Below are 86,812 nucleotides of genomic sequence, written 5' to 3' on the forward strand. Positions count from 1 at the left end.
ACAAGAAGAAGAGCAACAAAATGATACCAGCTTAATTGTTCTCCTAAGAAGAAAGCCGAGGCAAGAACACCTACTATGGGAGAAGCATTTTGGAAAAGAGAGGCTGTGGAAGCTCCCACTTTTTGTATGGCTGTATTCCACCACAAAGCTCCTAATGCCGTACTCAAAAAGCTCGAAGACAGTAGCACAACAATTGGCCAAAAACCGAAACTACCGGGGTAGCTCCATTCAGGGTTGACAGATAGCCCTAATATCAATAATCCAATAGAAGCTAAGGTATGGCTATAAGCTGTTACTACTAAGGGAGAAACGGATACAGTAGCTTTTTTAACAAATAAAGAACCGATTACAAAGGTAATGGTTGCAATTAACACAACTCCATCACCAAAAAGTGTGGCACCGCCTTGTGATTTACCTGAGACGACCAGCAGCAACCCGCCAAATCCCAAAAGAATAGCAATTCCTTTTTCCCAGGTAAATTCTTCTTTTAGGAGATAGCCAGCAGAAGTAGTTGTAAACAATGGATTTAAGCCCAAAATAAGAACAGCATGCATTCCGCTGGTAGCAGTTAACCCTATGTTAAGTGCAATTTGGTGGAGAAAAATACAAAACGTGGAAACCCCAATAATAGGAAGCCATTCTTTGTGAGAAAGCTTTTTGTATCCATGTTTTTTAAAGACGAGAGGTAAGAGTAAGGCGCTCGCTAGACATAAACGAATAGGAGCCAACGCCAATGGCGGGAAAAAACTAGTGAGATATTTAATTGCGACTACATTGAGTCCCCATAGAATTACAACTAGAATCAGCAGGAAGAATACATGCCGATTATCATTTACCTTTGTCAAATTTCGTCACTCCGATACAAATTATAATTCCTTATCTTATCACAGCATGTTAGAAAGGAAAAGTATAATTTCTTGTATCGTTGTTTCATGGTAATAAAATGGCGAGGAAAATCTGTTTTAAAAATGAAAATCTTTAAAGCCTAGGACTAATTCCTCAATAAATTTATCAGTAGCTGCTGATAAAAATCTGTCTTTTCGATAGATAAGTCCCATTTCTTTTTTCATAGCAGGGTTTGCTATTGAAACAGTTTGAATGCGTTCATCTGCATAACTATTAATGTAGGATCGAGGGAGAATCGTGACTGCAATATTACGGCCTACGATCTCAAGCAAGTGTTCAAAGGGCATCATTTCGATTATTGGATTAAACAAAAAGCCAAGTTCTTCTGTAGCGTGGTCAATAAATTGTCGGATAATGTACTTGGGAGGGGGGAGCACAATGGAGATTGATTTAAGCATATCAAGGTTCACTGATTTTTGTTTGCTAAGTTCATTTTTTTTGCATACGGCAAGACATAATTCTTCCGCGTATAAATAAAGACTTGCTAGCTGCAGGTCGTCTAATGGTAAAAAAGCAATTCCAATATCTAACTCATTTTTAAGTAGCTTTTCTTTTATTTCTTCTGTTGATAGTTGGATAATGGAAAGATTAATACCTGGATAACGAGTATGAAATTTTACGATTGAAGAGATCAGCAGATGGCTTCCGGAACATCCTACAGCAAGGCTGCCCCTTTCAAGACCTTGCAATTCTCCGATGGCAGTATGAGCTTGTTTCAATTCACCAAAAATTTGCAGACAATGTTGATATAGAATTTCTCCCGCCTGGGTGACAAGAACCTTTTTGCCTACTCTGTCAAAAAGAAGGGCATCTACCTCACTTTCTAAAATTCTAATTTGTTGACTCAAAGTAGGCTGAGATATGCCAAGCTTTTCAGCAGCTTTTGTAAAGTGAAGTTCTTTATACATTGCCATAAAATACTCCAAATGCCTGAGCTCCATTGTGTTCACACCCAATCATAGTTTATAACTATGATTATACTAAAAATTATTAGATTGATCAATTATAGACTGTTGCATATAATAAGAGCAACCAATAGAATTTAGTTGCGGAGGATGATTGTTATGAAATATAAAGAATTTGTATTTCTTTTAATATGTAACTTATTATGGGCAGGAAATTTTATATTTGGCAAATTTGTTATTCAAGAGTTCTCTCCACTCTGGATTACTTTTCTGCGTTGGATGATTGCAGTCAGCATTCTATTTCCTGTTGCAGTAGTACATGACAATTTGAACTATGCAAAGATGAGAAGTATACTGAAAGAATCTTGGCCGGCGTTAACTTGCATGGGGATATCGGGAGGAATCTTATTCAATGTATTTACTTATTCAGCCTTGCAATATACTTCTCCAACGAATGGATCGTTAGTTTTTTCCTTAACACCTGCTATCACAATGATTTTTTCTTATCTTATTTGGAAGGAAAAAGTTTCGATAATGCAGATGGCAGGGTTAAGTATTTCCTTTTTGGGTGTGGTAGTTTTATTGACAAGTGGGAATATACTGCACGTGTTTCAAATGGATTTTAATAGAGGGGATTTACTAATGATAGGAGCGGATCTTTGTTGGATGATATATGCTTTTTCATGTAAGAAATCAGCTACTGTACCGCCGATTACTGCGATAGCGATTTCTTCATTAATTGCAATATTCATTATGATTCCCTTTATCATTCTGCAGCCTATTGATTTTCATCAAGTAACTCGTACCGGAATAAATGGGGTTCTTTATATCGGTGTTTTTGCCTCGGTGTTTGCGTTTATCTTATGGAATATGTCCCTTCGCATAGTCGGTGCTAGTAAAGCAAATCTTACAGTCAATTTAATCCCTGTTTATACGGCTGCTATTGCTATTATTATCGGAGAACAAGTTTCTGCAACCCAATTATGGGGTGGGGCAATGGTATTAACAGGCTTAGTTTTAACAAGTCAAAAACGCAAAGAATTGATTTGTATTCGTGTCAATAAACAAGAGGTCGATTTGGGTGATGCTACTATCAAGCGTCCTCATTATGTAAATTGAATTTTAAATTGGATCGTGAGAATAAAACGACCTAGCTGTAGATTAGAACCTTCATATCTACAGCTAGGCCTTTTTTTCTATGACAGTGTATAATGAGTAATTGCTAAACGCAGATAATAAAAATATATTGACATAATAATTTAAATTGCATACAATATAGTTGTAAACGATGTAAATTTGTAATAGAAATACAATAATTGTAACTCGTAATGCTAGGATGTGAAACTATGAGTAAGAAGATAAAACAGGTAGATTTATTAATTATTGGTGCAGGTGTAGCTGGATTAACAGCTGGTATTTATGCTGGTAGGCTCAAGCTTAATACTTTAATTATCGAAGATGAAATCATTGGCGGGCAAATCCGGGACGCTTATATTATTGAAAATTATCCTGGGTTTAGCAGTATTAGTGGCAGTGATTTAATTGATAAAATGCAAGAACAGGCAATTAATTCAGGGGCAACGATTGATGAGTTTGATAGTGTAGTATCAGTAAAATTAACGGACAATGAAAAAATCATTGAAAGTGAAAAAAATATATATAAGCCAAAAGCTGTGATTATTGCGGCTGGTGCCAAACGCAAGGAATTACCTATACCGGAAGAAAAAAAATTTCGTGGAAATGGTATCCATTATTGTGAAATATGTGATGGACATTTATATGAAGGAAAACATATTGCGGTTGTTGGCGGTGGAAGTTCAAGTGTTGGAGCGGCTATCTTTTTGTCTAAATATGCAGAAAGAATTACCCTAATTCATCGTTCCGAGTATTTAAGAGCAGATAAAAAAAGTCAAGAAGAGTTGTTCAATAACAAAAAGATAAACTTTTTGTGGAATACACAAGTGAAACAGGCTATGGGTAATGAGTTGTTAGAATCTGTACTTTTAGAAAATGTTAATACAAAAGAAAATACAGAGTTAAAGTTGGATGGAATCTTTGTAAATATTGGTTCGGTTCCTAGAACCGCTATGTATAAACAGTATATAAACATAGATAGCTATGGTAATATTGAAGCCAGTGAAACTTGTGAAACAAATGTAAAAGGTGTTTTTGCAGCGGGAGATGTGAGGGCTAAAGAGGTTAGGCAATTAACAACTGCTGCAAGTGATGGAACCATCGCTGCATTAATGGCTGAAAAGTATATATTACAACAGTAAATAGGGGAATTAGGGTGGTAAAATAATTCGGCGTAGACAATATTGTCTACGCCGTTTCTTATATAAAAGAATTAGTCACTGTACTCCAGTCGCGTATTATCTATAGAAGTCTTGTGTATTGTTGTAAACAAATTCAAGAAATGGCGGGCGGCAGTAGATAGATAGCGATTTCGCATCCAAATGACAGCAGCAGTTGTCTCGATGCTTGGGTTAATAATTGTTTTAAATACTAGATTCGTATTTGGGATAAGATCAATAGCAGCTCTTGGTACTACTGCGATACCAACATCTGCATCTGCCCAAGCTAAGATAGGCATAACATCGTCACTTTTACATAGAAAATAAGGCTCAAACCCAGCTTGCAGACAATGATCAGTAATCATCGCTTCAAATTTACGATGAATCATTAAGGGTTTGCCGGCAAGTTCTGAAAGCTGGATAGAATCTGAGTGTTCTCCTAAGGAATTAGGATTATTTTTATTAAGTGCGGCAACCAAAGGTTCATTAGATAACTTAATAGATTCATAGAGTGCATCATCAAAAGAAAATCGAACTAATCCTATTTCAATTAATCCACCATTCAAGAGTTCAATAATTTGGCTGGACTCTCCTTCCCTTAACTCAAACTTCAGACTAGGATATTGATTCCGAAAAATACGAGCCACTCGCGGTAAAATTGTTGCAACAGAAGAAGAGGCTGTGCCGATGGACAAGGTGCCGTGGGTACCAGCCTCTATTTCTCTTATTTCCTTAACGGTAGTATCCATTAGCTCGAGTAACTGCTCAGCCTTTTTTCGCAAGAGATGGCCTGCTTCTGTTAACTGAATCTTACGGTGTCCTCGTTCAAATAGCTTGGCCCCTAGATTATCCTCTAGTTGCTTCATTTGGCGACTAAGAGGTGGTTGAGCGATGTGCAAAATCTTCGCAGCTGTTGTAATATTGCCTTCTTCAGCAAGGGTAAGAAAATATTTCATTTCTCGAATACTCATCATAGTGGCCAGCTCCTTCGCGAATATATACTTAAAAGGTATGGAAATTACATGATATTAGTATTATTAGTATGGGACTAACTCTGTTATAATTGTAAATTAAAGAACTATTACTAGTCAAATTTTGAATTGATTCTGGATAGATGCTAGTTGGAATAAAACCTATTTTACTTATGGAAGGAGTATCTAGCATGGAAAGTATTTTGACTACTTGTCCTTATTGTGGTACTGGCTGTACTTTTTATCTCAATACGGAACATGGTGAAATTATTAGCGTTACCCCTAATCGTGAGAATGCCGTAAATAAAGGAAAACTTTGTTCTAAGGGCTATTTTGGCTTTGATTTCGTGCATCATCGTGACCGATTACAACAACCCTTGATTCGAAAAAATGGAGTATTGGTTGAAGCTACTTGGGAAGAGGCTATTTCACTTATTGCCACTAAGTTAAAACATACAATTCAGGAATTTGGTTCTGATAGTATAGCGGCTTTTAGTTCAGCTAGGTGTACGAATGAAGAAAACTATCTAATGCAAAAACTGATGCGCGCAGTGGTTGGTACCAATAATATCGATCATTGCGCTCGTCTTTGCCATTCTCCTACGGTGGCTGGACTAGCTACGGCATTTGGGAGTGGAGCCATGACAAATTCAATTAATGAGATTGAAACAATGGGGCCTAAAGATGCTATTTTTGCCATAGGAACCAATACAACAGAATGTCATCCAGTTATGGGAGTTTTCATGTTGCAGGCCAAAGCACGTGGTACCAAACTGGTAGTAGCTGATCCTCGCGAAATTGATTTAGCAAGACATGCGGACGTCTGGTTACAGCATAAGCCCGGAACGGATGTAGCACTACTGAGTGCAATTTCACATGTCATTCTTAAGGAAGGACTAGAAGATCGTGCTTTTATAAAAAATCGTACAAATAACTTTGCAGCTTTTAAAGAAACCGTAAAACGATATACACCTCAATATGCTGAATTAATTACAGGTGTTCCCGCAGAAAAGATTATTAAAGCTGCTAAGATTATTGGGCAGGCAGATCATACTGCAACCTATTATACAATGGGAATTACCCAGCATACTAGTGGCGTGGATAATGTACTGTCTGTTGCCAATCTTGCAATGATCACAGGCAATCTGGGTAAGGAAAAAACAGGGGTAAATCCTCTTCGTGGACAGAACAATGTGCAAGGATCTTGTGATATGGGAGCTTTACCTAACGTGTATCCAGGATATCAGTCTGTTAAGGATAGTATTATCAAGGCAAAATTTGAGGAAGCTTGGAAAACATCACTCAGTGATGAAATTGGTCTGACGATTCCTGAAGTACTACATGGAATTGAAGAAGATCGAGTGAAGGTACTTTATGTATTTGGCGAAAATCCCATGCGGAGTGATCCTGATGTTAATCATGTAAAACATTGTTTAGAACAGGTGGATTTTTTAGTTGTACAAGATATCTTCTTAACTGAGACAGCAGAATTAGCTGATGTTGTGCTACCTGGAACGACCTTTGCTGAGAAAGATGGTACTTTTACGAGTACGGAAAGACGGGTACAACGGATTCGCAAAGCGATTGAACCAAGAGGTAACAGTCGTCCCGACTGGAAGATTATTGGCGACATAATGAATGCATTAGGAGATTCTACAGAGTATTCTTCGCCACAAAAAATTTACGAAGAAATGCAGAGTGTGACGCCATCTTATGCTGGAATTACCTACTCACGAATTGAAAAGGGCGGGATACAGTGGCCTTGTAGTGATACAGAACATCCTGGAACACCTATTTTGCATGTCGGGGTATTTAATCGAGGGATTGGAGAGTTTACTGCAGTCGATTATCGAGATCCCGCAGAACTACCTGATCAAGAATTCCCGCTTATGTTGACAACTGGTAGGGTAGTAGCCCACTACCATACTGGTTCCATGACTCGTCGGAGTTGGGGACTACATGGAACCCACCCTGAGGGATATTTAGAAATTAATCCTCTAGACGCAAAAAGGTTAAATATAGAAAATGAGGAATTAATTCGGGTATCTTCGAGAAGGGGGACAATAACAACCAAAGCTCAGGTAACGAAAAGAGTTCCAGAGGGACTAACATTTATAACCTTTCATTTTACGGAAAGCCCTGGTAATATGCTTACCAATAGTGCCTCAGATCCTGTTTGTCAAATTCCAGAATTTAAAGTGTGTGCTGTTAAAGTTGAAAAACTATAAAGGTTTAGAAGTAGCAGCGACAATGAAGGAGAGTACTTTCAAATGAAAAAAGAACTTCTGCCGGTAACACCCATTATACTAGCTGGTGGAAAAAGTACTAGAATGAAGGAAAATAAGTCTTTTGTTCAGCTAATGTCAAAACCGATGATTGAAGTCGTATTGGAAAAGGTTACAAACATATTTTCATTACCTCCTATAGTAATAACAAATTCGTTTATAGAGTACTCCTACCTTGGCGTTAGACTAGAAAAGGATATTTTCCCACAGAAAGGACCTTTGGCTGGGATTCATGCTGGTCTAAGTTATTCATCGACCTATCAGACCTTTATTGTAGGATGTGATATTCCCTTATTAGATCCTGCATTTATTCAATACATGCTCTACCAAGACGATCGTTATGATATCGTCATTCCCTCAGAAGATGGTTACACCCATCCGCTGCATGCTAGATACAGTAAAAACTGTATCCATTTTATTGAAAAGAAGTTGAAGCAGAATGAGGGAAAGATAATTTCCTTTTTCCCAGAAGTCAATGTGCGTTATATTAATAAAGTAGAAATTACAGAATTCCCTTTTGCATGGCAGTCACTGATTAATGTAAATACCCCAGAAGATTTAAAAAGTGTTCAGTTGATATTGAAAAGTCTTTTTAAAATATAGGAAGGAGGCTGTTTCCTTGAGTATTCATTTGAATTCATTTGTGTTAGCAGATCCAAAAAAATGTATCGGCTGTAAGGTTTGTGAAGTAGCTTGTGCTGTAGCGCATAGAAGTGAAGAGATAAAAACAGTAGGCAATATGGACATTCCTGTTATGCCAAAACTATATTTGGTAAAAACCGCTGATGTTACAATGCCAATACAGTGCCGACATTGCGAGGATGCACCTTGTGCAAATATTTGCCCTGTTTTTGCTATTACGCAAATTGATAATAAAATCATTATTAATGAAGAAAGTTGTATCGGTTGTAAAACTTGTATGATTGCTTGTCCTTTTGGCGCAATCGAACTTGCTCCTGCTTTTAAAGATGGAAAACCAGTGTTTCAAAGCCTTTTGACTTTTGATAGTGAAGAAGAGCTTAGTAGTAAACAAGCAGCAGTCGCTAGCAAATGCGATTTATGTAATGACAGGTTAAATGGACCTGCCTGTATAGAAGCTTGCCCTCGTCAAGCACTTACCTATGTGAATGTTAAAAAAGAAAAACAACGTCGGTGTACAGAAACGGCAAGTAAAACGGGCGCAAATATCAAAAATCTTATCGTATAGGAGGATTAAGCATGGTAGACAAAGATACAGACATTATTAAAATTGATGCAGAACTTTGTACAGGGTGCAGACGGTGTGCTGAAGTGTGTCCGGTAGATGCTATTGAAGGAAAACAAGGAACTCCTCAGTTCATTAATGTTGAAAAATGTGTAATGTGTGGACAATGCATACAAATATGCAGCGCTTATGCTTCTATATTTGAGGAATATAGAACTTCTCGTGAAGACAAACTGCGTGAACGTAATATGCCAGTAACCTTAGAAGAACCAATATTTGCTGCATATAATATTGGTGACTTGCCAAAAGTAAAAGAGGCTTTAACCAATACAGAAGCCTTTACTATGGTTCAGTGTGCACCAGCAGTAAGAGTTGCGATTGCAGAGGAATTTGGTATGCCATTAGGAAGTCTTGCACCAGGAAAGCTAGCAGCCGCTCTACGGCAGTTAGGTTTTAACCGGATATATGATACTAATTTTGCTGCGGATTTGACAATCATGGAAGAAGGAAGTGAACTGGTTCAGCGTATTACAGAGGGTGGTCTTCTGCCTATGTTTACTTCCTGTTGCCCTGCTTGGGTAAAATTTGTGGAACAAGAATATCCAGAACTCATACCCCATTTATCAAGTTGCAAATCACCCCAACAGATGGCAGGAACTATGTTTAAAACCTATGGCGCACAAGCCGATGGAGTTGAACCAGACAACATATACAGTGTTGCCATTATGCCTTGTACTTGTAAAAAGTTTGAGTCTCAGCGCCCAGAAATGAATACAGATGGCTACCAAAATGTAGATGCAGTTCTTACAACAAGAGAGCTTGCTTATTTAATTAAGGAAGCGGGAATTGATTTTAGCAGCTTGCCAGAAGAGGATTTTGACAAGCCACTGGGTATGTATTCTGGTGCTGGTCACCTATTTTGTGCAACTGGTGGAGTTATGGAAGCTGCTATTCGTACTGCGTATGAATTAATAACAAATGAGCCGATCCCTAATGTAAATATCCAATATGTTAGGGGCAGCCAAGGGGTACGAAGAGGTGTTGTGCATGCTGGCGATGTAAAGGTTAAAACAGTTGTTGTCTCAGGGCTAAAAAACGTTGTACCAATACTTGAAGAAATCAAAAAAGGGAATGCTGATTTTCATTTCATGGAGGTTATGACGTGCCCTGTTGGCTGCGTTAGTGGTGGCGGACAACCTAAAGTGTTATTACCCAAAGATACTGAGATCGCATATAAGAATCGAATAAGCAGTACCTATCGTCACGATGAGGAGCAAACTTATCGAAAGTCCCATGAAAATCCTGAAATAAAAGCGATTTATAAGAATTTTCTTGGCGAGCCTCTAGGTCATAAATCTCATCATCTTTTGCATACCGAGTATAAACAAAGGGGGTATTGCAAATGAATACCTTCATTTTAGGGAATCCTGGAAAATGTATTGGCTGTAAGGCTTGTGAGATTGCCTGTTCTGTTGCTCATTTGGACACTAGTGTTGTAAAAGCAAATGAAATGAACCTTCCTTTTATTTCCCGTTTAAATCTAGTCAGAACCTCTTCTGTTACTATGCCGATTCAGTGCAGGCAGTGTGAAGATGCTCCTTGCGCAAATGTGTGTAGCGTTGGCGCTATTGTGCATAAAGATAATTGCAATGTAGTTCTTGAAGAAAAATGTATTGGCTGTAAGGAATGTATGCTTGCCTGTCCATTTGGTATGATCGATATGCAACCTAAATTTACAGAGGGAGAGGCTGAATTTCAGGTAGGACTAAAGGTAGAATCTTTGCAAGGTGAACAGAAAAAGGCCTATGTTGTAATGCAGAAATGTGATTTGTGTAAAGGACGTGCCAATGGGCCTGCATGCATAGAAGTTTGTCCAGCAGATGCATTTGTAATAGTAAATCCAGATTTTATTAGAAAGAATATCCATGATAAGCGAGTTTCAAGTGCTCAAGAAATTGCAAAACGTAAGTACACTGGAAATTCTTAAAAAGATATAAGAGGTGTATCCATGAGTCAAGATTCTTACCGAATTCAAAAATACCCGGCAGTAAAGCTAGAAGAGGGTAATTTGGTTGCCGTTGAGCAATTGGTTTCTGAGGAAGCTCCATTAACCATTTACCTTAATGGTAAAGAGCTAGTAACAATGCTCTGTTCGCCTAACGAAGAAAAATATATTACATTAGGCTTTTTAGTTACGGAAGGAATGATTCATGATATAGAAGCCATAACGGATTTAACGATAGATAGTGAACGAGGGTTTATTTGGGTAGAAGCAGATACAGTTTTCCCGAATGTAGCAAATACCTATCTTAAAAGGTGCTTAACAGCTTGCTGTGGTCGGGGGCGGACAGGATTCTATTTTGCAAACGATGCTCGTACGATTAAAAGCATTGAAAGTAATTTAAAAATAAGTGCCGCTGAAATACTTAGTTATTCTGTAATGTTAGAAGAATTATCAGCTACCTATCATATGACACATGGAGTACATTGTGGGGCACTAGCAACAAAGGGAGAGTTTTTGCTATACTCGGAAGATATTGGACGTCATAATGTTTTCGATAAACTCTATGGAAAATGTTTAGAGATGAAGATACCAACTACCGATAAGGTGATTGTATTTAGTGGTCGTATTTCATCGGAAATCCTTATTAAGGTGAGTAAAATGGCTATACCACTTATTATTGCACGTGCAGTGCCAACTAGCTTAGCTATTGGATTAGCAGAAGATCTTGGTATTACTCTTGTTGGAGCAGCCAAAGGAGAATCTTTTTTTGTATATACTCATAAAGACCGAGTAACGACTTAATCTACATGCCACTTAGTTCTATATGCCATTACTGCTATGTATAAAGTGGAGAAGGATAAATTTAGAAATTAATAAATTGAGATCTTGCTTTTATGAATCAGCTATGTGATGATAATAGTTAAATAGGTAAATAGGCACTCAGAGATGGACGAGTCTTCAACCGGTCTACTGGTATAGGGGAAGGGATCAATGGGGTGCCTGTTTTTTTCTTATGAAAGGAGGGCAGTGATTGTGGAGTTTTTTCAGTGTATGTCACTTAAAGAAGCACAACATGTAATTGTTGAAAGTCTTAAAAAACGTACTATATTTAGTGAAACAGTACATTTAATAAATGCTTTGGGTAGAATAGCTGCAGTGGATGTTGTGGCAAAAAATGATTTACCACCTTTTAGTCGCTCCACTGTAGACGGATTCGCAGTACAAAGTGCCGATACCTTTGGTGCTAGCGAGGCTGCTTCATCACTTTTTTCTATTATTGGCGAAGTTTCCATGGGAGAAGAAAGTAAAATGGAAATATTTCCCGGAAATGCGGTGGCTATTCCTACGGGAGGAATGTTACCAGTGGGAGCAGATGCGGTAGTTATGGTAGAGCATGTTGAACAACCTGATTCTAAAAATTTATTGGTATTAAGAATGGTTGCCCCCGGAGAAAATGTGATTGAAAAGGGGGAAGATGTTCAAGTAGGGGCTACTATAATAAAGCAAGGACAGAGTATTGGTCCGCAACATATTGGGATGCTCGCTGCGTGTGGGTATGCTAACATTTCAGTATATAAGAAACTGGAAGTAGGGATCATTTCGACTGGTGATGAATTAGTTGGTATTGAGGAGCCTATAAAATTTGGTCAAATTAGAGATGTCAATTCCTATGCATTAGGTGCTTTGTTATTGGAGATGGGCTGCGCAGTAACACAAATGGGGATCGTAAAGGATAGTTACGAAAAATTTCTTTCCGTTTTATCAAAAGCGGTAGATACTTATCAACTCGTACTTATTTCTGGAGGAAGCTCTGTTGGAGCAAGAGACTATACGGTTAAGGCAATTGATGCTCTTGGCACTCCAGGGGTATTAATACATGGTATCGCTGTTAAACCTGGCAAACCTACTATTTTTGGCATGACAAATGATGTGCCAGTATTTGGCTTACCAGGACATCCAGCTGCTGCCATGACGGTTTGCAAACAGTTGGTTAAGATAGCCGTGAGAAAGCTAATGGGGTTTGAACAAAATGTAGAGCCTTTTGGAATTCCAGCATGCCTAGCTCGAAATGTCGCTTCTGCGCCAGGGCGGGACGATTTTATTACTGTAAAGTTAACAAAAGAAAACGGAACGTATAAAGCAACCCCTATTTTAGGAAAATCAGGGTTAATTCGTATTATGGCACAAGCTGATGGTACAATACATATTCCCGCAGATAAAAGTGGAATTTATAGTGGAGAAATTGTAGAAGTTTTGCTCGACAAACAAGAAGATTAAAGGAGGAGGGAAAATTTGCATAAGAATAAAGCATATCTGAATTGTTTGCAGCGTGAGCAAGCGCAAGAATTGTGGTATCAAAAATTAACTGAATGTGGTTTTTTCAAAAATCTTCCTAGGGAAACTATATTGGTTGGAGACGCAAGAGGGAGAGTAACAGCTAGTTCTATTTACGCAAAACAATCTGTACCTCATTATAATGGTGCAGCTATGGATGGAATTGCTGTTTGGGCGTCAGATACTTTTGGTGCCCAGGAGAATGAACCGAAACGTCTTACGCTACTTACTGAAGAGCAAACTTTTTCATCTGACTGTTGCTATGTAGTTGATACTGGGGATCTAATGCCACTAGGTACAAATGCAGTGGTAATGGTGGAAGATGTATACTTTGTAGATGGTGGGGCGGAAATTATTGCAGCTGTAGCACCGTGGCAGCATGTACGCATTATTGGTGAGGATATAGTTGCGAATGAATTGGTACTACCTGAGCACCACGTAATTTCGCCTGTTGATATTGCAGCCCTATTAGCTGCAGGAGTAGAAGAAATCGAAGTTTTGAGTAAACCTAAAGTAGCTGTAATTCCAACTGGTGATGAAATTGTTGCTACGTGTAAAGAATTAAAACCTGGTGTCATTTTAGATGTTAATTCTCATATGCTTTCTGCGGCAGTAGCCGAATGGGGAGGCGAGCCAGTTCGAATGAATATTGTTAAAGATAATATTCATGGAATTAAGAGAGCAATTTTCGCTAGCTTACAAGTTAATGATATGGTTATTGTAAATGCTGGTACCTCTGCAGGCAGGGAAGACTATACTTCGACAGTTCTATCCGAGCTAGGAGAAGTGTTAGTGCATGGTGTGGCAATAAAGCCAGGAAAGCCAGTTATCCTAGCAATCTGTCAAGGAAAACCAGTGATTGGTTTACCGGGATATCCTGTGTCCGCCATGTTAACAGCTGAGTTATTTATTCGGAATGTTTTAGTTGCAAGGCAAAAACTGCCACCATACGAAGAGGATAAAATAGAGGCAGCATTAGTTAAGCAAATAGCTTCTACTCTTGGTGTGGAAGAATACGTAAGGGTATCGGTTGGAAATGTACAAGGCAAAATGGTGGCTGCACCCCTAAGCCGCGGTGCAGGCTTAATTTCTTCATTGACCAAAGCACAAGGCATAATTCGTGTTGGACGAGGTAATTTAGGACTAGCAGCAGGGACAGTGCTGCCGGTAAACCTATTGCACAAAGCGAAACCTGCCAATACAATTCTAGCAGTTGGCAGTCATGATTTGGCCTTAGAATTATTAGGTGTTTTTTTGAGAAGACGTAGGGAAAATGTATATTTATCATGCGCTAATGTTGGCAGCATGGGGGGAATTATGGCAATCGCTAATAATGAAGCCCATATTGCAGGGATTCATTTACTAGATGAAGAAACTGGGCAATACAATAAGGCTCAAATGGAAAAATACTTGCCCAACAAAAATTTGCATTTAGTTCATTTTGCCATGCGGCAGCAAGGGCTCATGGTTTTACCGAATAATCCTAAAGAGATAGAAGGATTAAAAGATTTGACAAGGCCTGAAATTACTTATATCAATCGGCAACGTGGTTCGGGTACAAGAATGTTACTTGACTATGAACTCAAAAAAAGTACAATTCATTCTAGTCAAATACGTGGATACGAAAAAGAGGTGGGAACCCATATGGCTGTAGCAGCTTCGGTGATAGCAGGAGCAGCAGATACTGGTCTTGGTGTTCAGGCAGCAGCGCATGCTTTAGGACTAGATTTTATACCTGTATCACAAGAACAATATGATTTGATTTTGAATTTTTCTACTGATGATGAACATATGAACATCATCATAGATATTTTACAGTCTCCAGAATTTCGCTATGAGGTGGAATCCTTAGGTGGCTATGATCTACGCGATGCAGGAAAGCTAATTCACTTTTCTAAAGAAAATTAAACTTAGTATAGCGAAATAGCTTCATCTGCTCGTTATGCACTTATTCAAGGGCTAAATAATGAATATACAAAGTAGGAGGAATATGATGCGTAAGTTTATCGGTGTTTGTTTACTTATTGTTACTACTATTTTTTTTATCGGGTGTGGAAATGCTCCATCAAAGACAGAGACGAATGCTGGGAAAACAATTGTAAATAAGGATGTAATATTGGCCACTACAACAAGTACACAAGATAGTGGGTTGCTGGATATTCTAATTCCTGCTTTTGAGAAGAAAACGGGGTACAAAATAAAAACAATTGCTGTTGGCACTGGACAAGCGTTAGCCATGGGGGAAAAAGGCGAGGCTGATGTATTATTGGTCCATGCGCCAGCTGCAGAAAAAAAGGTAGTAGATAGTGGCGCAGCTATTCATCGTATTTTGGTAATGCATAATGACTTTATCATCGTGGGGCCAACGAATGATATGGCGCAAACGAAAGGGAAATCGGCTAAGGATGCCTTGACCGGAATTGGTAATAAAGAAGCTGTATTTATATCTCGTGGTGATGATTCTGGAACAGATAAAATGGAAAAGAGCTTATGGAAATTAGTAGGGATCAAACCATCTGGAGCCTGGTATCAAGAAGCCGGTTCAGGAATGGGGCAAACTCTAAAAATTGCAGATGAAAAACAAGGCTATACCTTAAGTGATCGGGCTACTTATTTGGCACAAAAGAAAAATCTTTCTTTGCAAATTCTTGTAGAAGGCGATGCCACATTGCTTAATATTTATCACGTAATGGAAGTAAATCCTGAGAAATTTTCTAAAGTAAATAATGCAGGTGCTAAGGCATTTAGTGAATTTTTATTATCAAGTGAAGGTCAAGGGTTGATTGCAGGATTTGGGAAAGAGAAATTTGGACAACCATTATTTTTTGCCGATGGTGGTAAAACAGAAAAGGATTTTGGGCTATAGAGGAATTTTATGGATATGATTGTCAAAGGATTGATCCAAGGATTGCAACTTCTGCTCAGTGGTGATAGTGAAGTCCTAGAGGTTGCAATTCTTACGATTAGAGTATCAGGAATAGCAACAGCCATAAGTGTACTAATAGGAATTCCTATAGGTTTGTGGTTAGCTTTAAAAGATTTCTATGGCAAGCAGGCCGTCAATAGTATCGTTAATTTTGGGATGGGGTTCCCGCCTGTAGTAGTTGGTTTAGTTGTTAGCTTATTTTTATGGCGCTATGGACCTTTGGGAGAACTAAGTCTCATGTATACACCATTAGCGATGGTTATAGCCCAAGCCATTATTGCGACTCCTATTGTGATTGGTTTGAGCTTTGCTGCTATTGTTAGTCTTAATCCAAAACTTCGTTGGCAACTTATATCGCTAGGGGCTACTCGCTGGCAAGCAAGCTGGCTCTTGATTAAAGAGGCACGTCTAGGCTTAATGGCCGCTGTAATTGCTGGATTTGGTCGCGTGATTTCGGAAGTAGGGGCCTCTATGATGGTAGGGGGCAATATTAAGGGGCAAACAAGAGTGTTGACGACAGCGACTGTTATGGAAGTAGGTAAGGGTAACTATGATTTGGCTTTAGCAATTAGTATGATTCTATTATTGATTGCGTATAGTATTGTAGTTATGTTGACTTATTTGCAGCATAAAGGAAAGAGTGACTAAGGATGAATGAGTGTATATTGGACATGCAGCACGTAAATGTAGATCGAAAAACACGCAAGAACGTACTAAATATTAACAATTTCCGTATGAAGCATGGTGAATTAGTCGCTGTAGTTGGGCCAAATGGTGCTGGAAAGAGTACTCTTTTACAAGTTATTAATCTATTGCATTCTTATCAAGGGAAAATACTTTTATTTGGGGAAGATAGTAGTAAGGTGGATAAAACTACTTTACGTCGTCAATGTGCCATGGTATTTCAAGATGCATTGCTCTTAAATGATACTGTATTTAACAATGTAGCCTTACCGCTAAAATTTCGTGGAATGGCGACAAGTGAAATAAGGCAAAGGGTCTATCAGGCATTGGCCGATTTTCGTTGTGATCATTTGGCAGATCGGCCAGCTCGTTCTTTGTCTGGAGGGGAAGCCCAGCGAGTTTCTATTGCCCGTGCCTTAGTAACTCTTCCAAAACTTTTACTATTAGATGAACCCTTTGCTTCTTTAGATAAAGCCACACGTGAAGAGATGATAGGAGAGATAAGACGGCTAGCGCAGCGAAAAGGAATATCCGTACTATTGGTTAGTCATGATTTTACAGATGTTTTGCAGTTTGCTGAACGGGCAATTGTAATGTTTGCTGGTAGTATTGTACAAGATAACAAACCAGAGGTTATACTTCGTAGGCCGATTAATCAACAAGTAGCAAAATTGGTAGGTATGGACAATATTATTCCTTGTCACATAGAAATAAATGACCAAAACAGATTAATAAAATTGACTAATGGAACTAGTTTCACTCTTTATGGGGAAGTAAAGGATTCTGTCACAGTGTGCTGCCTGCCTGGGGATTCTCTTTATATTTGCGAAGGAAATTCGGGGCAGCAGGAGCAGTGGATTAAATTAGAAGGAATAGTGGAACGAATCGTACCAGGATTAGGAGTCTATCAGGTTATTGTCAAAATAGGCAAAGGTAATGTGATAGCCCGGCTGCCCCGAAGTCATATTACGAGCAATCTTCATACACACGATAAAATTAAATTAGTATTTGACCCAGCGGAAGTACATTTGATTTAGAAGAGAATACAAAAATACCCAAGTTATTTTAACTTGGGTATTTTTGTACTCTCTTTAAGCTGGATTATGTTGATGGTTTTCTACGAACCAGTCAATTAATTTTCTCGCTACGCTAAGTTTGTCGGGGATATCTGGGAGGTTATGTGCCGAAAACCAACCAGCATCAACGATTTCTTGATTATCAATGGTTATTTCTTCGGTTGAACATTGAGCGGTAAACGCAATCATAAGAGAGTCAGGGAAAGGCCATGGTTGGTTACCAAAATAGCTAATAGAATGTACTTCTACGCCAACTTCCTCTTTTAGTTCTCGTTGTACGCAGTCTTCTAGTGATTCTCCTGGCTCAACAAATCCGGCAATAACGCTGTAACGATTAGGTGGGAATCGATTGGAGCGTGCTAGGAGAATTTGATTATCCTTAATGACAGCAACGATAATGGCTGGAGAAATACGAGGATATACAATATGACCGCATTGTACACATTTCATAGCAAGTTCATCGGTTGATACCGTCATTGTGCTCCCACAACAACCACAAAATTTACTTGTTCTCATCCAATTAGTAATGTGAAAAGCCCGACAAGCAAACCAAAAACATTCTTCTTCCATATTTCCGTAAAGCTGTCTTATTTTTTTAAATGAAAACCCAACAGGTATGCTTTCGCTATCTAAAGTTGCAACATAGCATTCCATTTCGTGAAGCTTACCTATGCATTGGGCGTTAGTGGGCTGTAACTGTACTGTTGTAAGATCCGATGTGGTTAGAATAGTTGTTATTCCTTGTTCTTCTTTAATAAGAAGGTCATCATTATAAAATAAAAACCAGTAAGCGTTTTTCGTAGTCATTTTATCTACCACCTTAGCATTCAATTATAGTGTACAGGTATTATACTATCACAAATTCCAATAGAATGGAGTCAAAATTTTTAGCTAGTTTATTTTAGTATGATTCACTGGTATACTTAGGGATGGTATTAGATTTTACTAAGGAGGGAATTGTATGACAACCACGTTGTTAAAAAATGCTGTGATTGTGACAATGAATTCTAATCGTGAAATTGTACAGGGTGACATATTAATTGAAGATACTTATATTAAAGACATTGGACAACTTGATGTAAATGCAGATCGGATTATAGATGTTGGCGGCCAAATTATTATTCCTGGACTAATTCAAACTCATGTTCACTTGTGTCAAACTCTATTTCGAGGCCAGGCGGATGATTTAGAACTAATGGATTGGTTAAAACTGCGAATATGGCCCTTGGAAGGTGCACATGATTCCGAATCTGTTTATTGGTCTGCTTTACTTGGTATTGGTGAATTATTTCGCGGTGGGACGACAGCGATCATTGATATGGAGACAGTACACCATACGGAATCAGCTTTTCAGGCTATTTTAGATTCAGGAATAAGAGCAGTAAGTGGTAAGTGTATGATGGATAGTGGTAACTCTGTGCCTCAAAGCTTAATGGAGAAAAGTAATGATTCCTTGCAACAAAGTGTTGATTTACTAGAAAAATGGCATAGAAAAGGTGATGGACGATTGCAGTATGCGTTTGCACCTCGATTTGTAGTGTCTTGTACGGAAGAATTATTAGTAGAGGTTGCTAAGTTAGCGAAACAATATAAGGTTAAAATACATACCCATGCTTCAGAAAACAAAGGGGAAATTGCTCTTGTTCAAGCGGAACGCAATATGCGCAATATCGTGTATCTAAATCATTTAGGCCTGGCGAATGAGGATTTAATTTTGGCCCACTGTATTTGGTTAGATGATGAAGAATTTACTATCCTTGAAAGGCAGAAGGTAAAGGTAGTTCATTGCCCAACATGCAATCTTAAACTTGGATCAGGTATTGCACGCATTCCAGAAATGCTAAAGAGAGGAATACATGTATCATTAGGGGCAGATGGTGCTCCGTGTAATAATAATTTGGATCAATTTATCGAAATGCGCACAGCTGCTTTAATTCAAAAACCTATTTATGGTCCTACTGCTATGCCAGCATGGCAAACATTCGAAATGGCTACTGTGGCAGGCGCTAAAGCTATGGGACTAGAAAAAGAAGTTGGCTCTTTAGAAATAGGCAAAAAAGCTGATATAGCTATAATTGATCTATGTAAATTACATTGTTCCCCTTGGGAAGGTAGTAATATATATGCACAATTAGTTTATCAGGCCAAAGCAAACGATGTAACATTGACGATGGTAGACGGCAAAATTGTATATGAAAAAGGTTGTTTGATGACAATGGATGAGGCGCAAGTTATTCAAAAATCAAATATTGCTATAAAACGAGTTAGTGAGAGGGCTGGAATTTTCTAGTTTACATAAATTCATTTAGGAAGAAGTCATATCCTTTGGATATGGCTTTTCTTTATTAGAAAGGGAACAACATAATTATGAATAGAGATCATATGAAGGGAAAAAAGGTAATATGTGGAATAAGAGTTATAGCAGCTATTTATTTAGTGACATTCTCATAAGAGTTAGTATTTTTATCATTTGAGATTTTATACAAGTATTTTTATATTAGGTTAATAATCAACGTAGGAGGTTTTGTTATGAAAAGGCTTATAGTAATCAAGGGGGCTGGTGACATAGCGACAGGTATAGCTTGTCGCTTATTTCGTAGTGGGTTTCCTATAATTATGACTGAATTAGCGCAGCCTACGGTCATTCGAAGAACCGTTGCTTTTGCGCAAGTTATTTTCTCAGGTCAGGTTATTGTAGAAAATGTTGTGGCTGTAAACACCTCAATGGAAAATTCTTTAGAAGTAGTTAAACAAGGACAAATCCCTGTAGTGGTTGATCCACAAGGTCGCATTATGAATGTACTTAAACCGTGGGGAATTGTCGATGCTATATTGGCAAAAAAAAATCTTGGTACTCAAATAACTGATGCCCCTGCTGTAGTAGGAATAGGGCCTGGATTTACTGCTGGCCTTGATGTACATGCTGTCGTGGAAAGTATGCGAGGTCATGATTTAGGTAGAGTTATTATAGAAGGAAAGGCTTTGCCTGATACGGGAATACCTGGGGAAATCGGAGGTTATACCCGGGAACGAATTTTACGCGCTCCTTGCCAAGGGGTTTTTAAAGGTATTAGCAGAATTGGAGATAGTGTAGTAGCAGGAGAAATTGTGGCTCATGTGAATAAAGAACCAGTTATTGCAGAGATTTCTGGCATTTTAAGGGGACTTCTACAAGATGGTCTTACTGTTAAAGCAGGTATGAAAATTGGAGATATTGATGCGAGATGTGTACAACAACATTGTTTTTCTATTTCGGATAAAGCGCGAGCAATTGGCGGTGGCGTCCTAGAAGCTTTGATGCAACGACTAGAATTAGAAAAAAAGATGTAGTGATAAAAGGGGTAGAGAAATGAATAATGGGGGCAGGCTGTTGTGAAAAAAACAATTTTGCAAGAAATTCAGGATGTCGTCATTCAGTATGGAAAAGTTATCTCCCATGTTATAAAAATGGATGTGGAGATTGTTGATGCTAATTTATTTCGAATCTCTGGCACTGGAATTTATAATAACCAGATCAACATAGATATGTCTAAAGAAGGCTTTGTCTATAAGCAAGTTCTCGCTACAGGAAAAACCCAGTTGATTGAAAAACCTGGAGAGCATATTTTCTGTACCTTGTGTCCCAAGCAAGGACGTTGCGAGGAGAAGATGGAGCTATGTACTCCGATTAAGTTAAATGATGAAATTATCGGTGTTATTGGTTTGATTTGCTTTAATGAAGAACAAAAACAAAAGCTATTAGATGATATAGACTTTTATCAATTATTTATAATGCAGATTGCCGAATTTATAAGTGCTAAAGCATATGAACAGCGTGAAAGAGAACGGGATCAGGTCATTACGACATTATTAATGCATGTGATTAATAATGTCGACAAAGGTGTTCTTATCTTAAATCAAAATAACCAAATTATTCAAATCAATAACAGTGCAGTAAAGCAACTACAACTAACTTCAACTTGTATCAACGAGAAGGTAGCCATAGAGCCTACTGGAGACTCTATGTTAGGTGCAGAAGAATATAAGGTTACTATTGCCCAAAAGAAGTTTAAATTAATGGGGGATTTACTGACAGTTTCTCCTGGTTTTGCAGTGTATGATAAAATTTTTATTTTTAATGAAATGAAAAGTGTAAAATCAGATATATATGGCTTAACAAATGTGGCTAAGTCTGTTAGCTTAGAAAACATTATCGGCGAATCTGAGGCAATTAAACAATTGAAAAATAAAATTCGCAAAGTAGCTGATTCTAATTCTACAGTATTAGTTTCTGGTCAAAGCGGTACGGGAAAGGAGCTAGTAGCAAGGGCAATTCATGCTGAAAGTAATCGAAGTACTAAGCCATTTATTGCTGTAAACTGTGGAGCTATCCCAGATACTTTATTGGAAAGCGAGCTTTTTGGTTATATCAAAGGTGCATTTACAGGAGCAGATCCTCGTGGGAAAATTGGTAAGTTTGAACTCGCTAATAAAGGCGTTATCTTCCTGGATGAAGTTGGTGATATGCCAATATACTTACAGGTTAAGTTGCTACGGGTCTTACAAGAACGGAAATTAGTGCGTATTGGATCGAATCAGTTAATTTCCTTTGATGTTCGTGTTATTGCCGCTACAAACAAGGACTTGAAAGCGTTAATTAAAGAGAATAAATTCCGTGAGGATTTGTTCTATCGATTGAATGTCATACCTCTTGAAGTACCATCTCTTTCCCAGCGAATAGAAGACATCCATATGCTTGTGACAAATACTATGGCAAAATACTGTGGTTTATTTCATAAGAAAGTAAGAAAAATTGACCAGGCCACCATGGATATCTTAATACGGTATCCTTGGCCTGGTAATGTACGAGAATTAGAAAACACCATTGAATTTATGATTAATATGGCAGATGATTTAGGGGTCCTTACAAAGGAAACTTTGCCGCGTAATATTCGAGAATACAAAAGTACTAGGGAAAAAGGTAATGAGGGGGCTATTCGTCTTTTACGAGAAGTTGAGCAAGAACACATCATGAAGGCAATTGCTTTTTACGGTGATAATACGAAAGGAAAGCAAGTCGCTGCAAGACAGTTAGGGATTGGTATAGCTACTTTATATCGTAAGTTAAATGAAAGATTATAACTGGTATATTCTATCGGTAGAATTAATACTATGCTAAAGATGGTACTATTTTCCTAGTTAAGTTCCTAGTTTATCTAGATAATCTCAAAATGATAACACCTAATTACAATTGCCACAGCTAATTCTAAAGGGCTTTGTAATAGATAAAGGACTGAAACGTGTAAAATGATATTTTTTATCATTATGATAAAAAATATCATTTTGGTAATGGACTTTATGAAGTAAATTATGGACGCAACTTTTGTGGTGGCATGAGTTCATTATTATTCGAGTCTAACACTTTTTTATCCTAGCGTTTTAGCCTATTGAGTCAATGTTTAACTATATAAAGAGAGAAATCTCAAGTCTATAAATGCTGGCATACTTATTGCATTATATTTAACTAAAATAGAAAAATCTTCATTTCCGATGGTTAGATACTTTTTTGTTACGAAAAAGGAGTGATGACCCATGCAAAGTGTGGGAAAAGATTTTCCTAGAATTGATGGATTTGCTAAAGTATGCGGTAAAGCAAAATATGTAGATGATTTTTTTGAAAGGGATATGCTCCATGCGAAAATTTTTCGTAGCACAATTGCTAATGGATGGGTAAAAAGGATTGATGTAAGTAAAGCAAAAGCAATGTCTGGTGTGGAGGCGGTTATAACTTTTGCAGATGTTCCCAAACATACATTCCCGACAGCCGGTCATCCCTATAGTAAAGATCCAAAACATCAGGATGTGGCTGATCGTCATCTTTTAACCCAGCGGATACGTCTATACGGAGATGAAATTGCAGCCGTAATTGCCGTAGATGAGTTGACAGCTGAAAAAGCCTTACGTCTTATCGAAATTGAATATGAGGAATACACACCTATTTTAACTGCCGCAGATGCGTTAGAAGAAGGTGCTGTTGAAATTCATGAAGGAACTAAAAATATCATAAAAAAAACTGACTTTTGCCTAGGAGAGCTGGAAGAAGCTTTTTTAGAATCTGATTATGTTTTTGAAGATGAATTTGTAACAAGTATGGTACAACATTGCGCTATGGAAAATCATAGTGCCTATTCTTATATCGATGAGAACGGCAAAATTGTCGTAGTTTCCTCGACACAAATCCCTCATATTTGTCGAAGGATTATCGGCCAAGCGCTAGGAATCCCCTGGGGAAGAGCGCGTGTTATTAAACCTTACATTGGTGGAGGATTTGGTAGCAAACAGGATGTAGTTGTTGAGCCTCTGGTCGCCTTTTTAACAACAGTTGTGCATGGAAGACCCGTAAAACTTGAGTTTTCTCGCGAGGAAACCTTTATAGCTTCTAGGGTGCGCCATCCTATTACATTTAAATTTAGAACAGGCGTAACGAAAGACGGTACCATCCTCGCTCGAGAACTAAAGGCGATTTCGAATAATGGCTCTTATGCTTCTCACGGACACTCGATTGTTTCTAATTGTCTTACTAAATTTAGGCACCTCTATAGTCAAAAAGCAATTAGAGGAGAAGCAACTACTGTATATACCAATCTCCCTGCTGCGGGTGCTATGAGGGGATATGGAATTCCTCAGGTTACCTTTGGGTTGGAATCCCACATGGAGGATATTGCTAGAGAACTTAAGATAGATCCTATAGAGTTTCGTTTAAAAAATAGTAACAAGGAAGGATACGTAGACCCTCTAACTGGTATTTCTGCCCGTAGTAATGGACTTGATGAATGTATTGCTTTGGGTAAAAAACTAATTGGCTGGGATGAAAAAAAGACGAATGCGCTGAAACAAACAGGATCAAAACGGCGTGGTTTAGGGATGGCATGTTTTTGTTACAAAACTGGGACCTATCCTTTTGGGTTAGAAATTGCAGGTGCCAGAATTATTCTAAATCAAGATGGTTCTATTCAGTTACAGATAGGTGCCACTGAAATTGGTCAGGGTAGTGATACAATTTTTGCTCAAATGGCAGCCCAAACTATCGGAATACCAATGGATATGGTTAGTGTGGTTTCTACTCAAGACACAGATATTACACCATTCGATACAGGCTCCTATGCGTCAAGGCAGACCTATGTTTCTGGTATGGCTGTTAAGAAAGCGTCGGAAGAAATAAAAATGAAAGTATTGAATTATGCTTGGGGAATGACGGATATACCAGCAAGTGCGCTCACTCTTGTAGATGGCTGGGTTGTTTATATACATAACGGAGAAAAAGTTATGTCGATTGCCGACGTGGCATTAGATAGTTATTATGACGCTGTATTTGCCGCACCCATTACTGCGGATGTCACGAATAATGCTCGAACGAACGCTTTAGCCTTTGGTTGTACCTTTGTTGAAGTAGAAGTTGATATTCCGATAGCAAAGGTAGAGGTTCTTGCAATCTATAATGTCCATGATGCAGGAAAACTCATTAACCCTAAATTAGCCCATGCTCAAGTTCATGGGGGAGTGAGTATGGCGCTAGGGTACGCGTTGTATGAACAAATGTTATTTGACTCTAAAACAGGAAAACCATTAAATAGTAATCTTCTTGACTATAAACTGATGACGACCTTAGATACACCTGAAATTGGTACGGCTTTTATAGAAACTTATGAACCTACAGGGCCATATGGTAATAAGGCTCTTGGGGAACCGCCTGCTATATCACCAGCTCCTGCCATTCGTAATGCTATCTATGATGCCACAGGTGTGAAATTATATGAAGTTCCGATGAATCCACAGCGCTTGTTTGAAAAATTTAAGTCTACAGGCTTACTGTAGGAGGTAATTAGAGAATGTATGACATAATAGCATACGAAGAAGCTTCTTGTATTGAGGAGGCTATAAAATTGCTAGTAGCTAACCCGAATGCAACGCTAATCTCGGGTGGCAGTGATGTGTTAATTAAGCTACATGAAGGTCGAATGCAGGATGCTCATTTAATTAGTATTCATGGCATAAAAGAACTAAGTGGTGTCTCTATGTTAGAAGATGAAACTATTGTTATTGGTTCAGGTACTAGTTTTAGCAAAATCTCAAAACATCCTATAGTTCAGCAATTTATCCCTGTTTTAGGTGAGGCTGTAGATATGATTGGCGGCCCACAGATTCGTAACATTGGGACCATTGGCGGTAATATTTGTAATGGGGTTACTTCTGCTGATAGTGCTTCTACCTTATTTGCTTTTAATGCAAGATTAGAGATTCAAGGGCCGGATGGTGTACGTACTGTTTTGATTAAGGAGTTCTATAAAGGACCAGGTAAAGTTGATTTACAGCATGAAGAAATACTAACAACTATTTTTATTACACCTGACAATTATCGAGGATATGGTGGACATTATATAAAATATGCAATGCGTAATGCGATGGATATTGCAACATTAGGTTGTGTTGCTCTTTGTAAAGTAAAGGGCATAAATCAAATTGAAGACTTTAGGTTGGCTTTAGGTGTAGCAGCTCCTATTCCTATGCGCTGTACTGAGACGGAACAGCTAATAAAAGGTGAAAATTTTACGGAAGAATTAATAGAAAAAGTAGGGAAAACTGCTCTAAAAGAAGTTAATCCAAGAACTTCTTGGCGTGCCTCTAAGGATTTTAGATTACAGTTAGTAGAAGAGTTGAGCAAAAGAGCCTTCAGGCAGGCTTTTAAAAACGCCGGAGGTGAACAATAATGCAATTAAAAAAAATTACATTTAAAATTAATAGTAAAGAAATCACTATTGAAGTAGATGTAAGAGAATCCTTGTTAGATGTTTTGAGAAACAAACTTCATATGACGGGTGTAAAAAAGGGATGTTCTGTTGGTGAGTGCGGTGCTTGTACTGTACTTATTGATAATGTGGCCTTTGATACTTGCATCTATCTTGCAGTTTGGGCGGATGGCAAGGAAATTAGAACCATAGAGGGAGAAGCGAAAGAAGGAAAATTGTCTAAGGTACAGCAGAGTTTCCTTGATGAAGCAGCTGTACAATGTGGGTTTTGTACACCGGGATTTGTCATGTCTACTACAGAAATGCTTGAAAGCGGAAAAGTGTTTTCAAAGGAGCAAATAAAAAAAGAGTTGTCAGGCCATATGTGCCGATGCACAGGCTATCATAATATTATGCTTGCAGCAGAAAAGGCTTTACAACCCGCAAAGGAGCACGGTTCGGAGTGTACTGGAAAATGTCATAAGTAAACTAGATACCATCTATATGCAGGCGAAAAACATTTTATATAGAGGGTACCTAAAAGGGAGGGAGAAAGAAAAGACATTGAAAGACTACTTTCTTAGAAGCTCGTATTAGTTGGTTCGAAAAGTATACTTGGGGAGGTTTTATGATGATACCCACCAGTATGGTAACCAAACAGAGTTTTCTAGATCAGTTTTTTAAACTTAGTCAGAAAAAGACGGACATTAAAACAGAGATACTAGCTGGTATAACTACTTTTGTCGCATTAGCTTATATTATTTTTGTAAATCCCAATATTCTGGCTGATGCTGGAATTCCTAAAGAAGCAGCGATTGCTTCTACGATTTATGCAACGGCTATGGCTACTTTACTCATGGGCTTATGGGCTAATTATCCTATTGCAGTAGCACCTGGTATGGGGCTTAATGCTTTTTTTGCTTATTATGTAGTTGGTGTGTTACATCTTCCTTGGCAAGTCGCTTTAGGAGCAGTATTCTTTTCCGGTCTATTATTTTTAATATTGACGATGGGTGGAATCCGCCAAGCTATTATTAAGGCGGTACCAATGAATTTAAAATGTGCTATCGGTGTTGGTATCGGTTTATTTATTGCTTTTATCGGCTTAAAAAACTCCGGTATCATTATTGCCGATAAAGCAACTTTTGTTACAGTTGGGAAATTAACAACAATAGAGCCTTTATTATCCTGCATAGGTTTAATTTTGACAGCAGTCTTGATGGCTCGGAGTGTAAAAGGTTCCATGCTAATTGGTATTCTTACGACTACTATTCTGGGAATGTTTTTTGGTGTAGTTCCTACCCCAAAGGCTATAGGAGATATTATGAGTTTCCAATTCCCTAGTATGGGCGCAACTTTTATGCACATGGATATTGCGGGTGCCTGGGAATATGGTATTTTTTCAATTATATTTACTTTTACTATCGTGGAATTGTTTGATAATATGGGAACTTTAATTGGCTTAACTCGCAAAGCAAAACTAATGAATAATAAGGGAGAAATTGAGAATTTAGATAAGGCATTGACTACTGATGCTGTCGGCACAATTGGTAGTGCTATTTTTGGTACTTCCACTGTTACTTCTTATGTAGAAAGTGCTGCCGGTATTGCTGAAGGGGGCAAAACAGGACTGACAGCCATAACTGTAGCCATATTATTTGTTGTATCACTATTATTTGCACCCTTAATCGGCTTAGTACCAGGCTTTGCAACAGCTCCAGCCCTAATACTAGTAGGAGCTTTAATGATGGCAGAAATTAACCAGGTTAGTTTTGAAGACTTTACCGATGGCTTCCCAGCTTTCATGACAATTATTATGATGCCGTTGACTTTTAGTATTGCTAACGGTTTTGCGTTTGGCTTTATCAGTTATACTTTTGTCAAAGCATTGACGGGGCGGGTAAAAGATGTTAGTTGGATTATGTGGGCAGTTAGTATTGCATTTTTAGTTAACTTTTATATGCGTCTTCATTAAGGGGAATAAGGTGATAACGATGAAACCAATAGAACAATTAATCTCTGTAGCTCAAGGCCATGTTCCTGCTGATGTAGTGTTAAAGAATGCACAAGTCTTCAATGTGTTTACTGGAAAATTTGATAGGGGTGATGTAGCCGTCGTAGGCGGCTACATTGCTGGTATTGGTCAATATGAGGGTCAAATAGAGATAGACATGACTGGAAAGTTCATAACACCTGGCTTTATTGATGGACATGTTCATATGGAAAGCTCGATGGTTAGTCCTAGAGAATTTGCTAAGGTAGTCGTTGCGATGGGGACGACTACCCTTATTGTCGATCCTCATGAAATTGCAAATGTTGTTGGGGAGAAAGGTATTGAGTATGTTTTGGATGTTGCCGAGGAACTTCCTGTACATATTTTTATAATGCTTCCCTCTTGTGTACCTGCGACTAACCTAGAAACCTCAGGTGCAAATTTAACTGTACAAGAGTTGACTCGGTTTATAAATCACTCCAGAGTATTAGGACTTGGAGAATTAATGGATTTCCCCGGAGTTCTAAGTCGAGATAAAGACATACTTGCTAAGATAAGGCTGGCTGAAGGCAAATTAATTGATGGTCATGGACCAGGGCTTTTAGGGAAAAGACTGACTGCTTATATTGCTGCTGGCATTGGGTCAGATCATGAGTGTGTAACTCCTGAAGAAGCAATAGAAAGAGTAAGACAGGGAATGCATATTATGCTGCGTGAAGGTTCAGCTGCTAAAAATCTTCTGAATCTATTACCGATGGTTAATGGTTATACTGCTAGGCGCTGTATGTTTGCGACAGATGATCGGCACCCTGCTGATCTCATTAACCAGGGTCATATCAACCATATGGTAAGAATGTCCATCGATGCAGGAATTGAGTTGGCAACCGTATTACAAATGGCCACTATTAATCCAGCAACCTATTTTAACCTGAAGGATATAGGAGCCATTGCGCCTGGTTATTATGCTGATCTACTAGTGTTTGACGATTTAATATCCTGGGTTCCTACTCAGGTTTATAAACAAGGACAAATAGTAGCCACTAAGGGTAAAAGTGTTTTTAATGTTTTAAAAACCAATGATAAGAAAATACGCAATACAATGCACTTAGGAAATATTAGTTCTGGGCAATTAAAGATAAAGGCTAGTTCAAGAGTAGCTAGAGTAATTGGTTTAGTTCCACATCAACTCATTACTGCTTCTCTTGAAATAGAGGTGCCGGTGATTAATGGGGAATTTGTTTCTGATAGGGATAATGATATTTTAAAATTGGCTGTATTTGAGCGCCATCATGGTACAGGAAATGTTGGTGTGGGCCTAGTTAAGGGGTTAGGGATGTCAGTAGGAGCGATTGCCTCTACTGTGGCCCACGATTCACATAATGTAGTAGTTATTGGCAGTGATGATGATGACATGATTAGGGCGGTGCAAGAAGTTGAAAAAATGCAGGGTGGTATCGCTATTGTAAATGAGGGAAAGGTGTTAGGAACATTAGCCTTACCTTTAGCTGGATTAATGTCAGAAGAAGATATTTATGCTGTTCATACAAAGTTAACTGATTTACACAATATTGTCCGTGGTCTTGGCGTAAATCCTAATTATGATCCTTTTATGACGTTAGCCTTCATGAGTTTACCTGTGATACCATCGTTAAAATTAACGGATAAAGGATTAGTGGATGTAAATAAGTTTGCAGTTGTCCCAGTGTCAGTTTAAAAATGTAATAAAAATAAGAGCGGATTACCCGCCCTTATTTTTTACTCAAAATGAGATTCATTAATCCAGAGAAAGTGTTATTAAAATGATAAAATGCTCTAGGGTTTATTTATACTATTAAGAATTTCATGTTTTATCAATTTGATAAACAATATCATTTTGATAAAAAGAGCATTGGGATTATAAAAATTAAGGTCTTATTTATTCTGTTTTTGCCTTTGATTCACTTGAAAATCTAGGAATAATACAGGCAATCAAGTATTAATTCTCTTGTAAAAAATAGTTGGTAATTGGCACGCTAATTGCAATATATAAGTATAAGAGAATAGTGGAGTAGAGGTGCAAACATGGAGCAGAGCATTAAATGGACTATCAATCAAATGGTAAATCAAAAAGCGAAAGTTTCAATTGATTTTTTAAATCAAGAAGAAATCCAAAAGGCTAGATGTTTTCATGCCAGTTTTCCTGAATACAGTCCTACGCCACTGTGTAGTTTAGAAAAGTTGGCAAATCATTTAGGAGTGGCAGGGATATATGTAAAAGACGAATCCTTTCGCTTTGGGTTAAATGCATTTAAAGTACTTGGTGGATCGTTTGCCATGGCAAACTATTTAGCTGAGCAGTTGGGGCAAGACATTAGCCAATTAAATTATGAAACATTGGTATCTAATGAAATACGGTATCAGTTGGGAGATATTACTTTTGCTACAACGACGGATGGAAATCATGGTCGAGGTGTAGCTTGGACAGCGAATCGATTAAAACAAAAGTCAGTAGTATATATGCCGAAAGGATCATCCATCACACGTCTCAACAATATTAAGTCTGAGGGTGCAGAGGCCTACATAACTGAATTAAATTACGATGACGCTGTACGAATGACATCAGAAAATGCCAAAAAATTTGGCTGGGTAGTTGTTCAAGATACTGCCTGGGAGGGGTATGAGAAAATACCTGCTTGGATAATGCAAGGATATGGCACTATGGCAGTCGAGGCTTTAGAACAGTTGCAGGCAATGAAAGTCTATAAACCGACACATATTTTTATTCAAGCTGGCGTTGGTTCACTAGCTGGTGCTGTACAAGGATACTTTGCTTCTGTATTTGGTGAAGAACGTCCTAAAACTATCATTGTTGAGTCAAACCAAGCGGATTGTTTATACCAGTCAGTTTTGGCAAATGATGGTCAGCCGCATATTGTTACAGGAGATCTTTTTACGATTATGGCTGGTTTGGCCTGTGGCGAACCTAACACCATTAGCTGGAATGTTTTAAGAGATTATAGTGACATGTTTGTTTCTTGTCCTGATTGGGTGGCGGCAAAAGGAATGCGTATGTTAGCAAATCCGCTGAAAGAAGATAGTCGTCTTATCTCAGGAGAATCAGGCGCCGTTACCGCAGGATTGTTAGCAACTATAATGACAAGTGATAAGCTAAAAGAAATGAAAAATAAGCTAGGTCTTGATGAGAACGCAAGAATACTCCTTTTTAGTACAGAAGGAGACACTGATCCCGAGAAATATCGTAGCGTTGTTTGGGATGGCGAATGTCCTGTAATTGAGTGGAAAAGCTAGTGAGGTGATAATATGCTGTTGATTGGCAATGGGCGAGTAATAACTCGCGATAGACATCAGCCTTATCTAGGAGATGGCTGCGTTGTAATTAAGGATACTATAATTATCGAAATTGGCCCGACGCAAAAAATGCGTGAACAATATCCTGGTGCCGAGTTTATTGATGTTCAAGGTAAAGTTATCATGCCTGGTATGATTAATACTCATATGCATTTATATAGCACTTTTGCGCGGGGGATGTCCTCAAAAGAGGCGCCACCACAAAATTTTGTGCAAATTTTAGAGAGATTATGGTGGAGATTAGATAAAGCATTAACCCTAGAAGATATCTATTATAGTGCTATGGTTGTACTAATTGATTGTATTAAAAATGGTACGACGACTATTTTTGACCACCATGCTAGCCCGGGTGCCGTGCGGGGGAGTTTATTTGAAATGGCAAAAGCAACTAAGGCAGCTGGGATTCGTAGTTCACTATGTTATGAAGTATCTGATCGTGATGGCAGCAAAATTATGGAAGAGGGAATACAAGAAAACATTGAATTTATTAAATTTGCCAAAGGTCGGGATGATTTACTGCGAGGTATGTTTGGGCTGCATGCTTCTATGACGTTGAGTAATGATACTCTTAATAAATGCTCCAAGGCTGTTTCAGGGTTAGAAGCAGGTTTTCATGTGCATGTAGCAGAAGATGCTGCTGATCAAGTCGATGCGGAAAAGAAGTATGGAAGAAGGGTAATAGAAAGATTGGCTGAGTATGATATGGTTGGAGAAAAATCCATCGCAGTTCATTGTGTTCATATCGATGAAAAAGAAATCGATATTTTAAAAACCAAAGATGCGAATGTGGTTCATAATCCAGAATCGAACATGGGTAATGCAGTAGGCTGTGCTCCTATCCTTACTTTAATGGAAAAGGGCATTGTTGTAGGCTTAGGTACAGATGGCTATACCACTGATATGTTTGAATCTTACAAGGTCGCTAATCTTTTACATAAACATGATCGAAAAAACCCAAGTGTAGCTTGGGGTGAAGTTCCAAACATGCTATTTGAAAATAATCCAAAGATTGCTATGGGTTATTTTTCACGGCCCATTGGTAAATTAGCTGCTGGCTGTTACGGAGACGTTATTGTAGTAGATTATGATCCCCCTACAGATTTAAATGAGACAAACGTTAATGGGCATATTTTATTTGGCATGTCTGGTCGAGGGGTAGTAACAACGATAATCAATGGTCAGGTTTTAATGAAGGATCGGAAGTTAGTGAATCTTGATGAGAAAGAAATATGTGTTAAAGCACGAGAGTTAAGTTCTAAGTTATGGAATCGTTTATAAAATGCTTTTTCTATAACAGTAAGTATGTACAGACGAAAATAATGGAGTGATAAAAATGGCGCAAGACCGATGTCATCCAGTAGATGAAATGTTGCCGGTGGGCCAACTATTTACCTATGGTTTGCAGCATGTTTTAGCAATGTATGCTGGTGCTGTAGCTGTTCCTCTTATTATTGCCAATGCTTTAGGATTAAGCAAAGAACAACTTATTTTTCTGATTAATGCTGACTTATTTACTTGTGGAATTGCTACTCTCATTCAAACAATCGGTTTTTGGAACATGGGTATTCGTATTCCAATGGTGCAAGGGGTAACATTTGCTGCTGTCACCCCGATGATTATTATTGGTCAAACTCATGGAATACCAGCAATTTATGGCTCCATAATTGTAGCAGGTGCTGTCACGTATTTTATTAGTCCTTACTTTAGTCGCCTAATTCGTTTCTTTCCACCAGTAGTAACTGGAAGTATCATAACCATCATTGGTATTAGTCTCATGCCGGTAGCAGTAAGATGGGCAGGAGGGGGTAACCCAGCAGCTAAGGATTTTGCTAGTATGGAGTATATTGGTCTTGCACTTTTTGTTTTGTTGTTAGTGTTAGCATTTTACCGTTATTTTAAGGGATTTATGAGTAATATTGCAGTGTTATTAGGGCTAATTGCAGGTACAGTAATAGCATTTTTCATGGGAATGGTTAATCTGGAGCAAGTCTCTCAATCTGGCTGGATCAGTGTTACTACGCCCTTTTGGTTTGGAGTACCCACTTTTGATTTAGCTTCTATTGCTGCAATGGTATTGGTTATGCTAGTAGTTATGACGGAAACAACAGGTGACTGTATTGCTATTGGTGAAATTGTTGATAAACCGATTAGTGAAAATGATCTTACAAGATGTTTACGGGCAGATGGTTTTTCTACCATGTTAGGCGGCATATTAAATAGTTTTCCATACACAGCTTTTGCCCAAAACGTGGGGTTGGTAGGGTTGACACGGGTTAGGAGTCGTTTTGTTGTGGCTGCTGCTGGCGTTATTTTAATAATATTAGGGATGTTCCCTAAATTAGCAGCCGTTATTGCGGCAATTCCCAATCCCGTGTTAGGTGGCGCAGGAGTTGCCATGTTTGGCATGGTTGCTGCAAGTGGTATAAGAACACTTGCCAAAATTGATTTTAATGGAACGCATAATATTATGGTAGTCGGCATCAGCCTTGGACTGGGTATGATTACGTTAGCAGTTCCTAATTTTTATCATAATTTTCCCAGTTGGCTGCAGGTAATTTTACATAGTGGAATTACTACAGGTAGCATTGCAGCCATAGTATTAAACTTAGTGTTAAATGGAACACAAAATAACAGTGTTATTATAAAAAAGAGCGTTAGAAATTAAGCTTAATGATGTAGTATTATGCTGTTGGAGGAGGCTAGTTTCATGTCTCATATAATGAAAATTCAACCTTTTGATGTTATGCTTACTTGGATTTTAAGAGAATATGAAGAAAGGCAGTCTATCTTTGGGATACATCGCTCCTTATTTTATGTACCTAAGAAAAATAGTCCTTATGCAATTGAAGATTTATATGGGAGTTATCTGGCAACCCCTATTGGTACAGCGGCGGGACCGCATACCCAATTAGCTCAAAATATTATTTGTACTTGGTTGTCTGGCGGTCGGTTTATCGAACTCAAAACCGTTCAAATTATGGATGAACTAGAACTATCTAGGCCTTGTATTGATATGGAAGATGAGGGCTATAATGTTGAATGGTCTCAGGAACTGAAATTAGATCAATCTGCAAATGAATACATAAAGGCTTGGGCATTAATTCACATCTTACATAGATTATTGGGTTTTTCTAAAATAGGTCCTGTTGGTACAATCTTTAATATGAGTGTAGGGTACAATTTAGAAGGCATAAAAAGCCTGGAAATGACCCGCTTCATGAATCGTATGGCTGATGCCAGAGAAGAAATTGCTCAAATACAGGCAATACTTAACGAACAATTTCCCGAATTTGCAGATGTTGAAATTCCAAATCGACTTACCAATAATGTGACTCTTTCAACGATGCATGGTTGTCCTCCTGATGAAATCGGCAAAATTGTCTGTTATTTACTAGAAGAGCGGAAATTGCATACTACAGTAAAACTCAATCCAACTCTCTTAGGAAGAGAAGGTTTACTGCATATTATCCATGATAATTTAGGTTATCAGAATATTCAAATTCCTGATTCCGTATTTTCTCATGACTTACAATATGAACTTGCTATACAGCTGATAAAAATGTTTAAAAAAGTTGCTGCAGAACAAAAACTGATTTTTGGAATAAAATTAACAAATACATTAGCTATGACAAATTATAAAACTAATCTGCCTGGTGACGAGATGTATATGTCCGGGCGGGCCTTGTATCCCATCGCAATGAATCTATATCAAAAAATTCTTAAAGAGTTTCAGGGTGATCTACAAATTTCATATTCTGCTGGTGCTGATGCTTTTAATTTGACTGATATTTTGGCATCTGGGGCAAAAACGGTAACCGTTGCGTCTGACTTACTGAAACCTGGAGGGTACTCTAGACTTCTCCAGTATCTAGAAAACCTAGAAAATGAAATGACAAAGCGTAATGTGAAAACTCTTGGAGAATTGGCCAGCAATAAAGTAAAGAATGTAGAGATTGCAGCTAAGGAGGCACTTAGTAATCCGCGTTACAAAAAGGACTATCATCCTTATGATTTGCCTAAAGTTCCATCTGAACTTGAAATGTTTGATTGTATAACAGCTCCTTGTAAAGAACAGTGCAGTCTGGGGCAGGATGTTCCAGAATATCTTTGGCTAATTGCGAATGGAGAGTATGATAAGGCGCTAGAAGTAATTTTAGCTCGTAACCCTCTTCCAGCAATAAATGGCTATATCTGTACACATCTCTGCCAGACGCGTTGCACAAGAAATAATTATGATGAACCAATCGCAATTAGAGCCTTAAAGCGATTTGCTGTGGAAAAAGGTAAGGCTCAGATAGAGGTAAAAGGCAAGCTAGGGAAAAAAGTTGCAATAATTGGCGGAGGGCCTTCTGGGCTAGCTGCAGCTTCCATCTTGGCAGCCAATGGTATTGACGTCACTATTTATGAAGCAAAAGATAAGGCGGGTGGGATGCCTGCCATTGCTCCTGAGTTTAGAATTCCTCAGAAGGTTGTGCAAGAGGATATTGCTCGTATAAAAAATATGGGAGTGAAAATAGAACTTTCTCATCCCATTATTACGCAACCTGAAGAGTTATTAAAGAATGGTTTTGATGCTGTTTATGTTGCGTGTGGTTTCTCAAGAGATACTCCTTTAGATATTCCAGGGGCTGAAGGAAAGGGCGTTTATGGGGCACTCGCTTTATTGGAGCGTATAGCTAAAGGCGATAAGCCAGATTTAGGCTCAAATGTTTTGGTCATTGGCGGAGGAAATACCGCGATGGATGCGGCCCGTACTGCGCAACAACTTATTGGTAAACCAGTAAAAGTTGTTTATCGCCGGACAAAAAAAGAGATGCCTGCTACGGATGAAGAAAAGAAAGACCTGTTAGAAGAAGGCAATGATTTAATAGAGCTAACCACGCCAACTGAAATTATTTTACAAGATGGTCGGGTAGCAGCCCTTAAGTGCATAAGGAATGTGTTAGGAGAGCATGATGGAGATGGTCGAAGAAATCCAGTGGGGATACCAGGTAGCGAGTTTGAAATTAAGGCTGACTCTATAATCATAGCAATCGGCCAGAGTTCAGATGTTTCTTTTCTTACTGGAAGTGCTGTATCTTTACGTAGAAACGGTGCAATTGCTGTTGATGTTAAGACTGGTATAACAGATAAGGACAGAATTTATGCAGGAGGCGATGTAACTCGAGGGCCAGCTATTGTAGTGCAGGCTTGTGCCGATGGGCGCCGCGCGGCCGAAGCTATTTGTCAAGAATTTGGTGTTTTACTTAAACCCGGAGATTGTCCTTCGACATCGCTTTCTGAGGAAGATATTTTAAAAGTAAAACAAATTCGAGTTAGAAAACAAGTACAGCAGAAACTGGAGATGCTTTCAGTCGCTGAGCGTACCGATTTCAAACTTGTTGAACAAACCTTTTCGGAAGAGGCGGCACGCAAAGAAGCTAGTCGCTGCATGCAATGCTCGGAATTTTGTGATAAGTGTGTTGAGGTTTGCCCTAATCGAGCGAACTACACCTATATGATTTCGCCAATGAGCATAACGTTGCCTACAATTGCTTATCAAGATGGGAAGCTAAAAGTGATAGGGGAGCGAAAATTCCAGATAAATCAAAACCGACAAATTATCCATATAGATGATTTCTGTAATGAGTGTGGTAATTGCGCTACTTTTTGCGTTCATTTTGGCAAGCCCTACAGAGATAAGCCGAGGTTATTCCTTAGAGAACGTGATTTTATACAGGAAGATAGCAATGCATTCTATATTGAGGGTAATACCATTCGTCAACGCCTAGATGGAGTAGAATCTAAGCTTATGGTAGAGGAAGATGGCTTTTTCTTTGAAAACCCTTTAGTGACTATTCATTTATCTCCTGACTTTGCAATTAAGGAGATGGGACCAAGAGTAGATTTTACGAGGACATTCTCCATGCAAGAAGTAGTCCATATGGCATTGATTTTTCAAGGTGTTACTACATCACTGCCTTTTGTGTTAAATCAATTGTAATTGATAAATAAATAGGGCGCCCAATATCGGCAGACAAGCGCGCTGGTTGTTAGCTGAAAATGTTTGAAGGAGGCTTTAAATTATGAAAGTCGATTTTGATAAAGTATTAGAATTAGCAAAAAAATATGAGCCAGAAATGACTAAATTCCTTAGAGATATGATAGCTATTCCCAGTGAGAGCTGTCAGGAAGAAAAAGTAATATTACGCATTAAAGAAGAAATGGAAAAGGTTGGTTTCGACAAAGTGTATATCGATCCCATGGGGAATATTCTTGGTTATATTGGTCATGGGAAGCATGTCATTGCAATGGATGCCCATATTGATACAGTCGGTGTTGGTAATCCAGCAAACTGGAAATATGATCCTTATCAGGGATATGAAGATGATGAGATTATCATTGGTCGAGGTGGTAGTGATCAAGAAGGTGGCATGGCTTCTATGGTTTATGCTGGAAAAATCATAAAGGAACTTGGATTAGAAGATGACTATACCTTAGTTGTAGTCGGCTCAGTACAAGAAGAAGATTGTGATGGTCTTTGCTGGCAGTATATCATTAATGAAGATAAGTTAACCCCCCAATTTGTTGTCATTACAGAGCCAACGGATGGTAAGATTTACAGAGGGCAAAGAGGAAGAATGGAAATAAAGGTAACGACTCAAGGGATAAGCTGCCATGGCTCAGCTCCTGAGAGAGGGGATAATGCCATTTATAAAATGGCTAATATACTTACAGAATTAAGGGCTCTTCATGAAAATTTAGTAGATCATAATTTCTTGGGTAAGGGTAGTTTAACCGTATCAGAAATTTTCCATACTTCTCCTTCTAGATGTGCAGTTGCTGATAGTTGTTGGATTTCTATTGATCGAAGATTAACGGTTGGAGAAACTGGCGAATATGCAATCCAGCAAATTAAAAATCTTCCGGCAGTAAAAGCTGCTAAGGCAGATGTGACAATGTATAAATATGAAAGACCTTCTTATACCGACTTAGTGTATCCTACAGATTGTTATTTTCCAACATGGCTTATTGAAGAAGAACATCCTGTTTGTTGCACCCTAGTCGATTCTTATAAAACATTATTCAGAGAAGATCCTAAGGTGGATAAATGGATCTTTTCTACCAATGGTGTTTCGATTATGGGACGGTATGGCATTCCCTGTGTTGGATTTGGTCCAGGGCACGAAGATCAGGCCCATGCACCAAATGAACGTACTTGGAAGAAAGAATTGGTTAACTGTGCTGCTGTATATGCAGTGATTCCTATGATGTATGTTACGCAATATGTTAATAAGATGCCCGTTTATACGAAAAACACAGTAAATAATCTGTAGTAACAAAAAATATAAAATTATTGGAGGATACTAATATGCAAACAATTTTTCGCGGAAGACATTTCATTAACTTGGAAGATTTCACAAAAGAAGAAGTAGATACTATGCTTGAGGTTTCTCTTGATCTTAAGAAAAAATTTGCAATGGGTGTTCCTACTAATTATTTACCAAACCAATCCATGTTTTTAATGTTTTTTGAACAATCGACTCGTACGAGAAATTCTATGGAAGCTGGTTTTGCTCAACTGGGTGGTCACGCAGGTTTTCTTGATTCTAGCAGCATGCAAATTGCTCATGGCGAAAGTGCTAAAGATACAGCAATTATCCTTTCTCGTTTTGGTCATGCGATAGCTTGTCGCTACTGTAACTGGGGATATGGTAACAAATATCTTAATGAAATGGCAAAATGGTCAAAAGCCCCTATCATGAATCTTCAATGCGACCTCTATCATCCATTCCAAGCCTTGGCAGACTTAATGACTATGAAAGAAAAACTTGGTGATTTAAAACGTGTTAAAATTGCAATTATTTGGGCCTATGCAGAAAGCCATAAAAAACCAATTTCTGTACCCGTATCACAACTTCTTGTTTTCCCGCGTTATGGTATGGATGTTTGGTTAGCCCATCCAAAAGGATGGGAACTTCCTGAATGGGTTATTGAACAAGCGAGGGAAAATGCTGCAAAGTACGGCGGTACAGTAACAATTACGAATAATGAAGCTGATGCCTATGAAGGTGCCCAAATTGTAATTCCAAAGAATTGGGGAAACTGGGTAAATGATCAGACGGGCCTTGCTGCTTCAGGAGCTGTAGCTGTTGTTGATGATAAACTTATGGCGCAAAAATCTTGGAAATGTACAGAAGCTAAAATGGCAACAGCCCACAAAGATGTTTTATATATGCATGCTCTACCTGCTGATAGAAATAATGAGGTGGAGGATTCAGTGATCGATGGCCCTCATTCGATTGTATATGATGAAGCTGAAAATCGTCTTCATACAGCAAAAGCCGTTATGACCCTGTTAATGGGTGGAAGATAACTATGAATAAGTTGGTTGTTATCGCTATTGGAGGCAATTCTTTAATACGCGACAATGCCCATCAAACAGTAGAGGATCAATATGGTGCTGTTTGTGAAACTGCAAAAAGTATTACAGATATGATAGAACAGGATTATGACGTAATTATTACTCATGGTAATGGTCCTCAAGTTGGCTTTATTTTACGAAGATCGGAGATTGCCACAGAATGGGCAGGAATGCACCCTGTGCCTTTGGTAAGTTGTGGGGCAGATACGCAAGGTGCGATTGGTTATCAGATACAACAAGCTATGGACAATGAGTTTAAAAAAAGAGGTATTGATAAATTAGCTGTTGCGCTTGTTACCCAGGTTGTTGTTGATCCGCAAGATCCAGCGTTTGAAAAACCGACAAAACCAATTGGTTCCTTTTATACAGAAGAACAGATGCAAAAGATCAAGGCTGAAAAACCCAATTGGGTAATGGATAATGATGCTGGTAGAGGATATCGCCGCATGGTTGCTTCCCCTCTCCCGCAAGAAATTGTAGAAGGTGCCATTATCAGAAAACTAGTTGGGGAAGGATATTGTCTTGTAGCAGCTGGTGGCGGTGGCATCCCTGTTACAAAGGAAGTGGAAGGGACATTAAAAGGTATAGATGCGGTGATAGATAAGGATTTTGCCTCTAGTTTACTTGCAACACAAGTTCATGCTGATGTACTTATTATTTCAACAGGCGTACCTATGGTGTATTTGAATTATGGTAAGGATGACGAAAAAGCATTGGAGAAAGTTCGCTTAGCGGAATTAAAGCAATACGTAAAGGAAAAACATTTTGCTCCTGGCAGTATGTTGCCGAAAATTCAAGCTGTAATCAATTTCTTAGAAAAGGGTGGGGAAAAAGCAATTATTACGAATCCTGAGTCATTGAAAGCAGCCATAGCCGGAACGGCGGGTACTCATATTTTTCCATAAGTTTAAATAATATGATATGAGAGTGCACTGGCTTAAGCCTCATGAATTTAATCAATTTTAAGACTACAGAGATACTTCTAGGTTTAAGTATCTCTGTAGTTTTACTGGAGGAGTTACTATGGGAATTATTTTGTGCGGTGGAACCATTGTAACAGCTACGGATTATTATCAAGCGGATGTTCGCATTGAAGGTGAAAAGGTTGTTGCTATCGGTAAAAAAATTGCTTTACCTGAAGATATAATCGTAGATGTAAGGGGGTGCCTTCTCTTTCCAGGAGGTGTTGATGTTCATACACATTTTGATCTTCCAGTAGGGGATACTGTCACTGCTGATGATTTTGCTAGTGGCACAAAAGGTGCAATTATCGGTGGAACAACGACGATTATTGATTATGCAACCCAATGTAAAGGTGAAACCCTTAAAGAAGCACTAGAGAATTGGCACTTAAAAGCTAAGGGCAATTGTTATGGGGATTATGGATTTCACATGGCTATAACGGATTGGAATGATAGGGTAGCTGAAGAAATAAGCTGGCTGTCACAAAGTGCTGGTGTTACTTCAATTAAATTATATATGGCGTATAAAAATGTTCTACAAGTAGATGATGATATCTTATTTCAGGCGTTAGCTAGGAGTAGGCAGTATGGGGTACTTGTATGCGTCCATTGTGAAAACGGAGATATGATTTACAATTTGATAAATCAATACCGTAGACAAGGATTTGTAACACCGAATTATCATCCTGTATCTCATCCTATAATCGCAGAAGAAGAAGCTGTAACCAGAATAATTGCGTTAGCCCAAGTAACTAAATCTTCAGTTTATATTGTACATATCAGCTCTAGCGATGCGCTGCAAGTTGTAATGAAAGCAAAGGTTAAAGGAAATCAAGTTTATGCTGAAACCTGTCCTCAATATTTAGTGTTAGACGAAGAATATTATACTAGAACTGGTTTTGAAAGTGCTAAATATGTAATGTCTCCTCCCTTGCGAAAAAAAGCGAATCAGAAATTCCTGTGGCAAAGTTTGCAGAATAGAATGATAGATGTTGTTGCTACAGATCATTGTTCTTTCAATTTCATTGGACAGAAAGATGTAGGTTTACATGATTTTAGTAAGATTCCAAATGGTATCCCTGGAGCACAGAATCGCTTAGGATTACTGTACACCTATGGTGTTCTAACGGGTAAAATTGATTTGCATACATTTGTCAACGTAACGGCGACTCAGCCCGCTAAAATCTTTGGGCTATTTCCTCGCAAGGGTACAATTGCAGTAGGCAGTGATGCCGACATTGTGGTATGGGATGTGAATGATACCTCCCTCATTAGAGCAGAAAAACAGTATCATAAAGTCGATTACACGCCTTATGAAGGTTTTCAGCAAAAAGGTAAGGCTGTACATGTATTTCTAAGAGGGCGGCATATTGTAAGAGATGCTACGTTATGTGATATAGATCCTCAGGGAATTTATTTGCCACGTACCCCGATTGGATAAGGATAGGTCCGTCTATAAAACTTGAAAGGTCGTGGAGTATGTTCAGAATAAATATTAACAATAAAATTTATTCTGTAAAGGAAGACATGAACTTATTAAATTTTCTGCGAGATGAAGCTTCTCTGACATCTGTTAAAAATGGGTGTGGCGAAGGGGCATGTGGTGCTTGCATGGTTTTAGTTGATGGCAAAGCTTTTCGTGCCTGTCTTTTACGTATTGCAAAACTAGAGGAAAAAAAGGTTATTACTGTAGAAGGTCTATCCCAGCGTGAAAAAGATATATATAGTTGGGCTTTTGCTCAAGCTGGAGCAGTACAGTGCGGTTTTTGTATTCCGGGAATGGTGATAAGTGCGAAAGCATTACTAGATGGAAATCCCAATCCAACAAAAGTCGAAATTAAAAGAGCCTTGCAAGGGAATATATGCCGCTGTACAGGTTATATAAAGATTGAAAAAGCTGTTGCTATGGTAGCTAAGGCTTTGCGAGAGGATACTATTCCACAAGTGAAGGCTAACTATCGAGTCGGGGAAAATATGCAACGTGTTGACGCTGCTGAGAAAGTATTAGGTACTGGCATTTATGTTGACGATATGAAAGTGGAAGATATGTTATATGGGGCTGTATTAAGATCCGAATACCCAAGAGCTTTGGTACAAGAAATCGATATTTCGGCTGCAAAGTTATACCCTGGAGTAAAAACAGTGTTGACCGCTAAGGATGTACCAGGCCAGCGATTTTTAGGTCATATCGTTCCAGACTGGCCAGCATTGATTGCTGAAGGGGAAGAAACCCGCTATGTAGGGGATGCTTTAGTTTTAGTGGCAGCTACCTCAAAAAAGATTGCCGAGGAAGCGTTACGGTTGATTGTAGTAGTGTATCAGAAACTAGATCCAATACTTAGCCCAAAACAAGCACTGGAGGCGGGGGCACCTCAGATTCATTCGAAGGGCAACCTGCTAAATAAAACAATTCTTAAACGGGGCAATGCAGAAGAAGCCATTGCTAAAGCAAAATACGTTATAACACAAAGATATACGACTCCTCCGACAGAACATGCCTTTTTAGAACCAGAAAGCGCTTTGGCTGTTCCGTCTAAAGAGGGAACATTAACAGTATATACAGGAACACAAAGCGTGTATGACGATCATCATGGCATTGTGGCAGTACTTGGTGTAGCAGATGATAAAGTACGAGTAATTAGTAAATTGGTGGGTGGTGGATTTGGCGGAAAAGAAGATTTGTCAGTACAACACCATGCAGCCCTTCTGGCTTGGCATACTAGTAAACCCGTTAAGCTGACATTAAGTCGCCAGGAAAGTATTAGGACACATCCCAAACGTCATGCCATGGAAATGGAATTTACGACGGCTTGTGATGAAAATGGAAAACTTACAGCGGTAAAAGCCTTTTTGCTAGCGGATACTGGTGCGTATGCCTCTTTAGGCGGACCAGTGCTGCAACGTGCTTGTACCCATGCTGCAGGACCTTATCAAATTGAAAATGTAGATATTACAGGTATGGGAGTATACACAAATAATCCACCGGCTGGAGCTTTTCGTGGATTTGGTGTAACGCAGTCTTGTTTTGCTATGGAATCAAATCTGAATTTGCTGGCAGAACAAGTAGGAATATCTCCTTGGGAAATTCGTTACCTAAATGCCATTGAGCCTGGTAAGGTGCTGACTAATGGGCAAATTGCTGATGAAGGTACTGCTTTAAAAGAAACTTTGTTGGCGGTACGAGATATTTTTAATGAATATCCTGATGCTGGAATTGCCTGCGCTATGAAAAATAGTGGGCTTGGAGTAGGTGTACCCGATGTAGGGCGAGTCAGAATCAAGGTGGAGCAAGGTAAAATTATTATTTTTACTAGTGCAGCCTGTATGGGGCAAGGTCTGGCGACAACATTAATCCAAATTGTTTCGGAAGCAACTGGATTACATGCTCATTTTATAGAAACCCATCCTGCTGATACAATGATGACCCCAAATGGAGGTACTTCAACAGCCTCTAGACAAACCGTGTTTAATGGGGAAGCTGCTCGGCAGGCTGCCCTAGCTCTTAAAGCTGATCTTGGAGTGAATGAGCTGTCGCAGCTAGAGGGGAAGGAATATTATAAGGAATACTGTGGTGTTACAGATCCTATGAATTCAGATAAGCTGAATCCGGTTAGTCACGTTGCTTATGGCTATGCGACACAAATCGTAATTTTAGATGAAAATGATAAAATTAAAAAAATAGTTGCTGCACATGATGTAGGAAAAGCAATTAACCCAACATCGGTAGAAGGACAAATCGAGGGTGGAATAGTAATGAGTTTAGGATATGCCCTAACAGAGGATTTCCCTCTAGAGAGTGGCGTACCTACGGCAAAGTTTGGAACCTTGGGTTTATTCCGTTCTAATCAGGTTCCTGATATTGAGTGTATTCTTGTGGAAAAAAATCCATCATCTCTTGCTTATGGAGCGAAAGGGGTAGGAGAAATTGTATCTATTCCTGGTGCCCCTGCAGTCGCATGTGCTTATTATAGGCGAGATGGAAAAATTAGAAACTCTTTACCATTGGAGGATACTGCGTACAGTAAAAAAAGGATAATTTGATACCATTATCGTGATAGGTTATAATTGTATAAAAATACATAAAGGATTAGGAGAAGGAGTCATTAATGATATCATTATGTAGTAAGTATTATTCGCGAGTTGTAGCAAATTTCTGGGGGCAGACCTTTTCTGTAGTTTCGTTAGGTGTATTAAGCGCTCTTTACTTTGGTTCCATAGGTCTGGCCTGGGCGGTAACTGGAGAATTTACCCGGTGGGGAGGGCATTTTTTACAGCTTATCGGCTTAGATACAAGTCAATATACTTATTTAAAACTTATAAACTTTACTGGAACCCCCTTAAGTAGGATTGACGGTGTAATGGTCATGGGTATGTTTATTGGCGCTTTTATTAGTGCTCTTTTCGGACAAAATGTAAAGTTGCGGGTTCCATCAGGAAGACGCATATTGCAAGCTTTAATTGGAGGAATCATTGCGGGATTTGGAACAAGACTGGCAATGGGATGCAACTTAGCTGCATTGTTTACTGGAATTCCACAGTTTTCCTTTCATACTTGGCTTTTTACCCTTGGTACGATATTTGGTACCTATTATGGTTTAAAACTAAGTATGCGCCCATGGATGATGGGAACACCAAAACTGGTTTCTGTAAAAACAGTGGAAAATACGATTGAGAATCAGTGGTATTACCGTATTCAACCCTATATAGGGGTAACGGGACTTATTATTTTTATTTACTACTTACTGCAAAAAGTAAATGCTAATTATGCACTAAATTTATTGCTTGCGACTTGTTTTGGTTTTGGATTTGGTTTTCTGATACAGAAAGGTCAAATTTGTTTTACCTCAGCTTTTCGAGATCTCTGGCTTATTGGTCGTTCTACCATGACGAAAGCATTAGTATGGGGGATGGTTGTTCAAACGATAATTACTGCCGTATTTCTAGCAAATGGCATGCCTCCTAAGGTCATTTGGTGGGCTGGACCTGGTGCATTACTAGGAGGAATTCTATTTGGATTAGGCATCGTGATTGCAGGCGGTTGTGAAACAGGATGGATGTATCGTTCAGTGGAAGGTCAGATACAGTTTTGGTTTGTCGGTCTTGGTAATGTTATTGGAGCAACAATTTTAATTCTTGCCTGGGATTCTGGTGTATATACTTGGTTAGTAGAACCTTTCCCAAAAATTAATTTGGTAACTAATTTTGGTTATGTTGGAGCTATTCTTCTTACGATGACCATGTTATTGTCTTTATATATTTGGGCTGATTGGCGTGAGGTATCAAAAAAAGGAATACTCGTGAGGAGGCCAGCTCGTGAACAAGCAAAGTGATAAATTATACTTATTAGATCTTAGAGGTGAACCTTGCCCTTATCCTGTTGTCTTTTCATTAGATACGTTAGGTAAGCTAGAGAAGGGAAGCATTGTAGAAATCCTTGCGGATTGCCCGCAAAGTTTTATAGCGGTGCCTGAAGAGGTTAATAAAGCAGGATATAAAATGTTAGAATGTCCGCAAAAAATTGGGCCAACGTTACGTTTTTTAGTCCAAGTTCCCGAATGATATAGCTTTACCAGATTGATGAGGTGGTAGTAATGGATTTATGGGATGCGATTGATTTTAAGGAACCTTCCCTCATTGCTTGTACTGGAGCTGGTGGAAAAACATCGGTTATACTATCACTTGTTAATGGGGCCCGCCAACGTAATTTTCCTGCTTTAGTTTCTACAACAACAAAAATGTTTTATAGCCAGGTAGTAGATCTCAATCCTATTTTCACTGGTGAATTTGATGCGGGGGCAGCTTTTGTTGCCTCTCATTTATGTCGTGGTGGGATTGCTGCCTGGTTTCGTAGAATGGAAGGCGATAAAGTAATTGGATTACCGCCAAAATGGCTTGATCGAATAGCAAAGCAAAAACCCAGTTCCTATATCATTGTTGAGGCTGATGGTGCCAGAGGATTATGGCTCAAAGCTTCGGAGGGCCATGAACCAGTAATACCTGATTGTACTAACATAACGATTGGTATATTAAATCTAAAGGCTATAGGACAGCCGCTTACCAGTGATATAGTTCACCGTTTAGATTTAGTATTAGCACTATTGCAAAGACAGAAGGGTGCAATTACTAGATGGCAGGATATAGCAACACTAGCTCTTCATAATCGTGGAATTTTTCAATATAGCCAGGGAAAAAAGATTTTGTTATTAGCTGGAGGTAGTGCGGAGCAAACAAATAATGTGAAGCAGATTGTCAATCATTTGACGACCTATAAATCAGGAATAGATAAATGCATTGTAACTGAAGGACACGGGGCACTTTTGCAGCCAATTGAGGTGCATGATTTATGATGAAAAATATAGGTGTTATTATTTTGGCGGCAGGTTTTGCTAGTCGTATGGGTAAGCAGAAGCTATTACTACCTTTAGGAGAAAAACCAATATTAATGCATGTAATTTCTACTGCTATGAGCACAGGTTTTGCCGACTGTATCACTGTCATCGGTGAACCAAAAGATAAACTGGCAAAGTTGTGCACTCAGTTACATAGTGATTGGGCCTATAATTCAGAACGGCATACAGGACAGGCATCCTCTATTGTTTTAGGACTTAATAAATTACAATTGGATTTAGATGGAATTTTATTTTTACTAGGGGATCAACCGTTAATTACACAAGCATTATTGCAGGCTCTATTTGATAGTTTTGCATCTATAGGTAGTAATAAATCTATTATTGTACCCCGGCATAAGGGACAGCTATATAGTCCCGTTTTATTTGGATCTTGGTGGCGGCCTCATTTAGCAGCTTTATCTGGCGACTGTGGTGGACGTAGTTTTATTCGAGAAAATCCTCGTTATGTAATTCCTGTAGAGTGGCCTGATGGTAATCCCTTTTATGACGCAGATTCTTGGGAAGACTATCAATCCTTATGTAAGCTTTGGGTAGATCGTGCTGTAGATTAGTTTTATTCCCCTTTGCTGTTATAGGGGACTTTATTTTACATATCTAATTAAACCTGGCCTAGGCAAAGGAGAGTAAGGTAACGATATGGATATTTTTACAAAATTATTGAAACAGATCGAACAGTTTCAGTCAGCGGATATTATAACAATAGTTGATTCACCAAAAGAAGATCAGTTAGGGCAAATGCTGGCTATATCGAATAGCGGTGAGATCGATGGAATGCTTGTCAATATGGAATTTACTAGCCAGATTGTCAATGAAATAGCAAGCTTAAATTGGCAGCATCCAAAGATCATAGAAACAGAGTATTTTGGGCAGTATCGTCTATTTTGGGATCGATTAAGCACCCGTCGAAGGGCCTTGGTACTTGGCGCGGGGCATATCAGCCAACCCTTGGTTGAATTGCTACATCAAATAGATTATGCTGTAACTGTCATAGATGATCGCCCTGATTTTGCCAATATAGCTTTTTTTCCTAAAGCGGAAAGAGTGATCTGCGAAAACTTTAATGTAGCTTTGAATCAAATCGACTGCCGAGTATATTCGGCAATTATTATTGTAACTAGAGGGCATCGCTATGACCTGGATTGCTTACATTCAGTTCTTCATTATCAAGTGCCGTACCTTGGTATGATTGGTAGTCGGCGGAGGGTTAGTGGGATTATGGATAGATTAGCTAAGGAAGGTATTGCAGAAGAAACATTATCTCGACTTAGAGCTCCTATCGGTCTTGATATTGGTGCCGAGACACCAGCCGAGATCGCTCTTAGCATTGTTGCGGAGGTGTTAGCAACAATACGATATGGAACATGCCTGTCCCTTAGTGGCATACGGAGGTGAGAAAGTGGATGAAATGATTCTTAGGGCTATTTGTAAAGTTAAGGAAGAAAAGAGTGCAGCTGTATTAGTAACTATTATTGCGACTCGCGGCTCAACACCTCGTAAAGCTGGCACCAAGATGCTTGTGTATCCTGATGGAAGAATGCTAGGAACAATTGGCGGGGGCTGTACCGAATCAGAGGCTCGCTTGCAGGCTCTTAGGGCACTCGACGAAAATCTATCATTTACTCATCATTTGTCCTTGCTTGATGAAATGGCTGCTGATGAGGGCATGATTTGTGGTGGTACTATGGAAGTATTTATTCAGGTGCTCTAAAAGTAAAGGGATAGCAAAGTTTAGAATAAGAATGTTTTGGGCAGAGTTATATAGTAGAGATGGTAAGAATAAAGAGTATGTAAAAATTGCAGAGTAAGAAGATAAAACAAATTAATCGTTGTTGGCATATTTATAGAATAGAAGGTATACAATTTCCTGTTGAGGAATTGTATACCTTTTTTAGTAATCTCAAAAATAAATACAGGAATTCTAAAGAGTATAAGAGTATGTATTTGTAGTGATATAATTTAAATATACTGTTTTTATTGAGTGCATTTGAATTATAAAATTTTCAAGGGGTATTTAAATTATGGGATTTTTAAAAGAATACATAGGCAAATATGGTAAGTCTTTTTTCATTGCAGTTTTTTTTGTAATGCTTGAAACTGTATGTGATCTTCTGCTGCCGACGATTATGTCGCAAATTATTGATGTCGGTATAGCTGATAAAAATATGGACTACGTATTTTCAAAGGGAACTTTAATGATTTTTATCACGGCATTAGGCGCTGTTGCTGCTTCTGTTCGTAATGTAATATCGAGTAATGTTTCACAAAAATTCGGCGCAGAACTTAGAACAGATGTATATAAAAAAATTCAAAGTTTTTCATTTGAACAGATTAATAAATTTGATACGGCTTCGTTAATAACGAGATTAACAAATGACGTTTTGCAAATACAAGCCTTAGTAAACGGACTTATGAGGATTTTCATTAAGGGGCCTTTTTTGTGCATAGGGAGTCTAATTATGGCTACACGCCTAAATTATAATTTAGCAACGGTGCTAGCTGTGGTTGTTCCTATTGTTGGAGTGTTAATTATAATTAATATGAAGATTGGGTTTCCTTTTTTTACAAAAGTACAACAGGCTCTAGATAAAGTAAACAGTGTAATTCGAGAATATTTGTCTGGTGTTAGAGTGGTAAAGGCATTTAATCGATTTGATTATGAAGTAGAAAGATTTAATAAAGCGAATAAAGAGTTTCAGTCTAGATCTGTACAGGGCTTACGTGTAATGGCTTTATTTGGTCCTTGTATTATGTTGACTGTAAACTTTGGCATCGTTTCTGTACTTTGGTTTGGGGGCATAAGGGTTAACATAGGCGAAATGCAAGCTGGTCATATTATTGCTTTTATTAATTATATGACACAAATTCTTTTTTCCTTATTGCTTATTTCCATGATTTTCAATATGTTTGTAAAAGCCAAAGCCTCTGCAGAACGTATTAGTGAAGTGATTACTCAAGAAAGTAATATAATTGGGGAAATCCACCATGAAAGACAAAGCGATATAAAAGGGAGAATAGATTTTGAGAATGTATTCTTTTCTTATGAAGGAGTATTGGGGCAATTTATTCTTAAGGATATTAACTTAACTTGTATGCCTGGAGAAACTATTGGCATTATAGGAGCTACTGGGTCGGGTAAAAGTAGTCTTATCAATCTTATCCCGCGTTTTTATGATGTTACTTTGGGTTGTATCAGAGTAGATGGCGAAGATGTTAAGAGTGTAAACCCAAAAAGAATACGAGATAAAGTAGCAGTCGTTCCCCAAAAAACAGTTTTATTTACGGGTACTGTTATGGAAAATATAAGATGGGGAAAAGAAGATGCTACAATGGAAGAAATTCAAAAAGCGGCAATGATTGCTGAAGCACATGATTTTATTTCTGCATCCCCGGAAGGTTATCAAACACGATTAGGGCAAGGGGGAGTTAATTTTTCTGGAGGACAAAAGCAACGAATATCTATTGCACGGGCTTTGGTGAGAAAACCAGAAATTCTCATTCTAGATGATTCTACAAGCGCTGTCGATGTAGTTACTGAAAGAAAAATTAAGAAATCATTAGAGAAATATGCAAAGGATCTCACCTGTGTAATTATTGCACAACGAATTTCTTCAGTTATTGATGCAGATAAAATAGTAGTGCTAGAAGAGGGGAAAATTATTAGCATAGGGAAACATAATGAATTACTAAAAACTTGTCAGGTGTATCGAGAAATATTCCAATCACAATTAGGTAAGGAGATGTAGTTATATGTCTCAGTCAAAGGACGGCAAAGAACAAAGTAGTCGAATAGCAAGTGGTATTGGAAGGCGAGGATTTGGCAGAAGCCGTCAAGGAGAACCTGTCGTTAAACCTAAAAATTTTATAAGGACTATTAGGCGGTTATGGCTTTATCTGAATAAAGAACGTAAGCTGCTAATACTTATTTTTATTTTAATGCTAGCGGATTCTTTACTGTCTCTTATCGGTCCTTATTTAATTGGTATGTCTATTGATGCTATGTCTGTTTCAATGAACATAGTTGATTTTAAAAAACTGGAAATTATAGTAATTACACTTGTTTTTGTATATGTTTTTAATGGTCTTCTTTCTTTTTGCCAAGGGTGGATTATGGCGGGGGTGTCTCAGCAGGTAGTTACCAATCTTAGAAGTACATTATTTGGAAAAATGCAAAAGCTTCCTATTGTTTTTTTTGACCAACATTCTCATGGAGAGTTAATGAGCAGGCTATCGAATGATATTGAGAATGTAAGTAGTACGATATCCCAGTCTACAACTCAATTATTATCTGGCTCTATTGCGATTATTGGTTCTCTGATTATGATGATAGCATTAAGCCCTTCCCTAACATTAGTTAGTTTACTTACTGCACCATTGATTATTTTACTTGCACGGATCATTGCTAAAAAGACTAGTAAGTTATTCAAAGAACAGCAGATGCAACTCGGCAGATTGAATGGACATATTGAAGAAACCATTTCAGGAATACAGGTAGTGAAGGCATTTAATTATGAAGATAAAGTGATAGCAGAATTTGATGAGATAAATACAAAGTTATGTGGCGTCGGATTAAGGGCGCAAATTTGGTCTGGTTTCCTTATGCCCCTAATGAATGTAATTAATAATATTGGATTTGCTCTTATTGCTATTGTTGGTGGTGTATTAGCCATCGATAACTTAATAACGGTTGGCGTTATCGCTAGTTTTTTAAGTTACTCAAGACAATTCGCCAGACCTTTAAATGATATAGCCAGTTTATTTAACCTTTTACAGTCAGGCGTGGCTGGTGCAGAAAGAGTGTTCGAAATTCTTGATGAACAAGAGGAAACGCCTGATCGGCCTAATGCTGTCGTATTAGAAAAGGCAATAGGAAACGTAGTATTTAAAAATGTAAGCTTTGGTTATAGAGCAGATGTTTCCGTATTGAAAAATGTAAGCTTTGTAGCAAATGAAGGTAGCAGCACTGCACTTGTGGGGCCTACAGGTGCTGGGAAAACTACCATTGTAAATTTAGTTACTCGTTTTTATGATGTGACAAATGGTGAAATATTACTGGATGGACGTGACATAAAAGACTATACCAGAGATAGTGTAAGGAGAAGTTTTGGTATTGTACTTCAGGATGCCTATTTATTTTCCGGTACTATCAAGGAAAATCTAAAATATGGCAAACCCGATGCTACCGATGAGGAAATGAAAGCAGCAGCTGTAATGGCTAATGCAGATGCTTTTATTGCACGTCTTCCTGAAAAATATGATACGCTGCTGTCGGAAAACGGTGGCAGCTTAAGCCAAGGGCAGAAGCAACTTTTAGCGATTGCCAGGGTTATTTTAACAAAGCCATCGATACTGATCTTGGATGAAGCGACAAGCAGCATTGATACTCGCACTGAGCTTCATATACAAGACGCTTTACTAAAAATTATGGAGGGTCGTACAAGTTTCGTTATTGCTCATAGATTAAATACCATTCGCGATGCAGATAACATTTTGGTAATTGATCACGGTAAAATAGTAGAAAAAGGGAGCCATGATTTTTTGATATATAAGAAAGGAGTATACCATGGTATGTTCTTTAATCAATTTCAATTAGAAATTGAATAGGCACAAAATTTTATGAAGAACTGCATTTTGAAGCATAAAGTCGTATAATGAAAATTGTTCAATCTAAACAAAGAAGACAAGATTTAATTCATGTTAAAAGTCTTTGCATCTACTAAATTCATGTGGTATTATATATTCACTGTAGTAAACAAATTGCCTGGGGTGTACGTTATCTTTTATATGTCCAACCTACTTTTTAAAATAGGGAATCTAATGGTATTTGGCTGCCGAGCCACCTTGAGTGGATGGCAAAAACATATCTAGGATGCCCACCTGCTAGCTGCAGGTTTGGACATATTAAAGAAACGATATTATGGGCGTTCATTTTTTCTATGGAGAGAAGACTTGCCATTTGGTAAGTCCTTTTTTTTACGGTAGCAGGAAGTAGCAAATCTTCTTATTCATAGTAAAGGACTAAGGCTCGGTGGAAGCCTTAGTTCCTTTACTATCTGAAATCATCTAGTTTGTTTTCATATTCTTTTTATAAATAATCATAGATGGTATAACTAGGGACTTTTTCAAAGAAAAAAGTAGATATATCAAAAGTCTAATTAATAGAGAAATTCCTTAATATTCCATAGTCAATGGCTTTGCATCTACTCAGGTGATGTGGTATCATATAGTTACTGAAAGAACAGCAATATGCCTGGGATGTTTGTTATCTTTTATATGTCCAACCTACTTTTATAAATGGGGAATCTAATCGTTATGCGGATGTCGGGCCATCTTCGAGTGGATGACAAAAACGTAACTAAGATGCCCACCTGCGAGTGGCAGGTTTGGACATATAAAAGAAACGATATCATGGGCTACATAGTTAATAGATGGAGACCGTATTGAATTCTAATTTCAATACGGTCTCTTTATATATATGTCTACACTTTTTAATTTTAAGTTCCCTATTTTGTAAGATACATCTGGTAATAAACCGTCTATCATTTGTAGATATGCGATTTGACTATAATTACTGTAGGAGAGGGTTATTACAGATCATGACTATAATAGGTGTAGTTTTCCATCAATTTTTCTTTTGACAATTAATAAGATTATAAAAAATATTATTAATTTAACAGGAAATACCTTTCAAAAAATTGAACTAGTTTATCCGATAGACAAAGTTGGTAATAGAGTTAAGTTAATAGATAGAATTGAAAGGTATTTTTGTAAAAAAGATAAAAGGTGAGTGAAAATATGTCAGCAGTTCAAATCAAAGAAATTGCATACGAACAATTTGGTAATTGTATTGAAATTTCCAATGGAGTAATCAATCTAGTAGCGACAGTGGATCACGGACCAAGAATCATAAGAATCGGCTTTATTGGTGGCGAGAATGAGTTTTGTGAAAATAATGATGCCACTCTTGTGACTTATGGGAATGAGGAATGGAAGATAAGGGGAGGTCATCGATTATGGCATAGTCCGGAATATTTTCCTCGCTCTTATATTGCTGATAACGAACCGGTAGAATGGCAAACCACTGAAAATGGAGTTAAGTTGGTACAAAAGGTTGAACCTTGGGTGCAGATAAAAAAGGAAATGGAAATTGAATTATCAGCAGATTGTAATAGGGTTGTTGTTACACATCATTTAACAAATAAGAATGCTTGGCCTGTAGAATTAGCCGCATGGGCCTTGAGTGTCATGGCTACGGGTGGTATGGAAATAATACCGCAGCCATCTAGAGATACTGGATTTTTAGGCAATAGAGTGGTGGCTTTATGGCCTTTTACCAAAATGAATGATCATAGAATTTATTGGGGAGATAAATACATTGTCTTAAGTCAAGATCCTAAAATGAAACCTCCCTTTAAAATAGGGATTCCCAATGAAGATGGATGGGCAGCATACTTTAATCATGGTAATTTATTTATCAAAAGGTTTAATCATATGATAGGGCAGAAATATCCAGACTTTGGTGTGTCGTTTGAAACCTATACGACTGACTTTATGTTGGAGATGGAATCTCTTTCTCCGTTAACACTACTAGAACCTGAATCAACACTTATTCATATTGAAGAATGGGAGTTGATTCAAAATGTAGATAGGCCTAGTAAGGAGGAAGCTAGTATTGATGCCATTGTCAAACAATATATTGCTAAATAATTGAAAGAATTAAATAAGTAAAAAAACCGCAAAAATTCTGTGAAATAGGTATATTTCGCAGGATTTTCGTTCGTTAATGGCAAATGTCATAAAGTATAAAAGAGTCGTTTAGTGAGAGTGGAATTAAAAGAGTAGCAGACGAATTAGAATAGTGTCTACATAAAGAGGCGCTTACATATCATCTTCTTTTATTTCATATTTTACTTGCTCTTAGAAAGAAAGGAGAATCGTATATAATATGCTTGGTATGGAGTTTTTGGTAATTTTAGGATGTTTAATTTTAGGTACTCGATATGGAGGTATGGGACTAGGACTAATTAGTGGTATTGGTCTTTTTATTCTTACTTTTGTCTTTCATTTACAACCAGGACAGCCTCCTGTTGATGTTATGTTAACCATTTTAGCGGTAATTGGTTGTGCATCTGTATTACAAACTGCTGGCGGTTTAAATGTTATGATGAAGGTTGCGGAACGTATACTCCGCCGACATCCTGCGTACATCACAATTTTGGCTCCAGTTACTACTTGGACATTAACTTTCTTATGTGGTACTGGTCACGTAGTCTATACTATGTTTCCTATTATTTATGACATTGCCGTAAAGAAAGGCATTCGTCCAGAAAGACCTATGGCCGTTGCTTCCGTTGCCTCACAAATGGGTATCGGTGCATCTCCAGTATCGGTTTCGGTAGTTTCAATGGTTTCCATTTTGGCGCAAGCTCATGGTGTAGGTAAAGCGATTGGTATTCTTGATTTATTATCTGTTTCAATTCCCTCTACCTTAATCGGGGTAATCGTAGCGGCTCTTTGGAGTATGAACCGTGGTAAGGATCTTGATAAGGATGAGGAATTTCAAGCTAAACTCAAAGATCCTGAACAAAAAGCATATATTTATGGAAGTTCTGAAACATTATTGGATAAAGTGTTTCCAAAGGAATCCTACTGGGCAACTTGGATTTTCTTTGCTGCTATTGGTGTTGTAGTATTGTTTGGCTCATTTCCTAATTTACTTCCTTCCTTTGGTCCCGTTGGAAAGATGAAACCCTTATCCATGAATCTAGTGATTCAGATGTTAATGTTGATTGCAGGTGCTATTATTTTAATTGTTTGCAAGGTTAATCAAAGGGAGATTTCCAATGGACCTGTCTTTAAGGCTGGTATGGTAGCGATTGTTTCAGTATTTGGTGTTGCGTGGATGAGCGAGACTTTCTTTCATGCGCATTTTGATTTGTTAAAGAGTACTTTAGCTGGAATTGTTGCTAGCAAACCTTGGATGTATGCGATTGTGCTATTTCTAGTTTCAAAATTAGTAAACAGTCAAGGTGCTGCTGTTGCTGCTATTGCGCCATTGGGTCTCAGTTTAGGCGTAGATCCTAAAATGATGGTAGCTTTCTTCTCCGCTTCTTACGGTTATTTTGTATTACCAACTTATCCAAGTGATTTAGCTTGCATTGGTTTTGATCGTTCCGGTACTACTCGTATTGGTAAATTCATTATCAATCATAGTTTTATTGCCCCTGGTCTAATTGGCGTTGGAGTAGGGTGTCTTACTGGTTACGTATTAGTTAGTATTTTTATGTAATATTCTTGCCCTAAAGCTATAAAAAAGTCTCTCATCATTTTTGATGAGAGACTTTTTTGGTTAATTAAGATTTGAGGTCCCATGAATTTTCTGAACAATGAAATTACTTAACGATCAGTTTTTAATTTTTGTATTTGCAAATATTTCTTTTGTAACTCTCGCTCAATTAGTTCAATTTCTCGTAGAAGGCTAATAACTTGTGGGCCGTCAGCTTGTCCGTAGATAAATACCTTTTTACCGTAATCTTTAAAAAGACGATCTTGTTTTACTTCTAAATATTCCATTTGGACTCGGAGTTCGGTGACGTCTTTAGCCCATTTGAGGTCATCCCCTAGTTCCTCCCATAAGGTGGCAAACTTCTTAGAAAATAGTTCTTTATATTGAATTACTTTTTCCTTATCCATATAATAACCTCCTTATATTCCAATTAGATATTCTATTGGCGGTTTATGAATGAAAACCTCTTTTATTGCGAATAAATTTATAAATTTTGGTAAAAGGTATTGATGTATTAAAAAAAATGTCGATATGACTATGTAAAAACTATCATTATTTGCTATAATAAGGAGGAAGTACTGTGTGTCCTTTTAAGTATGACTGTATCATTTCCTGTCCACCAGAGCTCTATTGTGATAGACATAAAACATGTGCACGGTACATAGCAGCAAAGGAAGTTGGTATTGCAGCTGTACCAGATGAGATGTCAGCGATTAACTATGCTTTAATTCAGACACTAAAAAGATAGTTGTTGTAGATATATATATATATATATATATAACAGTAAATCTAATACCGCCCGTTTGGGCGGTGTTTTGATTTGTTCTTTATAGTGATGATCTGTAGCATTATAGTAGTTATTTTAGAAATAAAGGAGATCTTTTTATGAATGAAGTTATTAATACTATTAAGACTCGACGAAGTGTACGTATTTACCGAGAGGAACAAATTAAGGAAGAGGAACTACAGTTGATTCTAGAGGCTGGTTTATGGGCACCGAGTGGCCATAATGCTCAGCCATGGCATATTACTGTTATTCAAGATAGAAAACTAATAGAACATATGAGTCATGTTGCTACACAAGATATGGCCCAATCAACTTTACAATGGGTGGCCCGTATGGGGCGTAGTGGGCGAAATCTCTTTTATAATGCTCCAACTGTGCTTATTGTATCAGGTAAGAAAGAAGAAGATACTATGCTTAGCTCTGTTGTAGACTGTTCAGCTGCAATTCAAAATATATTATTGGCTGCGGAATCACTAGATATCGGTTCTTGTTGGATTGGGTTAATTCGATTCTTTTTTGCTCATGAGATGGAAGTTGAGAAACTACAGTTACCAGCAGGATATAAGCCTTTATATGCTGTTTGTTTAGGATATAAGGCACGAACGAATGGTCGAGGCCCAGAACGTAAGAATGGAACTGTTAGTTATATTCGATAATTTTAAAGTAATAAGAATCGCTTATTGTTTTTTTAGATACCAGAAATAGAGTATAATGAAATAATCTATAAATAAATAATAATTATATGATATAAAGAGGAGATAAGATGAGTAATTCATTTGAAGCAATAGGCATAACTACATCAATGATAGAAGGATTGGGTAAGGCTGGAATCAATGTTCCTACTGGGATACAGGAAAAGGTAATTCCCTTGGCCTTACTTGGAAAGGACATCATAGGGCAATCGGCAACTGGTACAGGTAAAACATTAGCATATTTATTACCTTTATTCCAAAAAATCGATACGACGAAACGTGAAATGCAGGCCATGATTCTTGCACCTACTCATGAACTTGCTATTCAGATACAACGGCAAATTGAGGTCTTGGCGAAAAATTCAGAACTACCTATAACTTCAACCCCGATTATCGGAAATGTAAATATCGCGAGGCAGATTGATAAGTTAAAAGAGAAACCTCACATTATAGTAGGATCTAGTGGTAGAATATTAGAATTGATACAAAAAAAGAAAATAACATCTCAGACAATAAAGACTATTATTATTGATGAAGCGGACCGATTACTAGACGATAGAAATGTTGATAGTGTGAAAGCTGTACTAAAAACAACATTAAGAGATCGACAGGTCTTGTTATTTTCGGCGACGATAACTCCGCAAACGTTGGTATTAGCTACAGGAATTATGCGCGATCCGGAGGTTATTACCGTTGCAGAAGAATCTAGTGATAGGCCTGATATTACTCATATGTATTTTGTTGCAGAACAAAGAGATAAGGCTGAAGTAGTACGCAAAATGGTAAGGTTAGTAAATGCTGAGCGTGCATTGGTTTTCATCAATAAAAGTGAAGATATCGAAGAGACTACGGCAAAACTTGTCTATCATGGACTAAAAGCTGCTGGTATACACGGTAGTTCTATAAAAGGTGATCGTAAAAGATCTTTAGAAGAATTTCGGAAGGGGAAAGTTAATCTTCTGGTTGCTTCGGATGTAGCAGCACGAGGACTAGATATCGTTGGTGTAGATTATGTGTTTAATCTGGATCTGCCTGAAGATCCGCAAATATATTTACATCGTGTAGGCCGCACTGGGCGAGCAGGTAAAAGTGGTATTGCTATCTCTATTGTCACTAAAAAGGAAGTTGCCTTGATTCACAAATATGAGAAATTCTTAAAAATAAATATAGCACCCAAATATATGGAACATGGCAAAATATTTGATAGTGGCAAAACTCGTAAGTAGAATTGTTTTGCAAATGATTAATAGAATGGACGTATAAAGTAATTTTAGACTTGGCGCAAAGCTAAGTCTTTTTTTTATTATATATTTTGTTTTGTATGCAAATATAATGTGATACATATAATAAAGTAGGAAAGGAGTGAGGGTGGTGAAATTGCTTTCTGTTGGCTTAAGCGGAACAACCCAAGATATACGCGAGAAACTCCAACTGGATTGTAAAACGCTAATAAAGGACGGATATAGAGTAGCTATTGATGAAACGAATAAAGGACATTATACTTTTATTGGTTGTAACGTAATGGAAGGTGAGTTGTCTTTTCGTAATTATGAACGAATAAAGAATGCCGTCAAACATCATGTTGCCCAAATGCTGGCCGAATTGATTATTTCACGAGAAGAAAAAAAGATCGTTTACAAAATTATCGAACATAATTATTATTATTTTTCTGAAGAAGAACGTAAAATTATTTACGATAATGCATTGCATTTACTGAATGATAACTATGGTGTAGTTGCAGATTTTGGATTTGGCATGCGTTGTAAAAGTATAGTAGAAAAGATTGGGGAATATCTTGATTCTCATCATGAGCTAGTTTTGGAGGGATTTGTAAATTTTAGATTAAAAGAATATCGAGAAAATTTAGCAAAAGTGGTAGATACAGCTGTAGATGATTTTATGATGGAATTGGAATACAAAGAGTTTATTCGTGTATTGCGATATTTTGTTACAATTCAAGAGCCGCAAATGGAAGAAGTACACGTTGTGATTATTAACTGTGGAACTTATAAAATTTTGGATGAACAAGGAAACCTAATTAACAATCAAATGTTAGAAACATTTGCAACGAATAGTGATGAAACAATTAATTATGAAGATTTGTTAATTACAGCTCTTATTACAATAGCTCCTTACAGCGTTATGGTTCACGTTGATGATAATTATCGGTCTGCTACCCAAGGTGTAGTAGATATTATAAAAAATATTTTTGAGGGTAGGTTTATGGTATGTAATGGGTGTGATTTTTGTATAAAAGCTTATAAGGAATATTTTACACCTCCTAGCTGAAACAGTTACTATAGATCTTGACAATCATATTGAAAATAGATATTATTATTTTAATAATTAAATTTGTAAAAGTAATGCAAAGGATAAGACAATAGTGTAACTGTTGTTTCAGAGAAAAGATGTCGTAGGCTGTGAGCATCTTTACGTACACCATTATTGTTACCACCTTTAAACTGCTATGCTGAAAATTTTATGCGATTAATTACGTAAGTACTTGATTGTCTTTATAAAATAGTAAGCTGTGCCGGGGTAATTCCCGTTATCAAAAATTGAGATGGGCTTTGGCCAATCAGGGTGGAATCGCGGGTTATAACTCTCGTCCCTATATGGGGATGAGAGTTTATTTTTTTTGAAGAAGATGCATGAGGAGGAAGGTTTAAAATGAAGATTCAAATTACGCTAAAAGATGGAAGTCTGCGTGAGGTTGAGCAGGGAACAACTCTTGCTGAATTTGCAGCATCCATTAGCCGTAGTTTAGCCAAAAGTGCTGTAGCTGCAAAGGTGGATGGTCAAGTAACCGATTTGCCAATTAAACTAGAAAAGGATGCGAAAGTAGAATTTCTTACTTTCCAGGATGCTGAAGGACGTGATGCCTTCCGCCATACATCATCACATATCTTGGCTCAGGCTGTAAAACGTTTGTATGCTAATGCAAAAATAGCAATTGGCCCAGCTATCGCCAATGGCTTTTATTATGATTTTGATATGGCTTCTGCCTTCACGGTAGACGATTTGGCGAAGATTCAAGCCGAAATGGAGAAGATTGTTAAGGAAGATTTTCCAATCGAAAGAATGGAGGTTGACCGCGATGAGGCTATTCGTATATTTGAGAAATTAGGTGAAGATTACAAAGTAGAATTGATTAGGGATTTGCCTGCTGATGTAACGATATCCATGTATAAACAAGGGGAGTTCATTGATTTATGTGCTGGCCCACATCTTTCATCAACAGGAAAAGTAAAGGCTATCAAACTACAGAGTGTAGCTGGTGCTTATTGGCGCGGTGATGAAAAACGTAAGATGTTGCAAAGAATTTATGGTACTTCTTTTGAAAAGAAAGCGGAGTTAGATGAATATATTACTATGTTGGAAGAGGCTGCGAAACGAGATCATCGTAAATTAGGTAAAGAACTTGACTTGTTTAGCATCCAAGAAGAGGGGCCGGGATTCCCATTTTTCCATCCTAAGGGTATGGTTCTTAGAAATGAATTGGAAAATTTCTGGCGGAAATTACATTTTAAATATAGATACCAAGAAATTAAGACTCCGATTATTTTAAATCAAAAGCTATGGCAACAGTCCGGTCATTGGGATCACTATCGAGAAAATATGTATTTTACCAAAATTGATAATGAAGGATACGCAGTAAAACCAATGAATTGTCCAGGCGGAATTTTAGTATATCGTACCCAACACCATAGTTATCGGGATTTTCCTCTTAGAACAGCTGAGTTAGGATTAGTACACCGTCACGAAATCTCGGGAGCATTACATGGGTTAATGCGTGTGCGGAGTTTTACCCAAGACGATGCTCATATTTTTATGTTGCCAGCACAAATTAAATCAGAGATACAAGGCGTAATTGATTTATTTGATACTGTGTATAGTACATTCGGTTTGTCTTATCATGCAGAATTAAGCACAAAACCAGAAAAAGCAATGGGTTCTGATGAAGTGTGGGAAGTAACAACTAATGCTCTTAGAGAGGCTTTGGAAGAACGGGGGATGGAGTACCGTGTAAACGAAGGCGATGGTGCTTTCTACGGTCCTAAAATTGATTTTCACCTTAGAGATTCTATAGGCCGTACTTGGCAGTGCGGTACGATCCAATTGGATATGCAGATGCCAGAAAAGTTTGATCTTACCTATGTAGGAGAAGATGGGCAAAAACATCGTCCTGTTATGATCCATCGTGTAGCGTTTGGTAGTATGGAAAGATTTATCGGAATTTTGATCGAACACTATGCTGGTGCCTTTCCGACTTGGTTATCACCTGTACAGGTTAAAATTTTACCGATTACTGACCGCCAAGCAGAATATGCAAAAGAATTGGCTGCTACTATGTTTGAACAAGAAATACGTGTAGAAGTAGATGAACGTAGTGAAAAAATTGGTTACAAGATTCGTGAAGCACAATTAGAAAAAATTCCTTATATCTTAGTTGTTGGCGACAAAGAAGTGGAATCAAATAGCGTTGCTGTGCGTAAACGTGGTCAAGGTGATATTGGTGCACAAAATGCTACTGAATTTATTGCTACTCTATTAAAAGAAATAAAAGAAAAACAATAAGTTCATTTTAGTGCTTGACATTAAAACTATCTAATGATAATATAATCAAGTACTCAAGATATTGAGTTAAGCAGAAGCCATCCGCTTCTCACCTTACAACGCATAGGCAGTTAGTGAGGTTATGACAGCATATTTGTTTTATTATGCTTTTGTTGCGGGTGGTATTTATACCATCCGTTTTATTTATATGTAGCCAAATTTATCAGGGGGTGAGCGACAATTAGCAAAGACACATTAAGAATTAACGAGGAAATCAGGGCTAGGGAAGTTCGTTTGACTAGTGCGACTAATGAACCATTAGGAATTGTCCAATTAAGGGATGCGTTGCAAATGGCAGCGGAACAACATCTTGATCTAGTGGAAGTAGCGCCAACAGCTAAACCACCAGTATGTCGTATTATGGACTTTGGTAAGTTCAAATATGAGCAACAAAAACGTGACAAAGAAACTAAGAAAAAACAAAAAGTTGTAACTGTCAAAGAAGTTAAACTACGTCCAAACATTGAGGATCATGACTTTGATGTTAAATTTAAAAACGCTCAACGCTTTCTTGAAGATGGTGACAAAGTAAAAGTAACCATCATGTTCCGTGGAAGGGAATTGTCCCATCCCGAACTAGGGAAGAAAGTTTTGGATAAAATGGCCAGCCAAATTAAAGATCTTGCCAATATTGAGCGCGCGGCTCGGCTTGAAGGAAAAAATATGATAATGATTCTGGCGCCTAAGCCACAGAATTAAGAAGGGAGACCAATTATGCCAAAAATGAAAACACGTAGAGCTGCTGCTAAACGCTTTAAAGTTACTGGTAGTGGTGAGTTCAAACGTTCTAAAGCTTTTAAACGTCACATCCTTGAGAAAAAAGGTCCAGCTCGTAAACGCAATTTGCGTAAAGCTGGTTTGGTTAGTAAAGCTGACCACGAACGCGTAACGAAAATGCTTCCTTACGCCTAAAATTGACATATATTAAATAGGGGGTACAGCACATGCCAAGAGTTAAAAAAGGCGTGACAGCACATAAACGTCATAAAAAAATTCTAAAGTTAGCTAAAGGTTATAGAGGTTCTAAGAGCAAACTGTTCAAAAAAGCAAATGAAACAGTAATGAAAGCTCTTTATTATGCTCGTCGTGATCGTCGTGCGAAAAAAGGCGAATTCCGTAGATTGTGGATTTCTCGTATTAATGCTGCAGCTCGTTTAAATGGTCTTTCTTACAGCAAATTGATTAGTGGTTTAAATAAAGCTGGTGTAGAAGTAAACCGTAAAATGATGGCTGATTTTGCAGTAAACGATATGTCTGCTTTTGCTAAACTTGTTGAAATTGCTAAAGAGCAAGTTAAATAGAAAAGAATCCTAGACTTTGGGTCTAGGATTTTTTTATGCATCATATCATTAAAATATTATTTAAAATATTCTTAATATTGCAGGTTTTTAACGATGCATCGCGAATAAAATAAACTAACTTAAAGTAAAATTTAACCGTTGAGGAGGGATTTTATTTTGGCATTGGTAACAATGAATGATTTGCTTCAGGATGCACGTAATCGAAAATATGCAGTTGGCGGTTTTAATGTATTTAATCTGGAGACACTGTGTGCTGTCGTGGAAGTTGCGGAAGAATTGAAGACTCCTTTGGTGCTCGGCATTACAGAACGATTTTTTAAATTTGTTGATGTAGATACCTTAAGTGCGGCTATGGTACGTGCTGCACAAAAATCATCCGTCCCAATCGCACTTCACTTAGACCATGGTTATACTTATGAAGGAATTATTAAAGCAATACGCTGGGGTTTTACGTCTGTGATGTTTGATGGATCATCCTTGTCTGTTGTTGAAAATTTAAAACGTACAAAAGAAGTTACACGTATAGCCCATTCCCTCGGCGTATCTGTTGAAGGTGAATTGGGCTATGTTGGTTGTTGTGAACATGCTGATGATATTAATGAAGACAATATTGTTACATGTGATGTAGCGGCAAACTTTGTGGATAAAACTAATATTGATGCTTTGGCTGTTTCGGTAGGCAATCATCATGGCGCATACCGCGGTACTACAAATTTGAATATTGCTAGATTAAGTCAATTAAATTCTGTAATTAATGTTCCCTTAGTTATGCATGGAGGTTCTAGGCTTAGTAGTGATGATTATTTAAACTCTATAAAATATGGAATAACTAAGATTAACATTCCTACAGATACATCTATGGCGGCAAGTGAAAAACTTAGAACAGAACTGTTAGAAAATCCAGGAGCTAATTATATTTCTTTAATGTCTGCGGTTAAAAAGGGAGTTAAAAATTCAGTTCGTAAATATATGTTACATTTCAATTGTATTTCCAAAGCAATATAGCTTATACTACAAATTATAATAAAGAAAAACCTACCTTCTAGAAAAATTAGGTAGGTTTTTTCTATGAGTAATGCTACAATGAAAAGATATGCAAAGTTCAAAAATGGAGTGAAGGAATTGAAATTACAGACTAGTTTTTCCAATTTGCTTGATCTTTCAGAGTGGAAGCTTACACCTTATCAAATTTTAGTGTTAGGCTTTGCAGGACTCATCTTAGTTGGAGCTTTGTTTCTGATGACACCTATTGCTTCGGTGACTGGGCAAAGATTATCTTTTGTAGACGCGTTATTTACTGCTACATCGGCAGTGTGTGTAACGGGCCTGGTTGTAGTGGATACTGGGACTTATTTTTCTTTGTTTGGGCAACTTGTAATTATTTTTCTTATTCAGGCCGGAGGCCTTGGCATTATGACGATGGCGACTTTAATGGCATTAATTATGCGTCGTAAAATTCAACTTCGTGAACGACTTATTATGCAAGAAGCTCTAAATCACATGACGGTATCAGGGGTTGTTCGGTTAACCCAGTATATTATTATGGCAACATTTCTTATTGAGTTTATTGGTGGGACGATTTTGGCCATTCGATGGTATTTTGACTTGGGGGCAAAGGGAATTTATTTTGGCTATTGGCATGCAATTTCCTCATTTTGTAACGCTGGATTTGATTTGTTTGGTAATTTTAGTAGCTTAACACACTATGTTGATGATATTACTGTTAACCTTGTTGTTACCACGTTGATTATTTTAGGCGGTATTGGTTTTACCGTGATTTTTGATGTGTGGGATAATCGTCAATGGCATAATTTTTCATTACATACTAAGCTGGTTCTTACGACTTCTTCAGTACTGCTTTTCGTTGGTACTATAATTATTTTCTTGCTGGAGCTAAATAATCCAGAGACGCTTGGTGAATTATCTTGGAAGGGGAAGATTCTAGCTAGTTATTTTCAATCTGTGACACCTAGGACTGCAGGGTATAATACAATTGATATCGGAAAAATGCAGGATGCTTCTTTATTTTTTACGATTATATTAATGTTTATTGGTGCTTCTCCTGCATCTACAGGCGGTGGCGTAAAAACAACTACATTAGGTGTGATGATAGCCGCAATATGGGCTTTAATTACAGGCAAAAATGACGCAGAATTATTTCGGCGCCGTATTAACCAAAATATTATCTATAAAGCATTTACAGTATTCTTTATCGCGGCAGCTTTAGTGATCTTTGTGACAATGATGATGAGTATTAGTGAAAAGTTTTCTTTTTTAAATATATTATTTGAAGTTGTATCTGCTTTTGGTACAGTAGGATTAACTACAGGTATAACAAGTTCATTAACGGTGCACGGTAAATTGTGGCTGATTGTGACTATGTTTGCAGGCCGGGTAGGTCCAGTGACCTTAGCCTTAGCTTTGGCTCTGCGAAGTAGAAAAGGTGCGGTTCAATACCCTGAAGGTAAGGTCAATATTGGTTAAGGAGTTGATTTAAATGAAAGTTAAAAAACAATATGCTGTCATCGGCTTAGGCCGCTTTGGCTCTAGTGTAGCGACTAATTTGCACAAATTGGGATATGAAGTATTAGCCATTGATTCTAGTGAGGAAAGAGTACAAGAATTTAGTAATGAGGTAACACATGTTGTACAGGCCGATACAACCGACGAAGAAACCTTAACTGCGTTAGGTATTAGAAATTTTGACGTAGTGGTTGTTGCAATCGGAGAGGACATCCAAGCTAATATTTTAACTACACTGCAATTGAAAGAGCTAGGGGTTCCCTATATTGTTACAAAGGCAAAAAATGCACTCCATGGTAAAATGCTGGAGAAAATGGGTGCTGATCGGGTTGTATATCCGGAGCGAGATATGGGGCAAAGGGTAGCTCATAATTTAGTTTCTAGTAATATCATGGATTACATTGAACTTTCTCCTAATTTAGGTATTGTAGAAGTTAGTATACCTAGGGCGCTTATAGGAAAGACTCTAGCTGAAACGAATTTAAGGGCGAAATTTGAAATTAATGTTGTAGCGATTAAAAGAGGCGAAGCTTTAATTATTCCACCACTGCCAAGTGAAAAATTTAAAGAGGACGATATTTTAGTAGTTGTTGGTGGTATTAAAGGAATACAACGTTTGGAGGATCTTTCTTGAGTGAAATAGTTACAAGTGGACAGAATAAATATATTAAAATGGCAACATCACTAAAACAAAAAAAATATCGTGATGAATTAGGACTATTTATAGTAGAAGGGATTCGTTTAGTAGAAGAGGCTTCCAAGTCAAATTGGTTAGTTGAGACATGTATTTACACGAGTGAAGCGCAAGGAGAACCCCGCGTTCAAAAAATACTAGACCAGCTAAAAACAAAAGAATGCCGAACAATTGAAGTTTTAAAAACAGTTTATGATAAAGCGTCTGAAACTAAAGAACCACAGGGGCTTATGGCTATTGTTAGAAAGTCTGCACATCAGCTGGTGGATATGCTAGGAAAAGTTGAAAATCCTCTTTTGGTAGTGCTTGATGAAGTGCAGGATCCGGGAAATGTGGGGACGATAATTCGTACGGCTGCCGCTGCTGGTTGTACTGGAGTCATATTGACAAAAGGTTGTGCAGATGTATTTGCAGGTAAAGTAGTGAGAGCTAGCATGGGTTCCTTGTTTAATATACCTATAGTTGAGGGTGTCACTCAAAATGAAATTATATCTTATTTAGCCCAATATAAGATAGATATTCTAGCAACTTCTTTAGAGGGTTCTCGTATTTATTTTCAGGCAAACTTAAAAAAACCAGTGGCTATTGTATTTGGTAATGAAGGAAATGGTGTTAGCAACCATTTGCTACAAGAATCTAAAGAAAGAATGCATATCCCCTTGGTTGGAAATGTGGAATCATTAAATGTTGCTGCATCGGCAGCAGTTATTTTATATGAAGCAGTGCGTCAACGCCAAGGATAACCCTATATTGTAATTACTGGGATAGTATGCTATAATGCCTTTGATAATAGAGTTTTCCTACTATCTCGAATTTGATAGTAGATTAGGCGTAAAATTGAATATGTATAGTAGCTTTTGCTGCTATACTTGCTTAAGTGCAATGATAGAGAGAGTATGTTAGCTCTAATTGATACAGGGAGGATACTGTCATAGATTGAGAACAGTCCCAAATCGCTAACAGAAATTCACTCTGGAGTATCTGTGCTGAAGGGGTAACTTGTGTAAGCCAGACGTTATTTTCTGCGTTAAAGAAACTGAGTACTAAATTAGGGTGGTACCGCGGGAGTAAGACTTTCGCCCCTTAGAGGGGTGAGGTCTTTTTATTTTTTCCAAATTATGTTTTAGGAGGTATATATGGAACAAGAATTACAATCTTTAAAGCAACAAGCTTTAGTAGAATTATCACAAGTTGATAATCTGGACACGTTAAATGATTTAAGGGTTAAATATTTAGGGAAAAAAGGTAGTTTGACAAGCGCTTTAAAGGGGATGGGAGCATTAGGTGCGGAAGAACGCCCGAGAATTGGACAAATTGTAAATGATATTAGAGTAGAATTAGAAAATATAATTCAGGTCAAAAGTGAAAACTTTAAGCAAGCTGAATTGACAAGAAAATTAGCATCTGAAAAGATTGATGTTACTTTGCCTGGTCGTAAGGTTAATGTAGGGCATAAACACCCTCTAACTGTGACTTTAGAGCGTATTAAAGATATCTTTATGCGAATGGGATTTGCTATAGCAGAAGGGCCAGAAGTTGAACAAGATTACTATAATTTTGAAGCACTTAATCTACCCAAAGACCATCCAGCTAGGGATATGCAGGATTCCTTTTATATAACGGAAGAATTTTTAATGCGTACCCATACTTCACCAGTACAAGTACGTACCATGCAGGCCGCTGAACCTAATCAGCCTATTCGCATTATTGCACCTGGAAAGGTGTATCGTCGAGATTATGATGCAACCCATTCTCCTATGTTTCATCAAGTAGAAGGTTTAGTAATTGATAAAAATATTAGCTTCGCTGATTTAAAAGGAACATTGGAATTGTTTATTCACGAAATTTTTGGTAAGGATGTCGGCGTACGTTTTCGTCCAAGTTTCTTTCCTTTTACCGAACCCAGTGCAGAAGTTGATATTTCTTGTGTAATGTGTAATGGCAACGGATGCAGAGTTTGCTCAGGTACAGGGTGGCTCGAAATACTAGGTGCAGGAATGGTACATCCTCGTGTACTGGAAATGAGCAACTTTGACCCAGAGAAAGTAAGCGGCTTTGCTTTTGGCATGGGAGTAGAGCGAATAGCCATGTTATTATATGGCATAGACGACTTACGATTATTTTATGAAAATGATTTGCGATTCTTAAGACAATTCTAGAAACAGATAAGTGAAGGGAGATAGGTATGCAAGCATCAATCAAGTGGCTTAAAGAATATGTTGAATTTAAAGAAACACCAGAAGTATTAGCGGAAATGTTAACGATGGCTGGTATTCCAGTAGAAGGTATAACTCATTTAGGAAAAGATATTGAAAATATTGTAACGGGAAAAATTATTGAAATAGAGAAACATCCAAATGCGAATAAGCTATCTATTTGTAAGCTGGACGTAGAAAAAGAAATTTTAATTATTGTTACTGGGGCGACGAATGTTTCAGTCGGAAATGTTGTTCCTGTAGCATTAGTGGGTGCTAAATTACCCACAGGATTAGAAATAAAAGCTAGTGAATTACGTGGTGTAATGTCTTATGGTATGTTATGTTCCACAACAGAACTTAATATTGATAGTAAATTATTATCACCCAAGGAAAAAGAAGGAATTTATATCTTGCCCGATGATACCTTAATCGGTATTGATATTCGAGAAGCTTTAGGAATGGATGATGTAGTTTTAGAGTTTGAGTTAACAGCTAATCGTGCTGATTGTTTTAGTATGATTGGCTTAGCGCGAGAAATTGCTGTGCTCACAGGCGGAACGTTGAAGAAACCGATGATTCATTTGCATGAAAAGGCTGGAGAGAAGGCTGTGAATCTAGTTAAGGTTGCTATAGACGAACCGTCTTTATGTTCCCGTTTTGCAGTACGGGTTTTACAAGATGTAAAAGTTGGAGCATCACCGAAATGGTTAAAGCAGCGACTACAAGCTGTAGGAATGAGGTCAATTAATAACGTAGTGGATGTAACAAACTATGTTATGTTAGAAATGGGCCAGCCAATGCATGCCTATGATTATAATTTACTGTCAAAACATAGTTTAACCGTACGTAAGGCGCAAACAGGAGAAAAAATTACGACTCTTGATGGAGTTAAACGAGAGCTTACTTCGGACATGCTGGTTATTGCCGATCAAGTGCAAGCGGTTGGTGTTGCAGGGGTAATGGGTGGCCTAGCTACTGAAGTTACTGATAATACACAAAATGTAGTATTGGAAGCTGCTTCTTTTAATGGAGTAAGCATTCGTCGTACATCAAGAGCCCTTGGCCTACGTTCCGAGGCATCCGGAAGATTTGAAAGAGGCGTTGATACAGTTAATAGTATTCGGGCCTTAGACCGGGCTGCAAAATTATTGGAAGATATGGGAGCCTGTAAGGTATGCCCAGGTATTGTAGATAGTTATCCTAATATGCTTTTACCAAGACAAGTTAGCTTTATTCCTCAAAAAGTGAATGCTTATTTGGGAACTGATATTGATAAGGCTGTTATGTTAGATATATTACGTCGTTTAGAGTTTGCCATTGATACAAATTCTGAAGGTGAAAATATAATTGTAAACGTACCTACATGGCGTGGGGATGTCCAATATCAGCCAGATATATGTGAAGAGATTGCCCGAATTTATGGTTATAATAAGATCCCAACGACTACTCCTGGCGGTAATATACTGCGTGGCGGACAAGAATACGCTCAGTCTATTGTAGATTCCATTAAAACTACTTTAACTGGAGCTGGATTGGATGAAGTTATCTCATTGAGTTTTACCCATCCACAAGTGTTACATAAATTAAATATAGTAGAAAATGATTCATTACATCAAGCAATTAAGGTACTTAATCCTATTACAGATGACTTTCCAATACTGAGGACTACTTTACTTGGTGGTGTATTGGAAACGATTGCTCGTAATCTTGCAAGGAAAAATGATGATATAAGAATCTATGAACTCGGAGCTGTGTATTTACCTGAAAAATTACCATTAGATTCTTTGCCTAAAGAGCCTTTAATGTTATGTGGTGCATTAGTTGGTAAACGTAATGAACTTTCCTGGAACCAAGGAAAGGATAGTGTGGATTTTTATGATGCGAAAGGAACTGTAGAGGTATTATTATCCAGCTTAGGAATTCAGGATTATGATGTTGCTGCTGGTGAACATATGTCATTACATCCTGGCAAGACAGCAATATTCCGTAAAAACGGTAATGTCTTAGCAACGGTTGGTGAACTGCATCCAAAAGTAATGGATAGTTTTGGCATACAACGTAAAGTATATGTTTTTGAAGTTAGCGTAGAATCAGTAGTTAATTGTGTGAATTTACTTACCAAGTATCAGTCTTTACCTAAATTTCCGGCAATCAATAGGGATTTGGCAGTGGTTTTACCATTAGAAATTTCTGCGGATCAGGTGAAACAGGCAATTGTCGCTAGTTCTGGCCCTTTACTGAATGATGTACGATTATTTGATGTATATGTTGGTGAACAAGTTGCAAATGGGTTTAAGAGTTTAGCTTTTTCATTAACTTATCGAGATAAAACTCGGACACTTACAGATGAAGAAATTGAAGTGTGCTATAAGAAAACTGTTGTTTATCTAGAAGAGACACTGGCGGCAAAAATTCGGAGTTAGCATAAAATGTCTTTGCTGAAAACACAAAAAACACTTTACCTGTGACTGCGATTGTGTTATCCTGTTAACAGGATAGTTGTAAGTACGTTTTTTTTACTATTTAGTAAAAAATAGATCTGTCCTTTTGGACAGATCTATTTTTTTAAGAAATTTTACCTAAATTGTAAAAAGAATAAAAAAGAATTTAATTAAGTTATTTAGAGAAAGGTGGAGCGTAATGAGTATTTTCCGCACAAAAAGTATTAGTGCACTTTTAGCAGGCGCAGAGCAAAAAGGTTTGAAGAAGACACTAGGCGCTATGGACTTAACACTACTTGGTATAGGGTGTATTATTGGAACAGGTATCTTTGTTTTGACCGGAGTTGCAGCAGCAAAATATGCTGGTCCTGCCTTGATGATTTCTTTTGTTCTTTCAGGATTGGCCTGTGCGTTTGCTGCCTTAGCCTATGCTGAATTAGCTGCCATGGTTCCCATTGCTGGAAGCGCATATACGTATACTTATGCTGCTTTAGGAGAAATCATTGCTTGGATTGTAGGGTGGAACCTTATTTTAGAATACTCTGTAGGATCAAGTGCTGTTGCAGCTGGATGGTCTGGATATGTAGTAGGGCTTTTAAAATCAGGTGGTATTGAATTATCGAAAGCTTATACTGCTGTTCCAGCTGATGGTGGTATTGCAAATGTCCCAGCTATGTTTATTGCACTATTTCTAAGTTTATTATTAGTTCGTGGAACACAAGAGAGTGCGACTCTTAATAAAGTTCTTGTGGCGATTAAGTTACTTGCTGTCTTTATTTTCTTGGCATTAGCAGGACCTAAAGTAAATGTTGCAAATTGGGATCCATTTATGCCTTATGGTTTTGCTGGAGTAGCTAGTGGTGCAGCCATTATTTTCTTTGCATATATTGGATTTGATGCTGTGGCAACTGCTGCCGAAGAGTGTCGTAATCCAAATCGAGATTTACCAATTGGAATTATAGGATCATTAGTGGTTTGTACCATTCTTTATATCATAGTTGCTGCTGTGTTAACAGGTGTGGTCCCTTACACAGAGTTAAATAATGCTGAGCCTGTGGCTTATGCGTTAAGGGCTATCGGATATAACATGGGGTCAGCCCTAGTTGGAACTGGAGCCATTTGTGGTATTACCACTGTATTGCTTGTGTTGATGTATGGCCAATCTCGCATTTTCTTTGCGATGTCTCGTGATGGTTTGATTCCTGCTGCTATCTCGAAAGTACATCCTAAGTATGGTACACCTCATATCATTACGATTGTGGCCGGAATTGCGGTAGCTTTAATTGCTGGGTTTACTCCTATTGGAATTATTGCAGAATTAACGAATATTGGAACACTATTTGCATTTGCCGTTGCTTCCATTGGAGTATTAGTTCTACGCTATACTAAACCAGAACTAGAGCGGCCATTTAGATGTCCTGCAGTTCATATAATAGCACCATTGGCAGTTCTTTCTTGTGGTTACTTGATGTATAACTTACCGTATGAAACTTGGGTACGCTTTTTTGTATGGAGTGGAATTGGTTTTGTCGTATACTTTTTATATGGTAATAAAAATAGCGTGCTTACAAAAACTGATAAAGCGGCATAGTTTAATATATAAGGGAAAGCAGTTATGTAATACATAGCTGCTTTCTTTTTTATTAAAAAAGTACGTTACATAAAGACATACTAGTTTTCTTTATGAAACATGCAGGAAATTATATTTGTAAGGTCGAATTTAAAAGATTAGTAAAATAGGTAATATAGGTGACGTTATGAATGATAATATACATAAAGTAACAGTTGAAATTTTTGGTGAAACCTATTGTCTAAAGAGTGATACAGAATTAGAGCAGGTAATATCCGTTGCTGCATTAGTGGATTCGCGGATGAAAAAAATTGCGCATAAAAACCTACGATTATCTCCAGCTAAAGTTGCTGTCTTAGCAGCTTTAACGATTGCCGAAGAATTTTTACAATTAGAACAAAACTACAAACAATTAATTCAAATGGTAGAAGAAGAAAAATACTGATAAAGTTGTGTTGCATAACTGTCTTTTTGATTGTGAATAATAACAATCAAAAGGAGTGATGTTGTGTTAGAGACTGGCGACTTTGGTCATGTTTTATTACATATAGTGGTACTATTTACGGTAGCTCTTATTGTTGTACGTTTAATGGGGAATCGTACAGTAGGACAACTTTCTCCCTTTGATTTTGTAATTATGGTAGGGATTGGTGATATTATCGTTACCGCTTCAATGGATAAGGGGCAAACTTTATTAAGCGGTATAGAAGGTTTATTTACCCTTCTATTATTGCAGCAAATATTATCTTACGTATCCTTAAAAAATGTTACGTTGCGTAAATGGGTAGAAGGTACACCAGTGACTTTAATTCAGGATGGAAAAATTCTTCGAGAAAACTTTGTTAAAACTCATTTTAATTATGATGATTTGCGTCAAGAATTGCATAAATTAGGTATGGAAATGACCGATTTACAAGATATTAAACTTGCGCGACTTGAAAGTTGTGGCGTTTTCTCTATCATAAAGACAGCTGAAAAGGAACCTTTGACTAGAAAAGACCTTGAGACATACATTAGTGACATTTACAAAAACCCACTTACTCCCTTAGGACAGGAATGGGTTAAAATGGAACAGTTTATGTCAGATGTACGTGAGTTAACAGAGTATGTAAAAAACAATAAAGGACTTAAGTAATAAAGGATTGAAACACGAAGACACTATGCCTTGAGCTTAGCACGCAAAGCAGCACAAAGGGATCTTTTCAGAACCTTTGTGTATTTCCTTGTGTAGTATGTTTTCGTGTTTAAGAGTTTATATCATTATTTTGTATGTGTTTTTTTGAAAGGGATGGAATCATATGATAGAATTATTAGCGCCTGTTGGTAGTCGAGAAGCTCTAGTTGCAGCTGTAGAAAGTGGTGCAGATGCTGTTTATTTGGCGGGTAAAATGTTTGGTGCTCGCGCTAGTGCGCCCAATTTTAACGATGAAGAATTAGCAGAGGCAGTTCGATTCGCTCATTTGCGTAGTGTACTGGTTTATGTAACAGTAAATACCTTAGTAGACAATATTGAGATACCTGCATTAACTGTTTACTTGCAGTATTTATATAAAATTGGTGTGGACGCGATTATTGTTCAGGATATTGGCGTTTTCCAAATTGCACGCCAAATCGTACCTGAGATGCCAATACATGCTAGTACGCAAATGACCGTTCACAACTTGGAGGGTGTAGAGTTTCTTACCGATCTTGGTTTTGAGCGAGTTGTAGTATCTAGAGAGTTATCTATGGAAGACCTGAATTATATTTGCAAAAATACAAATACAGAGATTGAAGCATTTGTTCACGGTGCATTGTGTATTTCGTATTCAGGGCAATGTTTAATGAGTAGTATGATTGGTGGGCGTAGTGGTAATCGTGGTCGTTGTGCTCAACCTTGTCGTCTGCCGTATACCCTTGTAGATGAGCGGGGAAATGATTTACTTACGGAAGCCGAAGCTGGTGAATATTTACTAAGCCCTAAGGATTTAAATACCTTAGAATTGATACCAGAACTTATTCATGCGGGCGTAACATCTTTTAAAATCGAGGGTCGCATGAAACGACCAGAATATGTTGCAGTGGCAGTTGATACATACCGTAGGGCTATTGATGCTTATTTGGCTAACCCAGATAATTACGTAGTTGCAGAGCAAGAACAAAAAGAATTGGCACAGATTTTTAACAGGGATTTTACAACAGCCTATTTAAAAAAGAATCATGGGCGCAACATGATGAGTGATCGTCGTCCCAATAATCGTGGTGTACGTATTGGTCGAGTTAGCGATTACGATTTCCAAGAAAGAATAGCGACTATAAAATTGGATGAACCTTTATATATAAATGATATCGTTGATTTTTGGGTTAAAGTTGGTGGGCGAGTTAGTGTAACAGTTTCTTCTATGACTGTGAATAATCAAGCTGTCACTTTTGCTCCGGCAGGAGCAGAAGTATCCATTCCTTTACATACGCATGTACGTATGAATGACAGAGTTTTTAAGGTTTTTGATGCCGGGTTGATGCAACGAGCGCGAGCATTTTTCACGGAACCCAATGCGATAAAACGTGTCTCAGTTGCTATCAAAGTAACAGTATGTGAAGGACAACCCATGGAAATCAATATACAAGATGAAGATGGCTTTACTGGAGGTGCTGTGACAGCTTTTATTGCAGAGAAAGCACTGAAACGGCCATTGACTCTAGAGGTAATTCGAAAACAAGTAGATCGCCTTGGCTCTACGATTTTTAGCTTGGACACGTTAGAGTGTGAAATCCAGGGTGAGGTTATGGTGCCTATGAGTGAGATCAATGATGCTAGGCGCAGAGCAGTAGAAGAGTTAGAGAAAGCTCGTTTAGCACCGTTTTACCGTGAGGATTTACCGCGGAAAAAATACGTGATACGAGATTTTATTCCGTCGACAAATGTTTCGCCCAATCACAATCATCGTGTTGAACGTCCTTTACTGGTAACTAACGTGGATACGATTGCGAAACTTACTGCATCCTACCAAAACAGCGGGGATCTGGTTCTGTTTGGCGGAGAATCGTTTAATCATAAGGCGATTAGTAAGGACGAATATAAACAAGCAGTTAGTATTGCCCGTGAACAAGGGAAAAAGATTATTTTAAATACTCCTCGTATTATTAAAACGTGGCAAACTGAAGAATTGAAAAGAGAGTTAGCTTTATTTGAAGAATTGCAACCTGATGGGATTGGCATCAGCAATCTTGGGGCATTACATATGGCAAAACAGTTAACTAACATACCTCTACATGGAGATTATCCTTTAAATGTATATAATGATGTATCCATTGCTTTTTTTGCTAGACAGGGAATATCGAGTATAACCTTGTCACCTGAATTAAATTTTTCACAGATTGAAGAACTTGGTAATAATCAAAATGTCTCCTTAGAATGTATAGTCCATGGGTATTTAACGTTAATGGTGTCAGAATACTGTACAATAGGTAGTTATTTAGGGAATGTTGGTGCAGGGAAATGTAACCAAGCTTGTACACGCAAAGAATATTGGTTGAATGATCGTAAAGACGAAAATTTTCCAATAGCTACAGATCAATTTTGCCGTATGCATATTTTGAATGCCAAAGAATTAAGTATGTTGCCTCATGTTTCTAAGTTTGGTACCATGGGTATCGAGCGCATCCGAATCGAAGGCAAGAAAAGTAATGTAGATTACCTTAGTAGAACCGTGAAGTTATATCGAGAATTACTGGATCAAGGAGAAAATCATCCTTTAATTTTGGAAGATAAAATAAAAAATGTTGAACATGAAATAACCCGCGGACATTATTTTCGGGGCGTATTATAAAAGAGTAACTATCTTTTGTCTATAGGGGAGAAATGAATGGATGCTTCTGTATTAAAAACATTAGAATATAACAAAATACGAGAGATGTTAGCTGAGAAAAGCAGCTCTATTATGGGGCGCGAACTTGCTGAAAAATTAGTACCGGCAAATGATTTTGCTGAAGTGACCAAACGAATTGCGGAAACTCGAGAAGCTAGAGAGATTCTTGACGCCATGTCTAGTGTACCACTCGGCGGCATTCGCGATATCCGTTCTTTATTAAAAAGAGCAGAAATAGGTTCAGTACTTGCTCCTGATGAACTAGTTGCAATAGGAAGTACTTTATATGCTTCTAGAAGGATGAAAAGCTTCTTTGCGGATATGCCTGCAGCTTTCACTATATTGCCTGGTTATGTGCAAAATATTACTGTAGTTCGTAATATTGAAAATGTTATTGAAAATATAGTAAATGAACAGGGGCAAATTCGTGATGACGCTAGCGTAGAACTTTTGCACATTAGACGAGAAGTTAAATTATCCCAGGGACGTATTAAGGATAAGCTAGACGGTATATTGCGTTCAAGCGAGTATCAAAAGTATTTTCAGGATGCATTAGTAACTGTACGAAGCGATCGATATGTTATACCTATTAAACAAGAATATCGTCATCATTTTCCAGGGATTATTCATGACCAATCAGCAAGTGGTGCTACTGTATTTATTGAACCAATGGCCGTTGTTGTATTAAATAATGAGATAAAACAACTAATGTCTGCTGAAAAGAATGAAGTGGAACGTATTTTACGCCTTGCGACAGAGCAAGTTGCGAATGTTTCTGAAGTGATTCATGTGAATTGTCACATGCTAGCTCAAATCGATCTAGCTTTTGCGAAAGCTAAACTCAGTCTTGTTATGCATGCTTCTTTACCTATTATCAATAATACTGGTTATGTTAACTTGCGCCAAGCTAGGCACCCTCTTATTGATCCTGCTGTCGTGGTAGCTATTGATATTTATATCGGCAAAGATTTTAATACATTACTAATTACTGGGCCAAATACAGGGGGGAAGACAGTAACCTTAAAAACATTAGGGCTATTTGCTCTTATGACTCAATCTGGTCTTTATATTCCTGTAAATAGCGGATCAGAAATAACTGTATTCAATAATATTTTTGCTGATATTGGTGATGAGCAAAGTATAGAACAAAGTTTAAGTACGTTCTCGGCTCATATGACGAATATAGTAAGGATTTTGAAAAATATTTCCCCTTCAGATTTAGTATTGATTGATGAAATCGGTGCGGGAACTGATCCTGATGAGGGAGCCGCTCTAGCAATGTCGATTTTAGAATATCTACTTAGAATTGGTGTTAAAACAATAGCAACAACACATTATAGTGAGTTAAAGACATTTGCCTACTCAAGGCAAGGGATTGAAAATGCTAGTGTAGAGTTTGATATACAAACACTTAGACCTACTTACCGACTATTAATTGGCGTTCCGGGAAGTAGTAATGCTTTTGCCATAAGTAAACGGCTTGGTCTATCAGATCCTATTATTGACCAGGCAAGACAATTTATTGATAAAGATCATGCTGAATTTGAAAATGTATTAAATGCTTTAGAAGAACAAAAAATAGCTTATGATAAACTTCATGAGGAAGTTTTAGAGCAAGAGCAAGCATTGCAAATTTTAAGAGAAAAGCTTGCAAGTGAAGAAAACGTGTTAGCAATGAAGAAAAATAAGATTTTACTTAGGGCGCAAGAGGAAGCTGAGTCCCTCTTAAGAAGGACTAGAAGAGAAAGCGAAGAGATTATTACGGAACTAAAGGCGCAATTCGCAGTTAAAAGTAGTTCAGCACGACAAGGTATATTTGATAAAAGCAGAAAACGCCTAAAAGAAAGCTTAGGTGATTTAAATGAAAATGAAGAAAATGATATTGATTTACCTATTGCTACTGCGAATAACTTAAATCCAGGTGTTGACGTATATGTGACTACATTAAAACAAAAGGGTACAGTATTGTCGATTGGTAGTAATGAAGTGACTGTTCAGCTAGGTATTATGAAAATGAGTGTAGCAATAGCAGATTGCCGTTTGATAAGCGAAAGTTCTTCAATAAAAAATAAAAATAAAAACAAAGATAAAAATCGTGATAAAAACTTTATGAAGACTCAAGGTGTCTCTAGGCAGATTGATATACGAGGTATGATGGTAGACGAGGCTGAATATGTATTAGGCAAGTATATTGATGATGCTATCTTAGCAGGATTAAATACAGTAATAGTTATACATGGAAAGGGCACAGGAGCGTTGCGTAAAGGGGTAAGAACTTATCTGAAAAATCACCATTACGTAAGAGATATTAGTATAGGTGAGTTAAATGAAGGTGGAGACGGAGCTACTGTAGTACAGTTATCATAAGTCCAAGCTAACTTTTTAGTGTTATAGAAGCTTTGAGTTTATGTTCATAAAGTCGTTGTAGCAAAAAGAGGTGTGAGTATTGTTCTCACACCTCTTTCTCATTTCCGAAAGTAGTTTTCCAATTTAAAGAACGCCCTAGGTCTTTTTTATCTAGAGGATCAGGATCTTGGATAGAATTATGCATTGGAGATTCGGCAAGGGATGAGGTAACTGCGGCAGCGGGAGGATCCTTCTTCTCCACCTTTTCGGTTTTAGTACTTTCTGCTTTTTCATTATTCCCGCCGCCTAAATTATTGAGTAGGCCTAACATATTACTGATATTTGCTGGGTTTAATTTTGATTTTATTTGTGGATTATTTAAAAGAGGTAAAAGAGACATAAGCATATCGGGAGAAGGTCCTCCTCCTCCCTCGCCGCTTTTTGTTAGTTCACCTAATAACTTATGTAATGGATTAGCTGAAGTTGCAGGTGAATTCTGAATAGGTGCTGCCGTAGAAGGCTGTGTGCGATTTAGGATGTGAAGTATACAAAGCAGTGACAATATGTGAACGAGGGTATCATAGCCGGTACCCTCTTTTGTTATGTTATCAATCATATGCGTTACCGTTTCTAACATTGTATTAGGACTTTCGTTCGGCATATAGCACCCTCCTTAAAATAGGCCAGGAATTTTCGGGAGATTTAAATCGCCAGTTAATTTGCACATTGCGTTTTGATGTAGTTCTCGGGATTTTGTTAGACCGTTATTTATGGTTGCAACTAATAAATCTTGTAATAATGTTGCATTTTCAGAAGATAAATATTTACTGTTGATTTCTATTGCTAGTACTTCTTGTTGTCCATTTAATGTTAACTTTATTACGTCACCACTAGAAACCTCTACTCTTTGAGCTTTTAACTGATCTTGTGCATTATCAACATTTTGTTGAATTTTTTTTACCATTTCCATCATATTTCCTAAGTTTTCCCACATTGAAAATCGCCTCCATACTAAATTTATCTGATAAAATAATAGAATTTAAATCAGGTTATTTATAGCATTATAATTTATGCCCAAAATCTAATTTTGTGTATATAATAATAGCCAATTGCAAAAGTTCAACATATATTAGATTAGATCATGGCACTTATTAATTTTATAAGGGGTGATGGGGGTGCGCTTGCGAAGACATTATAAAAACTACAAGCGATCAATCGTACAGGATGATAAAAATACTGAAACGGTCATGAATGGGGAGGGGCTTGCCGAAAATATGGAGAAATTAGAGAATAAGCAAAAAGAAAATGAGGCAAGAGAACCAAAAAATGTTAAAAGTAAATCATTCAGGCCAGCGAAAATAATTAACCAAATTATGAATAATCCAAATTTCAATCTACAACTTATAGTAATCCTATTAACCCTATCTTCTGAGGGGATACAGATGGATAGAAGAATAGAAGGTATGACAAGTACAATTGACAAGGTTCGTAATATTACCGAGTTAGTGAATAATGGGATGCAGTCGATGAAGATGGTATCGGAAGTCCCGAAGAGTATTCGTCGTATATTAGAATAAATTCTAATAAAAAGAAAGTAGTCTAGTAACACTTTGATAGATAGTTCCATATATTGAACTAGGAGGGTGGGCGATATTTAAATAACAGGCGACACTTATTTAAATAATCGCTCTTAAAATGTTATTCTTTAAGGCGGTAATTTGCAATGGCAAGAGGTTGTGTTTGGTGGAGGTCAATCTTGGTGGATTATCATTAACATTATCATTCTTTTACTCTTTGCTTTTAATAATGATGAAAGTAGTTTCTCATAATAAATATTTTACTTATTGATATGGGAACACGTTAAGGTGTGTTCCTAAATTTAAAATAATAAAACTTTTGTGGGAAACTTAGTAACTTACTGATTGTTTTATTCATATAGTAGAGTAAATAGGTGTTCAAAATTTATAATTATCTTTAATTATATATGAGGAGGAGGAATAATTATGGCACGTCAATTTGGTGGCTTCGGTGGTCGCGGTTTTGGCGGTATTTGGATTATAATCATTATTATCCTTTTATTTTGTTGTTTTGATAATGACGACATATCTACCTGTTTATGATCTATAATAATGTATATGCAGCAATAAGAAAAACACGCGTACTTTCGCGTGTTTTTCTTATTTAAGGATTATTTTTTTTTGGTGGTTCATTTGCTTTTGGTGGTGGTGGAAGGGGCGAAGTATTTTTATCTGGCTTAGATGGTGGCGGTGGAAGATTTTTATCAACAGGATGCGCTTCATCGCCTGGTTGATTAGGTAATTTATCTTTTTTGCCATCCGTAGTTAATGGGTTTACAGGCTGCTTTTCATCAGGATTCTGTTCAGTAAGCTTGGGAGTAGGATTAGGTTCAAGAACAACACCACTAGGCCTAATGAAATCGCGAGCAGGAATTTTGGTTAAAGCCTTATTCATAAATGCTCTCCAAATTGTAGCTGGAAGAGTACCTCCGGTGATTCCATTTAAGTTTTCATCAGAGTCATAACCAATCCAGACGGACGCTACAAGATCGGGGGTGAATCCGACGAACCAGGCGTCCTTATAATCACTGGTTGTACCAGTTTTACCAGCCGCCGGGCGACCAATATCTGCTGCTGTACCGGTGCCGTTTGTAATAACACCGCGTAGCATATCAGTAAGAATGTAGGCGGAACGTTCATTAACAACTGCTTTTTCTTTTGGCGTTATCTGCTCTAAAATTTTACCGTTTCGATCAACAATTTTAATGACACTTATTGGCTCTACGTGTACTCCCTGGTTTGCTAAAACACCATAAGCGCTTGCAAGTTCTAAGGGAGTAACACCACGAGTAAGGCCGCCGAGAGACATGGCTAAGTTGCGGTCATTGGTAGAACCTTGTAAAACCAGGGTAGAAATACCCATTTGTTGGGCATAGTATAATGGCTTATCGGCACCTGTTTGATTGGCTATTTTTACAGTTGGTACATTAAGCGATTGCTCCAGTGCTGTACGCAAAGAAACAGATCCATGAAATTTTGCATCATAATTTATTGGAGACCAGCTACCAAAGGTTATTGGGGTATCTTCAATCATTGTTGAAGGAGTCATCCCGCCTTCTAAAGCAGCTAAATATACAAAAGGTTTAAATGCAGAACCTGGCTGCCGTTCTGCTAGTACTGCTCGATTAAATTGGTCATTGCCTCGGCCGCCAACCATTGCTTTAATATAACCTGTACGTGGATCAATAGCAACAAGGGCTCCTTGAGGCTGTTGTAAACCACTGCTATCCGTACGTACATTCGGTAATTTTTGCATGGCTTGTTCTGCTGCTTCTTGCATATCTAAATCTAAGGTAGTATAAATTTTTAGACCGTCTTTGTAAATTGCGTCAGCACCATATTTATCAATAAGATATTGTGTAACATAGTCAACAAAATAACTAGCTGTATTAATCTTATTATCTGATTGGGTAGAACGTGTTGCTAATTTAAGTTTACTGTTCGCAGCTTGAATGCCTGTTGCAGAATCAATAAAGTTATATTTAACCATTTGATCAAGAACAGTAGCTTGCCGCTCTGTGGCTGCCTTTAGGTTATTGAATGGTGAATAATAGTTTGGGCTTTTAGGAATACCTGCTAGCATAGCACACTCTGGTAAAGTCAAATCTTCGACGTTTTTGCCAAAATATACAATCGCGGCAGATTGTACTCCATAGGCGCCTTGCCCAAAATAAATTTGATTCAAGTAAAGTTCTAGGATTTCGCTTTTACTGTATTGACGTTCAATTTGTAACGCTAAAATTGCTTCTTGTATTTTGCGTTTTAATGTACGTTCTTGTGAGAGTAAGGCATTTTTAGCTAGCTGCTGTGTAATGGTACTGCCGCCTTCAGATACGCCGCGGTCAGTTATATTTGACCATACTGCCCGTAAAATACCGCGGGGATCAATACCAATATGCTGGTAAAAACGTGCGTCTTCAGCAGCTACAAACGCATTTTGCAAATTTTTAGGGATTTTATTAATAGAAACAGGAACTCGATTTTCAACAGAATGAATGGTGTTAATTAATTTTCCATTAACGTCATAAATCTGTGAAGAAGCAGCAGGTCTGATTTCATCTTTTAGACTAGGCATAGTATGAATACTAGCTGTCAAAAAACCAAGACCAGCACCAGTAATCATTACAACAAAAACAATTAATGCTATTACGGTTATTTTTGAACTTCCACTTTTAGAAGAACGACGGCTGTTTTTGGAGCTATCGTCTCGATCCTTGTCCATGGGCAACCTCCTTAGAATTGAGTACGCTAACTATTATACCATAAAAGGGTATTATTCAGGGGATATATTTTGCTAACATTGTTTGCAATTTATGAAATCCTATGTTATAATGCCGCTCAAAAAAATGACACCAAAGTGGTGTCATTTAGATTATTACGAAAGTCTATAGTATAGAAATTAAGAATAGTTAAGATTTTCTATGCATTTATTCTATAATAATGCGATGAAAGGTTTTTTTACCTTTACGAATAAGCAGGCTATGATTTTCAAATAAATCAGCAGTAATTATAAAGTCTAAATCGGTTACTTTATTGTCGCCAATATAAAGACCGCCTTGTTGGATTAGTCTTCTTCCTTCGCTTTTGGATGGGACTATTCCAGTTGCAGCTAAAACGTCAATAATTTTGTTACCAAGCATGTTAGTGGTAATGGACACTGTCGGGGCATTATCTAATGCACCAGCTCCACTAAATAATGCTTCAGTTGCTTGTTGCGCTTTTTCAGCTTCTTCTGAACCATGAATGAGGTTCGTTACTTCGAAGGCTAGTATTTTTTTTGCGATGTTAATTTCTTTGTCTTTAAGAGCACCTAGCCTTCTTACTTCATCCATTGGCATAAAAGTTAGAAGTGCTAAACATTTTTCTACATCTGCATCGTCAATATTACGCCAATATTGGTAAAAAGCATAAGGAGAAGTTTTTTCGGCATCGAGCCAAAGTGCACCTTTCTCCGTTTTACCCATCTTTCGCCCATCACTAGTGGTCAAAAGAGTATAGGTTAATCCGAAGGCTGGTTTGCTTTCTTTGCGTCTTATAAGATCTGCTCCAGCAAGGATGTTAGACCATTGATCATCTCCGCCCATTTGCATGATGCAGTTGCATTGACGATTAAGTTCTAGGAAATCATAGGCTTGCATTAGCATATAGTTAAATTCTAAGAAAGATAACCCTTTGTCTAACCGTTGTTTAAAACATTCAGCAGTTAGCATCCGGTTGACCGAGAAGTGCACACCGATATCCCTTAAAAATTCGATGTAATTGAGATTAAGTAGCCAATCAGCATTATTAACCATTAACGCTTTGTTATCAGAGAAGTCAATAAAGCGCTGCATTTGTTTTTTAAAGCGTTCACCGTTGTGGACGATATCATCTTGGGTCATCATTTTGCGCATATCAGTTTTACCTGAAGGATCACCGACCATTGTCGTGCCGCCACCGATTAGACACACGGGTCGATGACCAGCCTTTTGCATGTGTGCCATTACCATCATTCCTAGAAAATGTCCCACATGTAAGCTGTCCGCTGTGGGATCAAAGCCAATGTAAAAAGTGATTTTTTCTTTAGCAAAGAGTTCCGTCATTTCATCTTCATGGGTAAGTTGTTGGATAAAACCTCGTTCTTTAAGAACATCAAGTACAGTCATTGAGTTGATAAACCTCCTTATATTTGCCAAATGGTTAACATATAAAAATAAAACCGTCCTGGTTAGGGACGAGTATTACCCGCGCTGCCATTCCGTTCTAAGGTAAAACGGATTGCATATTTTTCGGGAAACTTTTATGTGAAATACTAACTGTAATATAGCAGGATACACCACAATTGTCAATGTGATCCATAGTTAAAGATTTGACCGTAACACCATATAACATATGGTGTTACGGTCAAATCTTTCATACGTTCCACATAAATATGACACATTAAAAGCGATAAAACCATATAATACGTTATATCCTACTTTAGGAGGGTAATCATGAGGTTTTCTGTAGTGAAAAGACGGAGAATATCATCCTCAATATTGTTAGCTATTGTGGCATGTATTATTTTTGTGACGGGTTTTTGGATGGTAGAAGCCCATTTAAAGCCAACATTATTAGTTATAGCTGAAACAAAAGCCACTTTTATTGCCACTCAATCTATTAATCAGGTTATTAACGACCGAGTGAATTTAGATATTAATCCTCAAACATTGATGAACGTTACACTTGATAGTCGTGGTCGTGTAGTGTTAATACAACCTAATACTATGGAATTTAATAGAATTGCTGCAGATACTACAATTAAAGTGCAAGATATTCTAAAAGGTATCGGTGAAGAGAAAATTGAGATACCAATGGGACAAATTTTAGGTAGTCAGTTATTGGCTAGCATTGGACCAAATATAACGGTAACGGTTATTCCAATTGGTACAGTTCAGGTAAAAGTAATCGATAAATTTGAACAGGCAGGTATTAATCAAACTAGGCACATGATTTATCTAATTGCCACTACACAAATTAGAATAGTAGTTCCCTTAGTTAGTAAAAGTATTAGTGTGGATACACAGATGCCAATCGCCGAATATGTTGTTGTTGGGGATGTACCTAGTACATATGTACAATTTCCATTTCCTCTTCCTAATAATATAGCCGAAGAATTGAAACAATAAGAACAGGTATAAAATTAAAATCAATGAAAAAAGGGGTTGACATAAATTTAAAAAATATGTTAATATAAATAAGTCATCGGAAGCACTCTTGGAAATGTTGACAAGCCATAATAAATGTGTTAACATATTTGAAGCGCAATAAGCGATGTAGTGTTCCTTGAAAACTAAACAATGTAAGTAAGGTTAAAATAAGCCAGATGTGCGGTACTCGTTTGAGTACAAAACAAAGTTGATCCACTTCGGTGAGATTGACAAAAGCTAGTTTTTTAAAGAGCCATCAAGGTTCTCTAATATAATTTATTGGAGAGTTTGATCC

70 protein-coding genes, 2 other RNA genes and 2 other annotated features (1 of these 74 only partly in view) are annotated in these 86,812 nt (G+C 37.7%); of the genes, 63 read left to right on the forward strand and 9 right to left on the reverse strand.

The genetic code is table 11. The features are described 5' to 3' along the window. Both QSJ81_RS16695 and QSJ81_RS16700 read right to left on the reverse strand, forming a co-directional pair. Positions 1-845, reverse strand: partial view of a DMT family transporter gene (locus QSJ81_RS16695; protein WP_285718488.1) — the 5' portion only. The gene continues 82 nt to the left of window position 1, outside the view; only the first 845 of its 927 coding nucleotides appear in the window; the start codon lies at positions 843-845; its stop codon lies off the left edge, out of view. A gap of 117 nt (positions 846-962) precedes the next feature. Beyond that, positions 963-1,847 (reverse strand): LysR family transcriptional regulator, encoded by an 885-nt coding sequence (locus QSJ81_RS16700; protein WP_285718489.1) that lies wholly within the window; start codon positions 1,845-1,847, stop codon positions 963-965. Between the two features lie 123 nt (positions 1,848-1,970). Here QSJ81_RS16700 and QSJ81_RS16705 point away from each other — a divergent pair, with 123 nt between their 5' ends. Then, positions 1,971-2,930: a DMT family transporter gene (locus tag QSJ81_RS16705; RefSeq protein ID WP_285718490.1), complete on the forward strand. Its 960-nt coding sequence runs from the start codon at positions 1,971-1,973 to the stop codon at positions 2,928-2,930. Positions 2,931-3,157: 227 nt separating this feature from the next. Beyond that, a complete protein-coding gene (locus QSJ81_RS16710) occupies positions 3,158-4,087 on the forward strand; it encodes an NAD(P)/FAD-dependent oxidoreductase (protein ID WP_285718491.1) in 930 nt (309 codons plus the stop codon). 71 nt (positions 4,088-4,158) lie between these two features. Here QSJ81_RS16710 and QSJ81_RS16715 read toward each other — a convergent pair whose 3' ends face one another. Further along, complete coding sequence (locus tag QSJ81_RS16715) at positions 4,159-5,079, reverse strand: LysR family transcriptional regulator (protein WP_285718492.1); 921 nt, start codon at positions 5,077-5,079, stop codon at positions 4,159-4,161. A 188-nt stretch (positions 5,080-5,267) separates the two neighbouring features. Here QSJ81_RS16715 and fdhF point away from each other — a divergent pair, with 188 nt between their 5' ends. The 11 genes from fdhF (at position 5,268) to QSJ81_RS16770 (ending at position 17,551) form a co-directional block, all read left to right on the forward strand. Further along, positions 5,268-7,304, forward strand: a complete 2,037-nt coding sequence (fdhF, locus tag QSJ81_RS16720; protein ID WP_285718493.1) for a formate dehydrogenase subunit alpha — start codon at positions 5,268-5,270, stop codon at positions 7,302-7,304. A gap of 42 nt (positions 7,305-7,346) precedes the next feature. Beyond that, positions 7,347-7,964, forward strand: a complete 618-nt coding sequence (locus QSJ81_RS16725; protein WP_285718494.1) for a molybdenum cofactor guanylyltransferase — start codon at positions 7,347-7,349, stop codon at positions 7,962-7,964. A gap of 16 nt (positions 7,965-7,980) precedes the next feature. Further along, positions 7,981-8,568 carry a 4Fe-4S dicluster domain-containing protein gene (locus QSJ81_RS16730; protein ID WP_285718495.1) on the forward strand — a complete coding sequence of 196 codons (588 nt, stop codon included), beginning with the start codon at positions 7,981-7,983 and terminating at the stop codon, positions 8,566-8,568. A gap of 11 nt (positions 8,569-8,579) precedes the next feature. Further along, a complete protein-coding gene (locus QSJ81_RS16735; protein ID WP_285718496.1) occupies positions 8,580-9,971 on the forward strand; it encodes a [FeFe] hydrogenase, group A in 1,392 nt (463 codons plus the stop codon). Then, positions 9,968-10,552, forward strand: coding sequence for a 4Fe-4S dicluster domain-containing protein (locus QSJ81_RS16740; RefSeq protein WP_285718497.1), 585 nt, complete (start codon positions 9,968-9,970; stop codon positions 10,550-10,552). Before QSJ81_RS16735 ends, QSJ81_RS16740 begins: the two co-directional genes overlap by 4 nt. 21 nt (positions 10,553-10,573) lie before the next feature. After that, positions 10,574-11,371 carry a formate dehydrogenase accessory sulfurtransferase FdhD gene (gene fdhD / locus QSJ81_RS16745; protein WP_285718498.1) on the forward strand — a complete coding sequence of 266 codons (798 nt, stop codon included), beginning with the start codon at positions 10,574-10,576 and terminating at the stop codon, positions 11,369-11,371. Positions 11,372-11,602: 231 nt separating this feature from the next. Further along, the gene (locus QSJ81_RS16750; protein WP_285718499.1) at positions 11,603-12,847 is read left to right on the forward strand and encodes a molybdopterin molybdotransferase MoeA; all 1,245 of its coding nucleotides are present in this window, start codon (positions 11,603-11,605) and stop codon (positions 12,845-12,847) included. Positions 12,848-12,862: 15 nt separating this feature from the next. Further along, positions 12,863-14,812: a molybdopterin biosynthesis protein gene (locus QSJ81_RS16755; RefSeq protein ID WP_285718500.1), complete on the forward strand. Its 1,950-nt coding sequence runs from the start codon at positions 12,863-12,865 to the stop codon at positions 14,810-14,812. Between the two features lie 82 nt (positions 14,813-14,894). After that, complete coding sequence (locus QSJ81_RS16760) at positions 14,895-15,770, forward strand: ABC transporter substrate-binding protein (RefSeq protein ID WP_285718501.1); 876 nt, start codon at positions 14,895-14,897, stop codon at positions 15,768-15,770. Between the two features lie 9 nt (positions 15,771-15,779). Continuing rightward, on the forward strand, positions 15,780-16,478 hold the full coding sequence (locus QSJ81_RS16765) for an ABC transporter permease (RefSeq protein ID WP_285718502.1): 699 nt from the start codon (positions 15,780-15,782) through the stop codon (positions 16,476-16,478). A gap of 2 nt (positions 16,479-16,480) precedes the next feature. Next, positions 16,481-17,551: an ABC transporter ATP-binding protein gene (locus QSJ81_RS16770; protein ID WP_285718503.1), complete on the forward strand. Its 1,071-nt coding sequence runs from the start codon at positions 16,481-16,483 to the stop codon at positions 17,549-17,551. 54 nt (positions 17,552-17,605) lie between these two features. Here the strand turns inward: QSJ81_RS16770 and nudC are convergent, their stop codons facing one another. After that, positions 17,606-18,397, reverse strand: coding sequence for an NAD(+) diphosphatase (gene nudC, locus QSJ81_RS16775; protein WP_285718504.1), 792 nt, complete (start codon positions 18,395-18,397; stop codon positions 17,606-17,608). Positions 18,398-18,551: 154 nt separating this feature from the next. On the opposite strand from nudC, the gene QSJ81_RS16780 reads away from it, so the two are divergent. The 29 genes from QSJ81_RS16780 to QSJ81_RS16920 all read left to right on the forward strand — a co-directional run bounded on the left by QSJ81_RS16780 (position 18,552) and on the right by QSJ81_RS16920 (position 56,758). Continuing rightward, a complete protein-coding gene (locus QSJ81_RS16780; RefSeq protein WP_285718505.1) occupies positions 18,552-19,880 on the forward strand; it encodes a 5'-deoxyadenosine deaminase in 1,329 nt (442 codons plus the stop codon). Positions 19,881-20,119: 239 nt separating this feature from the next. Continuing rightward, positions 20,120-20,920: a selenium-dependent molybdenum cofactor biosynthesis protein YqeB gene (gene yqeB / locus QSJ81_RS16785; protein WP_285718506.1), complete on the forward strand. Its 801-nt coding sequence runs from the start codon at positions 20,120-20,122 to the stop codon at positions 20,918-20,920. Between the two features lie 42 nt (positions 20,921-20,962). After that, complete coding sequence (locus QSJ81_RS16790) at positions 20,963-22,711, forward strand: sigma-54 interaction domain-containing protein (RefSeq protein ID WP_285718507.1); 1,749 nt, start codon at positions 20,963-20,965, stop codon at positions 22,709-22,711. A gap of 450 nt (positions 22,712-23,161) precedes the next feature. Further along, positions 23,162-25,444, forward strand: a complete 2,283-nt coding sequence (gene xdhA / locus QSJ81_RS16795) for a xanthine dehydrogenase subunit XdhA (RefSeq protein ID WP_285718508.1) — start codon at positions 23,162-23,164, stop codon at positions 25,442-25,444. A 14-nt stretch (positions 25,445-25,458) separates the two neighbouring features. Continuing rightward, positions 25,459-26,337 (forward strand): xanthine dehydrogenase subunit XdhB, encoded by an 879-nt coding sequence (gene xdhB / locus QSJ81_RS16800; protein WP_285718509.1) that lies wholly within the window; start codon positions 25,459-25,461, stop codon positions 26,335-26,337. Beyond that, the gene (gene xdhC / locus QSJ81_RS16805) at positions 26,337-26,843 is read left to right on the forward strand and encodes a xanthine dehydrogenase subunit XdhC (RefSeq protein ID WP_285718510.1); all 507 of its coding nucleotides are present in this window, start codon (positions 26,337-26,339) and stop codon (positions 26,841-26,843) included. The genes xdhB and xdhC overlap by 1 nt, the downstream gene beginning before the upstream one ends. Before the next feature lie 143 nt (positions 26,844-26,986). After that, positions 26,987-28,330, forward strand: a complete 1,344-nt coding sequence (locus QSJ81_RS16810; RefSeq protein ID WP_285718559.1) for an NCS2 family permease — start codon at positions 26,987-26,989, stop codon at positions 28,328-28,330. Between the two features lie 19 nt (positions 28,331-28,349). Further along, positions 28,350-30,062, forward strand: coding sequence for an adenine deaminase (gene ade, locus QSJ81_RS16815; RefSeq protein WP_285718511.1), 1,713 nt, complete (start codon positions 28,350-28,352; stop codon positions 30,060-30,062). A gap of 347 nt (positions 30,063-30,409) precedes the next feature. Next, entirely contained in the window at positions 30,410-31,636 is a 1,227-nt protein-coding gene (gene dpaL, locus QSJ81_RS16820) for a diaminopropionate ammonia-lyase (RefSeq protein WP_285718512.1), read from the forward strand. Between the two features lie 12 nt (positions 31,637-31,648). Further along, complete coding sequence (gene ssnA, locus QSJ81_RS16825; protein WP_285718513.1) at positions 31,649-32,974, forward strand: putative aminohydrolase SsnA; 1,326 nt, start codon at positions 31,649-31,651, stop codon at positions 32,972-32,974. Positions 32,975-33,029: 55 nt separating this feature from the next. Next, positions 33,030-34,361 carry a nucleobase:cation symporter-2 family protein gene (locus QSJ81_RS16830; RefSeq protein ID WP_285718514.1) on the forward strand — a complete coding sequence of 444 codons (1,332 nt, stop codon included), beginning with the start codon at positions 33,030-33,032 and terminating at the stop codon, positions 34,359-34,361. Between the two features lie 54 nt (positions 34,362-34,415). Next, positions 34,416-37,679 carry a putative selenate reductase subunit YgfK gene (ygfK, locus tag QSJ81_RS16835; RefSeq protein WP_502929664.1) on the forward strand — a complete coding sequence of 1,088 codons (3,264 nt, stop codon included), beginning with the start codon at positions 34,416-34,418 and terminating at the stop codon, positions 37,677-37,679. A gap of 82 nt (positions 37,680-37,761) precedes the next feature. Then, the gene (locus QSJ81_RS16840; RefSeq protein ID WP_285718516.1) at positions 37,762-39,012 is read left to right on the forward strand and encodes a YgeY family selenium metabolism-linked hydrolase; all 1,251 of its coding nucleotides are present in this window, start codon (positions 37,762-37,764) and stop codon (positions 39,010-39,012) included. Between the two features lie 35 nt (positions 39,013-39,047). After that, entirely contained in the window at positions 39,048-40,052 is a 1,005-nt protein-coding gene (locus tag QSJ81_RS16845; protein WP_285718517.1) for an ornithine carbamoyltransferase, read from the forward strand. A 2-nt stretch (positions 40,053-40,054) separates the two neighbouring features. Further along, complete coding sequence (gene arcC, locus QSJ81_RS16850; RefSeq protein WP_285718518.1) at positions 40,055-41,005, forward strand: carbamate kinase; 951 nt, start codon at positions 40,055-40,057, stop codon at positions 41,003-41,005. A gap of 118 nt (positions 41,006-41,123) precedes the next feature. Beyond that, entirely contained in the window at positions 41,124-42,503 is a 1,380-nt protein-coding gene (gene hydA, locus QSJ81_RS16855; protein WP_285718519.1) for a dihydropyrimidinase, read from the forward strand. Between the two features lie 38 nt (positions 42,504-42,541). After that, a complete protein-coding gene (gene xdh, locus QSJ81_RS16860) occupies positions 42,542-45,103 on the forward strand; it encodes a selenium-dependent xanthine dehydrogenase (RefSeq protein WP_285718520.1) in 2,562 nt (853 codons plus the stop codon). Between the two features lie 65 nt (positions 45,104-45,168). Next, entirely contained in the window at positions 45,169-46,392 is a 1,224-nt protein-coding gene (gene yedE, locus QSJ81_RS16865) for a selenium metabolism membrane protein YedE/FdhT (protein ID WP_285718521.1), read from the forward strand. After that, positions 46,376-46,621 carry a sulfurtransferase-like selenium metabolism protein YedF gene (yedF, locus tag QSJ81_RS16870; RefSeq protein WP_285718522.1) on the forward strand — a complete coding sequence of 82 codons (246 nt, stop codon included), beginning with the start codon at positions 46,376-46,378 and terminating at the stop codon, positions 46,619-46,621. The genes yedE and yedF overlap by 17 nt, the downstream gene beginning before the upstream one ends. 32 nt (positions 46,622-46,653) lie before the next feature. Then, entirely contained in the window at positions 46,654-47,409 is a 756-nt protein-coding gene (yqeC, locus tag QSJ81_RS16875; RefSeq protein ID WP_285718523.1) for a selenium cofactor biosynthesis protein YqeC, read from the forward strand. Continuing rightward, complete coding sequence (locus tag QSJ81_RS16880; protein WP_285718524.1) at positions 47,406-48,023, forward strand: nucleotidyltransferase family protein; 618 nt, start codon at positions 47,406-47,408, stop codon at positions 48,021-48,023. The genes yqeC and QSJ81_RS16880 overlap by 4 nt, the downstream gene beginning before the upstream one ends. 85 nt (positions 48,024-48,108) lie before the next feature. Then, on the forward strand, positions 48,109-48,864 hold the full coding sequence (locus tag QSJ81_RS16885) for an XdhC family protein (protein WP_285718525.1): 756 nt from the start codon (positions 48,109-48,111) through the stop codon (positions 48,862-48,864). 13 nt (positions 48,865-48,877) lie between these two features. Next, entirely contained in the window at positions 48,878-49,180 is a 303-nt protein-coding gene (locus QSJ81_RS16890) for an XdhC family protein (protein WP_285718560.1), read from the forward strand. A 310-nt stretch (positions 49,181-49,490) separates the two neighbouring features. After that, complete coding sequence (locus QSJ81_RS16895) at positions 49,491-51,215, forward strand: ABC transporter ATP-binding protein (protein WP_285718526.1); 1,725 nt, start codon at positions 49,491-49,493, stop codon at positions 51,213-51,215. Positions 51,216-51,219: 4 nt separating this feature from the next. Continuing rightward, positions 51,220-53,073, forward strand: coding sequence for an ABC transporter ATP-binding protein (locus tag QSJ81_RS16900; protein WP_285718527.1), 1,854 nt, complete (start codon positions 51,220-51,222; stop codon positions 53,071-53,073). 151 nt (positions 53,074-53,224) lie between these two features. Further along, a non-coding RNA gene (ssrS, locus tag QSJ81_RS16905) (6S RNA) lies at positions 53,225-53,397 on the forward strand. A 316-nt stretch (positions 53,398-53,713) separates the two neighbouring features. Further along, a non-coding RNA gene (gene ssrS, locus QSJ81_RS16910) (6S RNA) lies at positions 53,714-53,888 on the forward strand. Positions 53,889-54,264: 376 nt separating this feature from the next. Further along, entirely contained in the window at positions 54,265-55,176 is a 912-nt protein-coding gene (locus tag QSJ81_RS16915; RefSeq protein WP_285718528.1) for a hypothetical protein, read from the forward strand. A 238-nt stretch (positions 55,177-55,414) separates the two neighbouring features. Continuing rightward, entirely contained in the window at positions 55,415-56,758 is a 1,344-nt protein-coding gene (locus tag QSJ81_RS16920) for an anaerobic C4-dicarboxylate transporter (RefSeq protein WP_285718529.1), read from the forward strand. A 107-nt stretch (positions 56,759-56,865) separates the two neighbouring features. Here QSJ81_RS16920 and QSJ81_RS16925 read toward each other — a convergent pair whose 3' ends face one another. Next, a complete protein-coding gene (locus tag QSJ81_RS16925) occupies positions 56,866-57,162 on the reverse strand; it encodes a hypothetical protein (RefSeq protein WP_285718530.1) in 297 nt (98 codons plus the stop codon). Between the two features lie 173 nt (positions 57,163-57,335). Here QSJ81_RS16925 and QSJ81_RS16930 point away from each other — a divergent pair, with 173 nt between their 5' ends. The 19 genes from QSJ81_RS16930 to QSJ81_RS17020 all read left to right on the forward strand — a co-directional run bounded on the left by QSJ81_RS16930 (position 57,336) and on the right by QSJ81_RS17020 (position 79,793). Next, positions 57,336-57,503: a hypothetical protein gene (locus QSJ81_RS16930; RefSeq protein ID WP_285718531.1), complete on the forward strand. Its 168-nt coding sequence runs from the start codon at positions 57,336-57,338 to the stop codon at positions 57,501-57,503. 137 nt (positions 57,504-57,640) lie between these two features. Beyond that, positions 57,641-58,198, forward strand: coding sequence for a nitroreductase family protein (locus QSJ81_RS16935; RefSeq protein ID WP_285718532.1), 558 nt, complete (start codon positions 57,641-57,643; stop codon positions 58,196-58,198). A 107-nt stretch (positions 58,199-58,305) separates the two neighbouring features. Next, positions 58,306-59,460 (forward strand): DEAD/DEAH box helicase, encoded by a 1,155-nt coding sequence (locus tag QSJ81_RS16940; RefSeq protein WP_285718533.1) that lies wholly within the window; start codon positions 58,306-58,308, stop codon positions 59,458-59,460. Between the two features lie 145 nt (positions 59,461-59,605). Then, positions 59,606-60,523 carry a sporulation protein YtxC gene (ytxC, locus tag QSJ81_RS16945; RefSeq protein WP_285718534.1) on the forward strand — a complete coding sequence of 306 codons (918 nt, stop codon included), beginning with the start codon at positions 59,606-59,608 and terminating at the stop codon, positions 60,521-60,523. A 381-nt stretch (positions 60,524-60,904) separates the two neighbouring features. Then, complete coding sequence (thrS, locus tag QSJ81_RS16950; protein WP_285718535.1) at positions 60,905-62,812, forward strand: threonine--tRNA ligase; 1,908 nt, start codon at positions 60,905-60,907, stop codon at positions 62,810-62,812. A gap of 62 nt (positions 62,813-62,874) precedes the next feature. Next, positions 62,875-63,004 (forward strand) — a sequence feature (ribosomal protein L20 leader region). 27 nt (positions 63,005-63,031) lie between these two features. Further along, positions 63,032-63,550, forward strand: a complete 519-nt coding sequence (gene infC, locus QSJ81_RS16955) for a translation initiation factor IF-3 (protein ID WP_071842001.1) — start codon at positions 63,032-63,034, stop codon at positions 63,548-63,550. A 15-nt stretch (positions 63,551-63,565) separates the two neighbouring features. Then, positions 63,566-63,763, forward strand: coding sequence for a 50S ribosomal protein L35 (gene rpmI / locus QSJ81_RS16960; RefSeq protein ID WP_285718536.1), 198 nt, complete (start codon positions 63,566-63,568; stop codon positions 63,761-63,763). A 32-nt stretch (positions 63,764-63,795) separates the two neighbouring features. Further along, positions 63,796-64,152: a 50S ribosomal protein L20 gene (gene rplT / locus QSJ81_RS16965; RefSeq protein ID WP_038670224.1), complete on the forward strand. Its 357-nt coding sequence runs from the start codon at positions 63,796-63,798 to the stop codon at positions 64,150-64,152. A 156-nt stretch (positions 64,153-64,308) separates the two neighbouring features. Then, complete coding sequence (locus tag QSJ81_RS16970; RefSeq protein WP_285718537.1) at positions 64,309-65,157, forward strand: class II fructose-bisphosphate aldolase; 849 nt, start codon at positions 64,309-64,311, stop codon at positions 65,155-65,157. Between the two features lie 78 nt (positions 65,158-65,235). Next, positions 65,236-66,636: a TrkH family potassium uptake protein gene (locus QSJ81_RS16975; RefSeq protein ID WP_502929665.1), complete on the forward strand. Its 1,401-nt coding sequence runs from the start codon at positions 65,236-65,238 to the stop codon at positions 66,634-66,636. A gap of 13 nt (positions 66,637-66,649) precedes the next feature. After that, positions 66,650-67,309 carry a potassium channel family protein gene (locus QSJ81_RS16980; RefSeq protein WP_285718538.1) on the forward strand — a complete coding sequence of 220 codons (660 nt, stop codon included), beginning with the start codon at positions 66,650-66,652 and terminating at the stop codon, positions 67,307-67,309. Next, positions 67,306-68,112: a TrmH family RNA methyltransferase gene (locus tag QSJ81_RS16985; protein WP_285718539.1), complete on the forward strand. Its 807-nt coding sequence runs from the start codon at positions 67,306-67,308 to the stop codon at positions 68,110-68,112. The genes QSJ81_RS16980 and QSJ81_RS16985 overlap by 4 nt, the downstream gene beginning before the upstream one ends. A gap of 130 nt (positions 68,113-68,242) precedes the next feature. Next, positions 68,243-68,456, forward strand: a binding site (T-box leader). Between the two features lie 49 nt (positions 68,457-68,505). Then, entirely contained in the window at positions 68,506-69,528 is a 1,023-nt protein-coding gene (pheS, locus tag QSJ81_RS16990) for a phenylalanine--tRNA ligase subunit alpha (protein ID WP_285718540.1), read from the forward strand. Between the two features lie 26 nt (positions 69,529-69,554). Further along, positions 69,555-71,990 carry a phenylalanine--tRNA ligase subunit beta gene (gene pheT, locus QSJ81_RS16995; protein WP_285718541.1) on the forward strand — a complete coding sequence of 812 codons (2,436 nt, stop codon included), beginning with the start codon at positions 69,555-69,557 and terminating at the stop codon, positions 71,988-71,990. Positions 71,991-72,207: 217 nt separating this feature from the next. Beyond that, positions 72,208-73,599 (forward strand): amino acid permease, encoded by a 1,392-nt coding sequence (locus QSJ81_RS17000; protein ID WP_038670235.1) that lies wholly within the window; start codon positions 72,208-72,210, stop codon positions 73,597-73,599. A 166-nt stretch (positions 73,600-73,765) separates the two neighbouring features. After that, the gene (locus tag QSJ81_RS17005) at positions 73,766-74,023 is read left to right on the forward strand and encodes a cell division protein ZapA (RefSeq protein WP_285718542.1); all 258 of its coding nucleotides are present in this window, start codon (positions 73,766-73,768) and stop codon (positions 74,021-74,023) included. Positions 74,024-74,086: 63 nt separating this feature from the next. Next, a complete protein-coding gene (locus tag QSJ81_RS17010; RefSeq protein WP_285718543.1) occupies positions 74,087-74,713 on the forward strand; it encodes a DUF421 domain-containing protein in 627 nt (208 codons plus the stop codon). A 163-nt stretch (positions 74,714-74,876) separates the two neighbouring features. Next, positions 74,877-77,387, forward strand: coding sequence for a U32 family peptidase (locus QSJ81_RS17015; RefSeq protein ID WP_285718544.1), 2,511 nt, complete (start codon positions 74,877-74,879; stop codon positions 77,385-77,387). A 36-nt stretch (positions 77,388-77,423) separates the two neighbouring features. Beyond that, the gene (locus QSJ81_RS17020; RefSeq protein WP_285718545.1) at positions 77,424-79,793 is read left to right on the forward strand and encodes an endonuclease MutS2; all 2,370 of its coding nucleotides are present in this window, start codon (positions 77,424-77,426) and stop codon (positions 79,791-79,793) included. 85 nt (positions 79,794-79,878) lie between these two features. Here the strand turns inward: QSJ81_RS17020 and QSJ81_RS17025 are convergent, their stop codons facing one another. Together QSJ81_RS17025 and QSJ81_RS17030 are read right to left on the reverse strand one after the other, a co-directional pair. Beyond that, positions 79,879-80,433, reverse strand: coding sequence for a hypothetical protein (locus tag QSJ81_RS17025; protein ID WP_285718546.1), 555 nt, complete (start codon positions 80,431-80,433; stop codon positions 79,879-79,881). A gap of 12 nt (positions 80,434-80,445) precedes the next feature. After that, positions 80,446-80,766, reverse strand: a complete 321-nt coding sequence (locus tag QSJ81_RS17030) for a YbaB/EbfC family nucleoid-associated protein (protein WP_038670247.1) — start codon at positions 80,764-80,766, stop codon at positions 80,446-80,448. A 175-nt stretch (positions 80,767-80,941) separates the two neighbouring features. On the opposite strand from QSJ81_RS17030, the gene QSJ81_RS17035 reads away from it, so the two are divergent. Continuing rightward, positions 80,942-81,349 (forward strand): hypothetical protein, encoded by a 408-nt coding sequence (locus tag QSJ81_RS17035; RefSeq protein ID WP_285718547.1) that lies wholly within the window; start codon positions 80,942-80,944, stop codon positions 81,347-81,349. Positions 81,350-81,953: 604 nt separating this feature from the next. On the opposite strand, the gene QSJ81_RS17040 is transcribed toward QSJ81_RS17035, so the two are convergent. Further along, positions 81,954-84,071, reverse strand: a complete 2,118-nt coding sequence (locus tag QSJ81_RS17040; protein WP_285718548.1) for a transglycosylase domain-containing protein — start codon at positions 84,069-84,071, stop codon at positions 81,954-81,956. Positions 84,072-84,276: 205 nt separating this feature from the next. After that, positions 84,277-85,494: a tyrosine--tRNA ligase gene (gene tyrS / locus QSJ81_RS17045; protein ID WP_285718549.1), complete on the reverse strand. Its 1,218-nt coding sequence runs from the start codon at positions 85,492-85,494 to the stop codon at positions 84,277-84,279. 327 nt (positions 85,495-85,821) lie between these two features. Here tyrS and yunB point away from each other — a divergent pair, with 327 nt between their 5' ends. Further along, positions 85,822-86,496: a sporulation protein YunB gene (gene yunB, locus QSJ81_RS17050; protein ID WP_285718550.1), complete on the forward strand. Its 675-nt coding sequence runs from the start codon at positions 85,822-85,824 to the stop codon at positions 86,494-86,496. The last annotated feature ends 316 nt before the right edge of the window (positions 86,497-86,812 follow it).

Source organism: Pelosinus sp. IPA-1, assembly GCF_030269905.1.
Taxonomy (GTDB): Bacteria; Bacillota; Negativicutes; order DSM-13327; family DSM-13327; genus Pelosinus.

What these genes read in the sequence shown, in the direction of transcription:
- QSJ81_RS16980 (WP_285718538.1), top strand. Translation starts at nt 66,650, where the DNA reads ATGAAAGTTAAAAAACAATATGCTGTCATCGGCTTAGGCCGCTTTGGC.
- QSJ81_RS16770 (WP_285718503.1), top strand. Translation starts at nt 16,481, where the DNA reads ATGAATGAGTGTATATTGGACATGCAGCACGTAAATGTAGATCGAAAA.
- nudC (WP_285718504.1), bottom strand. Translation starts at nt 18,397, where the DNA reads ATGACTACGAAAAACGCTTACTGGTTTTTATTTTATAATGATGACCTT.
- QSJ81_RS16840 (WP_285718516.1), top strand. Translation starts at nt 37,762, where the DNA reads ATGAAAGTCGATTTTGATAAAGTATTAGAATTAGCAAAAAAATATGAG.
- QSJ81_RS16780 (WP_285718505.1), top strand. Translation starts at nt 18,552, where the DNA reads ATGACAACCACGTTGTTAAAAAATGCTGTGATTGTGACAATGAATTCT.
- QSJ81_RS17035 (WP_285718547.1), top strand. Translation starts at nt 80,942, where the DNA reads ATGGGGGTGCGCTTGCGAAGACATTATAAAAACTACAAGCGATCAATC.
- arcC (WP_285718518.1), top strand. Translation starts at nt 40,055, where the DNA reads ATGAATAAGTTGGTTGTTATCGCTATTGGAGGCAATTCTTTAATACGC.
- QSJ81_RS16760 (WP_285718501.1), top strand. Translation starts at nt 14,895, where the DNA reads ATGATGCGTAAGTTTATCGGTGTTTGTTTACTTATTGTTACTACTATT.
- QSJ81_RS16975 (WP_502929665.1), top strand. Translation starts at nt 65,236, where the DNA reads ATGAAAAGATATGCAAAGTTCAAAAATGGAGTGAAGGAATTGAAATTA.
- QSJ81_RS16920 (WP_285718529.1), top strand. Translation starts at nt 55,415, where the DNA reads ATGCTTGGTATGGAGTTTTTGGTAATTTTAGGATGTTTAATTTTAGGT.
- QSJ81_RS16710 (WP_285718491.1), top strand. Translation starts at nt 3,158, where the DNA reads ATGAGTAAGAAGATAAAACAGGTAGATTTATTAATTATTGGTGCAGGT.
- QSJ81_RS16915 (WP_285718528.1), top strand. Translation starts at nt 54,265, where the DNA reads ATGTCAGCAGTTCAAATCAAAGAAATTGCATACGAACAATTTGGTAAT.
- QSJ81_RS16935 (WP_285718532.1), top strand. Translation starts at nt 57,641, where the DNA reads ATGAATGAAGTTATTAATACTATTAAGACTCGACGAAGTGTACGTATT.
- QSJ81_RS16925 (WP_285718530.1), bottom strand. Translation starts at nt 57,162, where the DNA reads ATGGATAAGGAAAAAGTAATTCAATATAAAGAACTATTTTCTAAGAAG.
- thrS (WP_285718535.1), top strand. Translation starts at nt 60,905, where the DNA reads ATGAAGATTCAAATTACGCTAAAAGATGGAAGTCTGCGTGAGGTTGAG.
- QSJ81_RS17040 (WP_285718548.1), bottom strand. Translation starts at nt 84,071, where the DNA reads ATGGACAAGGATCGAGACGATAGCTCCAAAAACAGCCGTCGTTCTTCT.
- QSJ81_RS17005 (WP_285718542.1), top strand. Translation starts at nt 73,766, where the DNA reads ATGAATGATAATATACATAAAGTAACAGTTGAAATTTTTGGTGAAACC.
- dpaL (WP_285718512.1), top strand. Translation starts at nt 30,410, where the DNA reads ATGGAGCAGAGCATTAAATGGACTATCAATCAAATGGTAAATCAAAAA.
- yqeB (WP_285718506.1), top strand. Translation starts at nt 20,120, where the DNA reads ATGAAAAGGCTTATAGTAATCAAGGGGGCTGGTGACATAGCGACAGGT.
- QSJ81_RS16890 (WP_285718560.1), top strand. Translation starts at nt 48,878, where the DNA reads ATGATTCTTAGGGCTATTTGTAAAGTTAAGGAAGAAAAGAGTGCAGCT.
- xdhA (WP_285718508.1), top strand. Translation starts at nt 23,162, where the DNA reads ATGCAAAGTGTGGGAAAAGATTTTCCTAGAATTGATGGATTTGCTAAA.
- xdh (WP_285718520.1), top strand. Translation starts at nt 42,542, where the DNA reads ATGTTCAGAATAAATATTAACAATAAAATTTATTCTGTAAAGGAAGAC.
- QSJ81_RS16705 (WP_285718490.1), top strand. Translation starts at nt 1,971, where the DNA reads ATGAAATATAAAGAATTTGTATTTCTTTTAATATGTAACTTATTATGG.
- QSJ81_RS16885 (WP_285718525.1), top strand. Translation starts at nt 48,109, where the DNA reads ATGGATATTTTTACAAAATTATTGAAACAGATCGAACAGTTTCAGTCA.
- QSJ81_RS16715 (WP_285718492.1), bottom strand. Translation starts at nt 5,079, where the DNA reads ATGATGAGTATTCGAGAAATGAAATATTTTCTTACCCTTGCTGAAGAA.
- QSJ81_RS16845 (WP_285718517.1), top strand. Translation starts at nt 39,048, where the DNA reads ATGCAAACAATTTTTCGCGGAAGACATTTCATTAACTTGGAAGATTTC.
- fdhD (WP_285718498.1), top strand. Translation starts at nt 10,574, where the DNA reads ATGAGTCAAGATTCTTACCGAATTCAAAAATACCCGGCAGTAAAGCTA.
- ssnA (WP_285718513.1), top strand. Translation starts at nt 31,649, where the DNA reads ATGCTGTTGATTGGCAATGGGCGAGTAATAACTCGCGATAGACATCAG.
- fdhF (WP_285718493.1), top strand. Translation starts at nt 5,268, where the DNA reads ATGGAAAGTATTTTGACTACTTGTCCTTATTGTGGTACTGGCTGTACT.
- QSJ81_RS16880 (WP_285718524.1), top strand. Translation starts at nt 47,406, where the DNA reads ATGATGAAAAATATAGGTGTTATTATTTTGGCGGCAGGTTTTGCTAGT.
- QSJ81_RS16700 (WP_285718489.1), bottom strand. Translation starts at nt 1,847, where the DNA reads ATGGAGCTCAGGCATTTGGAGTATTTTATGGCAATGTATAAAGAACTT.
- QSJ81_RS17030 (WP_038670247.1), bottom strand. Translation starts at nt 80,766, where the DNA reads ATGTGGGAAAACTTAGGAAATATGATGGAAATGGTAAAAAAAATTCAA.
- hydA (WP_285718519.1), top strand. Translation starts at nt 41,124, where the DNA reads ATGGGAATTATTTTGTGCGGTGGAACCATTGTAACAGCTACGGATTAT.
- xdhC (WP_285718510.1), top strand. Translation starts at nt 26,337, where the DNA reads ATGCAATTAAAAAAAATTACATTTAAAATTAATAGTAAAGAAATCACT.
- QSJ81_RS17025 (WP_285718546.1), bottom strand. Translation starts at nt 80,433, where the DNA reads ATGCCGAACGAAAGTCCTAATACAATGTTAGAAACGGTAACGCATATG.
- yedE (WP_285718521.1), top strand. Translation starts at nt 45,169, where the DNA reads ATGATATCATTATGTAGTAAGTATTATTCGCGAGTTGTAGCAAATTTC.
- QSJ81_RS17000 (WP_038670235.1), top strand. Translation starts at nt 72,208, where the DNA reads ATGAGTATTTTCCGCACAAAAAGTATTAGTGCACTTTTAGCAGGCGCA.
- QSJ81_RS16740 (WP_285718497.1), top strand. Translation starts at nt 9,968, where the DNA reads ATGAATACCTTCATTTTAGGGAATCCTGGAAAATGTATTGGCTGTAAG.
- rpmI (WP_285718536.1), top strand. Translation starts at nt 63,566, where the DNA reads ATGCCAAAAATGAAAACACGTAGAGCTGCTGCTAAACGCTTTAAAGTT.
- pheS (WP_285718540.1), top strand. Translation starts at nt 68,506, where the DNA reads ATGGAACAAGAATTACAATCTTTAAAGCAACAAGCTTTAGTAGAATTA.
- ygfK (WP_502929664.1), top strand. Translation starts at nt 34,416, where the DNA reads ATGAAAATTCAACCTTTTGATGTTATGCTTACTTGGATTTTAAGAGAA.
- QSJ81_RS17020 (WP_285718545.1), top strand. Translation starts at nt 77,424, where the DNA reads ATGGATGCTTCTGTATTAAAAACATTAGAATATAACAAAATACGAGAG.
- ade (WP_285718511.1), top strand. Translation starts at nt 28,350, where the DNA reads ATGAAACCAATAGAACAATTAATCTCTGTAGCTCAAGGCCATGTTCCT.
- QSJ81_RS16810 (WP_285718559.1), top strand. Translation starts at nt 26,987, where the DNA reads ATGATACCCACCAGTATGGTAACCAAACAGAGTTTTCTAGATCAGTTT.
- pheT (WP_285718541.1), top strand. Translation starts at nt 69,555, where the DNA reads ATGCAAGCATCAATCAAGTGGCTTAAAGAATATGTTGAATTTAAAGAA.
- tyrS (WP_285718549.1), bottom strand. Translation starts at nt 85,494, where the DNA reads ATGACTGTACTTGATGTTCTTAAAGAACGAGGTTTTATCCAACAACTT.
- QSJ81_RS17015 (WP_285718544.1), top strand. Translation starts at nt 74,877, where the DNA reads ATGATAGAATTATTAGCGCCTGTTGGTAGTCGAGAAGCTCTAGTTGCA.
- xdhB (WP_285718509.1), top strand. Translation starts at nt 25,459, where the DNA reads ATGTATGACATAATAGCATACGAAGAAGCTTCTTGTATTGAGGAGGCT.
- yqeC (WP_285718523.1), top strand. Translation starts at nt 46,654, where the DNA reads ATGGATTTATGGGATGCGATTGATTTTAAGGAACCTTCCCTCATTGCT.
- rplT (WP_038670224.1), top strand. Translation starts at nt 63,796, where the DNA reads ATGCCAAGAGTTAAAAAAGGCGTGACAGCACATAAACGTCATAAAAAA.
- QSJ81_RS16830 (WP_285718514.1), top strand. Translation starts at nt 33,030, where the DNA reads ATGGCGCAAGACCGATGTCATCCAGTAGATGAAATGTTGCCGGTGGGC.
- QSJ81_RS16895 (WP_285718526.1), top strand. Translation starts at nt 49,491, where the DNA reads ATGGGATTTTTAAAAGAATACATAGGCAAATATGGTAAGTCTTTTTTC.
- QSJ81_RS16725 (WP_285718494.1), top strand. Translation starts at nt 7,347, where the DNA reads ATGAAAAAAGAACTTCTGCCGGTAACACCCATTATACTAGCTGGTGGA.
- QSJ81_RS16900 (WP_285718527.1), top strand. Translation starts at nt 51,220, where the DNA reads ATGTCTCAGTCAAAGGACGGCAAAGAACAAAGTAGTCGAATAGCAAGT.
- yunB (WP_285718550.1), top strand. Translation starts at nt 85,822, where the DNA reads ATGAGGTTTTCTGTAGTGAAAAGACGGAGAATATCATCCTCAATATTG.
- QSJ81_RS16940 (WP_285718533.1), top strand. Translation starts at nt 58,306, where the DNA reads ATGAGTAATTCATTTGAAGCAATAGGCATAACTACATCAATGATAGAA.
- QSJ81_RS16735 (WP_285718496.1), top strand. Translation starts at nt 8,580, where the DNA reads ATGGTAGACAAAGATACAGACATTATTAAAATTGATGCAGAACTTTGT.
- QSJ81_RS16765 (WP_285718502.1), top strand. Translation starts at nt 15,780, where the DNA reads ATGGATATGATTGTCAAAGGATTGATCCAAGGATTGCAACTTCTGCTC.